Annotated in this window: 107 protein-coding genes, 3 tRNA genes, 2 other RNA genes and 1 pseudogene (2 of these 113 cut by a window edge); 78 read left to right on the forward strand and 35 right to left on the reverse strand. The window is 42.0% G+C overall.

Annotation, left to right across the window (positions count from 1 at the left end):
* The 23 genes from glyA to CPC19_RS05005 all read left to right on the forward strand — a co-directional run.
* A protein-coding gene (gene glyA, locus CPC19_RS04895) for a serine hydroxymethyltransferase (RefSeq protein WP_015006394.1) crosses the window boundary here: on the forward strand, window positions 1-764 show its 3' portion. It extends 493 nt beyond the left edge of the window; the window shows 764 of its 1,257 coding nt (coding positions 494-1,257); the start codon falls outside the window, past its left edge; its stop codon occupies window positions 762-764.
* Window positions 765-776: 12 nt separating this feature from the next.
* Complete coding sequence (gene nrdR / locus CPC19_RS04900) at window positions 777-1,274, forward strand: transcriptional regulator NrdR (protein ID WP_015006393.1); 498 nt, start codon at window positions 777-779, stop codon at window positions 1,272-1,274.
* Window positions 1,275-1,283: 9 nt separating this feature from the next.
* Window positions 1,284-2,396, forward strand: coding sequence for a bifunctional diaminohydroxyphosphoribosylaminopyrimidine deaminase/5-amino-6-(5-phosphoribosylamino)uracil reductase RibD (gene ribD / locus CPC19_RS04905; RefSeq protein WP_016389993.1), 1,113 nt, complete (start codon window positions 1,284-1,286; stop codon window positions 2,394-2,396).
* Window positions 2,397-3,050 carry a riboflavin synthase gene (locus tag CPC19_RS04910; RefSeq protein WP_016389994.1) on the forward strand — a complete coding sequence of 218 codons (654 nt, stop codon included), beginning with the start codon at window positions 2,397-2,399 and terminating at the stop codon, window positions 3,048-3,050.
* A 61-nt stretch (window positions 3,051-3,111) separates the two neighbouring features.
* Window positions 3,112-4,215 carry a bifunctional 3,4-dihydroxy-2-butanone-4-phosphate synthase/GTP cyclohydrolase II gene (gene ribBA, locus CPC19_RS04915; RefSeq protein ID WP_015006390.1) on the forward strand — a complete coding sequence of 368 codons (1,104 nt, stop codon included), beginning with the start codon at window positions 3,112-3,114 and terminating at the stop codon, window positions 4,213-4,215.
* A gap of 100 nt (window positions 4,216-4,315) precedes the next feature.
* The gene (gene ribE / locus CPC19_RS04920; RefSeq protein WP_016389995.1) at window positions 4,316-4,795 is read left to right on the forward strand and encodes a 6,7-dimethyl-8-ribityllumazine synthase; all 480 of its coding nucleotides are present in this window, start codon (window positions 4,316-4,318) and stop codon (window positions 4,793-4,795) included.
* Window positions 4,792-5,241: a transcription antitermination factor NusB gene (nusB, locus tag CPC19_RS04925; protein WP_015006388.1), complete on the forward strand. Its 450-nt coding sequence runs from the start codon at window positions 4,792-4,794 to the stop codon at window positions 5,239-5,241. Before ribE ends, nusB begins: the two co-directional genes overlap by 4 nt.
* A gap of 9 nt (window positions 5,242-5,250) precedes the next feature.
* Complete coding sequence (gene thiL / locus CPC19_RS04930; RefSeq protein WP_016389996.1) at window positions 5,251-6,207, forward strand: thiamine-phosphate kinase; 957 nt, start codon at window positions 5,251-5,253, stop codon at window positions 6,205-6,207.
* Complete coding sequence (locus tag CPC19_RS04935) at window positions 6,197-6,682, forward strand: phosphatidylglycerophosphatase A (RefSeq protein WP_015006386.1); 486 nt, start codon at window positions 6,197-6,199, stop codon at window positions 6,680-6,682. Before thiL ends, CPC19_RS04935 begins: the two co-directional genes overlap by 11 nt.
* Before the next feature lie 85 nt (window positions 6,683-6,767).
* Window positions 6,768-6,844 (forward strand) — tRNA-Met (locus CPC19_RS04940).
* A 132-nt stretch (window positions 6,845-6,976) separates the two neighbouring features.
* A complete protein-coding gene (gene rimP / locus CPC19_RS04945; protein WP_015006385.1) occupies window positions 6,977-7,435 on the forward strand; it encodes a ribosome maturation factor RimP in 459 nt (152 codons plus the stop codon).
* A 20-nt stretch (window positions 7,436-7,455) separates the two neighbouring features.
* Window positions 7,456-8,958, forward strand: a complete 1,503-nt coding sequence (nusA, locus tag CPC19_RS04950; RefSeq protein WP_015006384.1) for a transcription termination factor NusA — start codon at window positions 7,456-7,458, stop codon at window positions 8,956-8,958.
* A gap of 26 nt (window positions 8,959-8,984) precedes the next feature.
* Window positions 8,985-11,624, forward strand: coding sequence for a translation initiation factor IF-2 (gene infB, locus CPC19_RS04955; protein ID WP_015006383.1), 2,640 nt, complete (start codon window positions 8,985-8,987; stop codon window positions 11,622-11,624).
* Between the two features lie 10 nt (window positions 11,625-11,634).
* Window positions 11,635-12,000, forward strand: coding sequence for a 30S ribosome-binding factor RbfA (gene rbfA, locus CPC19_RS04960; RefSeq protein ID WP_015006382.1), 366 nt, complete (start codon window positions 11,635-11,637; stop codon window positions 11,998-12,000).
* A gap of 3 nt (window positions 12,001-12,003) precedes the next feature.
* The gene (gene truB / locus CPC19_RS04965) at window positions 12,004-12,912 is read left to right on the forward strand and encodes a tRNA pseudouridine(55) synthase TruB (protein WP_016389997.1); all 909 of its coding nucleotides are present in this window, start codon (window positions 12,004-12,006) and stop codon (window positions 12,910-12,912) included.
* 103 nt (window positions 12,913-13,015) lie between these two features.
* Window positions 13,016-13,285 carry a 30S ribosomal protein S15 gene (gene rpsO, locus CPC19_RS04970; protein ID WP_015006380.1) on the forward strand — a complete coding sequence of 90 codons (270 nt, stop codon included), beginning with the start codon at window positions 13,016-13,018 and terminating at the stop codon, window positions 13,283-13,285.
* A 27-nt stretch (window positions 13,286-13,312) separates the two neighbouring features.
* Window positions 13,313-15,379 carry a polyribonucleotide nucleotidyltransferase gene (pnp, locus tag CPC19_RS04975; RefSeq protein ID WP_015006379.1) on the forward strand — a complete coding sequence of 689 codons (2,067 nt, stop codon included), beginning with the start codon at window positions 13,313-13,315 and terminating at the stop codon, window positions 15,377-15,379.
* Between the two features lie 27 nt (window positions 15,380-15,406).
* Window positions 15,407-15,868, forward strand: a complete 462-nt coding sequence (gene phaR / locus CPC19_RS04980; RefSeq protein ID WP_015006378.1) for a polyhydroxyalkanoate synthesis repressor PhaR — start codon at window positions 15,407-15,409, stop codon at window positions 15,866-15,868.
* Window positions 15,869-16,006: 138 nt separating this feature from the next.
* A complete protein-coding gene (gene uvrC / locus CPC19_RS04985; RefSeq protein ID WP_016389998.1) occupies window positions 16,007-17,848 on the forward strand; it encodes an excinuclease ABC subunit UvrC in 1,842 nt (613 codons plus the stop codon).
* A gap of 40 nt (window positions 17,849-17,888) precedes the next feature.
* Window positions 17,889-18,443 (forward strand): CDP-diacylglycerol--glycerol-3-phosphate 3-phosphatidyltransferase, encoded by a 555-nt coding sequence (pgsA, locus tag CPC19_RS04990; RefSeq protein ID WP_015006376.1) that lies wholly within the window; start codon window positions 17,889-17,891, stop codon window positions 18,441-18,443.
* A 54-nt stretch (window positions 18,444-18,497) separates the two neighbouring features.
* Window positions 18,498-18,572, forward strand: a tRNA-Gly gene (locus CPC19_RS04995).
* Between the two features lie 48 nt (window positions 18,573-18,620).
* Window positions 18,621-18,694, forward strand: a tRNA-Cys gene (locus CPC19_RS05000).
* 225 nt (window positions 18,695-18,919) lie between these two features.
* Window positions 18,920-21,151 (forward strand): NADP-dependent isocitrate dehydrogenase, encoded by a 2,232-nt coding sequence (locus CPC19_RS05005; RefSeq protein ID WP_015006375.1) that lies wholly within the window; start codon window positions 18,920-18,922, stop codon window positions 21,149-21,151.
* 89 nt (window positions 21,152-21,240) lie between these two features.
* On the opposite strand, the gene CPC19_RS05010 is transcribed toward CPC19_RS05005, so the two are convergent.
* On the reverse strand, window positions 21,241-21,705 hold the full coding sequence (locus tag CPC19_RS05010) for a diguanylate cyclase domain-containing protein (protein ID WP_015006374.1): 465 nt from the start codon (window positions 21,703-21,705) through the stop codon (window positions 21,241-21,243).
* A gap of 167 nt (window positions 21,706-21,872) precedes the next feature.
* Here CPC19_RS05010 and CPC19_RS05015 point away from each other — a divergent pair, with 167 nt between their 5' ends.
* From CPC19_RS05015 to CPC19_RS05045, 7 genes are all read left to right on the forward strand, one after another.
* Window positions 21,873-23,153: a GerAB/ArcD/ProY family transporter gene (locus tag CPC19_RS05015; RefSeq protein ID WP_016389999.1), complete on the forward strand. Its 1,281-nt coding sequence runs from the start codon at window positions 21,873-21,875 to the stop codon at window positions 23,151-23,153.
* Between the two features lie 9 nt (window positions 23,154-23,162).
* Window positions 23,163-23,702: a response regulator transcription factor gene (locus CPC19_RS05020; RefSeq protein ID WP_016390000.1), complete on the forward strand. Its 540-nt coding sequence runs from the start codon at window positions 23,163-23,165 to the stop codon at window positions 23,700-23,702.
* A gap of 256 nt (window positions 23,703-23,958) precedes the next feature.
* An RNA gene (ffs, locus tag CPC19_RS05025) (signal recognition particle sRNA small type) lies at window positions 23,959-24,055 on the forward strand.
* A gap of 93 nt (window positions 24,056-24,148) precedes the next feature.
* Window positions 24,149-25,888: a DNA polymerase III subunit gamma/tau gene (gene dnaX, locus CPC19_RS05030; RefSeq protein ID WP_016390001.1), complete on the forward strand. Its 1,740-nt coding sequence runs from the start codon at window positions 24,149-24,151 to the stop codon at window positions 25,886-25,888.
* Between the two features lie 24 nt (window positions 25,889-25,912).
* Window positions 25,913-26,239: a YbaB/EbfC family nucleoid-associated protein gene (locus CPC19_RS05035; RefSeq protein WP_015006370.1), complete on the forward strand. Its 327-nt coding sequence runs from the start codon at window positions 25,913-25,915 to the stop codon at window positions 26,237-26,239.
* Complete coding sequence (recR, locus tag CPC19_RS05040; RefSeq protein WP_015006369.1) at window positions 26,240-26,836, forward strand: recombination mediator RecR; 597 nt, start codon at window positions 26,240-26,242, stop codon at window positions 26,834-26,836.
* Between the two features lie 11 nt (window positions 26,837-26,847).
* Window positions 26,848-27,192, forward strand: a complete 345-nt coding sequence (locus CPC19_RS05045) for a histidine triad nucleotide-binding protein (RefSeq protein ID WP_015006368.1) — start codon at window positions 26,848-26,850, stop codon at window positions 27,190-27,192.
* Here the strand turns inward: CPC19_RS05045 and rsgA are convergent.
* On the reverse strand, window positions 27,189-28,118 hold the full coding sequence (gene rsgA / locus CPC19_RS05050) for a ribosome small subunit-dependent GTPase A (protein ID WP_015006367.1): 930 nt from the start codon (window positions 28,116-28,118) through the stop codon (window positions 27,189-27,191). The genes CPC19_RS05045 and rsgA overlap by 4 nt on opposite strands.
* A gap of 130 nt (window positions 28,119-28,248) precedes the next feature.
* A complete protein-coding gene (locus CPC19_RS05055) occupies window positions 28,249-29,502 on the reverse strand; it encodes a M48 family metallopeptidase (protein ID WP_016390002.1) in 1,254 nt (417 codons plus the stop codon).
* Window positions 29,503-29,558: 56 nt separating this feature from the next.
* Here CPC19_RS05055 and orn point away from each other — a divergent pair, with 56 nt between their 5' ends.
* Window positions 29,559-30,107 carry an oligoribonuclease gene (orn, locus tag CPC19_RS05060; RefSeq protein WP_016390003.1) on the forward strand — a complete coding sequence of 183 codons (549 nt, stop codon included), beginning with the start codon at window positions 29,559-29,561 and terminating at the stop codon, window positions 30,105-30,107.
* A gap of 10 nt (window positions 30,108-30,117) precedes the next feature.
* Here orn and queG read toward each other — a convergent pair whose 3' ends face one another.
* Window positions 30,118-31,200, reverse strand: a complete 1,083-nt coding sequence (queG, locus tag CPC19_RS05065) for a tRNA epoxyqueuosine(34) reductase QueG (protein ID WP_016390004.1) — start codon at window positions 31,198-31,200, stop codon at window positions 30,118-30,120.
* Window positions 31,201-31,260: 60 nt separating this feature from the next.
* On the opposite strand from queG, the gene CPC19_RS05070 reads away from it, so the two are divergent.
* The 31 genes and pseudogenes from CPC19_RS05070 (at window position 31,261) to CPC19_RS05215 (ending at window position 62,796) form a co-directional block, all read left to right on the forward strand.
* On the forward strand, window positions 31,261-32,103 hold the full coding sequence (locus CPC19_RS05070) for an NAD(P)H-hydrate dehydratase (protein WP_016390005.1): 843 nt from the start codon (window positions 31,261-31,263) through the stop codon (window positions 32,101-32,103).
* Complete coding sequence (tsaE, locus tag CPC19_RS05075) at window positions 32,093-32,509, forward strand: tRNA (adenosine(37)-N6)-threonylcarbamoyltransferase complex ATPase subunit type 1 TsaE (RefSeq protein WP_015006362.1); 417 nt, start codon at window positions 32,093-32,095, stop codon at window positions 32,507-32,509. The genes CPC19_RS05070 and tsaE overlap by 11 nt, the downstream gene beginning before the upstream one ends.
* A gap of 12 nt (window positions 32,510-32,521) precedes the next feature.
* Window positions 32,522-33,865: an N-acetylmuramoyl-L-alanine amidase gene (locus CPC19_RS05080; RefSeq protein ID WP_016390006.1), complete on the forward strand. Its 1,344-nt coding sequence runs from the start codon at window positions 32,522-32,524 to the stop codon at window positions 33,863-33,865.
* A gap of 65 nt (window positions 33,866-33,930) precedes the next feature.
* Complete coding sequence (mutL, locus tag CPC19_RS05085) at window positions 33,931-35,715, forward strand: DNA mismatch repair endonuclease MutL (protein ID WP_016390007.1); 1,785 nt, start codon at window positions 33,931-33,933, stop codon at window positions 35,713-35,715.
* Between the two features lie 4 nt (window positions 35,716-35,719).
* The gene (gene miaA / locus CPC19_RS05090; RefSeq protein WP_016390008.1) at window positions 35,720-36,658 is read left to right on the forward strand and encodes a tRNA (adenosine(37)-N6)-dimethylallyltransferase MiaA; all 939 of its coding nucleotides are present in this window, start codon (window positions 35,720-35,722) and stop codon (window positions 36,656-36,658) included.
* 161 nt (window positions 36,659-36,819) lie between these two features.
* Window positions 36,820-37,053 carry an RNA chaperone Hfq gene (gene hfq, locus CPC19_RS05095; RefSeq protein ID WP_015006358.1) on the forward strand — a complete coding sequence of 78 codons (234 nt, stop codon included), beginning with the start codon at window positions 36,820-36,822 and terminating at the stop codon, window positions 37,051-37,053.
* 44 nt (window positions 37,054-37,097) lie between these two features.
* Entirely contained in the window at window positions 37,098-38,357 is a 1,260-nt protein-coding gene (hflX, locus tag CPC19_RS05100) for a ribosome rescue GTPase HflX (protein ID WP_016390009.1), read from the forward strand.
* 103 nt (window positions 38,358-38,460) lie between these two features.
* Complete coding sequence (gene hflK / locus CPC19_RS05105) at window positions 38,461-39,666, forward strand: FtsH protease activity modulator HflK (protein WP_015006356.1); 1,206 nt, start codon at window positions 38,461-38,463, stop codon at window positions 39,664-39,666.
* Complete coding sequence (gene hflC / locus CPC19_RS05110; protein ID WP_015006355.1) at window positions 39,666-40,523, forward strand: protease modulator HflC; 858 nt, start codon at window positions 39,666-39,668, stop codon at window positions 40,521-40,523. Before hflK ends, hflC begins: the two co-directional genes overlap by 1 nt.
* 36 nt (window positions 40,524-40,559) lie before the next feature.
* Window positions 40,560-40,748, forward strand: a complete 189-nt coding sequence (locus CPC19_RS05115; RefSeq protein ID WP_015006354.1) for a DUF2065 domain-containing protein — start codon at window positions 40,560-40,562, stop codon at window positions 40,746-40,748.
* A 13-nt stretch (window positions 40,749-40,761) separates the two neighbouring features.
* Window positions 40,762-41,934, forward strand: coding sequence for an ATP phosphoribosyltransferase regulatory subunit (locus CPC19_RS05120; RefSeq protein ID WP_016390010.1), 1,173 nt, complete (start codon window positions 40,762-40,764; stop codon window positions 41,932-41,934).
* Between the two features lie 45 nt (window positions 41,935-41,979).
* Window positions 41,980-43,272: an adenylosuccinate synthase gene (locus CPC19_RS05125; protein ID WP_015006352.1), complete on the forward strand. Its 1,293-nt coding sequence runs from the start codon at window positions 41,980-41,982 to the stop codon at window positions 43,270-43,272.
* Window positions 43,273-43,458: 186 nt separating this feature from the next.
* The gene (locus CPC19_RS05130; RefSeq protein ID WP_096910744.1) at window positions 43,459-45,078 is read left to right on the forward strand and encodes an acyl-CoA synthetase; all 1,620 of its coding nucleotides are present in this window, start codon (window positions 43,459-43,461) and stop codon (window positions 45,076-45,078) included.
* Window positions 45,079-45,088: 10 nt separating this feature from the next.
* A complete protein-coding gene (gene icmF, locus CPC19_RS05135) occupies window positions 45,089-48,361 on the forward strand; it encodes a fused isobutyryl-CoA mutase/GTPase IcmF (protein ID WP_016390012.1) in 3,273 nt (1,090 codons plus the stop codon).
* A gap of 123 nt (window positions 48,362-48,484) precedes the next feature.
* Complete coding sequence (locus CPC19_RS05140) at window positions 48,485-49,747, forward strand: flagellar hook-length control protein FliK (protein WP_016390013.1); 1,263 nt, start codon at window positions 48,485-48,487, stop codon at window positions 49,745-49,747.
* A gap of 241 nt (window positions 49,748-49,988) precedes the next feature.
* Entirely contained in the window at window positions 49,989-50,528 is a 540-nt protein-coding gene (gene fliL / locus CPC19_RS05145) for a flagellar basal body-associated protein FliL (RefSeq protein ID WP_016390014.1), read from the forward strand.
* The gene (fliM, locus tag CPC19_RS05150) at window positions 50,529-51,536 is read left to right on the forward strand and encodes a flagellar motor switch protein FliM (RefSeq protein WP_015006348.1); all 1,008 of its coding nucleotides are present in this window, start codon (window positions 50,529-50,531) and stop codon (window positions 51,534-51,536) included.
* A gap of 4 nt (window positions 51,537-51,540) precedes the next feature.
* On the forward strand, window positions 51,541-51,972 hold the full coding sequence (gene fliN / locus CPC19_RS05155; protein ID WP_015006347.1) for a flagellar motor switch protein FliN: 432 nt from the start codon (window positions 51,541-51,543) through the stop codon (window positions 51,970-51,972).
* Complete coding sequence (gene fliO / locus CPC19_RS05160) at window positions 51,972-52,406, forward strand: flagellar biosynthetic protein FliO (RefSeq protein ID WP_016390015.1); 435 nt, start codon at window positions 51,972-51,974, stop codon at window positions 52,404-52,406. Before fliN ends, fliO begins: the two co-directional genes overlap by 1 nt.
* Window positions 52,403-53,134, forward strand: coding sequence for a flagellar type III secretion system pore protein FliP (fliP, locus tag CPC19_RS05165; RefSeq protein WP_016390016.1), 732 nt, complete (start codon window positions 52,403-52,405; stop codon window positions 53,132-53,134). Before fliO ends, fliP begins: the two co-directional genes overlap by 4 nt.
* Before the next feature lie 12 nt (window positions 53,135-53,146).
* Window positions 53,147-53,416, forward strand: coding sequence for a flagellar biosynthesis protein FliQ (gene fliQ, locus CPC19_RS05170; protein ID WP_015006344.1), 270 nt, complete (start codon window positions 53,147-53,149; stop codon window positions 53,414-53,416).
* Between the two features lie 87 nt (window positions 53,417-53,503).
* Window positions 53,504-54,211 carry a flagellar biosynthetic protein FliR gene (fliR, locus tag CPC19_RS05175; RefSeq protein WP_236610520.1) on the forward strand — a complete coding sequence of 236 codons (708 nt, stop codon included), beginning with the start codon at window positions 53,504-53,506 and terminating at the stop codon, window positions 54,209-54,211.
* A 1-nt stretch (window position 54,212) separates the two neighbouring features.
* A pseudogene (gene flhB / locus CPC19_RS05180) lies at window positions 54,213-55,357 on the forward strand (flagellar biosynthesis protein FlhB).
* Window positions 55,358-55,381: 24 nt separating this feature from the next.
* Window positions 55,382-57,472: a flagellar biosynthesis protein FlhA gene (gene flhA, locus CPC19_RS05185; protein WP_016390018.1), complete on the forward strand. Its 2,091-nt coding sequence runs from the start codon at window positions 55,382-55,384 to the stop codon at window positions 57,470-57,472.
* A gap of 23 nt (window positions 57,473-57,495) precedes the next feature.
* The gene (flhF, locus tag CPC19_RS05190) at window positions 57,496-58,800 is read left to right on the forward strand and encodes a flagellar biosynthesis protein FlhF (RefSeq protein WP_016390019.1); all 1,305 of its coding nucleotides are present in this window, start codon (window positions 57,496-57,498) and stop codon (window positions 58,798-58,800) included.
* A complete protein-coding gene (locus CPC19_RS05195) occupies window positions 58,793-59,650 on the forward strand; it encodes a MinD/ParA family protein (RefSeq protein WP_015006339.1) in 858 nt (285 codons plus the stop codon). Before flhF ends, CPC19_RS05195 begins: the two co-directional genes overlap by 8 nt.
* Before the next feature lie 32 nt (window positions 59,651-59,682).
* Entirely contained in the window at window positions 59,683-60,378 is a 696-nt protein-coding gene (locus CPC19_RS05200; RefSeq protein WP_198003986.1) for an RNA polymerase sigma factor FliA, read from the forward strand.
* 92 nt (window positions 60,379-60,470) lie between these two features.
* Entirely contained in the window at window positions 60,471-61,208 is a 738-nt protein-coding gene (locus tag CPC19_RS05205; protein ID WP_016390021.1) for a flagellar motor protein, read from the forward strand.
* 3 nt (window positions 61,209-61,211) lie between these two features.
* Window positions 61,212-62,225 carry a flagellar motor protein MotD gene (motD, locus tag CPC19_RS05210; protein ID WP_015006336.1) on the forward strand — a complete coding sequence of 338 codons (1,014 nt, stop codon included), beginning with the start codon at window positions 61,212-61,214 and terminating at the stop codon, window positions 62,223-62,225.
* Window positions 62,226-62,242: 17 nt separating this feature from the next.
* Complete coding sequence (locus CPC19_RS11880) at window positions 62,243-62,404, forward strand: hypothetical protein (protein WP_015006335.1); 162 nt, start codon at window positions 62,243-62,245, stop codon at window positions 62,402-62,404.
* Window positions 62,404-62,796, forward strand: coding sequence for a DUF2802 domain-containing protein (locus tag CPC19_RS05215; protein ID WP_015006334.1), 393 nt, complete (start codon window positions 62,404-62,406; stop codon window positions 62,794-62,796). The genes CPC19_RS11880 and CPC19_RS05215 overlap by 1 nt, the downstream gene beginning before the upstream one ends.
* Here CPC19_RS05215 and CPC19_RS05220 read toward each other — a convergent pair.
* Genes CPC19_RS05220 through CPC19_RS05230 form a run of 3 tightly spaced genes read right to left on the reverse strand, consistent with a single transcriptional unit; the run spans window position 62,793 to window position 65,657 of the window.
* Window positions 62,793-63,086 carry an EscU/YscU/HrcU family type III secretion system export apparatus switch protein gene (locus tag CPC19_RS05220; RefSeq protein WP_016390022.1) on the reverse strand — a complete coding sequence of 98 codons (294 nt, stop codon included), beginning with the start codon at window positions 63,084-63,086 and terminating at the stop codon, window positions 62,793-62,795. The genes CPC19_RS05215 and CPC19_RS05220 overlap by 4 nt on opposite strands.
* Window positions 63,086-64,402, reverse strand: a complete 1,317-nt coding sequence (locus CPC19_RS05225; protein WP_015006332.1) for a flagellar hook-length control protein FliK — start codon at window positions 64,400-64,402, stop codon at window positions 63,086-63,088. The genes CPC19_RS05220 and CPC19_RS05225 overlap by 1 nt, the downstream gene beginning before the upstream one ends.
* 16 nt (window positions 64,403-64,418) lie before the next feature.
* A complete protein-coding gene (locus tag CPC19_RS05230; RefSeq protein WP_015006331.1) occupies window positions 64,419-65,657 on the reverse strand; it encodes an HDOD domain-containing protein in 1,239 nt (412 codons plus the stop codon).
* A gap of 110 nt (window positions 65,658-65,767) precedes the next feature.
* Here CPC19_RS05230 and prmB point away from each other — a divergent pair, with 110 nt between their 5' ends.
* From prmB to CPC19_RS05250, 4 genes are all read left to right on the forward strand, one after another.
* Complete coding sequence (gene prmB, locus CPC19_RS05235) at window positions 65,768-66,688, forward strand: 50S ribosomal protein L3 N(5)-glutamine methyltransferase (RefSeq protein ID WP_016390023.1); 921 nt, start codon at window positions 65,768-65,770, stop codon at window positions 66,686-66,688.
* A 24-nt stretch (window positions 66,689-66,712) separates the two neighbouring features.
* Window positions 66,713-67,819, forward strand: a complete 1,107-nt coding sequence (gene aroC, locus CPC19_RS05240; RefSeq protein ID WP_035850507.1) for a chorismate synthase — start codon at window positions 66,713-66,715, stop codon at window positions 67,817-67,819.
* 34 nt (window positions 67,820-67,853) lie between these two features.
* Window positions 67,854-69,044: an MFS transporter gene (locus CPC19_RS05245; protein WP_015006328.1), complete on the forward strand. Its 1,191-nt coding sequence runs from the start codon at window positions 67,854-67,856 to the stop codon at window positions 69,042-69,044.
* A gap of 203 nt (window positions 69,045-69,247) precedes the next feature.
* A complete protein-coding gene (locus CPC19_RS05250) occupies window positions 69,248-70,147 on the forward strand; it encodes a 5'-nucleotidase (protein WP_015006327.1) in 900 nt (299 codons plus the stop codon).
* Here CPC19_RS05250 and CPC19_RS05255 read toward each other — a convergent pair.
* The 3 genes from CPC19_RS05255 to epmB all read right to left on the reverse strand — a co-directional run bounded on the left by CPC19_RS05255 (window position 70,144) and on the right by epmB (window position 75,112).
* Window positions 70,144-72,219, reverse strand: coding sequence for an EAL domain-containing protein (locus tag CPC19_RS05255; RefSeq protein WP_016390025.1), 2,076 nt, complete (start codon window positions 72,217-72,219; stop codon window positions 70,144-70,146). The genes CPC19_RS05250 and CPC19_RS05255 overlap by 4 nt on opposite strands.
* Window positions 72,220-72,238: 19 nt before the next feature.
* Entirely contained in the window at window positions 72,239-73,999 is a 1,761-nt protein-coding gene (locus tag CPC19_RS05260; protein WP_016390026.1) for a hypothetical protein, read from the reverse strand.
* Window positions 74,000-74,080: 81 nt separating this feature from the next.
* A complete protein-coding gene (gene epmB, locus CPC19_RS05265) occupies window positions 74,081-75,112 on the reverse strand; it encodes an EF-P beta-lysylation protein EpmB (RefSeq protein WP_016390027.1) in 1,032 nt (343 codons plus the stop codon).
* 60 nt (window positions 75,113-75,172) lie between these two features.
* Here epmB and efp point away from each other — a divergent pair, with 60 nt between their 5' ends.
* Window positions 75,173-75,742, forward strand: coding sequence for an elongation factor P (gene efp / locus CPC19_RS05270; RefSeq protein WP_015006323.1), 570 nt, complete (start codon window positions 75,173-75,175; stop codon window positions 75,740-75,742).
* Window positions 75,743-75,749: 7 nt separating this feature from the next.
* Entirely contained in the window at window positions 75,750-76,724 is a 975-nt protein-coding gene (gene epmA, locus CPC19_RS05275) for an EF-P lysine aminoacylase EpmA (protein WP_016390028.1), read from the forward strand.
* Here the strand turns inward: epmA and CPC19_RS05280 are convergent.
* From CPC19_RS05280 to ppsA, 4 genes are read right to left on the reverse strand one after another with little or no spacing between them, the layout of a single operon-like run.
* The gene (locus CPC19_RS05280; RefSeq protein WP_016390029.1) at window positions 76,698-77,318 is read right to left on the reverse strand and encodes a DUF2238 domain-containing protein; all 621 of its coding nucleotides are present in this window, start codon (window positions 77,316-77,318) and stop codon (window positions 76,698-76,700) included. The genes epmA and CPC19_RS05280 overlap by 27 nt on opposite strands.
* A 9-nt stretch (window positions 77,319-77,327) precedes the next feature.
* A complete protein-coding gene (asd, locus tag CPC19_RS05285; RefSeq protein WP_096910745.1) occupies window positions 77,328-78,176 on the reverse strand; it encodes an archaetidylserine decarboxylase in 849 nt (282 codons plus the stop codon).
* A gap of 11 nt (window positions 78,177-78,187) precedes the next feature.
* Complete coding sequence (locus CPC19_RS05290; protein WP_016390031.1) at window positions 78,188-79,369, reverse strand: alanine--glyoxylate aminotransferase family protein; 1,182 nt, start codon at window positions 79,367-79,369, stop codon at window positions 78,188-78,190.
* A gap of 8 nt (window positions 79,370-79,377) precedes the next feature.
* Window positions 79,378-81,747, reverse strand: a complete 2,370-nt coding sequence (gene ppsA / locus CPC19_RS05295; protein ID WP_016390032.1) for a phosphoenolpyruvate synthase — start codon at window positions 81,745-81,747, stop codon at window positions 79,378-79,380.
* A gap of 119 nt (window positions 81,748-81,866) precedes the next feature.
* Here ppsA and CPC19_RS05300 point away from each other — a divergent pair, with 119 nt between their 5' ends.
* Both CPC19_RS05300 and rapA read left to right on the forward strand, forming a co-directional pair.
* Window positions 81,867-82,688, forward strand: a complete 822-nt coding sequence (locus CPC19_RS05300) for a pyruvate, water dikinase regulatory protein (protein WP_016390033.1) — start codon at window positions 81,867-81,869, stop codon at window positions 82,686-82,688.
* Window positions 82,689-82,815: 127 nt separating this feature from the next.
* A complete protein-coding gene (gene rapA, locus CPC19_RS05305; RefSeq protein WP_015006316.1) occupies window positions 82,816-85,662 on the forward strand; it encodes an RNA polymerase-associated protein RapA in 2,847 nt (948 codons plus the stop codon).
* 243 nt (window positions 85,663-85,905) lie between these two features.
* Here rapA and yaaA read toward each other — a convergent pair whose 3' ends face one another.
* Entirely contained in the window at window positions 85,906-86,682 is a 777-nt protein-coding gene (gene yaaA / locus CPC19_RS05310; RefSeq protein WP_016390034.1) for a peroxide stress protein YaaA, read from the reverse strand.
* Window positions 86,683-86,924: 242 nt separating this feature from the next.
* On the opposite strand from yaaA, the gene phbB reads away from it, so the two are divergent.
* From phbB to CPC19_RS05325, 3 genes are all read left to right on the forward strand, one after another.
* Window positions 86,925-87,671 (forward strand): acetoacetyl-CoA reductase, encoded by a 747-nt coding sequence (gene phbB, locus CPC19_RS05315; protein ID WP_015006314.1) that lies wholly within the window; start codon window positions 86,925-86,927, stop codon window positions 87,669-87,671.
* A gap of 129 nt (window positions 87,672-87,800) precedes the next feature.
* Window positions 87,801-88,460 (forward strand): phasin family protein, encoded by a 660-nt coding sequence (locus CPC19_RS05320; RefSeq protein ID WP_015006313.1) that lies wholly within the window; start codon window positions 87,801-87,803, stop codon window positions 88,458-88,460.
* A 63-nt stretch (window positions 88,461-88,523) separates the two neighbouring features.
* Window positions 88,524-88,796: a DUF6489 family protein gene (locus CPC19_RS05325; RefSeq protein WP_015006312.1), complete on the forward strand. Its 273-nt coding sequence runs from the start codon at window positions 88,524-88,526 to the stop codon at window positions 88,794-88,796.
* Here the strand turns inward: CPC19_RS05325 and phaC are convergent.
* The 4 genes from phaC to dksA all read right to left on the reverse strand — a co-directional run bounded on the left by phaC (window position 88,793) and on the right by dksA (window position 92,034).
* The gene (phaC, locus tag CPC19_RS05330; RefSeq protein ID WP_015006311.1) at window positions 88,793-89,839 is read right to left on the reverse strand and encodes a class III poly(R)-hydroxyalkanoic acid synthase subunit PhaC; all 1,047 of its coding nucleotides are present in this window, start codon (window positions 89,837-89,839) and stop codon (window positions 88,793-88,795) included. The two genes, CPC19_RS05325 and phaC, sit on opposite strands and share 4 nt — an antisense overlap.
* Before the next feature lie 19 nt (window positions 89,840-89,858).
* On the reverse strand, window positions 89,859-90,596 hold the full coding sequence (locus CPC19_RS05335) for a poly(R)-hydroxyalkanoic acid synthase subunit PhaE (RefSeq protein ID WP_015006310.1): 738 nt from the start codon (window positions 90,594-90,596) through the stop codon (window positions 89,859-89,861).
* A 71-nt stretch (window positions 90,597-90,667) separates the two neighbouring features.
* Window positions 90,668-91,570, reverse strand: coding sequence for a tRNA glutamyl-Q(34) synthetase GluQRS (gene gluQRS / locus CPC19_RS05340; RefSeq protein ID WP_016390035.1), 903 nt, complete (start codon window positions 91,568-91,570; stop codon window positions 90,668-90,670).
* 23 nt (window positions 91,571-91,593) lie between these two features.
* Complete coding sequence (gene dksA / locus CPC19_RS05345) at window positions 91,594-92,034, reverse strand: RNA polymerase-binding protein DksA (RefSeq protein ID WP_015006308.1); 441 nt, start codon at window positions 92,032-92,034, stop codon at window positions 91,594-91,596.
* Between the two features lie 157 nt (window positions 92,035-92,191).
* Between dksA and CPC19_RS05350 the strand changes: the two genes are divergently transcribed.
* A complete protein-coding gene (locus CPC19_RS05350) occupies window positions 92,192-93,367 on the forward strand; it encodes an aminotransferase class I/II-fold pyridoxal phosphate-dependent enzyme (protein ID WP_015006307.1) in 1,176 nt (391 codons plus the stop codon).
* 39 nt (window positions 93,368-93,406) lie between these two features.
* Here the strand turns inward: CPC19_RS05350 and galE are convergent, their stop codons facing one another.
* From galE to CPC19_RS05385, 7 genes are all read right to left on the reverse strand, one after another.
* Entirely contained in the window at window positions 93,407-94,399 is a 993-nt protein-coding gene (gene galE / locus CPC19_RS05355) for a UDP-glucose 4-epimerase GalE (protein ID WP_016390036.1), read from the reverse strand.
* Window positions 94,396-95,622, reverse strand: a complete 1,227-nt coding sequence (gene glp / locus CPC19_RS05360) for a gephyrin-like molybdotransferase Glp (protein WP_016390037.1) — start codon at window positions 95,620-95,622, stop codon at window positions 94,396-94,398. Before glp ends, galE begins: the two co-directional genes overlap by 4 nt.
* Window positions 95,619-96,161: a molybdopterin-guanine dinucleotide biosynthesis protein B gene (gene mobB / locus CPC19_RS05365; RefSeq protein WP_015006304.1), complete on the reverse strand. Its 543-nt coding sequence runs from the start codon at window positions 96,159-96,161 to the stop codon at window positions 95,619-95,621. Before mobB ends, glp begins: the two co-directional genes overlap by 4 nt.
* Window positions 96,162-96,165: 4 nt before the next feature.
* The gene (gene nhaD, locus CPC19_RS05370; protein WP_016390039.1) at window positions 96,166-97,608 is read right to left on the reverse strand and encodes a sodium:proton antiporter NhaD; all 1,443 of its coding nucleotides are present in this window, start codon (window positions 97,606-97,608) and stop codon (window positions 96,166-96,168) included.
* A gap of 283 nt (window positions 97,609-97,891) precedes the next feature.
* A complete protein-coding gene (gene ylqF / locus CPC19_RS05375; RefSeq protein ID WP_035850509.1) occupies window positions 97,892-98,812 on the reverse strand; it encodes a ribosome biogenesis GTPase YlqF in 921 nt (306 codons plus the stop codon).
* A 36-nt stretch (window positions 98,813-98,848) separates the two neighbouring features.
* The gene (locus CPC19_RS05380) at window positions 98,849-99,055 is read right to left on the reverse strand and encodes a SlyX family protein (RefSeq protein ID WP_015006301.1); all 207 of its coding nucleotides are present in this window, start codon (window positions 99,053-99,055) and stop codon (window positions 98,849-98,851) included.
* Window positions 99,056-99,063: 8 nt separating this feature from the next.
* Complete coding sequence (locus tag CPC19_RS05385; RefSeq protein ID WP_015006300.1) at window positions 99,064-100,848, reverse strand: DEAD/DEAH box helicase; 1,785 nt, start codon at window positions 100,846-100,848, stop codon at window positions 99,064-99,066.
* 240 nt (window positions 100,849-101,088) lie between these two features.
* On the opposite strand from CPC19_RS05385, the gene CPC19_RS05390 reads away from it, so the two are divergent.
* Window positions 101,089-101,676, forward strand: coding sequence for a hypothetical protein (locus tag CPC19_RS05390; RefSeq protein ID WP_015006299.1), 588 nt, complete (start codon window positions 101,089-101,091; stop codon window positions 101,674-101,676).
* An 89-nt stretch (window positions 101,677-101,765) separates the two neighbouring features.
* On the opposite strand, the gene dmpG is transcribed toward CPC19_RS05390, so the two are convergent.
* The 9 genes from dmpG to smpB all read right to left on the reverse strand — a co-directional run bounded on the left by dmpG (window position 101,766) and on the right by smpB (window position 113,425).
* Window positions 101,766-102,836, reverse strand: coding sequence for a 4-hydroxy-2-oxovalerate aldolase (gene dmpG, locus CPC19_RS05395; RefSeq protein WP_015006298.1), 1,071 nt, complete (start codon window positions 102,834-102,836; stop codon window positions 101,766-101,768).
* A complete protein-coding gene (locus CPC19_RS05400) occupies window positions 102,836-103,753 on the reverse strand; it encodes an acetaldehyde dehydrogenase (acetylating) (protein ID WP_269493162.1) in 918 nt (305 codons plus the stop codon). Before CPC19_RS05400 ends, dmpG begins: the two co-directional genes overlap by 1 nt.
* Window positions 103,754-103,942: 189 nt before the next feature.
* Window positions 103,943-105,223, reverse strand: a complete 1,281-nt coding sequence (locus CPC19_RS05405) for a HAMP domain-containing sensor histidine kinase (RefSeq protein WP_016390041.1) — start codon at window positions 105,221-105,223, stop codon at window positions 103,943-103,945.
* 1 nt (window position 105,224) lies between these two features.
* A complete protein-coding gene (locus tag CPC19_RS05410; protein ID WP_016390042.1) occupies window positions 105,225-105,962 on the reverse strand; it encodes a response regulator transcription factor in 738 nt (245 codons plus the stop codon).
* Window positions 105,963-105,988: 26 nt separating this feature from the next.
* Window positions 105,989-109,150 (reverse strand): efflux RND transporter permease subunit, encoded by a 3,162-nt coding sequence (locus CPC19_RS05415; protein WP_016390043.1) that lies wholly within the window; start codon window positions 109,148-109,150, stop codon window positions 105,989-105,991.
* Window positions 109,143-110,462, reverse strand: coding sequence for an efflux RND transporter periplasmic adaptor subunit (locus CPC19_RS05420; RefSeq protein ID WP_016390044.1), 1,320 nt, complete (start codon window positions 110,460-110,462; stop codon window positions 109,143-109,145). The genes CPC19_RS05415 and CPC19_RS05420 overlap by 8 nt, the downstream gene beginning before the upstream one ends.
* Window positions 110,452-111,831: a TolC family protein gene (locus tag CPC19_RS05425; protein ID WP_016390045.1), complete on the reverse strand. Its 1,380-nt coding sequence runs from the start codon at window positions 111,829-111,831 to the stop codon at window positions 110,452-110,454. Before CPC19_RS05425 ends, CPC19_RS05420 begins: the two co-directional genes overlap by 11 nt.
* Window positions 111,832-112,345: 514 nt before the next feature.
* Window positions 112,346-112,721: a transfer-messenger RNA gene (gene ssrA / locus CPC19_RS05430) on the reverse strand.
* Window positions 112,722-112,948: 227 nt separating this feature from the next.
* Window positions 112,949-113,425 carry an SsrA-binding protein SmpB gene (gene smpB / locus CPC19_RS05435; RefSeq protein ID WP_015006282.1) on the reverse strand — a complete coding sequence of 159 codons (477 nt, stop codon included), beginning with the start codon at window positions 113,423-113,425 and terminating at the stop codon, window positions 112,949-112,951.
* Between the two features lie 109 nt (window positions 113,426-113,534).
* Here smpB and CPC19_RS05440 point away from each other — a divergent pair, with 109 nt between their 5' ends.
* The 3 genes in view from CPC19_RS05440 to CPC19_RS05450 are tightly spaced (at most 4 nt apart) and all read left to right on the forward strand, a layout consistent with a single transcriptional unit that may run on beyond the window.
* Window positions 113,535-114,887 carry a sodium-dependent transporter gene (locus CPC19_RS05440; protein WP_020932295.1) on the forward strand — a complete coding sequence of 451 codons (1,353 nt, stop codon included), beginning with the start codon at window positions 113,535-113,537 and terminating at the stop codon, window positions 114,885-114,887.
* Window positions 114,888-114,891: 4 nt separating this feature from the next.
* A complete protein-coding gene (locus tag CPC19_RS05445) occupies window positions 114,892-115,323 on the forward strand; it encodes a type II toxin-antitoxin system RatA family toxin (protein ID WP_016390047.1) in 432 nt (143 codons plus the stop codon).
* On the forward strand, window positions 115,316-115,343 hold the start of the coding sequence (locus CPC19_RS05450) for an RnfH family protein (RefSeq protein ID WP_015006279.1). It continues 281 nt past the right edge of the window; 28 of the gene's 309 nt are visible here — the first part of the coding sequence; it begins with the start codon at window positions 115,316-115,318; its stop codon lies off the right edge, out of view. Before CPC19_RS05445 ends, CPC19_RS05450 begins: the two co-directional genes overlap by 8 nt.

The raw sequence follows: 115,343 nt of genomic DNA on the forward strand, positions 1-115,343 counted from the left end.
AACATAAACCTAAAATGATTGTAGCCGGTTTTTCTGCGTATTCTCGTGTAATGGACTGGCAAAAATTCCGTGATATTGCGGATTCTGTTGGTGCGTATTTATTTGTAGATATGGCGCATGTTGCCGGTTTAGTGGCGGCGGGTGAATACCCAAGCCCAGTAGGGATTGCTGATGTTACTACATCAACCACACATAAAACATTACGTGGCCCACGTGGTGGTTTAATTTTGGCCAAATCCAATCCTGAGATTGAGAAAAAATTAAACTCAATGGTCTTTCCAGGTACTCAAGGCGGCCCACTGATGCATGTGATTGCAGCGAAAGCAGTGGCCTTTAAAGAAGCGTTGTCACCTGAATTTAAAGCTTACCAAAAACAAGTTAAAGTAAATGCTAGTGCGATGGCCGATACCTTTATCGCACGTGGTTATAACATCGTGTCAGGTGGTACAGACAATCACTTGTTCTTGGTTGATTTAATCGACAAAGGCTTAACCGGTAAAGCAGCTGAAGCAGCCCTAGAAGCGGCGAACATCACGACTAATAAAAACTCTGTACCGAATGACCCTCAGTCACCCTTTGTGACCAGTGGTATTCGTTTAGGTGCGCCAGCAATTACAACACGCGGCTTTAGCGAACAAGACAGCAAAGACCTTGCTGGTTGGATGTGTGACATTCTTGATGACATTGAAAACGAAAGCGTTCAACAAGCGGTTAAGGAAAAAGTATTGGCCATTTGTTTACGTTTACCTGTTTACGCAGATTAAGGTTTAAGCCATATGCAATGCCCCTTTTGTAATGACAGTGATACACGTGTTATTGACTCGCGCTTAGCGGGTGAAGGGGATAGTGTGCGTAGGCGTCGTGAATGCCAAGCATGTAAAGAGCGGTTTACCACCTTTGAGACAGCCGAGCTGAATCTGCCGAGGGTAGTGAAGAGTAATGGTGTTCGCGAGCCCTTTTGGGAAGAAAAGCTTAGTGTCGGGGTATTGCGTGCGTTAGAGAAACGGCCTGTTAGCAGCGAAGATATTGATGCTGCTTTGAGTCGCATCAAAAAAAGCTTGCTGTCACTGGGCGAGCGCGAAGTCCCCTCGATGAAAATTGGTGAGCTGGTGATGGAAGAACTAGGAAACCTAGACCATGTTGCTTATGTTCGTTTCGCGTCTGTGTATAAAAGTTTTGAAGACATCAATGAATTTAGAAAAGTAATTGATGAGCTTGAAAAAGAAGATAAAAGCGAACAGCTGATGTTATCAGCCGTTGTTAGCAAAAAATAATATGATGCTATGACGTTTACGTCTGATGATCAACGCCATATGAACCGAGCGCTAGAACTGGCGGCGCTTGGTAGGTACAGCACAAAACCAAACCCTTGTGTCGGCTGTGTTATTGTTGACGAGGGGCGCGTTATTGCTGAAGGTTGGCATAAAAAAGCTGGCGAACCACATGCTGAAGTATATGCGTTACAGAGTGCTGCTGCAGCAGCGAAAGGTGCAACTGCGTATGTGACATTAGAGCCTTGCAGCCACCATGGCAGAACACCACCGTGTGCTGATGGTTTAATTAACGCGGGGGTATCTCGCGTGGTTATTGCTATGCAAGACCCTAATCCTATTGTGTCCGGGCAAGGTGTTGCTAAACTTCAGGCTGCAGGTATTGAGGTGGCTGTTGGCTTGTTTGAAGAGCAAGCAATAGCGCTAAATCAAGCGTTCTATCATAGGATGACTACAGGCCAGCCGTATATTTTTAGTAAAGTGGCAATGAGTCTGGACGGTAAAACAGCGATGGCATCGGGCGAAAGCCAATGGATAACAGGAGCAGCGGCGAGAAAGGATGTACATCAGCTACGTGCTGAAAGTGATATTGTCTTAACAGGGGTAGGAACAATCCTTGCTGATGACCCCCAGTTAACAGCGAGAGATGGTTTGGAGCATATAGCGGTAGAGCAACCGCATCGAGTTATTCTAGATTCGCAGTTAAAAACCCCAGTGAATGCTCGTATTTTTAAGTCGAACGTTAAGGTCACTATTTTAACCTGTAGTAATAATCAAGACGCTATGACGGCTTTACAGCAAGCTGGCTGTACTGTGCAGGTGATTGCTGCCGATGCTCAGGGACAAGTTGATTTATACGCCGTTCATGAGTGGTTAAGGTCGCAGGATATTAATAGTGTAATGGTTGAAGCCGGTGCATTGTTAAATGGTGCACTGTTGCAAGCAGGTATTATTGATGAGTTAATCATTTATATGGCGCCAAGTGCCTTAGGGTCGGATGCAAGAGGTGCTTTTTCTATGCCTCAAGTGTCAACGTTGTCAGATAGAGTTCAACTACACTATGTGGGTATGCATGAGCTTGATAGCGATATTAAATTAACTTATCGGGTTAAAAGGGAAGGCTAAATGTTTACTGGAATTATCGAAGCAGTCGGTGAAATTAAGCGTATTGAGCAACAGCAAGGTGATGTGCGCTTGACGGTTGCTACAGCTCATTTAGATTTGAGTGATGCACAGCTTGGTGACAGTATTGCTGTTAATGGTGTCTGTTTAACGGCCATTGAATTGGCGGCAGGCCAGTTTGTTGCGGATGTTTCAAATGAAACATTATCGGCAACAACGATGGAGGCACTAACAGTCGGTACGGCGGTTAATTTAGAATGTGCGTTACAAGCACACACTCGCTTAGGTGGACATATGGTTAGTGGCCACGTTGATGGGGTTGGACAGGTGCTTGAGCGCAAAACCGATGCACGTTCAGTTCGTTTTCGTTTTAGTATGCCTAAACAATTAGCTCGTTATGTTGCGCAAAAAGGCTCCATTTGTATTGATGGTATTAGCTTAACGGTGAATAGCGTGGATGATTCTTCGTTTTCCGTTAATATTGTGCCGCACACGTTAGAGATGACAACATTAGGCCAGCGAACAATTGGCGATTCAGTGAATCTTGAAGTAGACGTTATTGCGCGTTACTTAGAGCGCTTAATGATGGGGGATGCGCAGGACTCGTCACCAGTCGATTATAAAAAATTACTTGAAAGCAGTGGCTTTGTTAAATAATCTGAAAAGAAACTGAGTTGAATCGGCTACAATACGTGCCACTGACCAACTAAAAATACTTATGAATACGACTCAAGAAATTATTGATGACCTAAAGCAAGGCAAAATTGTCATCATAATGGACGATGAAGATCGTGAAAATGAAGGTGACTTGCTAATGATTGCTGAGCATGTGCGCCCGCAAGACATTAACTTTATGGCGAGTTATGGCCGCGGTTTGATTTGCTTAACGTTAACGCGTGAGCGTTGCCAGCAATTAAGGTTGCCGTTAATGGTTAATGATAATCAAGCAGCCTACTCAACCAATTTCACGGTGTCAATTGAAGCGGCCGAAGGCGTAACTACCGGTATTTCAGCGGCTGATCGTGCAAAAACTATTTTAGCCGCGGTTAATCCAACTGCAAAGCCAACCGATGTTGTTCAGCCGGGGCATATTTTCCCGCTGATGGCGCAACCGGGTGGGGTTTTAAATCGTACAGGGCATACTGAAGCTGGCTGTGACCTTGCGCGTCTGGCAGGTGCAGAGCCTGCTGCTGTTATTGTGGAAATATTAAATGATGATGGCACGATGGCAAGACGAGCAGATTTGAGCGTTTTTGCTGAAAAACATGAATTAAAAATGGGGACGATTGCCGACTTAATTCATTACCGTATACAAAATGAAAAAACGATAGAGCTTGTCAGTAGTTGCCATTATCCGACTAAATACGGTGATTTCAGACTTCATGCTTTTCAAGATGAAATAGATAATAAGCTGCATTTGGCCTTAACGTATGGTGATGTCAACACAGATGAGCCAGTAATGGTTCGAATTAATGCAAAAAGCACATTAGCCGACTTATTACACGCGAAAGAGAGTGATCATTACCCCTTGCCAAGTGCGATGCAAAAGATTGTTGCTGAAGGGCGAGGTGCGTTGATTTTAATTCGTAATAAAGAAGATAATCAATCGATTGTTGAGTTTATTCACGAGCAAGAATTAAAAGAAAAAGGGGTGTCTAATTTGGCGCCACAACCCTTGGTTGACTCAAGAGAAGTGGGTGTAGGTTGTCAAATTTTAACAGCGCTCGGTATTAAAAACTTAAAATTGCTTGGTACGCCAACGAAATATTCAGGACTGACTGGTTTTGATATTGAGATTGTTGAGCATGTGCCATTAGATTAAGTTGCTGATAAATGAAGAGTGCAGCAGCTTAAGCGCTTTTCGAACGATACAAATGGTTCTTTAAATTTAAGTTTATACGTACACATAACAAGGGTTTTATATGTCAGATGCAAAGGTAATAGAAGGGAATATGGTCGTGCGTGATGCACGTTTCTGCTTATTGGTGGGGCGTTTTAATAGTTTCATTGTTGACCAACTAGAAGGCGGTGCAATTGATACATTAGTTCGACATGGTGCGGATATTAAAAACATTGATATTGTCAAAGTACCTGGCGCATTTGAAATGCCCTTGGCAGCGCAACGTCTAGCAGCGAAGCAAAAATACGATGCAATCATTGGTTTGGGCGCGGTTATTCGCGGTGGTACGCCACATTTTGAATATGTTTCAGCCGAGGTCACCAAAGGCCTAGCCACTGTGTCATTGCAAGCGAATATCCCTGTTACGTTTGGTGTGTTAACAGTTGACTCTATCGAGCAAGCGATAGAACGTGCGGGCACAAAGGCTGGAAATAAAGGGGCAGAAGCGGCCCTTGCGGCCATTGAAATGGTTAATGTGCTTAAGGTGATAGACGCCGAATGAGTTCACCAAAAAGCAATGCAAGATTAGTCGCGTTACAAGCTTTGTATCAGTGGCAAATTACGGGTCAAAACCTTAATGAAATTTGTAAACAATTTGAAGAAGATTCAGAAACGCCTAAATATCAAACAGCCTATTTTGAGCACCTATTGATCGGTGTCGTTGATAAACTGGGTGAGTTAGACGAAGCAATTAGTGAGTTCACTACGCGAAATTTAGAAAAGATTGATCCCATTGAAAAGGCTGTTTTACGCTTGGGTGCATATGAGCTATTTTACAAGCCAGAAGTACCGTACCGAGTGGCTATTAATGAGTCGATAAACTTGGCGAAAAAATTTGGTTCTGAAAAAAGTCATGCTTATGTAAATAGCATCATGGACAAATTAGCGCAAAAAAGTCGAGCCGTTGAAATAAACGCAAAATCAAAAGGCAAGAAAAAAACCGGTTAACCTTGCAAGATGTCGTCCCCCGAGTTTTCGATTATTGAAGAGTTCTTTGCCTCAAGAGCAGGTGGCCCTAACGAATCCTTAGTGCTAGGTATCGGGGATGATTGCGCTGTAATCGATGTGCCTAGCCATAAACAAATAGCTGTTAGCACGGATACGCTGGTTGAAAATGTACATTTCTTAGCGAATAGTGAACCAGAATTGTTAGGGCATAAAGTGCTGGCTGTTAACCTAAGTGATTTAGCCGCGATGGGGGCATCCCCAGCATGGGCCTCGTTAGCGATTACACTACCAGCTATAGATAAAGCTTGGCTTGCATCGTTTGCAAAAGGTTTTTTTGAATTGGCTGAGCGATATTCGTTACAGTTAATAGGCGGTGATACTACTCGAGGCCCCCTTTCTATTACAGTGAATGTGATGGGTCTATTACCTAAACAGCAACGATTGATGCGTTCAGGCGCAAACGTTGGTGACGATGTTTATGTGTCCGGTCATATTGGTAGCGCCGGCTTAGGCTTAGAAAAAGCCCGCCAAGGTTATCTCAACATGATGGACGCAGAACTGTGTTCATATTTAAAGCCAAACCCTCAAGTGGCCTTAGGGCGCGAGCTGCTCAATGTAGCGACATCTTGTATTGATGTTTCAGATGGCTTGTCTGCAGACTTGAGTCACCTACTTAAAGCAAGCGGTGTTGGGGCAAGCGTATGGGATGAGTGCTTACCTGTGACTGAGTCCGTTCGCCAACATGCTAGTAAGCTGAGTGACGATTTATGGCCTTATTCGACAGGTGATGATTATGAGTTATGCTTTACATTACCCTCGAACCTAAATGCTGATGAATTAAGTAAATTACATAAGTATGACATTACAAAAATTGGTGTTATTGAGAAAGAGGGGGGCTTGAGAGTCGAAGTGAAAAACGGAAAAATATTTACGCTTAATAAGGGGTACGATCATTTTGCGAGCTGATAAAACCCCGTCATTTAAACAATTATTAGCTAACCCTGTGCAAATGTTGGCTTTTGGGTTTGGTTCTGGGTTATCTAAAAAAGCACCCGGCACGATGGGAACATTAGTGGCGATTCCATTTTATTATGTACTAATCAAGTTTTTTGAAAATGGTTATGCAGCGGCGTTGATATTGGTCGTTGTTTCAGGTGTGTGGATATGTGGTAAGGCGGCGGATGATATTGGTGTGCATGATCATGGTGGTATTGTCTGGGATGAAATTGCTGGTTATTTACTAACAATGTATTGGGTGGCGTTTAGTTGGCAAAACGTAATACTGGGGTTTGTTTTATTCCGTCTATTTGATATTGCGAAACCCTGGCCCATTAATTGGTTAGATACAAAAGTAAAAGGTGGCCTCGGCATTATGGTCGATGATCTATTGGCAGGGCTGATGTCTGCCGGCTGTTTATACGTATTAACAGGCTTGCTTTAAAACGAAGAATTAAAAACAGTAAATAAAACGTTAATAGTGATTGTAAAAGAAAGCTAAATCCAGTATTATTCTTCTCTTAAATGGACGCGGGGTGGAGCAGTTTGGTAGCTCGTCGGGCTCATAACCCGAAGGTCGTAGGTTCAAATCCTGCCCCCGCTACCAATGAATATACGGTACCCCATTTGGGGTATTTTTGTTTGGCCCCTTATGAATCTAAATAAGACTAAAGATTTAAGGCAAAAATTAAAGTGTTGAATGGGGCTTTGGCCCTTTTTTTGTACGTGATGGATAGAGATGAATCAAGCACCCGCTAAAATATTAGAGTTGATTAGGCCCGCAGTTACTGGACTTGGTTATGAGTTTGTTGGTGCGGAGTTTACCGGGCAAGGTAAGGCGGCGACTTTATTGGTTTATATCGATTCGGAAAAAGGAATTATGGTGGATGACTGTTCTAAAGTGAGTCATCAAATTAGCGGTATTATGGATGTTGAAGACCCAATAACAGGACAATACAGGCTTGAAGTTTCATCGCCTGGTTTGGAGCGTCCATTGTTTGAGTTGGCTCATTTTGAACGCTTTAAAGGATCAACAGTCAAATTGGAGTTGCGTCAATCAACACTTGAAGGGCAACGTCGGTTTACAGGCGAAATTCTAGAAGTGAAAGGTGAGACAGTGCACTTACATGTTGATGACGAGGAAATAGAAATTCCGTTTTCTCTCATAAAGAAAGCTAGGCTAGTAGTTAATTATTAAAAAATATTTCAGGGTTAAAGATGGCTAATAAAGAAATTTTAATGGTTGTAGACGTTGTTTCTAACGAAAAAGAAATTGATCGTAGTGTTCTTTTTGAAGCAATTGAAGCTGCTTTAGAGATGGCAACGAAAAAACTATACCGTGACGACATTGCAGTGCGTGTAGCTATTGATCGCGTGAGTGGGGATTATGAATCTTTCCGTCAATGGGAGGTTGTTGAAGCTGACCCTGAGTTTGAAAATGGTTTAGAAAACCCAGATGCTCAAATCCTACTGGAAGATGCACAGAAAAAAGACCCAACTTTAGAAGTGGGTAGCTTTATAGAAGAGCCAATTGAGTCGGCTGACTTTGGCCGAATTGGTGCGCAGGCTGCAAAGCAAGTGATTGTTCAAAAAGTTAGAGAAGCTGAACGAAGAAAAGTATACGAACTTTATAAAGATAAAGTGGGCGAGCTGGTCACAGGCGTTATTAAGCGTATTGAGCGTGGTAATGTGTTTGTAGACCTAGAAGGGACAGCGGATGCCATTATTCCACGTGAAGAAATGATTCCAAGGGAGCCCGTTAGAACAGGCGATAGGATTCGTGGTTACTTAAAGTCAGTAGAAGAAGTAACACGTGGTCCGCAGCTGACGGTTTCAAGAAGCGCACCAGAATTACTAACAGCGCTTTTTAAACTAGAAGTGCCTGAAGTAGGAGACGGTTTAATTGAAATTTTGGGGGCTGCGCGTGACCCAGGTTCAAGAGCAAAAATAGCCGTTCGTACACGAGACCAACGTCTAGACCCTGTGGGTGCCTGTGTTGGGATGCGTGGTTCACGAGTTCAAGCAGTATCAAATGAACTGGCAGGTGAACGTGTAGATATTATTCTTTGGGATGAAAACGAAGCGCAGTTCGTGATTAATGCGATGTCGCCAGCTGAAGTGGTTGCGATTGTCGTGGACGAAGATAAGCACAGCATGGATGTGTCAGTTAAAGACGATAGTCTCTCGCAGGCAATTGGTCGAGGTGGACAAAATGTTCGTTTGGCAAGTGAGTTAACTGGCTGGAAGCTTAATGTGATGAGCGAGACGCAAGCAGATGAGCAAAATTCATCAGAAGCAGATGGTTATGCTCAACAATTAATGCTTGATCTTGATGTTGATGAAGATGTTGCACTCATTTTAGTGCAAGAGGGTTACACCTCAATTGAAGAAATAAATTTCGCAGATTTAGATGATCTAACTGATATTGAAGAATTTGATGAAGATATTGCTGAAGAGCTGCAACAACGTGCTAAGGATGCTTACTTAATAAAAGCAATTGCTTCTGAAGAAGTCTTAGAAGAACATGAGCCAGCCAAAGACCTTCTTAATATGGAAGGGATGGATCGTGAGTTAGCCTTTAAATTAGCGAGCAAAGAAATTGTCACAATGGAAGATTTAGCTAATTTAGCAACCGATGAACTACTCGAAATAGCAAGTATTGATGAAGAGCGTGCGACAACATTAATTATGAAAGCACGTGAACCTTGGTTCGCTGAGTAAGCAATAAACTCTCTGGAGAAAGAAGTATGGCAGATATTACAGTTCAACATTTAGCAAAAGTAGTTGGTACCTCCGCTGAAAAGCTAGTGGAGCAACTAAAAGATGCTGGTGTAAAAGGTAAGACAATAACCTCAACGCTTAGTGAAGACGATAAAGTAAAATTACTCACATATCTTCGTGAGAGTCACGGGAAAGCTAAAAAAGACATCTCCGCACCAAAAAAGATGACTCTTAAACGTAAAACTACCGTCACAGAGCTGAAGCAAGCAAAAGGCCGTGGCGCAAGTTCGGTTAGTATCGAGGTTAGAAAAAAGAAAACACTTGGACGCTCCGCTGAAGAAATTGCGACGGGTTTGAGTTCTGATGAACTTGAAGAAGCAAAAAGAGCGGCCCAAGCACATCAAGACTTAGTGCAGGAACAAGGTGCCGCTCGTGAAAAAGAACAAGAAAGAGCCAGCAAAAAACAAGAAGCCTTAGATAAAATTGAAGCTGAAAAACAGGCTAAGTTAGCTGAAGAAAAAGCAATTTTAGAAGCTGAACAAGCTAAAGAAGCTGCAAAAAAAGCAGCGGCTGAAGCAGAAGAGGCGGCTAAGCGTGCTGAGTTAGAAGCAAAGCAAAAACCAGAGCCGCAGCCAGAACCAGAACCAAAAAGTGAGCCAGTTGAGGAGCCTAAGATTAAAATAGCTTCACCTGAGATTATGGCCAGAGTGAAGGCAGAAGCTGACGCTAAAAAAGCAAAAGAACTGGGCCGCAAGACAGACAAGAAGAAGGCGGGCTCTAAGTTCGGTGGAGGCATCTTGCACGTAGACAAGAAACCACGTCGAAATAAAAAGAAAGGTGGCGGTAAGACACGTGATATACGACTAGAATCCGATGGTAAGCACGGTTTTGAAGTACCAACAAAAAGTATTGTTTATAGTGTAGAAATTCCTGAAAGCATTATTGTCTCTGACCTTGCTCAGCGTATGAATGTGAAAGCAGGAGAAGTTATTAAAACATTGATGGGATTAGGCACTATGGCTACCATCAATCAACCATTAGACCAGGAAACAGCGGTAATTGTCGTTGAAGAAATGGGCCATAAGGTTGTTTTACGCAGCGATGAAGACATCCAAGCTGAGTTATTAGCAGATGTCATAGAAAAAGACGGTAAAGAAGAGCCGCGTGGCCCAGTCGTGACGATTATGGGGCACGTAGATCATGGTAAAACATCGCTATTAGATTATATTCGCGAAAGTCGTGTAGCAGCGGGTGAATCAGGTGGTATTACTCAGCATATTGGTGCTTATCGAGTTAAACAAGGCGATAGCATGGTGACTTTCATTGATACACCTGGGCATGCCGCGTTTACTGCAATGCGTGCACGGGGTGCGCAAATAACCGATTTAGTTATTTTAGTGGTTGCTGCCGATGATGGAGTGATGCCGCAAACAAAAGAAGCCGTTGAGCATGCGCGAGCAGCGGGTGTCCCGATGATTGTTGCTGTTAATAAGATGGATAAAGAAGGGGCGCAGCCTGATCGAGTAAGGAATGAGTTGTCTCAACTTGAGGTGACACCTGAAGATTGGGGTGGTGATACGCAATTTGTTAATATTTCAGCATTAAAAGGCGACGGTGTTGATGAGTTACTTGAAGCAATTGCGCTACAAGCTGAATTATTAGAGTTGTCTGCACCAGTTGATGTGGCGGCTACAGGCGTTGTAATTGAGTCACGACTAGATAAAGGCCGAGGCCCAGTGGCAACTATTCTTGTGCAAAAAGGCACCTTGAATATGGGGGACTATCTAGTTGCCGGTGAAGCGCATGGTCGAGTTAAGGCGATGTTTGATGAACATGCTAAAGCAGTGAAATCAGCAACGCCAGCGGTACCCGTTGAAGTGCTGGGTCTTTCAAGTGCAACTGAAGCTGGCGTTGAAGTATATGCTGCACCAAGCGAGCGAAAAGCACGTGAAATTGCGGAATTCCGCCAAAATAAATCGAAACAAGCAAGGCAAGCAAAACAGCAAGCAGCGAAACTAGAGCAAGCATTCTCACAAATGGAAGATGGGGATAGCGCTACACTTAATGTACTACTTAAAACAGATGTACATGGCAGTTTAGAGGCACTTAAATCATCACTAACAAATCTTTCAACAGATGAAGTGAAGGTTTCAATTGTGGCCGCAGGTGTTGGCGGTATTAATGAAAGTGATGTTAACCTTGCTGCTGCGTCAGATGCGCTAATTATCGGCTTCAATACACGTGCCGATGCAAGTGCAAGGCGTATGATTGAAAACCGAGGTGTATCGGTTCGTTATTACAGTATTATTTATGATGTGATTGATGATGTACGTGATGCGTTGTCAGGCCTATTAGCTCCAGACATTAAAGAGCAAATTGTGGGGATTGCAAACGTACGAGACGTATTTAAATCACCTAAATTAGGCGCAATTGCAGGCTGTATGGTGACAGAAGGTTACGTTAAGAGGGATTTACCTATTCGTGTGTTACGTGACAATGTTGTTATCTATGAAGGACAGCTTGAGTCATTAAGGCGCTTTAAAGATGATGTTCAGGAAGTTAAGTCGGGTATGGAATGTGGTATTGGTGTGAAAAACTACAATGACGTACAAGATGGCGATCAAATTGAAGTTTTTGAGCGCATAGAAGTTAAACGCAAATTATAAGCAGTGATTAATGCCTAGAGAGTTTTTACGTTTCCAACGAGTTTCACGCCAACTTCAACGAGAGTTGGCTGAAATTATTCAGCGTGACCTGAGAGACCCTGACGTTGGCTTTGTCACAGTTAGTGATGTTGAAGTCACGAAAGATTTAGCGGTCGCCAAAGTTTTTGTCAGCGTGTTAACAACGCAAGAAGCAGAAGATAAGCAGTCTAGTGTTGCGGCTTTAAATCGTGCGTCAAACTACATCCACGGTATCGTTTCAAAGCGGATGCGCATGCGGATGGTGCCAGAATTACGTTTTTTTCTAGATGAGTCTATCGAACAAGGTATTAAAATGGATGCGCTGCTGAAAGCAACAAACCCAGATAACGAGAAATAACGAGTGTCAGAACGAAAAAAGAAAGGCCGTGATATCAGCGGTATTCTAATTTTAGACAAGCCACTTCATATTTCATCCAGTCGCGCCGTTCAAATTATTAAACGTCTATATGGTGCAAAAAAAGTAGGGCATACCGGCAGTTTAGACCCGCTTGCATCTGGTGTACTTCCGATATGCTTAGGCCATGCAACAAAAGTGTCGCAATATTTATTGGCATCAGATAAAACCTATCAATTTACAATGAGGTTGGGGCAAACCACCACTACAGGTGATGTTGAGGGTGAGGTCCTAGCCGAGCGCCCTGTGCCATCTATAAATAAAAATGATCTCAATTTAATCTTGGAAACATTTAGCGGAAAGATTAAACAAATCCCTCCAATGTATTCGGCGCTTAAACATAACGGTCGGCGGTTGTATGACATAGCACGCGCAGGGCAGGTAGTGCCGCGGCCAGCTCGTGAGGTGACGATTAATTCATTGAGCTTGCTGTCACAATCCGAAGAAACCCTAACGTTTGAAGTGTCGTGTACTAAAGGTACGTATGTTCGCACTTTGGCAGAAGATATTGGTAAGCAGTTAGGGTGTGGGGCTCACGTGACCTTTTTAAGGCGCCTTAAAACTGGTCCGTTTGACCTTAATGATGCGGTTACCATAGAGCAATTAGAGGCTGATAAAGGTGATTTGGCTAGTTTAGATTGCCAGTTGAATAGTCTAGATTTGGCGCTTCAACAATACCCTATCATCAACTGTAATGATAAAGCGGTGAGTGATTTATGTTTGGGTCGGCAAATATACGTCGACGGTCTAGAAAATTCCCCTATTATTCGTTTAAATGACCCAAAGGGAAATATTTTTGGCCTTGGTAAGTGGAGTGAGGGTAACTATTTGGCGCCTATCAGGATTTTTGCATAATAAGCTTGCTTAAGCATTTGTCTTAAAGCTTGTTAGCATACATTACGAAGAGTACAATGAACTGTTACTTAAGATTAATATAATAGAAAGTGGAGTAAGAAATATGTCGTTCGGTACAGAACAAAAGCAAGAAATTGTTAAAGAATATGCGTTATCAGAAGGTGATACAGGATCTCCAGAGGTTCAAGTTGCTTTGTTAACGGGGAGAATCAATCATTTGACACCGCATTTTTCTGAGAACAAAAAAGATCACCATTCACGTCAAGGTTTATTAAGAATTATTAACCGTCGCCGTAAGTTATTAGACTATTTAAAAGGCAAAGACGTAGAACGTTACCGTGCATTGATTGCGCGTTTAGGATTGAGAAAGTAAAAGATAAATAATAGGTAGGCATAAATAGTGAATTCAGTAAAAAAAGAGTTTCAATTCGGTCATCAGACTGTATCTTTTGAAACAGGTGAGATTGCACGTCAAGCAGACGGAGCAGTACTAGTAGAAATAGATGGTACGATTGTTTTAGTAACAGCAGTAGGTAAACGTGAAGGGGGAGAAAATAATTCATTCTTTCCGCTTACCGTAAACTATCAAGAAAAAACATATGCTGCAGGTAAAATACCGGGTGGTTTTTTTAAGAGAGAAGGGCGACCAAGTGAGAAAGAAACTCTAACTTCTCGTCTTATCGACCGTCCTATTCGTCCACTGTTTCCAAAAGGATACAAAAACGAAACTCAGGTTATTGCGACTGTTATTTCACTAAACCCAGAAGTTGATCCAGATATTCCTGCCTTATTAGGTGCATCAGCTGCATTGGCTATTTCAGGTCTACCGTTTGAAGGTCCAATTGGTGCTGCACGAGTAGGTTATATAAATGGTGAATATGCATTAAACCCATCAAAAAATGCTTTGGCTGAGTCTAAATTAGATTTAGTTGTTGCAGGTACTGAAGATGCTGTTTTAATGGTTGAATCAGAAGCTGATTGTTTGCCTGAAGATATTATGTTGGGCGCCGTGACCTTTGGCCACGAACAAATGCAGGCGGCTATTCAGGCCATTAATGAGCTAGCTGAACAGGTGGGTAAGCCACGTATGGAATGGGTTGCACCCGAAAAAGATCAAACGTTACTTGAAAAAGTGGCTGATCTTGCAACAGCTGGCATTGCAGATGCGTATACGATTCTTGTTAAACTTGATCGTCAAGTTAAATTACAAGAGCTACGTACAAGTGTATTAGCCCAACTTGAAGACGAAGACCCTGAAGAAGTAAAAGAAATCTTCTCTTCTCTAGAAAAGAAACATGTCCGTGAGTTAGTACTGTCGACTAAAAAACGTATTGATGGACGTGATTTGTCAACTGTTCGTCCTATCCATGTGCGTACAGGGGTTTTACCTCGTGCACACGGTTCGGCACTATTTACTCGCGGTGAAACGCAGGCATTAGTTGTTGCAACGTTAGGCACAGACCGCGATGCACAAATGATTGATGCAGTAGAAGGTGAGTACCGTGATCACTTCATGTTGCACTATAACTTCCCTCCATATTGTGTTGGTGAAACAGGCTTTGTTGGCTCACCAAAAAGACGTGAAATTGGCCATGGTCGTTTAGCAAAACGTGGTATTCAAGCGGTTCTACCAAGCCAAGAAGATTTCTCTTATGTACTACGTGTTGTAGCCGAAGTGACAGAATCAAATGGTTCAAGCTCAATGGCGAGCACATGTGGTACCAGTTTGGCGCTAATGGATGCAGGTGTGCCGATTAAATCACCTGTAGCTGGTATCGCGATGGGCCTTATCAAAGAAGGTGATGAATTTGCGGTCTTGTCTGACATTTTGGGCGATGAAGATCACTTAGGTGATATGGACTTTAAAGTCTCTGGTACAGACTCTGGTGTGACTGCACTTCAAATGGATATCAAAATCCAAGGGATTACGCATGAAATCATGTCTAATGCGTTGGAGCAAGCAAAGGCAGGCCGCTTGCATATCTTAGAAAAAATGAATTCTGATCTTTCACAAGCACGCGAAGAGATGTCTGATTTTGCTCCGCGCATCCTTACACTTAAGATTGACCCAGCAAAAATTCGCGATGTTATTGGTAAAGGTGGTGTCACTATTCGGGCAATTACCGAAGAAACAGGCGCATCTATTGATATTACTGATGAAGGCATCGTAAAAGTTGCTTCGGTTGATCGTGAAGCTGGCGAAAAAGCGTTAAAACGCATAGAAGATATTACTGCAGAAGTTGAAGTGGGCAAAATTTACGAAGGTAAAGTTGTTCGTTTAATGGACTTTGGTGCATTTGTATCGATCTTGCCAGGCAAAGATGGCCTTGTACATATTTCACAAATTTCTGAAGAGCGTGTTGAGAAGGTTAGTGACAAGCTTTCTGAAGGTGATGTTGTTAATGTGAAAGTTCTTGAGGTTGATCGCCAAGGACGTGTTAGATTAAGCATGAAGGAAATAGATTAACGACTCATCAGTTCACGGTTAATAACTATGGCTAATTCTCGAATCATAAAAAAGTACCCTAATCGTCGTTTGTATGACACGGAGATTAGTAAGTATGTAACGCTTAATGATGTGCGTCAGCTTATTATTGAACGGGAACCTGTTAAAGTTGTTGATGCGAAATCAAAAGAAGATTTAACTCGAAGCGTATTATTGCAAATCATTCTTGAGCAAGAAGAGGATGGTGAGCCGATAATGAGTGCTGAAATGTTAGAGCAATTGATTCGTTTTTATGGTGATCCATTTCAACATAATTTTGCAAGTTACCTTGAAAACTCGGTGAAGTTAATCGCCGAGCAAAGAGCCAAGGTAAGGAGCAAACTGGAGCAAGCAGCTGATCCTTTTGCAATGATGACCTCATTAGCAAATAGAAATATGGAAGTTTTTAAAGAAATGCAAGAAGGGCTGTTCAAAAGTGTGATGCCTGCTAAAGCCAGTAAAAAGAAATAAGCAGTTAATAGCTAAAAGAAAAAACCTCGTTTACGAGGTTTTTTTTTGGCTGTTCATTTAGTATAAAAATACCCTGTAGGGTTAATTTAAAATGAATATGGCTGCCCTTAAGTTGAATAAATAAGTAAACTGATTGTTATGGAAGGTAAGGACAAATTAACGACTTTTGATAGCGAGCATTTTCTAAAAACATTGACCCAAAAACCGGGTGTTTATCAAATGCTCGATCATCGTGGTATTTGTATTTATGTAGGTAAAGCGAAAAACCTAAAAAAAAGGGTGTCGAGTTACTTTAATAAAACAGATAAAGACGCTAAGAAAAAAATGATGTTGTCTCATGTGCAACAGATCGAGATAGTTGTTACGCATACTGAAGGTGAGGCGCTGCTGTTAGAAAATCAACTCATCAAAAAATTGAAGCCTAGATATAATATTTGTTTAAGGGATGATAAAAGTTACCCTTATATTTATTTATCAACACATCAAGAGTTTCCCAAACTTACATTCCATCGGGGTGCTAAAAAAAAGCAAGGGCAGTATTTTGGTCCCTACCCCAGTGCAGGCGCGGTTCGCGACAGCTTACACGTCTTGCAGAAACTTTTCCCCGTTAGGCAATGTGATGACAGTTTTTTTAAAAATAGGTCTAGACCGTGCCTACAGCATCAAATTAAACGTTGCACAGCCCCTTGCGTTGGCCTTATTAGCCAGCAAGATTATCATGATGATGTGGCTCACACGGTGTTATTTCTTGAGGGCAAAAATAGCAAACTAATCAGTGATCTAGTTAAGAAAATGGAAAGTGCAGCAAATGAGTTGAATTTCGAAAAAGCAGCTCAATTCCGTGATCAAATTGCTCAGTTAAGAAAGGTGATGGAGCGCCAATATGTTAGTGGTAATGATGGGGACCTTGACGTGGTTGCGTGTGAAATACAGCAGCATGTTGCTTGTGTTCAAGTGTTTTTCATACGAAAAGGTCAACATTTAGGCAATCGTACGTTTTATCCTAAAATTCCGCAGGGAAAAACAGAGCAAGAGGTGTTAAATGCTTTCTTGCTGCAGTTTTATTTAGATAAAAAATTACCTAAGGCGGTTATTTTGAGTCATGCCTTGCTTGAAGCAGAATTAATCCAACAAGTATTCAATGAGAAAGCAGAGAGGAAAGTAAGTCTAGTTACTAACCCCAGAGGGGAAAGGGCGCGTTGGCTGAAGATGGCGAAAAGTAACGCTATAACGGCCTTAACTCAGCGCCTAGAAAGTAGAGAAAATACAAGGGATAGACTCAGTAAATTATCAATGCTATTAGGCGTTGAGAAAGGTATTGCGCGTATGGAATGTTTTGATATTAGTCATCTGCAGGGGGATCAAACCGTTGCTTCATGTGTTGTTTTAAATGAAGAGGGCCCTTTGAAATCAGATTATCGTCGCTTTAATATCACCGGAGTTACGCCGGGTGATGACTATGCTGCACTGTCTCAGGCAGTATCACGTCGCTTCCTTCGTGCCAAAAAAAATGAACATGTAGTGCCCGATTTGCTGATAATTGATGGTGGGAAAGGCCAAGTTAATGCTGTTTTAAAAGCACTAAGCGATATTGATAGCCCTGAAGTGTTTGTTATCGGCATCTCAAAAGGTAGTGATAGAAAAGTTGGGATGGAAAAAATTTATCGTGCAAAGGACGGTAAGGTGCTAATTTTTCCAGCAGATGAACCGGCCTTATTGGTTGTTCAGCAAATTAGAGACGAGGCGCACCGTTTCGCTATTAGTGGCCATCGTCAACAGCGTGGTAAAGAGAAGAAAAAGTCGACCCTAGAGCAAATTGATGGCTTAGGTCCGAAACGTAGACGCCAATTACTTAAACAGTTTGGAGGCTTGCGTGAAATTCAATCTGCTGGGGTGGAAGACCTTTGTACGGTTGAGGGGATCAGTAAATCATTAGCGCAAAGAGTGTATAACTTCTATCATGACGGACCAGCTGGATAAAGTGGTACTATATGTGGCTACATCAATACTTTTTAGTTGAATGATTCTTAATATTCCAACCATTTTGACCTTATTCCGTATTGCCTCTATACCGGTAATAATGGTGATTTTTTACTTGCCAATTGAAGAGCCTAGATTGTGGTGTGCGCTAATATTTATAGTGGCATCCATCACAGATTGGTTTGATGGGTTTTTAGCCAGAAAGTTGAATTTGCAGACCGCGTTTGGTGAGTTTCTCGACCCTGTGGCTGATAAGTTAATGGTGGTGGTTGTATTGGTGCTTATTGTGCAAGCCGATCCAGCTATTTATATCGCAATACCAGTCGCCATCATTATAGGCCGTGAAATTTCAGTGGCATCATTACGTGAGTGGATGGCAGAGGTTGGGCAACGCTCTGTTGTAAAGGTTTCATGGATTGGAAAGTATAAAACAGGGTTCCAAATGGTTTCGATTGTGTGTTTGTTATTTAACGCAGACCTTTATGGGATTCCGGTTCGGATGTTAGGAGTGGTGTTGATTTATATCTCTGTAGTGCTGACGCTTTGGTCAATGTGGCAATATATTCAGCTTGCTTTACCCCAATTTAGAAAATAGTAGGGATTCTGACTTGACAGAGTTGCTACGAAAGATAGAATACACGGCCTCAAAGCGGGAATAGCTCAGTGGTAGAGCACAACCTTGCCAAGGTTGGGGTCGCGAGTTCGAATCTCGTTTCCCGCTCCAAATTTTAAGCCGTGATACCACCACGGTTTTATCAATAAAGTCCTCTCTGGCTGAGTGGCAGAGTGGTTATGCAGCGGCCTGCAAAGCCGTGTACAGCGGTTCGATTCCGCTCTCAGCCTCCATGTCGGAATTAAAACACAACGGTGTCTCTAAAAGGTTACTCGTATTTCAATTACAATACGAAAGCTAAGCGGTTTTTGATGATGATGTTTTGCATTAAGTTCAAACTAGCTGGAATACACTCATCTAGTCATTGCTGAATTTTCGTGCTCTAAACAGTTAGAAGGGCTTTAAAATGTCGTATAATCAGGCATCTTTAAATTACCCTATCAATGCACGGAGAGAGAATGACTGTCAAAAAGTCCAAAATTATTTATACGTTAACGGATGAAGCGCCTTTATTAGCGACTGCTTCATTTCTTCCTATTGTTGAAGCGTTCGCAGGAGCAGCTGGCATTGACGTTGAGGTGAGTGATATCTCGTTAGCGTCTAGAGTGCTTGCTACGTTTGCTGATCAGCTACCTGATGATCAAAAGGTCCCTGATGCATTGTCTGAATTAGGACGTTTAACGCAAAATCCCGAGACGAACATTATCAAATTGCCGAATATCAGTGCATCGGTTCCTCAGTTAAAAGCAATTATTAATGAGTTGCAGGGAAAGGGTTTTGATATTCCAAATTATCCAGAAGATCCTCAAACTGATGAGGAAAAAGCTCTTCAACAAAAGTACGGTAAAGTGTTAGGAAGTGCGGTTAACCCGGTACTACGCGAGGGTAACTCTGATCGTCGCGCACCTAAGGCAGTTAAAGAATATGCCAAGAAAAACCCACACTCTATGGGTAAGTGGAGTCAGGCGTCTAGAACACACGTTTCTCATATGCGCTCAGGTGACTTTTATTCTAGTGAGAAAAGCTTAACGCTGGACAAAGCATGCAAGGTGAACATTGAATTTGTTGCTAAGAATGGTGAGGTCACCGTATTAAAGAAGGGTTTAGCGCTACAAGAAGGTGAAATCATAGACAGTATGTTTATGAGCAAGAAGCAATTGTGTGCGTATCTAGAAGATGAAATGAACGACGCGAAAGAAACCGGTGTGATGTTTTCATTTCATGTAAAAGCGACCATGATGAAAGTGTCTCATCCTATTGTTTTTGGACACGCGGTAAAAGTGTATTACAAAGACTTGTTTGAAAAACATGGCAAGCTGTTTGATGAATTAGGTGTTAACCCTAATGATGGTTTGAGCAGTGTTTATGAACATATTGAGAAGCTACCTGCATCGATTAAAGAAGAAATTCTTAGTGATATGCATGCCTGTTACGAAAAGCGCCCAGAGCTTGCTATGGTGGATTCCGCTAAAGGGATTTCTAACCTACATACGCCTAATGAGGTGATTGTTGATGCATCAATGCCTGCAATGATTCGCGCAGGCGGCAAAATGTGGGGCCCTGACGGTAAAATGAAAGACACGAAAGCAGTGATGCCGGAGAGTACTTTCGCTCGAATTTATCAAGAAATAATCAATTTTTGTAAAACGCATGGTGAGTTTGACCCAACCACAATGGGAACAGTCCCTAATGTTGGCCTAATGGCTCAAAAAGCTGAAGAATATGGTTCCCATGATAAAACCTTTGAGATGAAGGCGGATGGCAGCACCCGTATTGTTGATGAAGAAGGCAATGTCTTACTTGAAATGGATGTTGAAGAAGGTGATATATGGAGAATGTGCCAAGTTAAAGATGCACCTATTCAAGACTGGGTGAAATTGGCTGTGAAGCGCGCACGTTTATCAAATACGCCGGCTGTTTTTTGGTTAGATAAGTACCGTCCGCACGAAAATGAATTGATTAAAAAAGTTGAAAAATACCTTAAAGATCATGATCTAACCGGCGTAGATATTAAAATTAAGTCGCAAACAAGGGCGATGCGTTACACACTTGAGCGTATTTTACGTGGTAAAGATACAATTTCTGTGACGGGTAATATTTTGCGTGATTACTTAACCGATCTATTTCCGATTCTTGAGTTAGGGACGAGTGCAAAGATGTTGTCTATCGTGCCGCTTATGGCAGGCGGTGGTTTATTTGAAACGGGTGCAGGTGGTTCAGCGCCTAAGCATGTTAAACAATTGATAGAAGAAAATCATTTACGTTGGGATTCGCTAGGTGAGTTTTTAGCTCTGTGCGCCTCACTTGAGCATACAGCGATATCAGATGACAATGCGAAGGCAGCTGTGTTGGCAAAAACATTAGATGAAGCAACGGCTAAATTACTCGATACTGGCAAATCGCCGTCACGTAAAACGGGGGAGCTTGATAACCGTGGTAGTCACTTTTACCTTGCGTTGTATTGGGCACAGGCACTTGCTGAACAGACAGAAGATGAAGCCTTACAAGCTCATTTTCAGCCATTAGCAGCATCACTAACTGAGAATGAAGAGAAAATTGTTGGTACATTAACTACAGAGCAGTGGCATGCAGTAGACATTGGTGGTTATTACAAGCCAGATGTTGATAAAGTGCGTGAGGTTATGAGGCCTTCAGAGATATTTAATGAGGCGCTTGCTTCATTGAAATAACAACTTAAGTAGTTAATATTGAGTTGAACCTGGCGCCTAATTCAATAGGTGCCAGGTTTTTTTGTATCTGGGGTATGTTGCTTTCTAAGCTATAACGTTTGAGTGTTTTTTCTAGCAACCTCAATCAGCTCTGCATAAGATTTTCCTTGCTTAGGATACTCGGCAAGGCCCACTTTAGTGTTTAGTTTGATAGAAGAGCCGTCCATTAACGTGATCGGTTGTGCGAGTTCTATTTTGAGCTTTTCAATTAAGATCGGCGTATGTTTTTCACTGGTTTCAATAGTTAGGTTAGCGAAGTTCATTTCACCTAAATGGGCGTAAATATCTGAATCACGGGCTTTAGAGAGTAATCGCTTTGCAATGGCTTTAAGGGCGAGGTCATTTTGTTGGCCATTGATCTCGCTAACACTCGTATCAAAAGTAATAAAAAGCATAAGGGCGTTAGCATGAGTACGGGTACAAAATTCTAGTAGTTGTTCTGTTTGCTCTGAAAAAGTCGCAGCATCGGGCAAGCCAGTAATAGAGCAACGACTTTCTGGTTGATCAAGGGTCATAAGTTAAGTTCCAAATATAAATACATTAATGATGGCAGGATATTGAGAATTTACTAGATGGGAAAGAAAAAATAATGAGTGATTAACTGAGTCAAATTGACGCAAGGACTCTTCGTTAATAGATTTAGCTGTTAAAGTAAGAAGCGCTTATTTTTTTAAATATTTTAATGATTACTTTGTCGGCCAATACAACAACCTCAGCACCTGGTGAGAACCTAAAGCGTTTATTATCGTTACGAGCACTGAATATAAGCGGGCAATTGATTGCTATTTTAACAACGATTTACTATTTAGAAATGGCATTGCCAGTTAAACCGTTAGCGGCGATATTAGTAGGTCAAGTTATTTGGAGTGTATCGACTCTTTTTTTATTAAAGGATTCATCAAGAATTACAGATGAGGCATTTTTCTACCAATTGATTAGTGATGTGGTTGCGCTAACCGGTATTTTGTATTTCACAGGCGGTGCGACAAACCCCTTTGCTTGGTTTTTATTAGTCCCCCACAGTATTGCGGCAACACTGTTATCACAACGTTATGTTTGGCTAATGGCATTATTGACATCACTATCGTATAGCTTAATTGTGTTTTATTATCAGCCACTTGTTCACATTAATAACCCCGTGGAAGTGGAAGCAGGTGGGCATTTTAAAGACCATGTGATCGGTATGTGGATAGGGTTTTTATTGTCTATATTCTTACTGGCTTATTTTGTAGCAGGGATGGCACAATCATTACGTAAGAGAAACGAGCTGTTATCGACTATGAAGGAACGCATGTTTCGAGATGAGCGTTTAATTGCGCTGGGGACTTTGGCGACAGGCGCTGCTCATGAGCTTGGAACGCCATTAGGGACAATGGACGTGTTGGCACATGAGCTTGAGCTTGATTTTCAGGCAACGGGAGATAAGGCCGCGAGCTCTAAGTTATCGATTCTTCAAGGACAAATCAAACGTTGTAAAAAGGTTCTGTCGACGATTACTGAAAGAGCAACGTCTGAAAAATATGACTCAGGGCAATTATTAGCGATTGATGAATACTTGGCTAATGTTGTTGCCCAATGGCGAATATCTAATTTAAATGTGCCTTTAATTGAAAAGGTTAAAGGAGTTGGGCACGCCCCAAAGTTGATAACCGATCTTGCATTAACGCGTGCATTAATCAATGTGTTAGACAATGCAGCAAGAGTCTCCCCAGAGTATGTGAAACTTGTATTGAGCTGGACTGATAGCAAAATACATATTCGTATTGAGGATAGAGGCTGCGGAATAGATGAAGCGCAATTACTTAAATTAGGCAAACATATGATGAGTTCTAAAGACAAAGGGTTAGGTCTTGGTGTTTATATTACGCAGGCAACTCTAGAACGATTAGGAGGGAGTATTAAATGGGAAAATCACCAGCCAAAGGGTGTTTGTGTGAGTATTTGTATTCCGGTAATAGCATAGGCAAAGAGCATGGAAGACACTCATAAACGAATGCTGATTATTGATGATGACGAAGTTTACTGTTCAGTATTATGTGATGCCTTTACGCGTCGTGGTTTTGAGGTGGCATCGGCACAGACAAAAGAGCAAGCTATTCATAAGGCAGAGGTGTTTAAACCACATATGGCAGTAGTGGATTTGCGGTTAGAGCACGGTTCTGGTTTGCAGCTGATTCGGCGCTTGAAAGAAAAAGACACGGCCATAAGCATAGTGATGTTAACGGGCTATGCAAGTATTGCGACAGCAGTAGAAGCGGTTAAATTGGGTGCTATTCAGTATATTACTAAACCGGCAAATGCGGATGAGATTCTAGCGGCCTTTGCGCAAGAAAAGGCAGACTCTGATGTCACACCATCTGATAAACCGCTTTCTGTTAAACGCGTTGAGTGGGAGCATATGCAGAAAATTTTATTGGACTGTGATGGGAATATTTCGGAAGCAGCAAGGCGACTTAATATGCATCGGCGAACCTTGCAGCGTAAATTGGCAAAGCGGCCAGTTAGGCATTAGCGTGCTGTAGCTTAAATTTTGTAATAAGAGGGAGTTTGGCGAGTTCTTCATGCGCAATAATGCAGAATTGGGCCAAGGTATACTTCTACTCTCCGGTAAATTAGCATTTAAAGGAAGTTCTTACTAAGCATATTTAGCATAACGAGGCTTCCTGGTTTAAAAATAATGAATAAACTTTATTCTCCCTTCTTGATTGATCGCACACAATGATGGACAATCCCCACCCTGATTGAAAGCAACGAACAATGGTGACTCATGTTGGTCCCCTCGCAATGTGAAGTCGTGAACTCCGCCAGGCCCGGAAGGGAGCAACGGTAGCGATGGAGTCATGTGCCGGGGTGCGGCTGGCATGGGTTACCACCCATTTTTTAGAGGCTTCTTTAGTTTTAGCTTAAAGGGCTAAAAATTCGCACAATCCCATTGCCTTTGTTACCCTATAAAAACTTATGAGTTATAAAGTCTTTGCAAGAAAATGGCGCCCGTTAAATTTTGCTCAAGTGGTTGGGCAAGAGCATATCGTGCGTGCCTTGGTCAATGGCTTAGAAAATGACCGCTTGCATCATGCCTATCTCTTCACAGGAACACGCGGAGTAGGGAAAACAACAATTGCCCGCGTATTAGCTAAAGCATTAAATTGCCCTAATCTTACTAATGCAGAGCCTTGTGGCGAGTGTGAAACTTGCCTAGAAGTCGATCAAGGTTGTTACCCCGATTTAATTGAAGTTGATGCGGCGTCTAGAACAGGTGTCGATGACACGCGAGACCTGTTAGAAAACGTTCAATATATGCCGAGTCGCGGTAAATATAAAGTTTACCTGATCGATGAAGTGCACATGTTTTCCAAAAGTAGTTTTAACGCGCTGCTTAAAACATTAGAAGAGCCGCCCGCTCATGTTAAGTTTCTTTTAGCAACGACAGATCCACAAAAAATGCCAGTGACCGTTTTATCTCGTTGCTTGCAGTTTAACCTGAAGCGCTTATCGCCAGATCAAATTGAAGGTCAATTTAAGCTAATTCTTGAAAGCGAAGGCATTGCATATCAACAACAAGCAACTGAATTATTGGCACGTGCAGCTGATGGCAGTATGCGTGATGGTCTTAGTTTATTAGATCAGGCGATTGTTCACGGCAACGGTGAGCTGAATGAAGCTGATGTAATTGATATGCTGGGTAGCGTTGCACGCGAACCGGTATTAGATTTACTAAAGGCATTATTAACTCAGCAAGGATCAGAAGTGCTAGCTAGCATTCAAACACTGGATGAATTTGCCCCAGACTATGCAGAAGTGTTGCAGTCGTTATTGATTCACCTGCATCAAATAGCAGTCTGTCAAATAGTTGGAACTGACGCAGAAGATAAAGCGTTGGCCATGTTGGCTCAGCAGTTAAGCAAAGAAGATGTGCAGCTGTATTATCAAATAGCACTGATGGGCCAAAAAGACTTGCCGTTGGCACCTACGCCAAAAGTTGGGTTTGAAATGGTGTTATTGAGGATGCTAGCCTTTGCACCGGTTGATGTTGCTAATGGGGGTGATAAACCCATCGCACAAGCTAGCCTTAAGCCAAAGCCACCAGTGGCGGCTCAAAAATTAACTGAAGTAGCAGCGGTGCCAAAAAAGGTCACAGTAGAGGACAGCAAAGAGACGGGCAAAGCTAAAAAAGCCCCTAAACTGATTATTCCTGAAAAAAAAACACCTGAAAATATAACGCCAGTAACAAAGCGTCCGGTAGAACCGGTTCCTGTCGCTAAAAAAGCAGCCCCCACGGCTCTTATACAACCTGTTGAAACAGTAAAACCAGCTGCCAATGTAGATCTGCCTTGGCATGAGTTGGTGCCAACATTAGGCTTGGATCCCATGACACTTCAGTTAGCGAATAATGCAACATTGGTGAAACTGGACGAGCACGTCTGTGAGTTGATGTTAATGGGCGGGCATGTTTCTCTAAATAAAAAATCAGAGCTAAACTTAGAACAGGCATTGTCTGATTATTATGGGCGCAAGTTACAGCTTCAGCTCATCGAAGGGGCTAAAGACATTGTTACACCGAATAGTATTGCTAATGATAAAGTGGCTGAAAGGCAACGTCAGGCAGAGCAAGAAGTAAGAAACAACCCCGCAGTAAAGAAAATAATGGAGTTGTTTGACGCTACTATTATAGAGGGCTCAATTAAGCCAATAGATTAACCACGGTATAGTACGGAGAAAGAAATGAAGAACCAATTAGGCGACTTAATGCAACAAGCGCAAAAAATGCAAGAAAAGATGCAAGAGGCGCAACAAAAACTGGCAGAACTTGAGGTGACGGGCGAGTCCGGAGCAGGTCTTGTTAAGGTCGTACTGACAGGAAAACACGAAGCCAAAAGGTTATCGATAGACCCAAGTTTGATCGCAGATAATGACCAAGAAATGCTCGAAGATCTAATTGTCTCAGCAATTAATGATGCGGTGCGTAAAGTTGAAAGTGAAAATAAAGAGAGTATGGCGGGGATGACCGCAGGCATTCCACTACCTCCTGGCTTCAAATTACCTTTTTAAATGCAATCTGAACCCATTCTTCAAGACCTTATTCAGGCCTTGCGCTGTTTACCGGGTGTCGGTCAAAAGTCGGCCCAACGAATGGCGTTTCATCTACTAGAACGTGACCGTCAGGGCGCCTTTAAATTGGCGCAAAGCCTTGCAGAAGCGGTGGATAAAATTGGACACTGTTCGGTTTGTCAAACATTGTCGTCTGCTGATATTTGCGGATTATGTTCAGATGATCGCCGTGATCAACAGTTATTATGTATTGTGGAAACACCTGCTGATGTGATGGCGATAGACGGTGCAACCTCTTTTAAAGGGGTGTATTTTGTGTTGAACGGCCGCTTGTCTCCGCTCGATGGCTTGGGACCAGCGGACATCGGTTTGGATAAATTGGTTGATAGACTGAAAATGGGCGTCATTAAAGAAATTATTTTGGCGACTAATCCAACGGTTGAAGGTGAAGCAACAGCGCATTATATTAGTGAGATGGCAAAAAAATACTCCGTTAGGGCTACGCGTATAGCGCACGGTGTGCCTTTTGGCGGCGAGTTGGAATATATTGATAGTGGTACGTTGTCTCACGCGTTTAGTGGACGTAGTGAAGTTTAAAGGAGCAATAAATGACGGATTGTTTATTCTGTAAGATGGTGAATGGTGAAATAACACCGGATGTTGTGTATGAAACCGAGTCTGTTTTAGCGTTTAGAGATATTAATCCGCGAGCACCAACGCATATATTGGTTATTCCTAAAAAGCATATCCCGACATTGGCAGATATGGGCGAGGAGGACACTTTGTTAATGGGTGAAATTATGCAGGCGGCTAAAAAAGTGGCTGAGATGGAGGGGTTGTCGGAGTCAGGTTATCGAACCGTGTTTAACTGTAAACAAGATGCTGGCCAAGAGGTCTACCATATTCACCTGCATGTGCTAGGTGGAAGAGCAATGCAGTGGCCTCCAGGCTAGTAAGCAAGTTTATCGCGTAATTTTAAATATCGTAAATAGCGTTTTTTTGAAACATCACCTGTTTCAACGGCATCTTTAACGGCACATTTGGGCTCTTTTAGGTGCAGACAGTTTGAGTACTTACAATGCTCTGCTAAGTGCTTGATTTCTCGATAGCCATAAGCCAAATTTTGTTCGGTAATGTGCGCTAAACCAAAAATATTAACACCCGGGCTATCAATAATGTCACCACCCTCAGGTAGTTTGTACAAAGTGGATGAGGTGGTTGTGTGTTTGCCCAAGCCTGATGCCGTGGAAAGAGCTTTTGTTTGAAGGTCTAGGTCAGGTAGTAATGAATTAGTGATGGTTGATTTGCCCACGCCAGACTGTCCAACTAAGATACTGGTTTCATTTTTCAGCCGTTTTCTTAGTTTGTCTAGCCCGCTTTTTTCTACAGCGCTAACCTCGATAACTTCATAGCTAAGGTTTCGATAAAGTAGGATCAGCTCATCAGTGCTTTTCCTCGAGCCCTCATCAAGCAGGTCAACTTTATTCAATACAATAAGTGGTTTTATTTCTTGGAACTCACAAACAATCAAGTATTGATCGAGTAGCAGCGGATCTATTGTAGGTTTAACGGCAATAATAATAACAATTTGGTCAAGATTAGCAGCGACAGGCCGTGTTTGCCCATTTTTTGCAGGTCTAGACAGTAGCGAACGACGTTCTAATACATTTTCAACGCGCCCCGCATCATCCTCAGTTTTTATCCATTCTACATAGTCGCCAACAGCAGGTTGTTGTAGCTGTGTGCGTTTTTTACAGCGAGCCGTTCGACCTTGCTCGTCCTCTACAATTAACGCCTTTCCTAAGTGAGCAATAATGCGACCTTTAAGAAGCTTTTGTTGCTCCTTTTTAGTGTGTTGCGCGCGTTTGTTAGTCTTCACAGAATACGGGTTTTAGGTGAATGATAAGCTGTTTGCGAAACAATTCGTTGAATGCTTGTTAGCATTTTTACAAAGTAAGGCTTAACAGGCAAAAACAGCGTGCAGCGGGCGTTTACGTTCATAGGCAGCGTTAATAAGCTTTATGGGCTAACTCTTTTAAGTGATTAATTCTCACGCCAGCAGGCGGGTGGCTATGGTGGAAGCTTGAATAAAGTGGATCTGGCGTTAATGTGCTGGCATTTTCTCGATAGAGCTTCACAAGGGCCTGAATTAGGTGCTCTGGGTTAGCCATTGTGCTTGCAAAGGCATCTGCTTCAAACTCAAACTTACGCTGAAGATGACTGCTAAGTGGTTGTAAAAAAGTAGTGAAAACCGGCATCACTAAGATGAAAAGTAGTAGCGCGACAGCGTTGTTATTTTGCAAGACACCCAAACCTTCAAAGAACCAATTTTGTTGTTTTAACACGCCCAAGATAGCAAACCCTATCAGGGTAATGAGCGTTGATGTGAGCATCTGCTTGAGAATATGTTTGCGTTTAAAATGACCGAGCTCATGAGCAAGTACGGCCTCTATTTCATCGGGGCTTAGGGCGTCAATTAAGGTATCAAAAAAAACGATACGCTTGTTGTTTCCAATGCCTGTAAAGTAAGCGTTACCGTGCCCTGAACGTTTTGACCCGTCCATGATGTAAATGCCTTTGCTATTAAAACCGCACCGTTCAAAAAGTTGTGTGATTTTTGATTTTAATTCGCCTTCTTCAAGCGGGGTGAACTTATTAAACAAGGGCGCGATAACTGTAGGAACTAACCAAGTCATAAAAAATGTAAAACTGATGGTTAGTATCCAAGCATACAGCCACCAATATGTACCCATTTTATCCATAACCCATAACAGCGCGTACAGCAGCGGAATGCCGATCACAAGCATTAAGCTCAGTTGTAAAAACTGATCTTTGATAAACTGCGTTACCGTTGTACGATTGAAACCAAAGTACTGTTCGACCTTGAAGGTTTGATAGATGCTCAAAGGTAGACCAATAAGATGGGAAAGAACAAAAACAAAAAGAACTAAGCTCACCTCAGCCCAAATATCGCTATAGAGGTAAGTCTGGCTTGTTTCAAGAATGACATTAATCAAGCCGCCTAAGGTTAGAATGATTAAAATGCCAGCACTTAGCAGGGTTTGTAAGTTGTCTATTTTTGTTTTAGCAATGGTGTAATCAGCCGCTTTTTGGTGGGCGGTTAAATCAATTTTGTCACTGAAATCATTGGGTACGCCATTCCGGTGGTGCATGATGTGCATTATTTGGCGTTTATTCAACCACAGTGTTAGTAGTGTTGAGGCGACTAAGAAAAATAAAAAAATATAGCTAAACTCATTCATAATTTTACTAGCATGCTGGGTGTTATTAATATTTGTAATTTATATAAGGTAATAAAATGTCTCAAGATAAACAGAATTTAATATGGATAGACCTTGAAATGACGGGTTTAGAACCTGCCAGCGATTCTATCATTGAAATAGCAACGATTGTCACCGATAAGGAACTGAATGTGCTTGCACAAGGGCCGGTGTTAGCAGTACGTCAAACAAAACAAACGATGGATGCAATGGATGATTGGAATCAGCAGCACCATGGCCAGTCTGGTTTGATTGAGCGCGTTTTAAAAAGTTCATTATCAGAACGCGATGCTGAACAGCAAACCATTGATTTTTTGGAGAAATGGGTCCCACAAGGTGCTTCACCTATGTGTGGAAACAGTATTTGCCAAGATCGGCGTTTTATGGCGAACTATATGCCAACGCTAGAGGCATTTTTTCATTACAGAAATTTGGACGTGAGCACGTTAAAAGAATTGGCAGGCCGTTGGGCACCAGAAATAATGAAGGGCTTTAAGAAAAAAGCGACGCACCAGGCTTTAGACGATGTTATCGAGTCAATAGAAGAATTAAAGTACTACAGAGAGCATTTTATAAAAATTGGCTAAGTGACTTTGCTTAGCAATTACTTAAAGGCTTTTTCTGTTTTTGTTGTGTGATGGCCCACTGCACATGTTCTTGAATAATTGGGTTGTCGTCATGTTGTTTTTCGCTCAAGGTTTTAATGATTTCCTTATCGTGGGGCGCGTTACCTAGGGCAACGGCAATATTCCTAATCCAGCTGACATAACCAATTCTACGAATAGCAGAGCCCTCGGTGTTTTTTAAAAAAGTGTGTTCATCCCAGCGAAAGATGTCAATGAGAGACGTGGTATCTAAATGTTGGCGCGCTAGGAAGTCTTCTTCGTTCGTCAAACTGGCGAATCGATTCCATGGGCAAACTTGTTGGCAGTCATCACAACCATATATTCGATTACCCATTGGAGCGCGAAATTCTTCTGGGATCGAGCCTTTCAGTTCGATAGTCAGGTATGATATGCAGCGTCTAGCGTCAACGGTGTAAGGGGCGACGATAGCCTGTGTTGGGCAAATATCAATGCAGTCGGTACAACGGCCACAATGTTTTTCGGCGGCTGTATCAATGGGCAGTGGCAGGTCGATGTAGAGTTCGCCTAAAAAAAACCAAGAGCCGGCCTCTTTATTTAATACATTGCTGTGTTTTCCAATCCAACCTAAGCCGGCTTTTTCAGCAATTGCTTTTTCCATAACTGGTGCACTATCAACAAACACACGGTAGCCAAAAGGGCCTATTTTTTGTTCAATGAGGGTTGCCAGTTTTTGAAGCCTTTTTCTGATGAGTTTGTGATAGTCTCGTCCTAACGAATAACGTGAAATATAGGCGCGAACGGGGTCTTTCATTAAGTCTTTAGTGCGCTCCATGTGCTCTGGTAAATAATCCATGCGGCATGAAATAACACGTATCGTGCCTTCATGTAACTCACTGGGACGTGTACGTTTTGTACCGTGTTTGTGCATATAATCCATGTCGCCATGGAAGCCCGCCTCAAGCCAATGATTTAGCTGTTTTTCAGCGTTAGATAATTCGGTGTCAGTAATGCCGACCTGTTGAAAGCCAAGGGACTGGCCAAGTGATTTTATTTCCTTGGCTAATTGTTGTAAGTCGATGTTGTTTTCGTTCATCTGCGGTAGGATACCTTAAAATGATCAGTGAATTTATATCTCAATTTCGAATGTCCTCATATGCCCGAAAAAGTACAAAATAAAATATCGGTATTGGCACATGCTGAGCTGATGACCTTATTGCCGCCTCGTGAACAGGAGTCACATAAAGGTGATTTTGGCCATGTTTTGCTAGTGGGTGGTCATCGTGGGTTTTGTGGTGCGATACGGTTGGCTGGAGAAGCAGCGCTAAGAGTTGGCAGTGGTTTAGTTAGTATTGCGACAAAAAAAGAACATGCGGCAAGCCTTACTTTGTCACGACCTGAATTAATGTGCCATGGGGTCGCTGATCAAAGAGAATTAAAGCGAATAGCCACGGCCTGTGATGTTATTGGTATCGGTCCAGGGCTTGGTCAAACACGGTGGTCAAGCAGTCTCTATGAAGCGGCCTTAGAAACGGGGCTAGCAGCAGTGGTTGATGCGGATGGGCTGAATTTATTGTCTAGGTCACCTCGGAAAAATAAAAATTGGGTATTAACGCCGCATGTCGGTGAAGCTGCGCGCCTACTGCGCTGTTCAGCTGCGGATATTCAACTAGATCGGCAAGCAGCTGTTAAAGAGCTCCAGAATGAATATGGAGGGGTGGTTGTTTTAAAAGGTTCTGGTAGTTTAGTTTATGGCGGCGGTGATGATATTTATATGTGTAAAGCTGGTAACCCAGGCATGGCGTCAGGCGGTATGGGTGATGTCTTAACAGGGGTTATTTCAGGTTTAATGGCTCAAGGCTTAACGATTTTAGATGCCGCAAAAATGGCTGTGATGGTTCATGCGATGGCAGCTGATCGTGCGGCTCAAAAGGGTCAAAGAGGCCTGTTGGCAAGTGATTTGATGCAACCAATTCGTGAGTTAGTGAATGATTATTAAAGATGAGCAGGGCATGTTAGCAGCGGGAAAGCAGCTGGCATTGAAGTTGAAAGCGGGAATGATTGTTTTTTTAGAGGGTGATTTAGGTGCAGGAAAAACAACCTTAGTTCGAGGTGTTTTACAAGGCCTGGGGCACCAAGGAGCCGTTAAAAGCCCGACGTATAATTTAGTTGAACCCTACATCATCAACGATCAACCAGTCTTTCATTTTGATTTGTATCGAGTAAAGGATGCTGAAGAGCTCGAGTACATGGGGATACGTGATTATTTTAATAACGAATCAATTTGTTTTGTTGAATGGCCAGTTAATGGCGGAGACTTATTAACAGAACCAGATTTACTGATTAAAATAAATATTTACGGAACTGAGAGAGAACTGTTAATATCTAACTATAAAGACTCATAAAAACAGTTGGTTATGAAACTATTCTCGAATAATTTTAAACTGATAGAGCATGTGTCAATGCTGATGTTGGTTGTCTTTGCCTTATCAATAAGTACTACGGCAATCGCCGCTGCAAGTAAAAAAGTGGACTCACTGCGTTATTGGACTGCACCGGATCATACGCGTTTAGTGTTTGGTTTGTCGTCACCGGTTGTGCATAAAGTGTTTTCACTCGATAACCCCTCTCGGTTGGTGGTTGATTTAAATAACGCAAAGTTTGACGCGGTAGTGCCAGCATTTACGACCAATCACAAAGTCGTAAACCAAATACGCCAAGCGTCTCGTAATAAAAATGATTTGCGTGTTGTCATTGATTTGAAAACAGCGGTTAAGGCAAAAAGTTTTGTTTTAAAACCAAATGATAATTATGGACATCGTTTAGTGGTTGATTTATACCCTAAACAAAATGCAGTGGCTAAGCCGCCGGCAGCCGTTAAAAAGTCAGTGAGTTCTGCTCAGCATAACAAGTGGGTTGTTGCTATTGACGCGGGTCATGGTGGAGAAGATCCGGGCGCACAAGGTCATAGAGGGACGCGTGAAAAAGAAGTGGTGTTAGCGATTGCTAAAAAATTAGCGACGCTGGTGAACCAACAGCCCAATATGCAAGCTTATTTAGTTCGTTCAGGGGATTATTACATCGGTTTGCGTGAGCGAATGGAAAAGGCTCGTAAGGCTAAAGCTGATTTGTTTGTATCTATTCATGCCGATGCGTTTAAAGACCAACGTGCGAGAGGTTCGTCCGTGTATGTGTTGTCTACCCGAGGTGCTAGTAGTGAAGCGGCGAGGTGGTTAGCTAAAAGTGAAAACGCAGCCGATTTAGTGGGTGGTGTTAGCTTGGATGATAAAGACGGCATGTTGGCCTCTGTACTGCTGGATTTATCGCAAAACCATACTGAAGATGCCAGTGCAAAAGTGGCAAGTGAGGTGCTGAAAAACTTAAAAGGCGTTGGCCATGTACATAAAAAACAAGTCCAGCGAGCGGGCTTTATGGTATTGAAGTCGCCAGATATACCGTCGATTTTAGTTGAAACGGCCTTCATCTCAAATAAAGATGAAGAAGCTAAGCTACGAAGCCCAAGGCATCAAATGAAAATGGCGAATGCCATTATGAAAGGCGTTAAGACATATTTTGCTCATCAACGCTTACCGTCAGAACCAACGATTCGTATGGCTGCGGCAACTTATAAAATTCAAAGAGGTGATACTTTGTCCGGCATTGCGCAACGCCATCGGGTTTCTCTTAGTTCCTTGAAAAAAGCCAATGACATGCGCAGCAGTAAAATTAAAGTTGGTCAAGTTATTCAAATACCCAGTTAGTTTTTTTTCGATACAATGTGTCTACCTTCATATAGACGCAAAACAACAAACGTATCGAATGCCTTATGCTCATTAAGCAACTACCTCCACAGCTAATTAACCAAATTGCGGCAGGTGAGGTTATCGAACGCCCCGCCTCTGCAGTGAAAGAATTAGTAGAAAACTCACTGGATGCCGGTGCTACTCAAATCTTGATAGAAATTGAAGAAGGTGGGTCGCGGTTAATACGTGTTACCGATAATGGCTTAGGTATTGCTAAAGTGGATCTAGAGCTCGCTTTATCGCGTCATGCAACCAGTAAAATTGGTTCCTTGCATGATTTAGAGTCAGTGCTTAGCTTTGGTTTTCGCGGCGAAGCCTTACCGAGTATGAGTTCGGTGTCACGATTAACGTTAACCTCACGACAAGAAAGTGATAATGCAGGCTGGTCTGTTAAGGCAGACGGTACAGAAAAAGAACTAGACCCTGTGCCCACCGCACACCCTATTGGCACATGCGTAGAACTGCGTGATCTTTTTTACAATACGCCTGCACGCCGAAAATTCCTTAAAACAGAAAAGACAGAATTTGGCCATATTGAAACAGTGCTTAAGCGGATGGCGTTAAGTCGCTTTGATACAGGGTTTAACCTTAGGCATAATCAGCGTCAAATTATGGATTTAAAACCGGCCTTATCTAATGCTGAAAAGAGCGAACGAGTGGGCTTATTGTGTGGTGATGGTTTTGTCCATGAATCGCTAGAAGTGGATGTCGCCAATGGAGACTTAGGTCTGCAAGGTTGGGTTGGTTTACCAACTTATTCAAGGTCGCAGGCAGATATGCAGTTTTTTTATGTCAATGGCCGTTTGATCAGAGACAAATTGATTAATCACGCGGTTCGCTTAGCCTATCAGGATGTTTTATTTCATGGGCGTCACCCGGTTTATGTCTTGTATTTGAGTATTGATCCTAGGTTAGTTGATGTCAATGCGCACCCAGCTAAATTAGAAGTGCGTTTTCGCGAAAGTAAAGCGGTTCATGACTTTGTTTATCGGCGAATAAAACAATTATTGACGGATGTTCGGCCCTCAGACCATCATGCGGTTAAAACACTAACGCCGACTACGCCAAATACTGTGCCCAGTTACAGCGATATGCAGCAGCGTCAAATGCCAATGTCAGTTTCTGAATCGCCTGTTCATTACACTAAAGGAACATCATACACCGCTCCAAAAATGTCAATGGCGGCTCCAGCAGTTGATAATCGTGTTCAGCAAGCAGAGGGTGCGCCTCCGCTAGGGTATGCCATTGCACACTTGCACAATACTTATATTCTTGCAGAGTCGGAACAAGGCTTGGTATTGGTAGATACACATGCGGCCCATGAGCGGATTGTGTACGAAAAGATGAAAAAACAATATGACGCGGGTGAGATACCATCGCAACCGTTGTTGATTCCACAGAAGATACATTTATCGGATGAAGAGGTGGTGGCTTTTGAGCAGTACCAAGACATGCTTGAAGGCTTAGCGTTGGACTTAAGTTTGTCAGGCCCAAATACGCTTTTGGTTCGAGCTATACCTGTTTTGCTGGCACAAGATGATGCTGAGGTGTTGGTTAGGAAACTAATTCAAGATTTGGCACAAACAGGGGAAACAAAAAGTATTCAAGAGGCGTGTTATACCGTTTTGGGTAATATGGCCTGCCATGGTTCCATTAGAGCTAATCGACGCCTAACAGAAATGGAAATGAATGCCTTGTTGAGAGACATTGAGCAGACCGAGAATAGCGGTCAATGCAATCATGGGCGACCAACATGGGTGCTACTTAATGTTCAACAATTAGACTCATTGTTTTTAAGAGGTCAATAAACGTATGTCAATTTTACCTCGTGTGGTCATGTTGATGGGGCCAACTGCCTCTGGTAAAACAGCCTTGGGGGTTGAAATAGCAAAGGCCTTAGATGGTGAAGTGATCAGTGTTGATTCGGCGTTAGTTTACCGAGGGATGGATATTGGCACAGCAAAGCCAGATTTAGCTGAAAGACAAGGTGTTAAACATCATTTAATTGATATTTTAGACCCTTCTGAAAGTTTTTCGGCAGGGCAATTTCGAGAGCAGGCACTCGGGCTGATTAATGAGGTAGCGAGTAGAGGGAAAATGCCGATTTTAGTTGGTGGTACCATGCTGTACTTTCATGTTTTATTAAATGGTATGGCTAAATTGCCCGATGCTAATGCAGCGATTCGTCAAGAGATTGATCAGCAAGCAGCGAGTGAAGGTTGGGAGGCGGTTCATGATCATTTAAAAAAAGTTGACCCGGAGGCGGCTAAGCGAATTCACCCGAATGACACGCAAAGAATACAACGTGCGCTTGAAGTGTTTTTGGTGTCGGGTAAAAGTCAAAGCGATTGGTTGTTAGAACAGGCAAAACAACCGCTACCGTTTGAAGTATTTAAATTTGCTATCATGCCAAGCAATCGTATAGAGCTACATGACAAGATCGCCTTAAGAATGGATAAGATGATTGAAAACGGGTTTCTTGATGAGGTTCGTTGCTTGTTTGAACGAGGTGATTTAACGGCATTATTGCCGGCTATTAGAGCAGTTGGATATCGACAGGCATGGTCACACTTATTGGGCGAATATGACGAAGTGACTTTTCGTGAAAAAGCGATTATAGCCACACGACAATTGGCAAAAAGGCAGTTTACCTGGTTGCGACAACAGACTAAAACAACCCTTTTGGACATAGCCGCTCCAAGGGTGTTAGAGCAGGTGTTGAGCGAGGTTAACAAAAAAACAACGCGGTAGGCTTGAAATATTGTGATGACGTCATCATCTATAAGCAATAGACAATATTAATAAACAAAATTGAGATGTTTTGAGGTACAATTTGTTGCACTGCAAAATAGAATGGATTCGATCGTTTTGGAGTCATTAAGTTAATATTCAAAATAATAAGGAGAAACAAGATGTCTAAGGGGCATAACTTACAGGATACTTTTCTAAATACATTAAGAAAGGAACATATTCCTGTGGCGATTTTTTTAGTTAATGGGATTAAATTGCAAGGGCAAATTGAGTCATTTGATCAATACGTCGTCATTTTAAAAAATGCGATTAATCAAATGGTTTATAAGCATGCTATTTCCACGGTTGTGCCTGCTAGAGCGGTTACGATGCCTCGTGCTGGTGAGGAGGCTTAGTTTATTTATTCGGTTGATTTAATGATTAGCGCTGGGCCTAATTAATGGAGTTGTTTGATCGCCCCGGTACGGGTGAAAGGGCGCTTATTGTTCATTTATCGATTAATGAAAGTTTTTCAGAAGATGATCTAAGCGAGTTTGAGCAATTGGTTATATCGGCCAATGTTGAGCCGCTGGCAACGGTGACTGGCTCACGACGTTCGCCAGACGCTAGATTTTTTGTGGGGAAGGGTAAGTTAGACGAGGTGAAGCATCAGTTGCATGAAACTTGCGCTGATATTGTGTTGTTTAACCATACCCTAAGTCCAAGTCAGCAACGCAATTTAGAAAAAGAATTAGAAGTTCGGGTATTAGATCGGACGAACTTAATTCTAGATATTTTTGCCCAACGAGCGCAATCTTTTGAAGGTAAGCTACAAGTCGAGCTGGCGCAATTACAGCACTTATCGACGCGTTTAATTAGAGGCTGGACTCACTTAGAAAGACAAAAGGGTGGGATAGGCTTGCGTGGGCCGGGCGAAACACAGTTAGAAACAGACCGCCGACTAATAGGCCAACGTATCCGTCAAATTAAAACACGGTTAACAAAAGTTAATAAGCAGCGCGATCAAGGGCGGCGAAGTCGGCAGCGCGCTGATGTACCCACGGTGTCTTTAGTGGGGTATACAAATGCCGGAAAATCAACGCTTTTTAATGCACTGACAAACTCTGCTATTTATGCAGCGGATCAGCTTTTCGCCACATTAGATCCAACATTACGTCAAGTGAAATTGCCTGATTACGGTGAGCTTGTATTGGCTGATACAGTTGGTTTTATTCAAAACTTACCGCATGAATTAGTTGCAGCTTTTCGTTCTACCCTGCAAGAAACGATTGAGGCTGACCTGCTATTACATGTAGTTGATGCAAGTAGTCCTAATAGGCAAGAACAAATCCACGAAGTAAATTCTGTCCTGAAAGAAATTGGAGCAGACAACATCCCACAGGTGATGGTTTACAATAAAATTGATTGCTTACCAGCCGTCGATGCGCATGTAGATAAAGACGAAACAGACAGTGTCAACGCGGTCTGGTTATCAGCAATGGACGGTGATGGAATAAACCTATTGTTAGAGACACTATCGACGCTTTGTCATGATGAAAACACACGAATGAGTGTCGTTTTAAAGCCCGAGCAGGCTAAACTACGAGCGAAGTTATTCCAAGTTGCACAAATTCTTAAAGAAGAAAACCGGGATGATGGTTGCTGGGTTATAGAGCTCAATATATCCAATAAATATAAACATTTGCTGACGACCATCTAGCAGGGCATCATTGAATTAGTGGTTTAAATTCTTGCTTAGCATGGCGTAGCACCCTAAAATTGTATGCTGAAATAAATAAATTTTTAAAGTTGAGGTTTTAACTATGTCTTGGGATGACTCAGGTAACGATAAAAAGAAGGAAGACCCATGGAGTGGGCGTAAAAAAGAACAACAAACTCCTCCAGATCTAGACGAGTTAGTACGCTCCTTACAAGAAAAATTTGGTGGCTTGTTTGGTGGGGGCGGTTCAAAAGGAACGTCTAATAAGAAACCTTCAAATGGCCCATCAGGCGCTAACCTTGGTGTGTTGGTTGGAATTGCCGCTTTAATTTGGCTTGCCACAGGGATATATATCGTTGATGAAGGTAACAGAGGCGTTATATTACGTTTCGGTAAATATCATGAAACAACATTACCCGGGCCCCACTGGCGTTTCCCTCGCCCAGTCGATAGCGCGATTATTGTTAATGTCGATCAGCAAAGATTTATTGAAATTGGTTACCGTTCTGGTGCTAACCAGCAAGCAGCCAGCGGTGTCCGAAAAGAAGCATTAATGCTGACAGAAGATGAAAATATCATTGATGTTCGCTTAGCAGTGCAATATAGAGTTAAAAATCCACAAGATTATATTTTTAACGTTAGAGCGCCTGAGGTTACGCTAAAACAGTCTGCTGAAAGTGCCTTACGATCTGTTATCGGCAAAAATAAAATGGACTTTGTTTTAACTGAAGGTAGAAGTGAGGTTGTCGCAAAAGTTGAGACAAAGCTGCAAACCATGCTAGATGAATATGAAACCGGTCTGATCATTTTGTCTGTGAACCTTGTCGAAGCACAACCACCTGAAGAAGTCCAAGGTGCGTTTTCCGATGCTATTCGGGCTCGAGAAGATGAGCAGCGGTTTATCAACGAAGCGCAAGCCTACTCTAATGAAGTCATACCTAAAGCACGTGGTGCGGCATCAAGAATTGTGCAAGAAGCACAAGCCTATGAGCAACGTGTAAAATCAGAGGCGAAAGGTGATGCTTCACGTTTTGATCAACTGCTTGTTCAGTACGAAGCAGCTCCAGAAGTGACTCGTAAACGACTTTATTTAGAAACAATGGAAGATGTGTTGGGTAATTCTAAAAAAGTCATCATGGATGTTAAAGGTGGCAATAACTTAATGTATTTGCCTATTGATAAATTGATGGAATCAACCGCTGCTAAAGCATCGGCTGCCCCGAATCGCTTTATTACACCGCCAGAAAAAACCACGCCTGATAACACAGGGCGAGATACAAGTTACAGAGATAGAGGGAGGGGAAGATAATGAAAATGAATCCAATGATGTTGGTTGTTTTAGCAGCGGTTCTTTTTATTGGCTCTGGAAGTATTTTTACGGTCGATCAACGAGAGCGGGTAATCGTTTTTCGCTTGGGTGAAATTGTTCGAACAGACCTAGAGCCAGGGTTACACTTCAAATTTCCGTTTATTAATAACGTTCGAAAATATGATGGTCGTCTTCAAACGCTTGATTCTAAGGCAGAGCGTTTTTTAACCTCTGAAAAGAAAAATGTGATTGTTGATACTTTCGTGAAATGGAGAATCGCCAATGTGGATAATTTCTATCGAGCTGTTGGTGGCGACCCTAGGCAAGTTGATACACGATTAAATCAATTTGTAAAAGAAGGCATGCGAGCAGCGTTTAGTAAGCAAACAATTAAAGAGTTAATTTCGGTAGGTAGAGATACAATCCGTTTAGGGCTTGTTAAAGAAATTAATGAGTTAGCAAATGGTCTAGGCATCGATATTATTGATGTTCAAATTAAACGAATTGATTTGCCAGAGGAAGTTAGCGCGTCTGTATACAAAAGAATGGAGTCAGAGCGTGAGCGTGTGGCACGTGACTTTAGATCAAGAGGTAAAGAGGCAGCTGAGAGAATTAAAGCGGATGCTGATAAACAAGGTGAAATTATCTTAGCGACAGCCTATAGGGAGTCGCAAGAATTACGTGGTAGGGGTGATGCCGAAGCGGCTGAAACTTATGCCGGTGCATATAATAAGAACAAAGAGTTCTTCGCTTTTTACCGTAGTTTAGATGCCTATCGTAAAAGTATGGGGGCAGGAGATGACCTTATTGTGCTTGAACCGACATCTGATTTCTTTAAATATTTTAAGAAACAGTAAGTTTATATAAGCAGTAATTGCTAATGGGGTTTTGTAATGGCGTGGCAAGAACTATTTGCGGCAATGGCATTGGTGTTGGTTTTAGAAGGGATTGTTCCATTTATAAGCCCCGATGCACTACGCAAAACCTATCAGCGGTTAATAGAAATGGATGATAAAACGATTCGCATGTCAGGGCTTTTAAGCATGATTGCGGGTGTTATTTTATTAACGCTGGTGCGATAAGGTTAACAAGTTAATGGCTAAGAAAAATAATTGGATGTTACCAGAAGGTATTGATGCCTTACTCCCGAATGAGGCAGCTCGTTTGGAAACCATGCGGCGCAAATTGTTAGATTTGTTTCGATCTTGGGGGTATCAGTATGTTATTCCACCGATGGTTGAATTTCGCGATACCTTGCTAACAGGAACGGGCAGTGAATTAGCGCTTCAGACGTTTAATTTAACTGACCAGATCAGTGGTAAAGCCTTAGGGGTTAGAGCCGATATGACGCCGCAAGTGGCTCGTATGGCCTCACATCACCTTTATAAAGAGGCGCCTACTAGGCTTTGTTACCTCGGCTCAATACTACAGGCACGAGGTGCTAAGATTGAAAAATCACGTAGCCCAATTCAAGTAGGGGTAGAACTTTACGGCAGCCAGCACATTGAAAGTGATGTGGAAATTATACGGTTGATGCTCGAAACCTTAGCAATAGCTGGCTTACAAGAAGTTCACTTAGATTTAGGCCACGTGGCCATTTTTAGAGAGCTTGCCAAAAACGCCGGCTTAACGGTTGAGCAAGAAGCTGAGTTATTTGAAGTATTGCAACGAAAAGCGACGGAAGAGCTAGAAGAGTTGCTAACAACTTTCCAGTTAGATAAAGCTTGGTATGATGCTTTTTATCAGTTGTTAAACCTAAATGGCGATATATCTGTTCTTAATGATGCAAAAACTAATTTAGCAATTGGCGGCGCTGATGTTTTACAAGCGATAGACGAGCTTCAACGGACCGCTGAATTACTGCAGAATATTTACCCCGCGTTACCTTTATACTTTGATTTAGGTGAGCTTCGTTGTTATCAATACCAAACAGGTATTGTGTTTGCTGCGTTTGTGCCGGGCTTTGGCTCAGAAGTGGCGCGTGGTGGCCGATACGATAACTTAACAGAACAAATGGACGATTTGCTACCAGCCACTGGGTTTAGTGCGGATGTCAAAGTGTTATCACGCTTAAGTCAGTTAAGCGAAGAACAAACTGACAATGTTATTTTAGCGCCCGATGTAATGGATGCTGATTTGCATGATGTTATTCGTCAATTGCGAGCATCGGGCCGAATTGTTATACAAGCGCTACCCGGTGATACGCAACAACCCGATCATACGTTGACCATCAAACAGATAAACGGTCAATGGCAAGTGAGTGAATAACGCACTTGTATCAATTCATAATCATAGTTTAGATAGAGACATAAAATGGGAAAAAATGTTGTCGTAATTGGCACCCAGTGGGGTGACGAGGGCAAAGGTAAATTGGTTGATTTATTAACTGATGATGTTGCTGCAGTTGTGCGCTTTCAAGGGGGGCATAATGCTGGCCATACCTTAGTGATTGGAAATGAAAAAACAGTATTGCATCTGATTCCATCAGGTATCTTAAGAGAAAATGTTCAGTGTTTAATTGGTAACGGTGTTGTGTTATCGCCCGAAGCTTTATTGACTGAAATGGATATTTTAGAAAAAGCCGGTGTTAAGTTGGATGGACGCTTGAAGATTAGCGAAGCTTGTCCATTAATATTACCTGTGCATATAGGTTTAGATCTAGCGCGCGAAAGAGCACGAGGTAACAAAGCAATTGGCACCACAGGACGTGGAATTGGGCCTGCTTATGAAGATAAGGTTGCAAGACGAGGTTTGCGTGCCGGCGATTTATTAACACCAAAGATTTTTGCGGAAAAACTGCAAGAACTATTGAAGTACCATAATTTTGTGTTGGAGCATTATTTCAATGCCGAAACGTATGATTTTCAAACAATGTATGACCAAGTAATGGAGCAAGCACAGATCATTAAGCCAATGCTTATTGATGTGGCTGATCAACTGCATAAATACAGTCGCGACAGTCAAAATATTTTATTTGAAGGCGCACAAGGCGCATTATTAGATATTGACCATGGCACCTACCCCTATGTTACTTCGTCTAACACTACTGCTGGTAGTTCGGCCAGTGGCAGTGGAATGGGGCCTTGTGATATGGATTATATTTTAGGCATCACTAAAGCTTATACAACGCGTGTTGGTAGCGGACCGTTTCCGACCGAGTTAAATGATGAAGTGGGGGAGTACTTAGGTAAAAAAGGGCATGAGTTTGGTGCAACAACTGGTCGTGAAAGGCGTTGTGGCTGGTTCGATGCTGTGTCACTTCGACGCTCTGCCCGCTTGAACAGTTTAACGGGTATTTGCTTAACCAAACTGGATGTAATGGATGGACTCAAGGAAGTAAAAATATGCACCGCATATAAGTTAAACGGTGAGATTATTGACGTACCACCCATTGGTGCTGAAAACTATGCACAGTGTGAGCCAATTTTTGAAACAATGCCTGGCTGGCAAGGTCAAACGGAAGGGTGTAAATCGTTAGACGGCTTTCCAAAAGAAGCGCTAGCGTATATTAAACGATTAGAGGAACTCGTAGAGGTGCCTATTGATATTGTTTCCACAGGACCAGAAAGGACAGAGACGATTGTTCTGAATAACCCATTCAGTTAATGCTAAACAATTGATGCCTTAATACATAAAGCCCTTATAAAGTATATTTATAAGGGCTTTTTTTTGCACGACATTAGTGATCTATGGACTATATACATAGCTCAAGCATTAGTTTTACTATTTTTGACTCATAATTGGTCAGTGTTAAACTGATTAAAAGAATAATAATAAAAATAGGGGAAGCGTATGTTTAATATGACAAATTATGATGATGTCAAAGCATCATTCACATTAGAAACGCCGGCACTTTATAACTTTGCTTTTGATGTCATTGATAAAAGAGCGCATGAAGCCGATAAATTGGCGTATATCGAAGTCGATAGTACGGGCGAGAATATTCGATATTATCAATTTAGCGATCTTTCTAAACGATCTAATCAATTTGCAAATGGCTTGCTAAGCTTAGGTGCTAAAAAAGGCGACTTGGCTTTTGTTATGATTCCCCGAGTTGGTGAATGGTACTCAGTAATGCTGGGCTGTTGCAAATTAGGTGTGGTAACGATGCCAGCTACTAATTTGTTAACCTCACAAGATATTGAATATCGTATCAATCGTTCAAAGGCCAGTATGGCAATTGTGAGTGCCAATAACGCAGATAAGGTTGAGGCGATTAAAAAGAACTGCCCTAGTCTTAAGACGCTGATTGTTATTGGAGAACCAAAAGAAGGTTGGTGTACATTTGAATCACTTACTCAACCTGCAAGCACTCACTTAGATAGGTCGCAATTAGCACCGAGCAAAGCATCAGATTTAATGATGATTTACTTTACCTCTGGTACGACAGGAATGCCAAAAATGGTGCCACGAGATAACGCCTATGCACACGCCCATACGATTACGGGTAAATATTGGATGGGTCAGCAAGAAAATGATATCCATTGGACGTTGTCTGACACGGGTTGGGCTAAAGCAGCCTGGGGAATGTTGTATTCACCATGGCAAATGGGGTCTGCAATGGTGTTGTTTGATGGTGTGGGTTTTGATGCCGAATTACACTTGAAATTAATTGAAAAGTTAGGAGTAACAACATTCTGCGCGCCGCCAACCGTTTACCGAGTATTTGCTCAAATGGACTTATCAAGCTATAACTTAAGTTCAGTTCGTCATGCGTTAGGAGCAGGTGAGCCGTTAAACCCGGAAGTGATTAAAGTTTGGTATAACGCCACGGGTGGAAAAATTTACGATGGCTATGGTCAAACCGAAACCATTAATATTGTTGCCAACTACCCATGCATGCCTGTTAAACCAGGCTCTATGGGTAAGCCGGTACCGGGTGTTAATGTGCAAGTTGTTGATGAAAAAGGTGATATTTGTGCGGTAGATTGCATTGGCAGTATAGCCATTGAACTAACAGAGCCGCTTCAGCCGGGTATGTTTGAGGGCTATTGGCAAGATGATGAAGCAACGGCAATGTGTTTCAAAAACGGTTGGTACTATACGGGAGATAATGGTAGCGTCGATAAAGACGGGTATTTTTGGTTTGTTGGGCGCTCAGATGACATGATTAATTCATCGGGATACAGAATTAGCCCATTTGAAGTAGAAAGTTCTTTATTAGAACACCCTGCCGTTCTTGAGTCAGCGGTCATTGGAAAGCTAGATGAAGCACGTGGCGAAGTAGTTAAAGCGTTTATTATTTTAGCCAGTAACTATCAACCTAGTGATGAGCTGAGACGAGACATTCAAGCTTTCATGAAAAAACAGACAGCACCTTATAAATACCCACGAGAAATTGAATTTGTTGAGTCATTACCAAAAACAATTTCAGGAAAAATAAGGCGTATTGAACTAAGGCAAAACAGTTAGGAGTTATAGCATGTCAGTAGCACAAGAGACGGTCGTTGACCCCAGTAAACTTGTAAAATATAAAGCTAATAACCACGTGCGTTTTATTACCGCAGCCAGTTTGTTTGACGGTCATGATGCGGCGATTAATATTATGCGCCGTATTCTTCAATCAACGGGGGCTGAAGTTATTCACTTAGGGCATAATCGTTCGGTACAAGAAGTGGTTAATGCAGCTATTCAGGAGGATGTGCATGGTATTGCAATAAGCTCTTATCAAGGCGGACATGTTGAATATTTCAAATACATGATTGACCTGTTAAAAGAAAAGGGAGCATCGCATATCAAGGTCTTTGGAGGCGGCGGTGGGGTTATCGTGCCAGAAGAAATTGAACAGTTGCATGCCTATGGTGTGTCTCATATATTTAGTCCAGCCGATGGGCAATCATTACAGCTACAAGGGATTATCAATGAGATGATCGAAACATCGGACTATGACCTTGCACAGGTGGGTATACCTGATGATTTTGATGATTTGAATGAACACGGGTATCGAAAATTATCACGTCTTATTACAGGCTTCGATGAAAATACGGTTTCAAAACAATCTACTGATGCAATCAATGTGCGTGCTAAGGCGTTTTCAAAAACCCCTGTGTTGGGTATTACGGGAACCGGTGGTGCTGGTAAGTCGTCCTTAACAGATGAGCTTATTAGACGTTTTAATATTGAGCTTGAGCATTTAAAAATTGCGGTTATTGCCATTGACCCTACCAAACGTAAAACGGGTGGTGCCCTATTAGGCGACCGTATTCGTATGAATGCGATTAATCACCCGAATATTTATTTTCGATCGATCGCAACGCGCAACACGAAAGGCGAAGTCCCTGAAGCATTACCAAACATTATAGATGCCTGCAAAGTTGCAAATTTTGATTTAATTATTGTAGAAACCCCAGGCATTGGGCAGGGTGATGCGGGTATTGTTCCGTTTGTTAATGTATCGATGTATGTGATGACGCCTGAGTTTGGGGCAGCCAGTCAGTTAGAAAAAATTGATATGTTGGATTTTGCTGATGTAGTGGTGATTAATAAATTTGATCGCAAAGGCAGTGACGATGCTTTTCGCGATGTTAGAAAGCAGTATCAACGTAATTACGAACTCTTTACAACCCCGATCGAAGAACTGCCAATTTATGGCACTATCGCATCAAAATTTAATGATGATGGGGTAACGGCGTTGTATCAGGGCTTATTAAAAATCTTCGAGAGCAAAGAGCTTAACAGCTGGGAAGGTGACTTTTTTGCTCAAGTAGCCATCAAACGCTCAACAACAAGTAGCGCGATTATTGCTGTTGAACGGCAACGTTATTTAGCTGAAATTGCCGAAACAGTGCGTGATTACCATAAAAAAATCGAACAGCAAGTCACCGTTGCACGAGAACGTCAGCAATTGAAACAAGTGCAACGTATGTTGGGTGAGCCTGCAAGCGACGAAGCCTTCAATAGACAAATTTTGAAGCGTGAAAATGCGCTCGATCCACGTTGTAAAAGATTGCTTGATGTTTGGGAAGATACAAAAAAAGCCTATAAAGAAGACACCTATGTGAACACTATTCGGGATAAAAAAGTGACAACGAATATAGCAACATACTCTTTGTCAGGCACCCGTATTCCAAAAGTCTCAATACCCGCTTATGAAGACGATGGCGAACGATTACGTTTTTTATTAAAAGAAAATTTACCGGGAAGCTTTCCGTATACCGCCGGTGTGTTTAGTTTTAAGCGCGAAGGTGAAGACCCAGCCCGTATGTTTGCGGGTGAGGGCGACCCCTTCAGAACCAATCGACGTTTTAAATTATTGTCTGAAAGTTCAGAGGCAACACGGCTATCAACAGCCTTTGATTCGGTAACACTGTATGGCAATGACCCAGGTGTGAGGCCCGATATATATGGGAAAGTTGGCAATTCGGGCGTTTCTATTGCTACTTTAGACGATATGAAAGTTTTGTTTGATGGTTTTGACTTATGCGCACCAACAACATCCGTTTCGCTAACGATTAACGGCCCAGCGCCAACCTTATTGTCGTTCTTTTTAAATACCGCTATTGATCAACAGTGCGATAAATTTGAAGAGGAAAAAGGACGCTGCCCCTCAGAGGACGAACGCAATGAGATTGAAGATTGGGCTTTATCGAATGTACGAGGTACCGTTCAAGCAGATATTCTTAAAGAGGATCAAGGTCAAAACACGTGTATTTTTTCGACAGAATTTAGCCTGAAAATGATGGGTGACATCCAACAATATTTTATCGATAAACAAGTCCGTAATTTCTACTCAGTCTCGATCTCGGGTTACCACATTGCTGAAGCGGGCGCGAACCCTATTTCTCAGTTGGCCTTTACCTTGTCAAATGGCTTTACTTATGTAGAAACCTATTTGTCACGAGGTATGCATATTGATGATTTTGCCGCTAATTTGTCATTCTTTTTTTCTAATGGTATGGACCCGGAATATACCGTTATGGGCCGAGTAGCGCGGCGAATTTGGGCCGTTGCAATGCGTTTTAAATACGGGGCAAATGATCGCTCACAAAAATTAAAATACCATATCCAAACATCTGGCCGTTCATTACATGCTCAAGAGATGGATTTTAATGATATTCGGACTACCTTGCAGGCATTGATTGCCATTAATGACAACTGCAATAGCCTTCATACCAACGCATATGATGAAGCGGTGACAACACCAACCGAAGAGTCTGTCCGCCGTGCGATGGCAATTCAACTTATTATCAATAAAGAGTACGGCCTTGCAAAAAATGAAAATGCCTTGCAGGGGGCTTTTATTATCGAAGAGCTGACTGATTTAGTCGAAGAAGCAGTGCTACGCGAATTTGAACGCATTTCTGAACGTGGTGGTGTGCTCGGTGCAATGGAGACGGGGTATCAACGTGGGAAAATTCAAGATGAATCAATGAATTATGAAATGTTGAAACATACAGGTGAGCTGCCAATTATTGGGGTAAACACGTTTAAAAATCCAACGGCTGATGAGTCCGTAACGTCTATCGAATTGGCGCGCTCCACGGAAGAAGAAAAACAAAGTCAATTGCATCGATTAAAGGCTACCCACGAAGCAAACGAAGATAAGGCCGTAGAAGCACTGCATGATTTACAACAGGCGGTGCAAAATAATGAGAACGTTTTTGAGGTGTTAATGGAGGCAGGTCGCTATTGCTCATTGGGCCAAATTACAGAGGCGTTTTTTGAGGTCGGCGGACAGTACCGCCGGAATATGTAGGCGGTAGTAATCTAAAAATAAGCTTGATAAAACTAAAGCTAAGACCTAGTTGTTAAGGCTTTTATTGATCTGGCATGCCAATTGCTCTGTTGTAAACATATTTAAAGCAATATGGAGATGGCAATGGACGTACCAGCTATATTAAGTCCACAGATGGGTAGCGCCTCGAAGGGTGCTGCTGATTCGGTTATAAGTGATTCCAGTCGCTCAAACGATGACGGGTTTTCAAAACATTTTGAAAAAAATATAGACCGTCTTAATAGGCAGAGTCATGAACCAGCATCATCGGATAAACATGCTGAAAACACTGGTAACACGGCGGCTGTTGTTAATAAGACTAATGCGCCGGAAGCTGCTTCATCATCCAAGATTGTAACGGCTGATGAAACTCAATCAGAACAAACGGCAACGGTTACCGAGGTGCTATCTAACGCTTCAGGGCAACTGCATGAAGAAGTCATTATCGTAGAAAATACAGCTGAGATACCCACAGAGGCAGGCGTAATATTAGTTGAACCTAAGCTTGAAGCAGGGGAAGCTATGGCTGCGATTAGCGGCAATGAATTGCCACCAGCGGCAGCTTTGGGCGGCCCATTAAACAGCGATATATTGGCTAATGTTAATGTGCGCGACAAAGATATAGTGTTTGACCCACTAACGGCCGGACGGTTGCCGGACCAGAGGGGTAGATTGAATGGGAAAGGTGGCGAAGTGAATTTTTTGAATTCGTCGGCTACGCTGCCATCCTTAAATAAGCCTCAATCTACAACTCTGCCTGATGCACTTGTAGGTGATTTAAAAAACACAGTGTCTGATACGGTAAACTCCATGTTTACTCAGCAAACGGCAGGCAGTAAAGCTTTACCAGCAACAGAAGGCTTGTTATTAAATGTAGGGGCACCGGTTGCTGGGCAAACACAACATGCCGTAATTGATAAGGCAAATTTGCAGCTTGATACGCCAATGAACAGTCAGAAGTGGGGGGAGCACTTCACCCAGCGAGTACAGTGGGTAGTGGGCCAATCCATGTCTGGCGCACAGATTAGGTTGAACCCTCAGCATATGGGGCCTATTGAGGTCAGAGTCCAAATGCAAAATGATCAAGCAATGGTGTCATTTACTGCACAACATGGTGCAACAAGAGAAGCCATTGAGGCGGCTCTTCCCCGCTTACGCGATATGTTGAATGAGCAAAACGTCAACGTGGTGGATATTGATGTATCGCAACATTCATTTAGTGATCAACGTGAACAAGCATCCAAGAGCCAAGAAGGTGGAATGGCTCAATCAGATGAGTTTAATCGGGACACCGGTGAATCAATGTTTGATTCACAAGATGCTGAACAAGTACGACGATACACTGGTTTATTTAGTGACTTTGCCTGACGTTTAAATAGACAGTTAGGTAGGATGTTTTAAAAGCCTAAGTTGTTCTAAGAACACTTAGGCTTTTTTACGTTTAGGGTGGTTAAATTTTGACAAACACCAAAAATACTACGTTGCTTAATGACTTGATTTTGACGCCTGAGTATTAATTTATTATAAGTCATTGAAAAATATCGATTTAATATATGGCACAGCAATTGCTATTACTGTTTTTATGTAATAACTTTTGGACGTAAATATTATGGCAGACGAAGAGCAAGAGCAAGAAACAGCAGTTGAAAATGCGGTGGGTTCTAAAAAGAAGTTAATCATGATCGCGGGCGGTGTTGTGTTGGCCATTATACTGCTAGGCGCTGGCTTGTATTTCACAGGTTTTTTTGAAGCAGAAAAAGATCCGGTTGTGGGTGAGTCAACAGAAGCTATTGAAGAAAAAGCAGATGAACAGAATGCTGATGAGGCTGAAGCGGTAGCCGTTTATCAAGCATTGACGCCGCCGTTTATGGTTAATTTTTCAGACGGCAATATAAAGGTCTTAAAACTGGCTATCAGTATTATGGTCGATGATGAAGGCGTTATTGATGCGGTAAAAAAACATGACCCTGTGATTCGAAACAATATTCTAATGATGCTGTCTGCTCAAGATCCTGAAGTACTCAAAACATCAAAAGGAAAAGAACAGCTGCAATCAGATGTTAAAGAAGAAATTAATAAAATTTTAGTTAAGAGAAGTGTCTCTTCTAACGTAAAAGAAGTTTTTTTTACAGACTTGGTCATGCAGTAAATGTCTGATTCGGATTTATTATCGCAAGATGAAATTGATGCCTTATTGCAAGGTGTCGATGGTGGCGATGTTGAAACAGAAACAGGCGTTGATGCGCCAAACGGTGAGGCGAGCAATTATGACTTTAATAGCCAAGATAGAATCGTGCGTGGGCGAATGCCAACACTTGAAATGGTTAATGAGCGCTTTGCACGTTATTTCCGCATTAGCCTGTTTAACTTCTTAAGGCGCTCAACAGAGGTGTCTGTATCAGGCATTCAAATGTTGAAGTTTTCAGAATACGTTCAAAGCCTGTTTGTACCAACTAACTTAAATATTATAAAAATAAAGGCCTTACGTGGGTCAGCCTTGTTTGTTTTTGACCCAAGCTTGGTCTTTATGATTGTGGATAGTTATTTTGGCGGTTCTGGAAAATTTCATAATACGAGCGAAGCACGCGAATTTACAGCAACAGAAATACGCGTAGTTCGAATTGTTTTGGACATTGTTTTTGAAGACTTGATGAAAGCATGGGAGCCGGTTTTAAAACTTGAGTTTGAGTATGTTAATTCTGAGGTAAACCCCCAATTTGCCAATATCGTTAGCCCGACAGAGGTGATGGTGGTATCGACTATTCATCTTGAGCTTGAAGGGGGTGGCGGAGATATTCAATTTAGTTTGCCATACAGCATGTTAGAACCGATTCGTGAACTGTTAGATGCCGGTATTCAAAGTGACCGTGGTGATATTGATGTGCGTTGGAAGTCTGCATTAAGGAACGACATTAAAACAGCAGATGTGGATATTAACTGTGTATTACTAAAGAAAGAAGTTTCACTTAAAGAGGTTTTATCCTTTAAGGAAGGCGATATTTTACCGATTACCTTACCAGAGCAGGTCATTGTTGAGTCTGGAGAAATGCCATTGTTTAGAGGCAAGCTTGGTGAAAGTAATGGACACTTTGCGGTGAAACTTCAAGAGAAGATGGAACGTGAAGAAGTGAAGATTTTGGTCAATGATGAGGAATAAAAAAATGAGTGATGAAGATAATACTAATGACACTTCTGACCTAGGTGGGACAGCAAATGAGCCATCAGATAACAATGCTGATTGGGGCGATGAGAGTACTAATGAACATGATGATGCACAAGCGGCAGCGTTCGCACCTGTCTCTGATACCAGCGCGCCTAGCAGCATGGACAGCGAAATAAACCTGGATGTTATTTTAGATGTGCCAGTGACTGTTTCAATGGAAGTGGGTAATACAAAGATCAGTATTCGTAACTTACTTCAGCTAAACCAAGGCTCGGTGATTGAGTTAGACCGCCTAGCTGGTGAACCGATGGATGTGCTGGTGAATAAAACGCTTATCGCGCGTGGTGAGGTAGTGGTTGTGAATGATAAGTTTGGCCTGCGTTTAACGGATATTATCAGCCCCGCCGAGCGAGTAAAGAAGCTGAAGTAATGAACTACTTACGGGCTTTATCATTGATGTTCACTTCAACAGCTGCCTTCTCATCGGTGCCAACTGCTATTGGTTCGAATAGCGTAGATCCGTTGTCTACAGCGAATCTAACGCAGTGGACGATAGGTTTGTTCTTTGTTTTATTGCTGATTCTTATCGTTGCCTGGGCGGCAAAGCGTTTTACAGGGCTAGTCTCTAGTCATAAAGGTCATTTGAAAGTACTGTCTGGTGTGTCGTTGGGGCATCGAGAAAAAGCAGTCTTGATACAGGCGGGTAATCAACACCTGCTGCTTGGCGTTGCACCGGGTAGGGTGGTGACCTTGCATACCTTTGAGGCCGGTGAAATATCTGAAAGCCTTAGTCAGGAAGAAGCAGTACCGACAGCTTTTCAAGACAGTTTAAAAAAAGTAATGAACAAAAAGGGCGCAGAATGAAAAGGCGACTATTGTTTATTATTTTTTTCTCTCTTGTTCCCATGACTAGTTTTGCGGCGAATGGCATTGAGGCCATTACTATCGCTGGAGACGGTAAAAGTTATTCGGTCACGCTGCAAATATTAGCAGTTATGACATTGCTGACAGTTTTACCAAGCTTGTTAGTAATGATGACCTCGTTTACACGAATCATTATTGTTTTTTCCATTCTTCGCCAAGCGATGGGCACACCACAAACACCTAGCAATCAAATTTTGTTGGGGCTGGCTTTATTTTTAACTTTTTTCATTATGTCGCCAGTGTTAGAAAAGGCGAATGAAGAGGCTCTGCAACCTTATTTAAACGATCAGATAGCGGCAGATATTGCTATTACAAAAGCAATAGAGCCGTTTCGTGGCTTTATGTTGCGCCAGACCAGAAGTGATGATTTGGAAATGTTTGCCAGAATTTCTGGAGCAGAGCCTATCACAGATGAGTCAGATGTGCCGTTATCGCTGTTATTACCGGCGTTTGTGACCAGTGAGCTGAAAACAGCGTTTCAAATTGGGTTTATGATCTTTGTTCCTTTTCTTATCATCGATATGGTCGTGGCCAGTGTCTTGATGTCGATGGGTATGATGATGTTATCTCCATTGATTATTTCCTTGCCATTTAAGCTGATGTTATTTGTTTTAGTAGATGGCTGGTCGCTGATTATGGAGACTTTAGCCGCGAGCTTCTTTACTTAGGAGGTAGAACTAATGACACCTGATAGCGTCATGAATTTAGGCGAGCAAGCCTTGCAAGTAACGGTCCTTTTATCGGCACCTATTTTATTATCGGCGTTAGCCATAGGTTTTATTGTTGCGATGTTTCAGGCAGCAACACAAATTAATGAGCAGACATTAAGTTTTGTTCCTAAGTTATTGATCACCGTAGTTGTTTTATCTATTGCCGGGCCATGGATGTTGCGCTTAATTATTAATTTTACGCGCCAAACATATCTAAGTATTCCTGATTTAATCGGTTAAGCGGATACTCTAAGCGTGGTCTATAGTGAACAACAAATCATGGCTTGGGCATCGAGTTTTTTTTGGCCCTTGCTTCGCATAAGTGCCATGTTTATTGCAATCCCTGTGTTTAGTGGGCGTTTTGTTGATAACAAAATTCTTGTTGGCGCAGCATTGATGGTGACTTTTTTTACGCTTCCTCTTTTACCTGAACACCGAGCGATTGATGTGTTGAGTCATGAAGGCATTATGACGGGGTTGCAACAATTATTGATTGGCCTGTCAATGGGGTTTGTTTTGCAGTTGGTATTCAGTGCTATTATTTTTGCAGGACAGGGAATTGCTTACAGTATGGGCCTAGGTTTTGCCTCGATGATGGACCCAACTACCGGCGTCAGCGTACCGGTGGTTAGTCAATTTTATTTGGTACTGGCTACTCTTTTGTTTTTAACACTTGGGGGGCACTTGGTGTTAATTGAAATGTTGATCGATAGTTTTAATACCCTACCGATTGGTGATATCGGCATGGAGCGTTCGGACATTTGGTCCATTATTGCCTGGTCAAGCAGAATTTTTTCAGCTGGGCTATTAATGGCATTACCAGCCATTGTGTCGTTATTAATGGTCAATATTGCCTTCGGTGTTGTTACAAGAGCAGCGCCACAACTTAATATTTTTGCGGTTGGTTTTCCCATTACACTCATTTTAGGAACATTATTAATGTGGGTTACCCTTACGTCAGTACTTGGAAATTTTACCAATTTGCTGGCAGAAAGTTATGGTGTGATTGGCGACTTTTTACGGATAAGGCGTTGATATGGCGACTGATAACGACCAAGAAAAAACCGAAGAACCCACCGCCAAACGTGAGGAAGACGCCCGAAAAAAGGGTGATATTGCACGCTCTAAAGAACTGAATACGGTCGTTGTTTTAATGGTGGGCTCGGTGATGATTTGGATGACCGGTGAGCGCATCATGAAAGGCATGTGGCGCGTGATGGAAGAGGCTTTTACGATAGAAAGAAGCACTTTGTTTGACCCTTTAGCATCAATTAACAGCCTTCAGTTCGCTATGCAGGAGGCACTAATGTTCGTGGCCCCTTTTTTAGCGGCGATGGTGGTTGCTGCGTTAGCGGCTCCTATTGCGATGGGGGCTGGTCATTTAGTGCTGAAGCCTTTGCTCCTAAGGCAAGCAAAATGAATCCGCTTGAAGGCTTTAAGCGAATGTTCGCGATGCGCAGTCTAATAGAGCTGGTTAAATCTTTACTTAAGTTTGGCTTAATATTAGGCATTATGGCTTTGTTAGTGGATATCTACTTGCGCGAGTTTATCTATCTTAGTCAATTACCGTTAGAAAATGCCTTGCTTCGAGCCAGCGATGTGATGACCTTATCTTTTGTCATTTTATGCTCGTCTTTATTATTGGTCGTGGCGATTGATGTGCCGTTTAGTTTATGGGAATACAAGAAAAAGCTAAAAATGACGCTTCAAGAAGTGAAAGATGAAATGAAGCAGACCGAAGGGCGGCCCGAAGTAAAAGGTAAAATACGTCAATTGCAACAAGAAATGTCACAAGGAAGAATGCTAGAAGCGGTACCACAGGCTGATGTTATTGTGACCAACCCCACGCATTTTGCAGTAGCACTTAAATACGAGGAAGGTGGAAGCGATGCCCCCATCGTTGTTGCTAAAGGTGCGGATTTAATAGCCGCGAAAATAAGGAATATTGCGGTTGGTAATGGGGTTACGCTGGTTTCAGCGCCACCTTTAGCTAGGGCCTTATTCTTTACGACGGAAATTGATCAAGAAGTCCCTAAAGGGCTTTACCTAGCGGTAGCTCAAGTCTTGGCATATGTTTATCAATTACGAATTGCAACACAAAAGCGCTGGAAGAAACCAGTCGCGCCAAGTGATATTTCTATTCCAGATGAATACAAAAAATATACAAACAACACCGATTAGCGTTTAACAAGGTAGCAATAGACGATGAATTTTAACGACATTTCAAAAATTTTATTAGATTTCGCGCGAAATGGTTTAGGTGCACCCATTTTGATTATGGTCATCTTGGCGATGTTGGTGCTGCCATTGCCACCCTTTTTGCTGGATATGTTATTTACCTTTAATATTGCGTTGTCGTTGATTGTTTTATTGGTAGTGGTTTATGCATTACGGCCACTGGATTTTGCTGTTTTTCCAAGCTTCTTATTGGTAGCTACGCTATTACGGCTTAGTTTAAATGTTGCATCAACGCGGGTGGTTTTACTTGAGGGGCATAATGGTGGTGATGCTGCCGGTAAAGTGATCGAAGCATTTGGTGCGTTTGTTATTGGTGGTAACTACGCGGTTGGTTTAGTAGTTTTTAGCATCTTGATTATCATTAACTTTGTGGTAGTTACAAAGGGTGCAGGCCGTGTCTCAGAAGTGAGCGCTCGGTTTACTTTGGATGCAATGCCGGGTAAACAAATGGCTATTGATGCAGACTTAAATGCGGGGCTGTTAACCCAAGATGAAGCACGTGACAGACGAGCAGAGATTAGTCAGGAAGCTGATTTTTATGGTTCGATGGACGGGGCTAGTAAATTTGTTCGTGGTGATGCTATTGCAGGCATTTTGATTCTACTAATTAATATTGTTGGCGGCCTTGGTGTGGGTGTGTTGCAACACGACTTGGCTTTTTCTCAAGCAATGGAATATTACACATTGCTAACAATTGGTGATGGTCTTGTGGCGCAGATCCCCGGCTTATTACTCTCTACCGCAACAGCCATTATCGTGACGCGAGTGAATAGTAATCAAGATATGGGTGAGCAGGTGTCACTGCAAGTACTTAGTAACCCGAAAGCATTGGCTATTGCTGGTGCGATTATTGGCGTATTAGGGTTGATTCCAGGAATGCCCAACTTAGTGTTTATGTCATTGGCCGGTGCCTTAGGTTATGTTGCTTATTTAGTGCATAAAAAACAGCAACAGGCAGAATTAACGCCTGTTGAGCTTGATTCGCCTGTACAAGCATTGCCAGATGAACCAAAAGAACTGTCTTGGGATGATGTGGCCCCAGTCGATATGATTGGCCTAGAGGTGGGCTATCGGTTGATTCCCTTAGTTGACAAAACGCAAGGTGGTGAGCTGATGTCAAGAATTAAAGGGGTACGGAAAAAGCTCTCGCAAGAATTAGGCTTTTTAATTCCATCTGTGCATATTCGTGACAACCTAGACTTGGCACCGAATGTGTATCGCCTAACATTGATGGGCGTTAATATTGGCGAGGTTGAAATTCACCCTGATAGGGAATTGGCGATTAATCCAGGCCAAGTATTTGGTGATATTCAAGGCATTGCTACAAAAGACCCCGCGTTTGGTCTAGACGCGGTTTGGGTTGACTCATCGCAAAAGGACCAAGCACAAACAATGGGCTATACCGTTGTTGACCCTGGGACTGTTGTGGCAACACATTTAAGTCAGATTATTCAAACACATGCGCATGAGCTATTAGGCCATGAGGAAGTCCAGCAAATGCTCGATACGCTGAAAAAGTCAGCGCCAAAACTGGTTGAAGACTTAGTACCAGAAACCATTTCATTAGGTACAGTTGTTAAAGTGCTGCAAAATTTATTACAGGAAAATATTCCGGTTCGAGATATGCGAACAATTGCCGAGACACTGATTGAACATGGGCGTAGCAGTCAAGATGCTGGCGCATTAACAGCGGCCGTTAGAATTGCCCTTGGCCGCTCAATAGTCCAGAAAATCAGTGGCTTAGACAGTGAACTGTCAGTGATTACTTTAGATCCAGATTTGGAACGCTTATTGCATCAAAGCTTACAAGCGTCAGAAGATGGTAGCGCAGGATTGGAACCAGGGTTAGCAGAAAGAATGATAAATGCATTGCAAGAAAGTACTCAAAAACTAGAAATGGAAGGGAAAAGTGCCGTTCTTCTAGTCTCTGGCTTTTTGCGCCCTTGGTTAGCTCATTTTGTTCGCCACTCAATATCAACATTAAATGTTTTGTCGTATAACGAAATCCCTGAGGATAGACAAGTCCGTGTTGTTGGGAGTGTTGGGCAAAATGGATAATAGACTTTACGAGGTTATATTCGATGAAAATTAAACGTTTTTTTGCTCCCGATATGCGTGAAGCACTTAAGCTGGTCAAAGAGCAGCTGGGTGCGGATGCGGTTATCCTATCAAATAATAGAGTAGACGGTGGCGTCGAAATTGTGGCGGCTAAGGATTATGATGAGCAAGCCATTCAAGCAGCGGCCGATAAGAAAGAAACGTTGCTAGATGCTAGGTTGGATGAGGAGCTAAAAGATGACAGGGTGTCAATAGACTGGAATGAGCCGCCTAAGCAGGCGTATAGAGAGGACTATACGCCGGGCCACAAAAAACCGGCGCTGAAACAACGGTTAGCTAAACCAAAACCAGCAAAAAATAAACCGGCAGGGGTTGAGCCAACATGGGTTGAAGACCCAGCTATTAAGGCAGTTAAACATGAATTAGACATGATGCGGCATGAGTTTAGAACCGTATTAAACGAATTGTCTTGGTCAGACCGGACGCAACAAAACCCAGTACGAATTGATGTTATTAGACGATTGTTGGATACCGGGTTTTCAAAAAAACTAAGTGTTAAGTTGGCCGAAACGGTTGTTACAGAAACAGAGCTTGAAGAGGCGTGGCTTAATTGCTTAACACTAGCCGCCAATTCACTACCTATCATGGAGAACAAAATACTTGATGACGGTGGTTTAGTCGCTTTAGTGGGCCCTACAGGTGTGGGTAAAACCACCACTATCGCAAAAATTGCTGCACGTTTTAGAATGCGTCATGGGCCTGATTCATTAGCATTAATCACAACAGATAATTTCCGTATTGGGGCTCATGAGCAATTGAGTAATTTTGCTAGAATTTTAGGTGTGCCTATGCGTGTTGCTTCTACCGAAGAGGATTTCCAAGATGCATTAACGGATTTCGTCGATAAACGGTTGGTATTGATCGATACAGCTGGGATGAGTCAACGAGATATTCGGATGACAGAACAGTTCAAATTATTGCAAGACGATAAGTTTGAGATAGATAATTATTTGGTCATTTCGGCGACTACCGAATCTAGGGCTATGCGCGAAGTGATTAAAACGTTTGCAGATGCAGAGCCAAAAGGCTGCATTCTTAGTAAATTGGATGAAACAGATTGCCCTGGCAGTGCACTATCTGCCATTATTGAACAACAAATACCCTTGGGTTTTGTAACAGATGGGCAACGAGTACCTGAAGATCTCCATTACCCATCTGCCAGCGAGCTTATGGCAACGTTTATTGAACCCAGTGAATTATTAGCAGATGAAGAAGATATTGGTTTATCTGTGTTATTAGATGGGTCTTCGCGACATGCGAATGTTTAAAGAAGGCTTGAATCAAGCATCAGGAATGAAACAGATGACAAATAAAAAACCTGTGAGAGTGATTGCAGTAGCCAGTGGTAAAGGTGGGGTGGGTAAAACAAATTTATCTGTAAACCTGGGAATCGCTTTTTGTAAATTAGGCCGAAAAGTTGCGCTGCTTGATGCAGATATGGGGTTAGCCAATGTTGATATTTTGCTGGGGCTGCACCCGGAATTTAATTTAACCCATGTGTTAAGTGGGGAAAAAACGTTAGACGAAATTGTTGTTGAAGGCCCTCAGGGCTTAAAAGTCATTCCAGCCTCATCAGGTGTTCAGCATATGGCAGAAATGGGCACGCTGGAACAAGCTGGGATTATTAATGCGTTCAGCGAATTTCAAGAAGAAATTGATTTATTATTGGTTGATACCGCAGCGGGCATTCATGGCGGTGTGATTAATTTTGCAAGGGCTTGTCAAGAGGTGTTGATTGTTGTTTGTGATGAACCAACGTCATTAACCGATGCGTATGCGTTGATTAAGTTGTTAAACCGTGATCATGGCTTGTCTCGCTTCCATATTATTACCAATATGGTGGAGTCGCTTCAACATGGGAAAATGCTGTACCAAAAGCTCTGTAAAGTCACGGATCAATATCTTGATGTAGCGCTGTATTTTACAGGTGCTGTTCCATTTGATCCAAGTCTCCGTAAGTCAGTTCAAAAACAACAAGCAGTACTTGAGTCTGCGCCAAATAGTCACGCCGCCGTGGCGATTAAAAACCTAGCAAATAAAATCGATCGATGGCCTGTACAACGGGGTGCGGCAGGTTATCTAGAGTTTTTTGTAGAACGGCTTATTCAGGCGAGTTAAATAGGAGAGTTGACGGAGTGAACGGCATTGCGATGTATACCAACCTTCAAGCAAAAACTGCTGGGGAACTGGTTGCTACACATGCGCCTTTAGTTAAACGCATTGCTTATCACTTATTAGCGAAACTACCGGATACTGTTTTAGTAGAAGACCTTATTCAAGCAGGTATGATAGGTTTATTAGAAGCCTCTAATAACTATAAAGATAACTATGGGGCTAGTTTTGCAACGTATGCTGGAATTCGCATACGAGGCGCCATGTTGGATGATGTTAGGCGCACCGATTGGACGCCTAGGTCGGTGCATAGAAAAGCGCGTCAAATTACTGAAGCGATGCGACGTATTGAACAGCAAACTGGGCGAGATGCGCGTGACACAGAAATAGCCGCGCTGCTAGATATCACAATAGAGGAATATCATAAAATATTGCAAGATAGTACATGTTGTCGGTTATTCAGTACCGATGAGATGGAGGGAGAAAGCGACCAAGTCTCTACAGAAAATATTTTAGAAAACATCAATGAAGAAGACTTTAGAGTGGCACTAGCAGGGGCCATTTCTAGCTTGCCGGAAAGAGAGCAAATGGTCGTATCATTGTATTATGATAATGAACTAAATTTAAAAGAAATAGGCAGTGTATTAGGGGTAAGTGAATCACGAGCGTGCCAAATTAATAATCAAGCAATGCTTCGCTTGAAATCACGTTTGGTAAATTATGCGCCCTCATAAGCATCAGGTATTAAGCCTAATAATTAAGACAAGGGAGCTGTATTGATGATTTTTCATTCGATGTTATTCGCCCTAAACCAGGAGAGTGTAATTTGGATATTTTGACCATTTTGGGCGTAATTATTGGCTTTGGTGCTATTTTAGGTGGCAATTTTATGGATGGTGGCCACCTGTCTGCGTTGATTAATGGCCCGGCAGCCTTGATTGTGCTGGGTGGAACCATTGGCGCAGTTTTGCTGCAATCACCCGCAAAAATATTTTTTGGTTCACTTAAGTTATTAAGCTGGGTGCTCTTTCCTCCTAAGCTTAAGCTAAAACAGTCAATCACTAAAATTATTGAATGGAGCGAAATTGCTAGACGCGAAGGGTTACTCGGTCTAGAAGCGGTTGTTGATGATGAAGAAGATGAGTTCGCTAAAAAAGGAATGCAATTATTGGTCGATGGAGCTGAACCAGAAGTAATACGCGATATATTAATGCTTGAATTAGAAGCGCTAGAAGAAAGGCAGTTGCTGAGTGCAAAAGTGTTTGAGTCGATGGGTAGTTATGCACCAACAATCGGCATTATTGGTGCTGTTATGGGTCTTATTCATGTTATGCAAAACTTGTCCGACCCAAGTAAATTAGGAGCTGGTATTGCAACCGCATTTGTTGCAACCATCTATGGTGTAGGCTTAGCTAACTTATTATTTATTCCTATGGCCTCCAAATTAAAAGTTCAAATTCAAGCATACTCGCAATCTCGAGAAATGATGATAGAGGGGATTGCGGCGATAGCCGAAGGTGAAAATCCACGGAATGTTGAGATAAAGCTTCAAGGGTATTTATAGTCAATGGCAAGACGCAAAAAAAAGCTTGAAGAGGTTGAAAACCATGAGAGATGGATGGTTTCTTATGCGGACTTCATTACCCTTTTATTTGCCTTTTTTGTGGTGATGTATTCGGTCTCGTCGGTGAATGAAGGGAAATATAGAGTGTTATCAAGCACTTTAGATGGCGCTTTTAAAGGTCAGCCTAGAACCATGAATCCAATAGAAATTGGCGATGTGCTGCAAAATAAAGCGCTGATTGAAAGGCTGATGGAGCTGGAAGGAGGGGGCGATAAAATGATTCCTGAGCTATTTTCTGAGGCCAAACCACAACAAACAGCTAAAATTGTTGATAGTGACATTGACAGTGATCAAACAATAAGTGAAGCGAAAGTCTTAGGCCAGTTAGCCGACAATTTGGAGTCTGGTTTGTCCCCACTAATAGATAGTGACCTTGTGTCGGTTAAAAAAAATGACCTTTGGGTCGAAATTGAATTGAACAGCAAAATGTTATTTGGAAGTGGTAATGCGAGCTTGTCTGATGAAGCGTTAAGAGTCTTATGGCAGGTCGCCAAGCCAATTAGAAAATTAAATAATACGGTGCAAGTAGAAGGATACACGGATAATATTCCGATAAATTCATTTGAATACCCTTCTAATTGGGAATTATCTGCCGCACGCTCAGCCAGTGTTGTTCATTTATTGACTAAATATGGGATCGATCCGCAACGTTTGGCGGCGGTTGGTTATGGCGAACACCACCCAGTTGAGGATAACCGAACCCCAGAAGGGCGTGAAAGGAATAGACGAGTGGTTATTGTGGTTCAATCGAATGCTATTTCACGTTTTGCAGAAAAAAGAAAATCAGCGCAGGCGGTTATTGAAGAGCCTATGGTTGTTGAAAAGAAAGCGGTCGAATTGCAAGAAGCGATTGAGTTGCCAATGGGTAATGTGAGTGAACCAAATGAATCGACAGCTGAAAAAATAGAGAAGCTTGAGAAAGCCAAAAATAGTCGGTTTAATAAATTTTTGAATTAATATATGGGTTAGTAAAGATGGCCGGTATAAATAAAATAACACCAAGTAGAGCTGTTCGTCCTGTTAAGCCGAACAATAAAAATAAACCAGACGCTCAAACAAATAAAAAAATTGAAAAGCAACGACCAAAAGATACTGAGGATGACTCAGTGCCTAAACATATAGACGAAAGGGTTTGATGGAATTTTATATACCTATAGTTGTTACCGCGCTGCTGTTGGCGGTGGTGATGCTGTTTTTTCTAACCTATAAACAATGGTGTAGAACTAAAGCACTGGAGTCTACAGTTAGCCACCTTGGTAAGAAACTTAACACGGTTCAACATGATATTTCAGCCCTTTGTGCGAGTGGTTTAGGTGTTGATGAGCGCGTGGGTGGGGCAGAGCGGCGTGTTCGTAGTTTAATGGGCCGTATAGAAGAATTAGAAGAAAGCGATACGTTTGAGCACTTACAAGAGTTCCAAGGTGCGATAGAGTTGGCGCAAAAAGGGGCTAGCGCTGATGAAATTGTTGAAAAGTGCCACCTAACAGTTGATGAAGCCAGTTTACTGATTCGCTTACATAAGGCTTAGTCTGGTTGCCCTGTATAGTTGTCTGGTACTTTACCGGATAGTAAATAAGCAAAGGCAATGACTTCTGCAACGGCTATATAAAGTGCTTCGGGAATTTCATCTCCGAGAGGAATACTACTGAGTATTTTGACTAATTCTGGGTTGTGATCAAAGGGGATGTCATTAGCAATAGCAAGGTCAATAATGTCCTGTGCAAGATCACCCCTACCTTTTGCGGTTATAGTAGGTGCATGTTGGCCGTCGTATTTTAAAGCAATGGCAATATCAGCAGGGTTTACTATGTCAGTCATTAGGCCTTCTCACTTAAAATAGATTCGCTAGGTTTGTTGTTTTGCATTATCGGGCCTGGCCCTTCTTGTAACTGAATACTATCGGTCTTTAAGTTGGCGCGGTTAAGTTGTTCTTTGAAGGTATTTAAGTGACGATCAATTAGCTGCCGTGTTTCGAGTTGTTCTGCCCAAAAATGACTGCTGATTTGATGGTTTTGAAGTGTGAGTTTGTTTTTAATGAGGCCTAATTTTGGAGGGTTCATTTCAAGCGAAACGACCCATTGAGGGTTCGTCTCATTCGTTTTTTTACGAGAGGGGTCTTCTTGTTCAATTTTTAGAAAAACAGACTCCGTAGCTTGTTGGTTTAGAAACGGAATTTCAATTTGCCATGTTTGGCGACCGGTACTGTTATCGATATTGCTGCTTGCCAGTTGGTTTAGCGTTATTTTAGAAAGCGCACCTTCTGTTTTATTGAGTAAGGCCTTTATTTGTTGGTCGAATAATTGCGCTGCGCTTGCCTGTTGTGTCATAACGGTAGGTTTTACTGAGGACGATGGTGCCGCTTCTTGCGTTAGTCTTTGTGGCTGCGCTTTTTGTTGGCTTGCTGTGGAGTTTGGCCAGGCATTCAATAATTGTATGAGTTTAATAAGGTTTGCCTTTATATCAACGCGAGAGAGCTCAGTAGATTGTTGGTTTAATGCTTTAGTGGCTAAATGTTCGAGTGGAAGCTGATGTCTGGTTGTTGCGTTATCAGAATGGTTTTTTAAAGCGGCTTTATTGTCCAACAGCATTTTTTGTAAGGTTGGTTCTAAAAACACACCTGAGTGCTGGACTGCGTCTTTTAGTCCCGCAGCTGTTGTTATATTTTTTTGCTTGGGCAAGGTGTGAATAATATTATTGGCTAAACGCCGAAGCTGAAGTAATTGCAGCGCCAGTTCTTTTGACTGAGTCAGCGCTGATTGAACTGTTTGCTTATTAATCCCAGCAAGCACTTCGCCGAGTGGCTGATGGAAATCACTGACGGGAGTTTGTTTTGGAAGTAAGTGTCGTAAGCTTAACGGTATTTGTTGATTGGCTTGTGGTGGCTGTTTAACGTTTAGGATCAGTTCAGTAGGGGTTCTGTCGACTATCACGTTAATCGTTTGACCAACAGTGACGGGAATATTTGTTTTTACCGCTATCAGTTGATTACCCAAACGGATAATAACGTCATGCTTATTGGCTAATTGATCGACTATTTTTACTTGTAAGGGTTGACCGGTTTGGAGCTTGTCTATAATTAAAGCTGTCTCCCTAGTTGCTGTTGTTACGTGGGTTGGGAGGCTAGGTATTTCCAATGAAGCTAGTGGCTATTTAATTGAAAAGTTGTTTGACGATAGTCAGTTCTTCTTGCGCATTTTCCAACACATCAAGCGAATCGTTAGGGTCTCGGAGCAACTTGGTCAGCCGATTATAAGCAGGTACAGAAGATGCTTCTGGGTAGTGACTTTTGTGAGGGGTGTTTTTAAAACTGAGTAATTGGGCAACAATGACTAAGTCCGTATAGTTAGCGGGTTGATCATTTTTGCGCTCCCAGTTTTCAGCATTAACGGCTAACTCAACGAAGTCTTCAGTGAAATTCCACTTTTCTAATACCATCTTGCCGATAACAGGGGAGAGCTTTTCAAGCGTCTGTTGTACTTCGGTTTTGTTATGTATTAAATTTGGGTGTTTGTCTGCATGAGTTAAAATAGGTATGGATCCGATATCGTGTATCAAGCCGGCTAACATAGCCTTGTCAGTATCAAATCCCTTAAGCTTTTTTGCCATGACAGCGCAAATTCCTGAGACATCTCGGCTATGTAACCATAACGCTGAGATCAAATCCTTTACGTCTTTTGTTTTAGCTGTGAAAACCATCCTCATGGTAAAAGTGGTAATGAGGTTGCTGATGGCTTTTATTCCTAATCGAGTGATCGCAAGCGGGAGGGCTTCGATTTTTTCTCGTCCCCTAAATAAGGGACTATTTGCAACTTTGATTAGCTGAGCGGTAATAGCGGGGTCTTGTTGGGTGATTTTTGCAATCGTGTCTGACGTTGCATGAGGGTCTGTGATAGCAGCGCGAACTTTTACCGCCGTTTCTGGAATAGATGGCAATATTAGTTTACCCGCTTGCATTTCTTGGGTAACTTCAAAGTAAAGTTGGTTATACAGTAAGGAGTCCTGACTATTATCAAGAATCTCAACGTTGTTATTGGGCAGGACCTCGTTTAATAAATCATCTAATGTGTTGCGCTTAACAGATAAAACGGTGACATCTCCAAGTGCAACGGCTGTGGCTTGGTGAGGAGATGTATTATCAATGGGAAAGCGGGCTTCCATTTGACCACCTTCTATAATTCTTTCTTTTTTGTTACTAAACGTTAGCTGTATTTTACCTTCTAATAAGTAAGTTTGTTTGTCATCACTACTACCCTCAGAAAACAATATGCTATTGGAATCATATTGTTCCGTTTTCACCATTTCTTTAAGTTGCTGCTTGCTATTATCAGAGAAGTTTCTGATAGGAAATAAGGTGTTAACTTCTTCGTTTGTTAAGCTTCTAATGGACATTTTTTATACTGCTTTTTTAAACTGCTTTGTAAGTTATGATTTGAGTTAAAATTATCATTAATCACCAATCATCCTATTATTCAGTTAAATATAGCCCTTTCTATGCCCTTATGACAATTAAAATACAAAAAATAAAGACAATTAATGAACTCATTACTGAGGGCGCTAATTTATTTGCTGATGCAGGGCTTTATTTTGGCCATGGGACAGATAATACACTAGATGAAGCCAGTTATATTGTGCTGGGCATCACAAAGAATTTACCGTTAGATAATGAGCAGATATTATCGTCAGAGGTGAGTGTTGATGAACAGCAAAAAGTTTTAGATGCTTTTGAGCGTAGAATAGTAGAAAGAATTCCTGCTGCCTATTTAGTGGGTGAAGCGTGGTTTGCTGGCCTACCTTTTTTTGTTGATAATAATGTTCTTGTCCCTCGTTCGCCATTCGCAGAACTTATTGAAGACCGGTTTGCTCCTTGGGTGGATAGCTCAAAAATAAATAGTATTCTAGATTTATGTACCGGTAGCGGTTGCATAGGGATTGCTAGTGCGTTTAGCTTTCCTGAGGCAAAGGTTGATTTGGCTGATATTTCAGCGTTGGCGTTAAATGTCGCTAATAAAAATATACAGCGGCATAAGCTTGCAGACAGGGTAGAGGCTATAGAGTCAGATTTATTTGAAGGCTTGGCGAATCGGCAATATGATCTGATTATTAGTAACCCGCCATATGTTGGCCATGAGGAGCTTTCTAATTTACCTGACGAGTTTTATAAAGAACCTCAACTTGGTTTGGATGGTGGAGTATCGGGTTTAGAATTGGTGCATAACATTCTTGTGAAGGCTCCAGAATATTTAAAAGAAGGTGGGGTGCTTTATGTTGAAGTTGGAAACACAGATGAGGCTTTGCAACAATGTTACCCAGTAGTCCCCTTTCTATGGCAAGAGTTTGAGTATGGTGGACATGGTGTTTTCATGTTAACGAAAGAACAATTATTAAAATATCACACGCTATTTCAAGCTAAACTAGCGTAATTAATTAACAGTAATAATACGAATATGTCAGGAAATTCAATAGGAAAAATTTTTACAGTGACTAGTTTTGGAGAAAGTCATGGTCCGGCTATTGGCTGTATTGTAGATGGCTGTCCTCCGGGCTTAGAGCTATGCGAGGCAGACTTACAAGGTGATCTTGATTTAAGAAAACCTGGTACATCAAGACACACAACACAACGACGTGAAGCTGATGAAGTAAAAATTTTATCGGGTGTGTTCGAGGGGAAAACAACAGGGACTTCTATTGGGCTGTTGATACAAAATACAGACCAGCGTTCTAAGGACTATTCGAATATCAAAGAAACCTTTAGACCTGGGCATGCAGATTATAGCTACCAGCATAAGTATGGTTTTCGTGACTATCGTGGTGGTGGGCGTTCTTCTGCCCGTGAAACGGCAATGAGGGTAGCCGCTGGCGGTATTGCAAAAAAATATTTGCGAGAGAAATTTGGTGTTGAAATTAAAGGGTATTTGGCTCAATTAGGACCAATTAAAATTGATGTGGTTGATATGGCCTATGTCCATGAAAATCCATTTTTTTGTCCAGATCCCAGTAAAGTAGGTGAATTAGAAAACTATATGGATGCATTGAGAAAATCAGGCGATTCTGTTGGTGCACGGGTCAATGTTAGTGCAACAGGTGTCCCTGTAGGGTTGGGTGAGCCGATTTTTGATCGCCTTGATGCCGAACTGGCGCATGCTTTAATGAGTATTAATGCCGTCAAAGGTGTTGAAATTGGAGGGGGCTTTGGCTGTGTGGAGGCGCTAGGTACGGCGTTTCGAGATGAAATAACGCCAGAAGGGTTCCTCAGTAATCATGCCGGCGGTATTTTAGGAGGTATTTCTACTGGTCAGGCGATTTCGGCCAGTATCGCCTTGAAACCCACATCCAGTTTACGAATTCCTGGTCAGTCTGTCGATATACATGGGCAGCCCATAGAAGTTGTTACTAAAGGACGACATGATCCTTGTGTAGGCATTAGAGCAACCCCCATTGCAGAAGCGATGATGGCCATTACGTTAATGGATCATATGCTAAGACACACAGGACAAAACAGTGATGTGAAATCAGCGGCACCTATTATTCCAGCGGGAGACAGCTCGTTATAGTGTTCACTAATAGTCTGGCATAAGGTTTATTTCGTTGGCTAATCAAAAATTGCCTTATTGGCGGTTATCTGGGTTCTATTTTTTTTATTTTGCATCCTTAGGTGCGCTGACGCCGTATTTAGGCCTGTATTTAAATTCTATTGGCTATATGGCTGTGCAAGTAGGTTTGGTTTTTGCTGTGATGCAGGGAACTAAGCTGGTTTCGCCGAGTATTTTAGCTTGGATATCTTCAGGGTTTAATGACCGAATGAGACTGATCCAGTTGGCCTCTTTTGTATCCGCGGCGGCTTATACCTGTGTGCTATTTGAGCAAGAATTTGTTGCTATCTTGTTGATATTTTTTGTTTTTAGTTTTTTTTGGAATGCCATGTTGCCGCAGTTTGAGGCAGTGACATTAACTAAATTGGCGCAGCGAACAAACCTATATAGCGGAATAAGGTTATGGGGTTCGGTGGGGTTTGTTGTGACGGTGTTGGGTGTTGGCTATGTGCTGACAGTCATCGGTTTAGATGAATGGCCGCTCTTGGTCAGTCTGTGCTTGGTGATGATTTTTTTATCTAGCTTGCTGCTGAGTGAGAAAGGGCGAAAAAAACATCCAACAAAGGGACCTACGATTTATTCCATTTTGAGCAAAAAGGCAATAGTCGCATTTTTTATGGTGGTTTTTTTAATGCAAGCCTCACATGGAGCCTATTACGCATTTTTTTCGATATTACTCGATAAACTAGATTACAACGAAACTGAAATAGGCCTGTTATGGTCGTTAGGCGTCTTTGCTGAAATTGCGATATTTATCATAATTCAGAAGCTTTTTCATCATCTTCAATTACGGTTTGTTTTATTGTTAAGTATTTTTTTAACCATTATTAGATGGTTAATTATTGCTTGGCTAGCAGAAAGTTTGGTCGCGCTGTTAGTGGCGCAACTATTACATGCCGCATCTTTTGGCTCATTTCATGTTGTTTGCATACAGTTAACACATCACTACTTTAAAGGTGCGGCGCAAGATAAAGGCCAGGCTTTATATACGAGTATTGGTTATGGGGCAGGTGGCATGTTTGGTGGGCTGCTAGCGGGCTTTCTTTGGGATGGGTTTGGTTCGCAATGGGTATTTACTATGGCCTCTTTCTTGAGTGCAATAGCTTTTTTTGTTGCATGGAACTGGGTGGAACGAGGTAATTCTGAGGACTTAGCAGCCACAGGCGAAGGCATTAGTTCTGTCTAATTAAGCGCTGATATGATTTCAACAGATGAACAAATAAACTAGCAGTTAGTTTATGCTTATATGTGTTATTGATAGAGGCTTTATAAACAACTATTATCGTCAGTACTGCTTGAATCTTCAACTAGTTGTACACGGTAAAGGGCTTCTTTTATGGGGCTTATCTACATGATTTAATATGGACGAGCGAAATAGGGGTATTCATCATGCAATCATCAGGTTCTAAAAAATTAACGATTGGGATCTCTTCAATGGCATTATTTGATTTAGTCGAATCGAATAAAGTGTTTGAAACAGAAGGCAAAGCAGCGTACTGCGCTTATCAAATTGCTAGGGAGGATGAGAGTTTAAACCCCGGGGTGGCTTACCCTTTGGTGAAAAAGCTTTTGGGCTTGAACAAGCGATTACCTGAGGCATCAGTTGAGGTGATTTTATTATCAAGAAATAGCGCCGATACTGGACTTAGGGTATTTAACTCAATACGCGAACATGATTTAGATATAAAGCGTGCTGCTTTTACCAGTGGTAATAGCCCGTTTGGTTATATCTCAGCCTTTGAAGTGGACTTGTTTCTCTCAACCTCTCCAGAAGATGTACGTAAGGCGTTGGAGGTAGGGCATGCTGCAGCGACTATTTTGTCCGGTAAAGGCACGGATGCTGCTAATGATCAGTTACGGATAGCCTTTGATGGCGATGCGGTTATTTTTTCTGATGAATCGGAGAGAATATATAAGGAAAAAGGGCTGGATGCGTTTACTGAAAATGAGCAGGTATCAGCTAAAGAACCGATGTCTGGCGGTCCCTTTAAATCCTTTTTATCTGCCTTACATAATTTACAAAGTCAGTTTGCTGAAGAAATATCCCCTGTTCGCACAGCGTTGGTAACGGCTCGTTCAGCGCCAGCCCACGAGCGTGTTGTTCGAACGCTTCGTTCTTGGGATATTAGAATTGATGAGGCGCTTTTTTTAGGTGGGCTAGCAAAAGGTGAGTTTTTAAAATCATTTGGTGCTGATATTTTCTTTGATGATCAAGCAGCGCACTGCGAGTCTGCTCAACTACACGTTGCTACTGGACATGTGCCTCATGGCGTGGCAAATGAAGATTAGTTGTTAAGGTCAAAGTCAAAACGCATGATGTCGGAGGGTTCTTGTAAGAAATAGCCCTGTACTGCGTCAATACCAAGGTTCCAAAGCAGCGCGAGTGTATTTGCATTCTCAACCGACTTTGCAATTGTTTTTACGTTATTTCTGCGAGTGACTTGAATAAGATCTTTAATGGTTTGTTGTGACTCTTCATTGTTAAGTAAGTTTTGACTAAACGTACCGTCTATTTTTAAGTAATCAACATGGTACTCTTTTAATATGCTGTCAGTGATTTGACTAAAACCAATCTGGTCAAAAGCGATTTGACAACCACACTCTTTTTTAATGACGGTGATGAAATTCTTTAAAACAGTGGGTTCAATTTTTACATCGGAAAAGCTGATTTGGAAAACCAATAAACTGGCATCTATATTATAGAACTTTAATTCACTCACAAGCGTTTCTATGAACGGTGTATTTCGGTAGGTAATATTAGAGATAGAAATAAAGAATTTTCTTTTAATCCCTTGGCGAGAGGCTTCTTTGATTTGTTCTAGGGTGCTTTTCAATACCCACTCATCAAGCTGGCTGATTAAGCCGGTTTTTTCGGCTGTTAAAATAAAATGATCGGGTGGGATATGTGCATTCTTGCTATCAAGAATCCTAAGTAGCACCGCATAATTTTCAGTTTTTTTCTGGGATAGTTCCACAATGGGTTGGTATAACGGGTGAAGTCTGTCTTGTTCTAAAGCAGATTGTATCAAATGCGTGTTTTTTGCCTCATCGATGATAACGGTTAAGGGTGTCGTGACAGAATCAAAGACATGAATTTGGTTGCCACCATGAGAACTGGCTTTGTCACAGGCTTTATCAGCCTGTGAGGTGAGTTGTTTAGAGGTGGTGACTCGCGGGTCAATAAAACTAACACCAATACTTAAGGTTAATTTAATGTATTGGCTATCATCCCCAAAGAGGGTGTTGTTAACTTGGGTTAGTATTTTTTGACAGCTTAACAAAAACTCAGAGCGCCCAAGCTCATCTGAAAACAAGGTGAAGACAGCATCACCATAGCGCGCAAGAATATCATTTTGCGAGCAGGTTTCGTTAATCGTGCGGCTTAGGGAGCGAATAACGTCGTCGGTATAATTAATACCATGCTGTTCTCGAATAGTACGGAAGTCATCAATCAGAATAATGGCCAGCGAGCCATGTGCTTCTTCACTGGCTATCTCTTTATCAATATATTCAGTCACAAATCTTTTGTTGTACAAGCCAGTTTCATGGTCAAAGGTTCGTAGGTCGGTGAAGCCTTTTTCTACGCTACTCCATGCATCTGGGTTATGAACCAGGATTTGTGTGCAAAGCTGCTCTTTAACAAAGCAATGCGTCTTATAGAGAGTGGTGACAAATGAGTCGCCATCTCGAGTTTGTATAAGAACCGATAAGACGGTTTCATCGGGTAACGATTCTAGCGACGTATTGAAGTTTCTTTTAGGCAGGTTGCCACGCACAGGGCATGATGTTGGGCTACTGAACTCCATGACGGGTGTGCAAATAATGTTCTCATCATCAGGAATGTTAAAAATACGTTTATAGGCTGAGTTGGTCGCCCAATATTGCCCATCGTAGATAAGCGCGACACCGTCTTCGGTATGTTTTAGAAAAGACTCGAATCGGTAAGATTCATTTTTAAACTGTGAATTAACCTGGTGTAATAAATATTTATTATGTTGTAGGGTTACTTCACGGGCGATAGATTTAGCGACCAAAAGAACAGGGTTAAAGCTGCGAATATCGATAATGTTGTTAGCATCGTAACGCTTGACTTCATCACTGCTTAAGTGTTTTTCTGTCAATAAAATAACGGGGAAGTGAAGAAAGTATTGTTTTACTTTTCGTATTAAATCTTCGTTTTTTGAGTCATCGTCGTTTAGTTTTACAACAACTAAGTTCGCATCAGCGTATGATTCAGATTTTAGGCGGCTAGCAGTTGTTGGCGTTAAAACAACATCGGTTTTAGTTGTGTTCAATGCAAGCTCTAAAGCCATACTTTCTTTTGTTGAAAAACCAACAGTTAATACAGTCCGCTTAGTCATCTTTCAGCCAATTATTAGATTACTGCTTACCATAATCTAGATCTGATTCTTTTAACACTGTGTAATGGTTAAAAACTTGATTTGTTTCTATTAGTTTATCAAGGCGGTAAGTGTTAAGGGTGTCCTTTGTTTTTAAGATGATGCTTTTAGCTGTATTGTTTAGTAATAGAGGGGTGATAATTGAGTCTGGTTGATGAATACTAGGAATGCCTTGGAGGAAAATAGCCGGTTTAGGGGGGAGTTCCTTATTATGGAACTTGATATTGGCAATTTTAAGATTAGGCGACATCATTTCTACACCAACAGAAATATCGCCGTCCTCAAGTTTATTGATACGCCTAATGATGGCGAGTTGAAGGGGCCCAGTTTTTGTTTGGATGCCAATAAGGTCATTTGCGTTTAAAAGGGCTTGGTTATTAGCAGCAATTTGAAACCTTAGCCCTTGTAAGCTGATATCGTTCATTGTTGCCTCCATTGAGTGACCTTTTTCACCTGGCTTTATAAGGTTTTTAGTCCAAATGCTGTTTGCAGACAGTGAGTTTTCGGCGGAAGCTTTAAGCGCTTTGTTTACGTCGGTATCATTTATTGTATGTTGGCTTTTGTAGCGTTCCTCTATTGGTATTAAGTGTAGGTTATCTATACCGAAGTCGTGACGAGGTTTTGTTGTTTGAGCGGGTTTTTTGCCAAAGTAATCGGGATTTTGTTTAAGAACCAACGCCCTAATAACACTGTCGAAACCAGGGTAAACGGTTAACTCCTCAGTTTGTTCATACCTCGGTGATTGTCGGCTTTGTTGAGTGCTCCAGCTAGGTAATAGTTGCTGGATTACTTTTTTTGACAAAATAGGTTTCTCAGGAGTCATTGAAATAGTGACCTGTCTTTCTGGGGCGACAAGTTGATCACTTTGTATGAATTGAACAAGAAGCTTATTGTCTATAAAACGGCATTGATCATGCTCTTTTAAAGTCGCCACATGGGAAATCGGTTTAGATGATGAAAGGTCAATATAAAAGCTTGTTGATACCTCTTGGTTTGAGGACATTGTTATATTATTAGCTTGCAAGGATAAAATACGTTGGATCGTTTTGATATCACCTTGTCTAAACCGGTTAGGGCGAGCTAACTTAAAAAAATGAATTTTCTTGAATTCATTTTCTATCGTAGTGTGGCTGTTACCGTTTACTTTAAGGTAATCAAGTTGATGTACTTGCAAGTCTTCAGCGAGAGTAAATAAGGCGTTGAGCGCATTCCAAAAGCCAGCGTCAGTGGGTTTGTAAACTAGGGACTCAAAAAACTGAATAATACCCAGTAGCTCTACGGCCCTATGGATAATAAGGCCCTTTTGGTGTTTAGAAAAAATAGGAGTATCGTCACCGCTCTCATCAGCGCTGTTTTTAGCAAAGTATGCGGAGCATATAATATTTTGATAAACAGCTTGGGCGTTTGTTAAAACCTTTAATGTTTGTGTTGAAAGCTCAGCCTGCTTTTGGCTTAACGGTAACTTGGTTCCCTCTGTTGCTTTAAGGTAGAGAGTTGTTAGTTTTATAACATAAGGGCTAACTACCTCAGAAATTTTGAATTCAGTGTAGGGGGCAACGGTCGTTGATAATAGCCCTTGCGTTGCTGTCAACATCATTCCTGCTGTCGATGCGGCGTCTAAGATCGGCAAGTCGTCTACCCACTCTTGGCAGGATCTTGTATTAGGCTCAAAAGGCAAATCTACGTGAGATTTAGTTACGACAGGCCCAATTCTATCCGTGAATTTTTTGTGCATATCCATGTGGTGTTTCTTAAGTCAGTATTTATTTAAAGTGTGTTTTAAATCATTGTTTATAAGTTAGGTTTGATTATGCGCCTTATTTTAAGGAAAGTTAATATTTGTAGATAATAATGTTTTATAAGGCTTGCCGGCTTCTTCGCGTACCAGCTTAGGTACTAAATAACCTGGGAGTTTTTTTTGAAGGTGTTGGTATACATCAAACACATGCTCCATCTGTGTGTCGAAATGCATAGCACCGTTTACCTTGTCAAGAACGTGTAAGTAATAGGGAAGGGTGTCGCAGTGGAATAGACGGTGGCTTAACTTAGTTAAGGTTTTTGCATTATCATTTATGCCCCGTAATAATACCGTTTGATTGAGTAAAGTAAGCCCCGCTTTTTTTATAGCAAACAAAGTGTTAGAAACACTATCATCTAACTCGTTTGGGTGGTTGGCGTGAATAACCATAATGACTTTTTTATTTGTTGAGGAAAGTATTTCCAATAATTTTTTGCTTATCCGGCTAGGCAACACAATGGGTATTCTTGAATGAATTCGAATACGCTCAATTTGTGGCAGCTGCTCAAACAAGTCAAATAAGTGCTGAAGTCTGGTATCACTTAGCGTTAACGGGTCGCCACCACTGAGAATGACCTCGGTTACCTCTGGGTGTTCAATGAGGTACTGTTTAATAGAGTCAAGCTGTGAGCGGTTTGCACTATTGTCAGTATATGGAAACTCACGACGAAAACAGTAACGACAATGTATTGCGCAGGCCCCCGTGCTAACCAGTAAAATACGACCATAATATTTATGTAACAAGCCGGGCAAGACACTGGCTTGGCTGTCACCAACTGGGTCATTTAAATAATCTGGGTTTGTTAAAAGCTCACTAGGGTCGGGGAGAACTTGCCGAAGCAGCGGATCATCCCAATCAGACTTTTTAATGCGCTGTGCGTAACTTTTTGTGACCAGAAGTGGAAAATCTTTAGCTGCTTCAGTATGAAGGCTAAGGTCGTCAATATTAAGGTTTAAAAAACACAATAAGTCATTGATGTTTGTAAAGGCCGATTGGAGTTCTTGCTGCCAGCTCGGAATTAAAGAAGTTTTTTCTGTGTTCATCATATTAGCCATTATAATGACCATTAATTGAAGAACTTTATAATTTAACTATATTAATTAACGAGAATTTACATGGCCACTTACAGTACAAATGAATTTAAAGGCGGATTAAAAATTATGTTGGATAATTCGCCATGCACGATTGTTGAAAATGAATTCGTGAGACCCGGTAAGGGGCCTGCGTTTAGTCGAGTAAAGATTCGTAATTTAAAAACAGGTAGGGTCATTGACCGCACGTTTAAGTCGGGCGAAACCGTTGAAGCGGCTGACGTAATGGAAACTGAAATGTCTTACTTATATAACGATGGGGATTTTTGGTACTTCATGGATGATGAAACGTTCGAACAAGTATCCGGTGATGCAACCGCAGTTGGCGATGCTGCAAAGTGGATAAAAGAACAAGATAAATGTATTGTGACTTTATGGAATGGGGCGCCTTTATTGGTATCGGCACCAAATTTTGTAGAGCTTGAAGTGACCGACACCGACCCTGGCTTAAAAGGCGATACTTCTGGCGGTGGTGGTAAGCCCGCAACATTAGAAACAGGTGCAGTTGTTCGAATTCCTTTATTTGTGCAAATTGGCGAAGTGATTAAGGTTGATACTCGCACAGGCGAATACACTTCACGTGTGAAAAACTAGTTTTTAATTGACTGACCTTAACAATAAGCAATGGCCGCCGACTTGTTCAGCGGCTTTATTGCATCAGCGTGCCGAGCTTTATCGAACGATCAGGGCTTTCTTTATAGAAAAAGCTGTTCTGGAAGTCGAAACGCCGGTGCTGTCAGCAGCAGCAAGTTGTGATATTAATTTAGATAGTTTTTGTACGGCCCTGTCGGCGTCTCAAAAACTGTACTTGCAAACGTCACCTGAATTTGCCATGAAGCGTTTGCTGGCTGCGGGCTCGGGTTCTATTTATCAAATAGCAAAATCATTTAGACAGTCTGAACGGGGGCGTTTTCATAACCCTGAGTTTACGTTACTAGAATGGTATCGAGTGGGTTTTAAGCTGGCTGATTTAATCAATGAAATGGTTGAGTTGTTGATGCTCTGTTTCGGGCAAAATTTGGCGTATAGAACGGTCACGTACCAACAACTATTTCAGCAATTAACCGGGTTAAACCCTCATCAGCTTACCTACAGTGATTTAATGGCCTATGCGACTACGCAAGGCAACCCAGAGGCGAGTGATATTTGTGGCGGGAAGTTATCCAACGGCCTAGATTACGTATTCAGTCAATATGTTCAGCCGAAGCTTAAAAAAGACCTTGTTTATTTTGTAACCGATTACCCTGAATGCATGGCGATGTTAGCCCAATTAGATGAAGGCCCGCCCGTGACCGCAAAGCGTTTTGAGGTGTACTTTAATAATGTGGAGTTAGCGAATGGTTATGAGGAGCTAACCGATGCTGCTGAACAAGCTAGGCGCTTTCGAGATGAGTTAACACAAAGAGAGCAAGGTGGCTTAGATGGTTTGCCGATGGACAAAAATTTATTAGCCGCGCTTGCACATGGAATGCCCGAATGTTCAGGCGTTGCCTTGGGCTTAGATAGGCTGTTGATGTTAATGACAGGCGCGAACGCCATTGATGATGTTTTAACGTTTCCGATTGATCGAGCTTAATTGTCTATCGTGTAAATAAGATAAGGTGAGCAGGGCAGTGATGGCGCCAATTAGTGCAAACATCATGTCTGACTGTGTATCCCAAATGTAGCCTTGTGTGCCTAAGAAAGCGTCTGCGCTTTTGCCTGACGCTAATGCAATCCACCACTCAATTAACTCATAAAATGCACTCACGGCTAAGCACACGCAGATGACAAAAAAATTCATCCAGCGTGATGACGTTATAACATCTTGTCGTATGATAATTTCCCGAGTAATAATCGCTGGGGTGATGCCTTGAACAAAGTGCCCAAGTTTATCGTAATTGTTTCTTTCTGAGCCCATTAGCTCAGCCAAGGCATCAAAAAGAGGGACTTCAGCATAAGTATAGTGAGCACCAACCATTAAAATGACAGCGTGTATCAAGATTAATAGGTAGGCCAGCGTGGTGAGTGGGAAGGTCTTGCGGGTAAAGGTTAAAATTATTAACGCAATAATTGCCGGAAGGGCCTCAAGTAACCATGTTAGGGCATCATTGGGTGCTATGGCAGACCATAGTAATGTGCTGAAAAAAATAAAAAGCCAAGCCGATGTGTAAACCGTGTTGGTTTTCAATTTGCTTGTTTACTTATTAATTTTAGCGATCACTTGCCCGTATTGAACGGCGTCCCCTGCTGCTAAATTTTCAGCCCATGTGACCTTGTCTTTTCCATATAACATAACGATGGTTGAGCCCATATTAAAACGAGCCATTTCATCATTCTTTTTATATTGTTGCTTGTTATCGCTATATTGCCATTGACGAATTTGATTGTGGCGAGGCGGGGTAACCTCTCCATACCAAACAGTTTCAATACTCGACACAAAAATAGCACCAACCATGACCATCGCCATAGGGCCAGCAGGGGTATCAAAAAAAGCAATAACCCGTTCGTTACGGGCAAATAATTCATCTATTGCTTCAACAGTGGTTTGGTTAACGCTGAACAGTTCCCCGGGTACGTGTACCATTTTTTTGAGTGTTCCATCGACAGGGAAGTGGATGCGGTGATAATCTTTAGGGGATAAATAAACCGTGGTGAATTGGCCGTCTTCAAATTCGCTGCTTAGGCTGTCATTACCCAACAAAGCAGACAGGTTAAATGATTTGCCTTTTGCTTGAAATAATTCGCCGTTTTCTATGCTGCCCATTTGGCTGATGGTGCCGTCGACAGGGCAGGCAATCGTTGTATCGTCGTGCTCTAGGGGACGTGCATCTTCACGTAATTGACGGGTAAAAAAGGCATTAAAACTTTCGTAGGCTTCTGGATCTGGTTGTGCTGCCTCAGACATGTTGACGCCAAACTGTTTAATAACAGTATTGATGATAAATTGCTTTACCCAAGGCGTTTTACAACGGGCGAGTTTATGCATTAAGGCCGATAAACTATGCTTTGGCAAAATGTGCTGAAGGAGTATAAAGAGTTTATCCATGTTAAATACCGTTATCCGAAAGTTGCTTTTTGTGCTGCAGGTAGTGCAACACCAGTGTTGATAGTTGCCCCCATGTCATTCAAGACGGACTCCAGCGAGGCAAGGCAGAACATCACATTACTAGCGCTAGCAGATTGGCCCATTAAGCCAATACGCCATACTTTACCGGCTAAGGAACCAAGCCCTGCGCCGATTTCTAGGTCATATTCGTGTAACAAGCGTTTTCTAACGACAGCATCATCAACATTGCTAGGAATAGTGACAGCATTGAGTTGGGCGAGCCGAGAGCCTTCAGGAACGATAAAGCTAAGCCCCATTGCTTCTAGACCGGCTTTTAAGGCCTGGTGCAGCATTGAATGCCGAGCCCATGCATTTTCCAAGCCTTCTTCTTTTAGCATTAATAGTGATTCATGTAAGGCGTATAGGCTGTTAACTGGGGCGGTGTGATGGTATGAGCGTCCGCCGTCATTACCCCAGTAGCCCATAACAAGGCTTAAATCTAAGAACCAACTTTGTACTCGTTCCTTACGTTGTTTGATACGCTCTTGTGAGCGTTCACTAAAGCTAACAGGGGATAAGCCAGGCACGCAGGAAAGACATTTTTGTGTGCCAGAGTAAATGGCATCAATACCCCAATCGTCCACCCGTAATTCTGAACCGCCCACAGAAGTGACGGCATCTACAATAGTGAGGCAATTGTATTGGTGCGCTAATGCACATAAAGTTTTGGCGTCCGATAAAGCGCCCGTAGAAGTTTCTGCGTGAACAAAAGCCAGCACGCTAGCTTCAGGATGGGCTTTAAGAGCATCTTCAACTTTTTGCGGGTCAACCGCTTTTCCCCATTCATCTTCAACCATGATGGCAATAGCACCACAACGTTCAACGTTTTCTTTCATCCGTCCGCCGAAAACACCATTTTGGCAAACAATAACGCTGTCACCTGCTTCTAATAAGTTTGCAAAACAAGTTTCCATACCAGCAGAGCCGGGCGCAGATACCGGGAAAGTTAATTGGTTGTCTGTTTGGAATGCATATTGAAGCAAGGTTTTAACCTCATCCATCATGGTGCTGAAGCTCGGGTCCAAGTGGCCAATCGTTGGGCGTGCAAGCGCCGATAGGACACGTGGGTGAACATCAGATGGGCCGGGGCCCATCAAGGTGCGAACGGGTGGGTTAAACGTTGTGATCGTCATGGTTTTTTTTAGCCTTCGATTTTTTGGCCCGCCATAAACATCCAGGTTTCAATAACGCTGTCTGGGTTTAGCGAGACGCTTTCAATGCCTTGTTCCATTAACCATTTGGCAAGATCAGGATGGTCAGATGGTCCTTGTCCACAAATACCAATGTATTTGTTTTGTTTGCGGCATGCTTGAATAGCCATAGAAAGAAGTTTTCTAATGGCCGGGTCGCGCTCGTCAAATAAAGAAGCGATTAAGCCGGAATCACGATCAAGCCCTAGCGTTAGTTGTGTTAAATCGTTTGAGCCAATTGAGAAACCATCGAAATACTCTAAAAACTCTTCAGCCATTAAAGCGTTAGAAGGTAATTCGCACATCATAATGAGCTTAAGGCCATTTTTACCGCTTTCAATACCGTTTTCTTTCAGTAGCTCGGTGACTTGCTTGGCTTCGTCTAGGGTACGTACGAAAGGGATCATCACCCAGACATTTGTTAGCCCCATCTGGTCGCGTACAAACTTTAGGGCCTCGCATTCCATATTGAAACATTCGCGGAATGAGTCAGAGATGTAGCGTGATGCGCCTCTAAAACCAAGCATTGGGTTTTCTTCTTCCGGTTCATAACGGTCGCCGCCAATTAAGTTGGCGTATTCATTCGATTTGAAATCGGACATGCGAACAATGACGGATTTAGGCGAGAAAGCTGCAGCGATGGTTGAGATGCCTTCGACTAAACGTTTAACGTAATAGTCTTTAGGGCTTTCATAACAAGAAATTCGTTTGCTGATGGTTTCTTTTAGGTCGCTTGGTAATTGTTCATACTCTAAGAGTGCTTTAGGGTGAATACCAATCATTCGGTTAATAATGAACTCTAAGCGTGCTAGGCCAACTCCTTCATGGGGTAATGAGGCGAAATCAAAGGCTCGATCAGGGTTGCCGACGTTCATCATGACTTTAACTGGAATGTCAGGCATGGCGTCTAAGTTAACGGTGTCTATTTGATAGTCCAGTAGACCTTCGTAAATAAAGCCAGTATCTCCTTCGGCACAAGAAACGGTAATATCAGTGTCTTGGGTAATATGGTCTGTTGCATCACCACAGCCAACCACAGCAGGAATACCCAATTCACGGGCAATAATGGCGGCATGACAGGTTCTGCCACCACGGTTGGTTACAATCGCTGAGGCGCGTTTCATAATCGGTTCCCAGTCTGGGTCGGTCATGTCGGTGACTAATACGTCGCCCTCTTGGACTTGGTCCATTTGAGAAATATTATCGATAACGCGAGCAGGGCCAGAACCAATTTTTTGGCCAATACTACGACCCTCAACAAGTACCTTAGCTGTTTCGTTTAAAGAGTAACGTTGAATTTCTTTACCGGCGCGGCTTTGAACCGTTTCAGGACGAGCTTGAACGATATACAGCTGACCGTCTAAACCATCTTTAGCCCATTCGATATCCATAGGCCGTTGGTAGTGTTTTTCAATAGTAATAGCGATGCTGGAAAGTTTTTCCACCTCGGCATCGGTCAAGGAATAAACGCCGCGTGTTGATGGGTCAGTATCCACAATTTTAACAGGGTCGCCTGCTTCATCGTTATAGATCATCTTAATCAACTTGCTACCTAAGTTGCGGCGTAATACAGCAGGCCGACCAGCTTCTAAGGTTGGCTTATGAACATAAAACTCATCTGGGTTAACGGCACCTTGAACGACCATTTCACCTAAACCATAGCTGGAGGTGATAAAAACTGCGTCACGAAAGCCTGATTCGGTATCGAGTGTAAACATAACACCTGAAGCGCTTATGTCGCTGCGAACCATGCGTTGAATGCCAGCGGAAAGGGCAACGCCACTGTGTTCAAATCCTTGGTGTACACGGTAAGAAATGGCTCGATCATTAAATAATGAGGCAAATACCTCTTTAATTGAACGCATTACATTGTCAATACCATCAACGTTTAGGAATGTTTCTTGTTGCCCCGCGAATGATGCATCGGGTAAATCTTCAGCCGTTGCAGAGGAACGAACGGCAACAGAAAACTCACTATTTGCATCAGCTTGCATTTTTGCATAGGCCTTTTCAATAGCCGTTTTTAAGCTTGGTTGGAAGGGCGTGTCAATAATCCACTGGCGAATTTCTTTGCCGGCTGCGGCTAAGGCATTAACGTCATCTACATTTAATGTGCTGAGCTTTTCGTGAATTTTATCATCGATACCACTTTGCGAAAGAAAGTCTCTAAAAGCCGTTGCTGTTGTGGCAAAGCCACCGGGTACATCAACGCCTACAGAGGCTAAATTGCTAATCATCTCGCCGAGTGATGCATTCTTTCCACCAACGTGCTCGACGTCGTCCATACCTGTTGAGTCTAGCCAAACAATATAATCTTCCAACTTCTGATCCCCTAATGTTGATACCTTCCACACTGCAAATCTATCTGCTGAGAAGCTACCTTTTGGTTTAAAATTCGAATTAATCCAATATTTTAACAAAAAATGCACCGCTATATTCAATGAAAAGCAGAACAATCTTTTTTATATCAGATAGAACGGCTATTACAGCAGAAACACTGGGTAATAGTCTAATGACACAATTTACAGGTGTTGAGCGTGAACGACACGTTATTCCCTTTATAGATACGGTATCAAGGGCAGAGACTGTGTGTAATAAAATTAATGCAGCTTATACGGTTAATGAAGGCCGCCCAATTGTTTTTAGCACATTCACTAATGATGATTTGCGTGAGATAGTGTCTAAAAGTAATTGTATTTTCTATGATTTGTTTAATGATTATATTACTAGAATGGAAAATGATTTGCGACAAGAGTCATCTCATGAGGTCGGGAAAAGTCATGGTTTGAGTGATACAAGTTCTTACGAATCACGCATACGGGCGGTTAATTATGCGCTGGAGTATGATGATGGTGCGCGTTTAGACCGTTATGATCAGGCTGATGTCATTTTAATTGGTGTTTCAAGAACGGGGAAAACACCAACGTCTTTATTTCTTGCCCTTCAATATGGCATTTTTACGGCTAACTTCCCGATTACAGACAGTGATTTAGATAACTGTGAGCTTCCTAGAGCATTAAAACCGTATAAGAAAAAATTATTTGGCTTGACCATCAGCGCGGAGCAGCTGAGCAGGATTCGTGAAGAGCGTCGACCAGGTAGTCCTTATGCTTCATTAAAAACCTGTCAAAGAGAAGTTTCACAAGTAGAAGAATTATTGCATATGGAAAATGTGCCGTTTTTGAATGTAACCTCTATTTCGATTGAGGAGATTGCGGCGCAGGTTCGTTTAACTAAAGATTTGGATGTGAAACATTTTTAACAACGAGTATGGAAATCCTGTTTGGCTTTAAGTAATCTTATGATTTTAGGTGTAACTTAGGTTGCGAGTACGGGGGATTACTTTTATCATCCACGCCTTTTATATTCCGTGGTGAGGTCAACAGTCGATGAGTCAACATATTTTTTATCCTGGGCAACGTTGGGTTAGTCATTCTGAAACTGAATTGGGCCTAGGGGTTGTTGAGAGCATAGAAGGGCGCCACGTGACATTGTTTTACCCAGCTGTTGAAGAGCCTCGGGTGTATGCATTGGATAATGCACCGCTAAGTAGGGTGACTTTCAATGTGGGTGACACAGTAAGCCACCAAGGTGGTCAAGAAGTAACTATTGAGCAAACCCAAGAGCATAACCATTGCATGATTTATTTGTGTATTGATGGGCAGGGTGAGCAAGTGGTGCTACACGAAATTGATTTGGATAGTACCGGGGCGTTTAATAAACCTCAAAGTCGTTTATTTACTGGGCAGCTAGATAAAAACAAGCTGTTTGATTTGCGCCTTAAAACATTAGACTTTCAACGCAAACTAGATCAGTTTAAAGGGTTTGGTTTATCGGGCCCACGTGTTCAGTTACTACCCCATCAATTTTATATAGCGAGTAAAGTAACGGAGCGAAATGCAGCGCGTGTTTTACTGGCCGACGAGGTCGGATTAGGGAAAACAATTGAAGCGGGTTTAATTTTACATCAGCAACTATTAACCGGTTCGATTGAGCGAGTATTGATTGTTGTCCCCGATGCACTTATTCATCAATGGTTGGTAGAACTCTTACGTCGTTTTAATTTGTCTTTTACAATTCTAGATCGTGAACGTTGTGATGCGATTAGAGAAGAGGGTGACATAAACCCGTTTGAAACGGCTCAATTAGTACTTTGCCAATTATCTTTTTTATCTGAAAATGCGAATTATCATGCCTCAGCGGTAGCAGCAAATTGGGACTTGATGATTGTTGATGAAGCACATCATTTATTCTGGAACGAGAATAACGTTAGTAACGAATACCGCTGTATTGAAGAATTGGCAAATCATGTGCCGGGCTTATTGTTATTGACTGCTACACCTGAGCAATTAGGGGTCACGAGCCATTTCGCAAGGTTGCGCTTATTAGACCCCGATCGCTATTACGATTTAGCCGCTTTTCGTGAAGAACAAGCCGGTTACCAGGAGATTAATCAGCTTATTAAACAGTTGATGGCGGCAAACTCCATTGATGGGGTACTTGCTGATGTTAATTTAAAGCAATCGCTGTTGCAGCTACTGGGTGAGCAAGCGGTTTTATCTGACGATATATCTGTGGACTCGCTCATTGATGCATTGCTCGATCGGCACGGTACTGGCCGCGTGTTGTTTAGGAACACGCGAGAAAATATAGATGCGTTTTCATCTAGGCAATTACACGCGTATCAATTACCTGCGCTTAGCGTAGAAAATGAGTTTGAGCTAGACACCGATCTTGCATTGGCCAAAACGCTATTGCCTGAAATGTTATTGGGCGAAGACTGGTTGACGCTAGATCCACGTATCACCTGGTTGATGGAATGGTTGGATACGCATAAAAATGAAAAGGTATTGTTGATTTGCGCGCAGCAACAAACGGCGCAGGAGTTACATGAATATTTAAAAATGCGCACAATTTTTGCGTCTGCCGTTTTTCATGAAGGTATGAGCCTAATAGAAAGAGATAGGGCTGCGGCGTATTTTTCTGATGCAGAGGAAGGAGCTCAGATTCTTATCTGTTCTGAAATTGGAAGTGAAGGTCGAAATTTTCAGTTTGCGCATCACTTGGTATTATTTGACCTGCCACTTAATCCAGACTTGTTAGAACAAAGGATAGGTCGCCTAGATCGAATTGGTCAAACCGATACGGTGCACCTTCATGTGCCATGTATAGAGGGAACCGGCCAACATCGATTGATGAATTGGTATGATAAAGGACTCAACGCCTTTAGCCATGTCTGCTCAACAGGGCACCATGTTTATGCGATTGTTAAAGCGGATTTAAAAGAAGCCTTGCTGGGTGATGCGTCTGATGATGAATTTGCAGCGATCATTGAAAAAACCAGTACGTTAATGCAACAGAGCATAGCGGATATGCATGCAGGCCGTGACTTGATGTTGGAATTAAACTCTTGCAGAAAAGAGCAGGCACAAGAAATTATTGATGAAATTAGTTTGTCATCAAGCCACTTAGAACTGTCTCATTACATGGAAGAAGTCTTTGAAAGTTTTGGTGTTGAGCAGCAATACCATAGCGAAGACAGCATTGTTATTAAGCCAAGTGGTCATTTGCAAAGTGATGCTTTCCCTAGTTTGCCTGAAGACGGTTTAACGGCGACGTTTAACCGAAAGATTGCCTTGTCACGTGAAGATTTTCAATTCTTAACCTGGGAACACCCCATGGTGACCGGCGCGATGGAGCAAATTATCAATAGTGAGTTTGGTAATTCAACGTTTTGTACCATGGCATTACCGCCTATTCCTGCTGGAACGGTGATTCTCGAAGCTATTTTTACAACGCATTGTCCCGCACCTAAACGCTTACAATTGCACCGCTATTTGCCGAAAACGGTAAAGCGAATTGTGGTCGGTTCAAATGGCTTGGATATGACTGATATTTTAAAGCCAGAGCATATTGAGTCTAGGGTGACGTTTGTTAAAAAGTCAATTGCACTGAATATTATTGAGCATGGTCAAGAGGCGATTAAAACACTGATTGAAAAAGCTGAGAAACTGGTTGTTGTTCACCAAGAAGCGTTAGTAAAACAAAGTGTTGAAGAGATGCAACAACAAGAATCGTTGAATCTAGAAAGGCTTGTTGCATTGGCGCGGGTAAACCCAAATATTCGCGATAGCGAGATTACTCAACTAAAAGCCAATATTAACGACTTAGGTAGCTACATTAAAAGAGCCTCATTTAAGTTAGATGCAATTCGCGTTATCTTGACCACAGACTAGCTGGCTAGGGCGAAAGGTATCGTACTAATAAGGCACCCTCTAATAGGTTTTAGCGTTAATAATTTATTGACCAGTTAACCAGTCGCCTGATTTGGAGCAGTCTATAATGAGCTGGAGCCGAAGTGGGGTTTTACCTTAGAGCAAGTCTGCTGCCTTGTGATTATAGTTAAAGATAACCAGAGACACTAAAACAGCGGCTTGAATAACCGATTTTGGCATGACAGTAGCAAAAGCGATAGAAAATTAAACAGCCTCTTTTCTTAAAAACACCCATTCTTTGTCTGTAGATTGTTCTGCTGAGAATGCGTAGCCAGCGGTGTCAAACTGTTTGATATCGCTGGGGCTTTCCAGTCTATTTTTAATAATGTAGGCGCTCATCATACCGCGCGCTTTTTTAGCATAAAAACTGATAATTTTATATTTATCATTTTTCCAGTCTTTGAAAACCGGGGTGATCACTTGAGCATTCAGCTGAGCTGGTTTGACAGCCTTGAAATATTCGTTAGAAGCTAGATTAATAAGAACAGGGCTTTTCTGTTCGGTAAGTTCTTGATTCAGTTTGTCGGTAATTTTATGACCCCAAAATTCATAGAGGTTTTTACCTCGTTGGTTGCTAAATTTTGTGCCCATTTCTAAACGATAGGGCTGGATTAAATCTAAAGGTTTAAGTAAACCATACAAACCAGAAAGAATACGTAGGTGCTTATGAGACCACTCTAAATCGTCCTCTGAAAATGAGCTTGTATCCATGCCTTCGTAAACATCACCTTTAAATGATAATAATGCCTGTTTGCTATTTTTATCGGTGAAAGGTCGCTGCCACTCAATAAACCGGTTGCTATTGAGCACGCCTAATTTATCACTAATACTCATCAAACTAGACAGGTCTGATGGTGACAGGGTTTTAAGTTGATCAATTAACTCCGCTGAATCATCTAAAAACGCCGGTTGTGAATGGCTTGTTGTAGCGGGCGGGGTGTCGAAATCTAAGGTTTTCGCAGGAGAAATAATCAATAACATAGCCTTAACTCATTTTAAGTGATGTGTGTTCGTATTGTACGGTAAATATACTGGTTCAGTTAAGTGAGAAAAGAAGCTTTATTTATAAGGGCTCTCTATTATAAAACGTGATGAGCAAAATAATAATAAACACGCAGCGAGGGTATGTTGGCGGGCCAAAAATTGACTTAGCTAGTTACTTTAACTATAGTGCAATGCAATAAACAAGTTTATTCTTAATTAATTATTTGGAGTGCCAGAGTATGAGTAATTCAGTAGCCTTAGTAACAGGTGGTATTGGCGGTATTGGGTCTGAGATATCTAAAAAGTTATCACAGAACGGCTATATTGTTATTGCAACAACGTTTAACAAAGAAATTGAAAAAGCAGACGAATGGGTAGCTGCTCAAAAGAAAGAAGGGTTTGATTTTTTAGTTGAAGAAGCAGACGTTACAAGTTTTGACGCTTGTGCTGAGATGATTAAACACGTTGAAGAGACAGTTGGACCAATTGAAGTGTTGGTTAACTGTGCAGGCATTACTCGCGATGGCTTTTTGAAAAACATGGATGAGTCTAATTGGGATGCTGTGTTATCTACTAATTTAGATGGCGTGTTTAACATGACTAAAAATGTTCTAGACTTTATGTTGAAAAGAGGACATGGACGGATTATTAATATTTCTTCAGTAAATGGCCAACGTGGCCAATTTGGTCAAACTAACTACTCTGCGGCAAAAGCCGGCATGCACGGTTTCACAATGGCGTTAGCACAAGAAGTAGCTCGTAAAGGGATTACTGTTAATTCAGTAAGCCCAGGTTATGTAGCGACTAGCATGGTTATGGCGATTGATGAAGGCATTCGTAATGAATTAATTTCGCAAATTCCAATGCAACGTTTGGCTGAACCGGTTGAGATTGCCAATGCGGTCAACTTTTTAGCCTCAAGCGAAGCAAGCTATATAACAGGGGCAAATATTCCTGTTAATGGTGGCTTGTTTACTAGTTTCTAAGGAGTCTGAAATACTTCTTTAGAGAGAAAAAGGCAACCATTTGGTTGCCTTTTTTATTGACAGCTAGTTAAGTAATCGATATTACTGGACTAGGTTTTTATTTTTTAAATAATTCAGGGAGCGGTGAAAATGCAAAATGACCTTATCAAACAGTGGGCTCAATTAAGTAAAAAAGCCAATGAATCATTAAAGAAAATTAATACGTTAAATACCCAATCGGTAAAACAACTAACCCAATTACAAATGGATTTGGTGTCGAGTTGTCTTGAAGGAAGTATAAAAAAAGTTACCTCAGTGAACAAAGTTGAGTCAATGACAGAATTGATGAATTTACAATCTAGTTTGTACAAGGAGCTATCAGAAAAAGTATTGAAAAATGCGCAATCGTCAGTCAAAGTTGCAATGGAGACAAGGAAGGCGATGGGCGAGCTTATCCAAGAAGGCTTAGCAGAGGCGCCTTCAATGGTTATGACGCCCGCGGCTAAGAAAACAACACCAAAACCTGCCGCTAGGAAGGCGACCCCCAAGCCTGCGCCTAAGAAAGCAGCACCGAAACCTGCTGCTAAAAAAGCTCCCCCCAAACCCGCGGCTAAGAAAACAGCACCGAAACCTGCCGCTAAAAAAACTCCCCCCAAACCGGCGGCTAAGAAAGCCGCACCGAAGCCTACAGCTAAGGAAGCCGCACCAAAACCCGCTGTCAAACAAACGGCACCTAAAGCAACGGCTAGAAGCACGCAACTACCAAATCCGTCAGGTCGCCCTGTAACAGAAGGTGATGCTAAAAAATAATTATGTCTCGCGCTAAGGTCTACAATGTTAGGTAGACCTTAGCGGTATGAGGTGGGGAAGTATATGAAAGCAACGATTGAAATTGAGGCAACACCTCAAGAAATGAGAGAGTTCTTGGGTCTGCCTGATGTTCAAGCTATTCAGCGCGAAGCGATAGAGAAAATTCGTAATAAAATGCTAGTTGGTATTGAGTCGAGTGATATGGTTGAACTCATGAAACTATATATGCCAATGCCTGAACAAATGTTGGCAATGGAAGGTGTTCAAAAGACTATGTGGGATGCGATGATGAAAACGGTTGAGCTATCAACATCGACAGACAAAGGCAAATCCTAAGCTAGTCCTTGTTCCAGTGATTGGATCAGTGTCTGTTGAGTTCTTGGGCTAGTGAATGCACCAATGTGCCCGCCAACAAGCGCTTGTTCTTGATAAAGCTCCGGCTTTATATGTTGCTTTAGTGCGCGTGTTGCTTCGGGTGGGACAAGGTGATCTTGTGTTGCGTAAAGGTTTAGCACCGGAGACGTGATTTTGTTCAGTAAAACAGCATGCCCAGCAATGGTTAATGTGTTTTCATGTAATTTGTTCTGTTGATAAAAATTAATTAAAAACTCATCGGCAGCCGCTCTGTTTAAATCTGGTCCGTCATGTAACCACCTTTCCATGCGTAGGAACGTGTTTAAGCTTTCAGCGTTGTTAATAATATGCTTGAGTCGACGGTACTTTTCTCGGTTTAATTGAAAAGGTTTTATGGCTTTAAAAAGTTGGCTTATAAGCTCAGCAGGCACATTGCCTGTATGAGATGCTAATGCTTGTGTATTTAAGTGACTGGTCCAACTTGTTAAGGGGTTGTTTTTAGTATGAAAATCTATGGGCGTCACTAGGGTTACGAGCTTGCGAATTTCAGTTGGGTGAAGCGCGGTATAACATAAGGAGAAGACGCCGCCTTGGCAAACACCTAAGAGGTCTATTTTTTCTTCTTTAGAGTGGTGTTTTACTTGCTGAACGCAACGGTGTAAATAACCATTAATATAGTCATTTAGGTCTGTAAAACGATCACTACTATCGGGGTATCCCCAGTCGATGAGGTAAACCGGGTAACCTTTCTCTAATAAACGTAATATAAGGGATCTTTTAGGCTCAAGATCCATAATATAAGGGCGATTAACCAGAGCGTAGGTTATTAGGATAGGGAGTTTTTTCTGCGCAACATCAAGAGGGTTATAGTGAAAAAGTTGCAGCTTATTTTCACTATAAATAAGTTCTTTGAGGCTACTGCCGACTTCAGGTGGGGGTTGTTTATCCTTGTCAGCTAGCTTCTCCATAAGAAGCACAAACTCATCTTGCCAGATATTTTCGTGATCTTTGGTTTTATTCGGCATCTGCTCGGCTCAACAGGCGTTATTTTAATTGATAAATGGTTTGTCTAAGTTCGTTAATGACTTCGTCGGTTTGTGCTTTATATTCTGCAAACTCCATTCTAAGTTTATGCAGGCCATTTTGTAAATCTTCTAATGATTGTTGTGTTGGAAGGCCGAATAGCTCAGCTGCTTGTTCAGAAAAAGCATGTTGTGTATTTTTTAAGTTATTTAATGATTCAAACAATTTTTTTTGCGCATTTATATAGTCATCTGTTTGACTGATCTCACTAAACGCCTTTTCTCCAGCAGTTAACCAAAAAATACATAGCTGTTCATTCGATGCGTCTGGAGACTCATCTTTCAAAGCTTGAAAGTGCTTCATTGCTGATTGGCTTAACTTGGCATAAAGCTGATTTAATTTAGACAGCGCTGCTTGAATACTAGAGAGATTTTCTTGGGCCTGTAATGGAAGTTCGCAGATTGCTTGGGTAAATTGCTGTATCAGCTGGGTATCAGTGCTTGATTGAAAGTTATTGAGGCTAAAAAAGCTTTGGAGCCATTTAGTTTGTGGGTTTGATGCTGTGTTAAATCCGAGAGTGCTGGGTAAGTCCCAAAATTTTGATAAATCAGTCTCGTTATTATTTACGTTGTTAATTAGCTGCTGATAAAAGTCGCCATGTTCTTGAAACTTTTGCAAAACGGCCTTGTACTCATCTGGCAGCTTACTGTTCATTAATGTAAAAAACTGAGTATAAGGGCTTTTAGTATCTGTGGTCATTTGTGTTGTTTCTAATGAACTAGCTATGATTATATTGAAATAAAACTAAAACGTAATGCTGGCTTTGATGTTTAGTTGCTTTGTAAGGGGAGTGATTGTTGCGCAATAATCTGTTTAAGTGACCAATGCTTAATACCCCAATTTAGAATGTCTGCTGTGCTTGATTCTAACAGTTCTTGGGGTGGGTTTAAGCTTAAATGAACAAATGTTCTTAAAAGTGTGGGTTTAACAGGTGATAATGAGATGTCGCTCGCATAAGTTTGTTTGCTCAATTTAATGCCGCTAGTGTCTGTAATAACAGGGATATGGGCATAATGAGGTGTTTGTATGTTCAATAATTGTTGTAAATGAATTTGTTGGTAGGTGCTGTCTAGAAGGTCATGCCCTCGTAATACTTCAGTAATGCCTTGTGTATTATCATCTATAACAACAGCAAGGTGATAAGAATAAACACGGTCTTTACGAAACATTACAAAATCATCATGCTGTGTTTGTAGTTTATGGTGGGAGGGACCTTGCACGGCATCGATAAAGGATATTTTTTTATTTGCTAATCGGATACGTAATGCAGAAGGTTGATTGGCTTTTAGCGGATGGCTTAGACAATGGCCGTCATAAAGACCTGCGTGAAGTCCTCTGTTGGCTAAATCTTTGCGAGAGCATTGACAGGGATAAAGTAATTGACGTTCAAGGAGTTGTTCTAACGCCTGTTGATAGTCATGATGGCGAGTGTGCTGGTAGAAAACAGGCTCATCCCATGTAAGGCCGAATTGCTCGAGCGTTTTAAGTATTTTGCTGGAATACTGTTGCTGACAGCGAGCGGAGTCTAAGTCATCTATTCTTACAAGCCATTTGCCGCCTTTAGATCGTGCTTGTAAAAAGCTAGCAATAGCCGTGTATAAAGAGCCGTAATGTAAAGGGCCGGTTGGAGAGGGGGCAAATCGCCCCCTATAAGCTGGGTCCAAAGCAACCAAAAGATAGGCTTAAGGCAAAGGCATCAAATCTTTTGTTTTTCTCTTATCTCATCAAGAGATTTACAGTCAATACATTGTGTGGCAGTTGGGCGTGCTTCTAAACGCTTAATAGCGATTTCTATGCCACATGTTTCACAAAACCCATAGTCACCAGCGTTCAACATGCTAATGGATTCATCAATTTTTTTGACCAGTTTACGTTCACGATCGCGTGTTCTTAACTCAAGGCTAAAGTCAGCTTCTTGGCTGGCTCTATCTGTTGGATCTGGAAAGTTTGAAGCTTCATCTTGCATGTGATGAACGGTACGGTCCACATCATCCATTAGGCCTTCTTTCCACTGCATTAGAATAGATCTGAAGTGTTCAACCTGAGCAGGACTCATGTGTTCCTCACCTTTCTTTGCTTTGTAAGGTTTAAACTCTAGGTGACTTGCATCTAAATTTTTATCTTTGTTTGTAGCCATTATTTTATTTGTTACCAATGGTTAAAAAAATCAAGCGCGCATAAATATCAGATATTGCGGAAATAAGCAATGTTTTTCGTCGATTTGAATGCTCGTACGTTCAGTTGTATTGCTCTAAAATATAGACTTTATTTCAGGTTTCTACAAAGGTTTTTTGATGAATGTTGGGAAAGTTTCTAAGCGCGTTGAACAGGTTTTTCCGTTTTATGTGATGGATATTATGGAGAAAGCTAAAGCGCTTGAAGAGCAAGGGGAAAATGTTGTTCATATGGAAGTAGGGGAACCAGACTTTCCAACCCCTGAACCGATCTTAAAGGCTGCTCAAGGTTTTTTGGAAAAAGGAGATGTTCACTATACTAAAGCGCAAGGCTTACCTGCCTTACGAAAAAAAATAGCAAGGTATTATCGTGATGAGTATAACGTTGACCTATCGCCTGAACGTATTTTTATAACGCCAGGTGCATCAGGGGCCTTAACGGTTGCCTTAGCATCATTGATAGATGCAGGTGATGAGGTGCTGACCTGCGACCCGGGGTATCCCTGTAATAATAATATAGTTACTTTATTTGGGGGGCAGCCAACCTCTATCAATGTTGGTGAGGAACATGGTTTTCAACTAACAGGGCAGTTAATTGCACAAGCATGGTCGAAGGCAACACGTGGTGTAATGATGGCCTCACCCTCAAACCCAACTGGAGCAACGGTTAATTTTGATCAGTTACAAAATATTGTTCAAACAATAACAGAGCGAGAAGGGTTTTTAATTTCAGATGAGATATATCATGGGCTTGTGTATGGGCAACGAGCCATTTCAGCATTAGAAATATCAGATGATGTGTTTGTTTTAAATAGCTTTTCAAAGTTTTTTGGAATGACAGGCTGGCGCTTGGGTTGGTTGGTGGTGCCTGAATACGCTATATCAGCTGCAAATCGGCTTATGCAAAACTTATATATCTCTGCACCAACGCCTTCGCAATATGCCGCTTTAGCTGCCTTTGATGAGGATACACGAGTGATTTTGAATCAACGTAGAGATGAGTTCGAGCAGCGTAGAGATAGGCTTTACGAGGGTTTGGAGTCATTGGGGTTTGTAATGATGGCTAAGCCACAAGGTGCGTTTTATATTTATGCGGACTGCCGATTATTTACGGATGATAGTTATGCGTTTGCTTTGGAGTTATTGGAAAAAGCAGGTGTAGCAACAACGCCAGGGAAAGACTTTGGTTCTAGCGAACCTGCAAGGTATCTTCGGTTTGCATACACGACATCAATTGAACGTATTGAAGAGGGCTTAAAGCGAATTAAAACCTTCTTAGCAGAACGTGGTAGCTAAGATTAACTGCATAGTGCAGGGTTGGCTCGCTTGAACCTATTAGCTACCGTGTGTAATTAGTTTCTTTTCCCAGGCTAAGGATGTTTTAACGATCAGGTTTAAATCATCGTACTGAGGTTGCCAGCCAATGGTTTGACGGATTTTTTCAGCCACAGAGATGAGTTCTGGTGGGTCACCGGCACGACGGGGCATTTCTTCGACACAGATGGGTACGCCATGTTCTTCATTAATAGCGTTAATGACTTCTTTAACGCTAAAACCATGGCCGTAACCACAATTAAGGGTTGTTGATTCGCCATTATTTCTTAAATAATCCAGAGCGTTAATATGTGCTTCAGCTAAGTCAGACACATGGATGTAATCACGAATACCGGTGCCATCGGGTGTTGGGTAATCAGTGCCAAAAACAAATAATTTTTCACGTTTGCCAACAGCAACTTCAGCGGCGACTTTAATGAGTAAAGTCGCATTTTTTGTTGATTGACCAATTTTTCCATCGGGGTCCGAACCGGCAACGTTAAAATAGCGCAAGATAACGTGATTGAGTTCTGTGGCTTTAGATAAGTCGCGAATCATCTGCTCACTCATCAGTTTAGAACTGCCATACGGGTTAATCGGTGCGGTAGGGGTTTCTTCTGAAGCAAAACCGGTTTCAAGCTCGCCGTATACAGCAGCAGTAGAGCTGAAGATTATATTTTCTATGCCTGCTTTAGAGCAGCACTCCAACAGGTTACGCGTGCAACAGGTATTATTTTCATAATACTTCAGTGGGTTTTCAACAGACTCAGGGACGATGGTGTGAGCTGCAAAATGTAGGACAGAATCAATATTGTGTTGTTGTAGGATGCGGTCTACAAGTTTTTTGTCGCCGGTGTTACCTTGAATGAATTTACCGTACAAAATTGAGTGTTCAAAACCAGTTGATAAATCATCTAATATGATGATGTTTTCGCCTCGTTCGCCAAGCAACTTAACAACATGGCTACCTATATAGCCTGCGCCGCCGGTCACTAAAATGGATTTTGCTGTCATAGGGTGTTTTCCAATAATTGAATGGTTACATATTGGCCTTTCTCAATGTCGCTAGCTGATTGCTCTAAGACAATTAAGCAGTTAGCTTTAGACATAGAGCTTAGCATGTGTGAGCCTTGTCCGCCGGTTGAATGAACCAATAGCTCGCCGTCTTTGTTTTCAACAAACCCACGTTGAAATTCGGTACGCCCAGGCTGTTTTTTGATGATTTCAGTTGTTTTGGCCTGTAAATTAACACTTGTTTGTGGCGCTCGCCCCATGATTTTATGTAATGCAGGCAGCACAATTTGCTGAAAGGTCACCATGACTGAGACAGGGTTGCCCGGCAAGCCAAAAAAAGCAGCCTCGCCGATAGTACCAAAAACTAGCGGTTTGCCTGGTTTAATGGCAATTTTCCATAAATTAACGGTACCAATTTTAGCCAGAACTTCAGCAATAAAGTCGGCCTCACCAACCGAAACGCCACCAGTGGTAATGATCAGGTCACAGTTTTTAGAAGCGGATACCAACGCTTCTTCAACAGCAAGGCGGTTGTCTGGAATGACACCTAAGTCTATGGGTGTAACACCCGCTTGTTCAAGTAAGGCTTGCAAGGTGTAGCGATTGCTATCAAAAATTTGCCCAAGTTGAGCTTGTTGTCCAATAGAAATGAGTTCATCACCGGTTGAGAAGAACCCCACGGTGAGTTGTTTGAAAACGCTAATGTCTGCAATGCCACAAGCTGCAAGTAGCCCTATGTCAGCAGGCTTTAAGAGCTTGCCTTTATTGAGTATTGCTTGATTCTTTTTTGTGTCATCTCCAATGTTTCTGATGTTTTCACCGTGTTTTGGTTGCTGTGTTATTTGAATCTGTTCGCCGGTTCGATGAACATTTTCCTGCATGACAACGCAATCACAATCACCTGGAACATAGGCGCCGGTAAAAATTCGGATACATTCCCCTTTAGCCACTTTTTTGGTGAAAGGTTTGCCGGCCCAAGAAACACCAATCACTTTTAGTGAGTGACCTTGTTGGTCACCGGTTCGAATGGCATAACCATCCATGGATGAGTTCCTAAAACTAGGAACATCTACAGAAGACTTTATATCTTCATAGGTGATTCTATTAAGCGAGTCCTTTAGCGATACACGCTCATAACGATCAGTTTGCTGAAGCGTTTGTAAAATTTGAGTTAATGCTTGCTCCAGTGTTAATACCCCAGGGGTGCTACAACAGTCAGTCATTCTGTGGCCTTTAAAAATTGGTCGATGATAAAGTTAGCGATTTGTTCAGGCTTGTTTATGTCAAAGTGTGGAAGCTCTGTCGATAAGTTTGTGTTGCTGGCTATAGCGATAATTGAAGGGTCATTAGTGTATAGAAAAGGGGCGTTTAATTCAGCTCGATGCAGTTCAATTTTTGGATAAAACGTGTGTTTAAAGCCCTCAACAATCACCAAGTCAACAGAGCCTGGAGGAAAGCAACCCAGTTGTTCTGCCAGAGTGGGCTCGTTTCCGTCTAACTCGGTAATCACCGCGCGACGATGACTAGAAACCAACACAACAGGGGAGGCCCCAGCTTTTCTTAGGCGATAGCTGTCCTTGCCTGGTTGATCGATTTCAAAATCATGGTGGCTGTGCTTAATTAAGCCAGTTTTCAGCCCTCGTTCATTCAATATAGGAATGAGTTGGCTGATAAGCGTTGTTTTCCCAGTACCGCTATTGGCTACAAAACCTAAAATAGGCGCGGGTGGTGACGAGTTATCCGCTGTGTGCGAGTTCTTCATGTGGTTAAAAGTGTGATGCATTAACCCATAGGTGAACATAGATACTGGCTATATAGCCTAACGCGATAATCGGTGTCCATTTAAGGTGAGAAGCAAACGTGTAAATGCCACGAGCCTGCCCCATTAAAGCTACACCTGCAGCCGAGCCAATGGAAAGCAAGCTACCACCAACACCAGCTGTAAGAGTGACTAACAGCCATTGGCCATGTGACATATCTGGGTTCATCGTGAGTACCGCAAACATAACAGGGATATTATCGACAATAGCCGAGAGTACGCCTACGATGACATTGGCAACCGTTGGTCCTAGCTCACCATACATCGTTTCAGAAATCATGCCTAGATAACCAATAAAGCCTAATCCACCGACAGCCATAATAACGCCGTAGAAGAAGAATAAGGTGTCCCATTCTGCGCCAGCCACTTTTTTAAAGACATCAAAGTCTTTATCACGAGTATAGTCAGTATTTCTCGCTTCCATGCCCTCGTTAAATCGGTCTTCTGTGGGGTTGCCGCTAAAACGATAGGTTCTTTTGAGATAGTAGCCAAAAAACTTTAAATACGCCAAACCGGTCATCATGCCAATAGCAGGGGGTAAATGAAGAAAGTTGTGGAAGCTCACAGCCGTTAGAATGGTTAATAAGAATAGGACGACAATGACTATTCCTCCGCGATGCATTACAAGTTGTTCGCCGTCAACTTTGTCGGGGGAGCCGCTTGGAATGAAAAAATGCATGATGGCCGCAGGCACGAGGTAGTTAACAAAAGACGGCAAAAATAAGGTGAAAAACTCGGTAAAACGAACAAGTCCTTTTTGCCAAACCATCAGTGTTGTAATATCGCCAAACGGGCTAAAGGCACCTCCAGCGTTTGCTGCAACAACGATAGCAATACATGAAATGGCCACAAATTTTGGTTCTTTGGTACCAACCGTCAAGGCAACTGTGCACATAATAAGCGCGGTGGTTAAGTTGTCAGCTATTGGGGATATAAAGAAAGCGAGTATCCCTAAAAGCCAAAACAACGATTTATAACTAAAGTTTTTCTCAACTAACCAACCTCTTAACGCATCGAACACACCTCGTTCTATCATGGCGTTTATGTAGGTCATGGCGACTAGGAGAAAGAAAAATAGCTCTGCGTACTCAAGAAAGTTATGTCGTATTGCAATTTCAGCGGAGTCATCAAAACCATGTTGTTGGTAAGCAATGGCAATCATGATCCAGATGATGCCTGCTGCTAAAAGAACAGGCTTTGATTTGGGTAAATGAAGCTGTTCTTCAAAAATAACTAATAGGTAGGCAATAGCAAATACGCCAAGGGCTAAATAGCCAATTATATTGTCGGTTAGATCAAGATGACTTGTTTCGCTGGTATTACTAGCAAACGCTATGGTGGGTACAAAAAATATAAATAGTAGGTAAGCAAAGCGTGTAGATAAGTTCATTGATTCCTTAGGTGTAATACAGGTGGGTGGGATAGAGATGAAAAGCCTATTATATCATTGACAGACTACTGGATCGCAAACCTTAATTAGCAAATGTGACTCTGAATTTAATTGTGCCCGACCTGATCAGGCGACGTAGGCAAGTTTGTTTTTGAGCCTATGTAATAGGCGCAAACGGCCATTGAAAGGGCATTATAAATAGGTGGATATAGGTTAACTGCAAGAAATGAAAAACATGCGCACTGATCTAACAAGCGTTATTAGATAAAACTAAGATCAGCTATTATTTTTTATTTTTCCAATTCTTTTTTCGAGCGGCTTTTAGTGCAGCTTTTTCGGCTAGTATTTTTTCAGTTTTAGCGATTTCAAGCTCAATCATTTTGGGTGTTTCCAGTGTGATGTTGCCTAAGGTTCCACTTCGATAATCATGAATAAAAATAGCAGAAGCCTTATTGAGGTTGACACGACCTCCAGAGACTAAAGCCCCCCTTTTTTTACCGATGGATTCAAGTAGGGCAGTTTCATTTTTTGGTGGCTCATCTAGCGAGTAGCGTTCCATTAAGGCATCGGGGTGTTCTTTTAGGAAATACTCAGCGGCATAATAAGCGATATCATCATATTCAATAGCCGTATCTTTGATGGCCCCTGTGATGGCTAAACGATAGCCGCTATCTTCGTTTTCTACTTTTGGCCAAAGTAGGCCGGGTGTGTCAAATAAGATTATATTATTGCCTAGGTCAATCCGTTGTTGTGTTTGAGTGACGGCGGGTTCATTGCCCGTTTTGGCAATGGTTCTTCCTGCTAATGTGTTGATTAATGTAGATTTTCCAACATTAGGAATACCTGTAATAAGGCAGGTAATAGGGGATATTTTTGTTCCTTTGTTTGGCACTAGTTTTTGGCAAAGTGAGAATATTTGTTCACTTTTATTCGGTTGATTTAAGTTTAATGCCAGTGTCTTTGTGTTTTTGTTGCGTTCTAAGTATTCCTGCCAAGCTTTTGTTTTATCAGCTTGAGCTAAATCCGTTTTGTTTAGAATTTTAATACAAGGCTTATCAGCACGAATACTAGCCAGCATAGGGTTTTCGCTACTGTATGGAATCCTTGCGTCTAATACTTCAATAAACATATCCACCTCGGGGAGGCGCTGTTTAATCTCCTTTTGGGCTTTATGCATATGCCCTGGATACCAGTTTATGCTCATGATTAGGTTTATCTGTTAGTTGAGTATCGGTTGTTTCTAATAATGTGGCGGAACTTCATCCAAGGCGGAAAATAGGCTTTTCGTGTCCGTGGATGTGTCTTGAGAGCGGTTTGTTAGCTCTTTGATTTGTTTTTTGAGCGAGTCTATTTGATCTTGCTGCTGACAAAGAACACGATCCAATTGTTGGATCGTGTCTTCTTGATATGCCACTTTTATTTCAAGTTCTGTAATTCTTTCGTCCATACTTAAGTTTAAAACGACTTGGTTTTTTTCTTTTTAGGTTTTTTAGTGTACGTTTTTTTCTTACCTTTAGCGGGTTTCGCCGAGGTTGCGGCAGGCTTTGCTACATGATCGGTTCGCTCGATATTAAGCGGCTGATTTCGAACGCGAATTTTTTTCAGGCTTTGAAAAACAATTTTTGGCATGCCAACGGGCAATTCAATATAACTGTGGTCTTCATTGAGCTCTATATGGCCGATGTGTCTTGGTTCAACATCTGCTTCGTTGGCAATGGCGCCAACAATATCACCCGGCATAACATTGTGGTTTTTTCCAACTTCAATGCGGTAGTTGTCCATCGGCACTTTGGGGTTGCCACGTTTACTTTTGGGTAAATCATCTTTATCTGGGCGCAATGATTTGCTTCTTCTTTCGCCTTTAATTGAGGCGTCTTGACGAGGGCTTTTCCCTTCTTTGGCTGATGATTTTTTAGAGGATTCCTCAAGCATCAATGGTTTGTCTTTTTGAGCCAAATAGGCCAATGCCCCTGCTAGTTGAATCGGGTCAGCATCGTGTTCTTCTATATAGGACTGAATAAGCTGGTGGAAAAAATCTAATTTCTTATTCGACATCACTTGTGTCAGTGTTGCTTTAAAGTCGTTAGCTCGTTTTTCATTAACTTGTTGGCGAGTTGGTAACTCCATGGGTTTGATTGGCTGACGGGTAGCGTTTTCAATAGCACGTAGTAGGCGACGTTCGCGTGGTGCAACAAATAAAATCGCCTTGCCTGTTCTACCTGCGCGACCAGTACGCCCAATACGGTGAACATAGGCTTCTGTATCATAAGGGATGTCATAGTTCACAACATGGCTGATACGGGCAACATCGATGCCGCGGGCCGCGACATCGGTGGCAACCAGAATGTCAATTTGACCTTTTTTCAATTGACCAATGGTTCGTTCACGAAGCGCTTGGGTCATATCACCATTAATAGCCGAGGCGGAATAGCCACGGGCTTCGAGTTTTTCAGCTAACTCTACGGTCAATGCTTTTGTGCGGACAAACATAATAATGCCGTCAAAGTCTTCAACCTCAAGGATTCGCGTTAAAGCATCTAGTTTATGTAAGCCGCTAACCATCCAAAAACGTTGCTCAATGCGTTCAACGGTTGATGTTTTAGAAATAATTTTAACGACTTTTGGTGAGCTTAGATATTTGTCGGCAACACGTCGAATGGGGGCAGGCATGGTTGCAGAGAATAGGGCAACCTGTCGTTGCTCTGGTGTTTGTTCTAAAATCCACTCTACATCTTCAATAAAACCCATTCTTAGCATTTCATCGCCCTCATCTAAGACGATGGTTTTTAGGTTATCTAGTTTTAACGTCTTACGGCGTAAATGATCCATTACACGGCCTGGTGTACCAACAACAACGTGTACGCCGCGGCGCAGTTGCCTTAATTGGGTATCCATCGCTTGGCCGCCATAAATTGGCAACACATTGAAGCCCTTCATTGAGCTAGCATAGGTTTTAAATGCCTCAGCAACTTGAATGGCTAGTTCACGTGTGGGTGCTAGCACTAATACTTGCGGGCCGCTGACTGTTAAGTCAATTTTTGATAAAAGGGGTAAAGCAAATGCGGCTGTTTTACCAGTACCTGTTTGTGCTGTACCAATTAAATCATGGCCATCTAGCAAATGTGGTATTGCTTCAGCTTGAATAGGAGAGGGTTGTTCGTAACCGATGCGTTTTAGAGCGTCCATTACAGGAGTAGACAACGCTAAGTCAGCGAAGCCTAAGGTAGGTTGGGATGTCATTTTTAGAGCCTTCAATTGGGATAGTCGGGGTGTTAGATTGCATTCATCTAAACCTTCTATCAGAGATAAAGTGGTTATTATAAACTTTTATGCTTAAAAATTGGAGATTAACCGAACAAGAGCAGTAATCACCCATTTTGTTGATGAATTAAGCGCTTAAAGGATGCGCAAATTAATAAGAATCAGCTATTCTTTAAGGTAAGCAGTTAATAAAATTCAAATAAAAAAAGGGTTAGCAAAATGGAAAATGGGAGAGAGCATCGTTTATTGCTTTGTTTATTGGTTTTTTTCTTCCTAACAGCCTGCGGCAGCCCGCTTCCTAGAACAGAAGATGTGACTAAATCGCCTTGGAATAGCTTCAAACAGGCCATGTCTGCATACGATAAAATTATTCTTAACCAAACAACAATCGAAGAGTTACAGCAATTGGGTTTTAATCCTTACTCAACACCAAATGTAAAAATACTGTCGTACTTAGATATTCTGCAAAAATTTATGCCAACTAATTCTGTTAAATTGGAGCACCTACCAGTAAGTGTTAGAAATTGTTTGATGAAGCAAGAGGCCTGTATTGCCTATGAGGCGCATCCGGGTATTATTAAAAGAAAACGCGTGGGTAGCGTGTTTAATGATTTGTTGGGCTTTAAGCGTAAAACAATAGAAACGGGTTGGCGTTTTGATGCGCTGATTGTGTTAGATAATGGCGTAGCTGTTTATAAAATTTGGAGTGGCGTGCCGTTTCTAGATTCTGAAAAGTCACGCAAAAACCCATTAGGGCCATTGCAAGGGTCGGGCAGTTCGTTGGCCAGAGATGCTTTAGGCGTTTAAGTATTTTAAATTTAGTTTTATATTAACTAATAAAAAAGCCTTGCCATGTTAATGGCAAGGCTTTTTTATACTGTTCCTAGCGTTGTTTCTTACACGCTGGTAGTAATTTCTATGCCTCGTTGTTTAGCCATTGTCATCGCCGTATCAACAATCATATCTTCTTGGCCTGCAATCATTTTCTTTCTGCCCAGTTCAACGAGAATATCGCGAGCAGGAATACCAAATCGTTCAGCTGCACGTTTTGCATGCAATAAGAAAGTTGAGTAAACACCAGCATAACCTAAGGTTAATGACTCTCTATCAACACGAATAACATGATCCATTAATGGCAGAATAATATTTTCTGAAAGATCCATGAGCTTAAATAAATCAACACCTGTTTCGATGCCCATGCGCTCACACACAGCGGCAAAAACTTCTAATGGTGTATTGCCTGCGCCAGCACCCAAACCGGCTGCTGATCCATCAATTCGGCTAGCGCCTGCTTCAATAGCTGCAATAGAGTTTGCAATGCCCATTCCAAGGTTGTGATGACCATGAAAGCCAATTTCTGTTTCAGGTTTTAACGTATCACGTAAGGCTGAAATACAGCGCGTAACATCTTCAGGCAACATATAACCAGCCGAGTCGGTTAGGTAAACAGTTTGTGCACCATAAGACTCCATCAATGCTGCTTGTTCGGCAAGGCCTTTAGCAGTATTTAAATGGGCCATCATTAAAAAGCCGGTAGTATCCATGCCCAATTTGCGAGCAAAAGCGATGTGTTGAGGTGATGTGTTTGCTTCCGTGCAATGCGTGGCGACATGAACACTACGTGCGCCAGCATCATAAGCGGATTGAAGTTCCTTCATCGTGCCCATTCCAGGAATCAGCAAAACCGACACAATAGCTTGCTTCATTAAAGGGGCGACGGCAGAAATGTATTCTTCATTAGTGGCCATTGAAAAGCCATGCTGCAATGAATTACCACCCAGCCCTGCACCATGTGTGACTTGAATGTATGGAACGTTTGCATCATCTAATGCGGTTGCAACGCGAACCATTTCTTCAACAGAAATTTGTTCACCCTTGGCATGCATGCCATCACGCAGGCACATGTCATGTAAAATAACTTTGCGGCCATCTAATGAGCTTAGTTTTTCGGTTGTTGACTCTGACATTACGCAGCCTCCACAGGTTTAAGAGTTATTGTTCCATTTTGAATTTCTTCCGCGAACATCTCTGCCGTTCTAGTGGCAGCAGCAGTCATTACATCAAGGTTGCCAGCGTATTTGGGTAAATAGTCACCAAGCCCTTCAACTTCCATAAACACAGAAATTTTATTGCCATCAAAAATAGGCCCATTAATAAGTTTGTAGCCTGGGACGTACTTTTTAACTTCTTCAATCATATTTAGGATGGACTCAACGATCTTGTCTTCCTGTGGTTTATCATCGGTAATACAGTAAATAGTATTACGCATAATAAGTGGCGGCTCAGCAGGGTTAATAATAGCTAAGGCTTTGCCTTTACGAGCACCGCCAACCGTTTCAATAGCGCCGGAGGTTGTATAGGTGAACTCGTCAAGGTTTTCACGAGTACCAATGCCAACAGACTTTGAAGCAAGGCTGGCCACAATCTCTGCATACTCAACAGATTGAATGCCTGATACCGCGCTTATAATAGGAATAGTGGCTTGCCCTGCACATGAAATCATATTTACGTTCATTTCAAGCTTTTCAGTATGCTGGCTTAAGTTAACGGGTGGGACACATAAGGGGCCAATAGCGGCCGGTGTTAAATCAATCATTAACACGCCAAGCTCATTAAGTTTACGGCTGTTTTCAGCGTGAACATAGGCACTGGTTGCATCAAAGGCTATTTGAATATTGTCCTCAAGCACATGAGGTAATAAACCATCGACACCATCAGAGGTTACCTTGAGGCCCATATTTTTAGCGCGGAGCAAACCTTCAGACTTTGGATCAATACCTACCATCCAAACAGGTTCAAGATAAGGGCTTCTTTGAATTTTATAGATAAGATCTGTGCCAATATTGCCAGATCCAATCAATGCGCACTTGATTTTTTCCATGATTGTCCTTTTTTTGTGGAGAGGTATTCGCTATGAAGCTTGGTTATGAAGATTTAATTTTAACTAAATAACCAAAATTAAAAGTAAGATTCTACTATTCGTGTCTTTAAAAAACTAGGTTTTTGTAGCTGTGAGGGTTTGGGCAGTTTTAGTGGCTTATTTTTGGCAGACACGAAGCTTACTTTAAGTTGCTTAATCGCTGAGCGAAAGAACCACTTGATAACCGTTATTCAACGCTCGATGTTGATAAGACCAGCCCAATTTAGTCGCTAATTTATCGATCAGTTTAATACCTATACCATAGCCATCATCTAGATTTTCTTTTTCAATATAGTTGGGTGCACGTGGGCTACTTTTTTCTTTATTTATAACAGTAAGTATTTGACTATTAAGGTTTATCTCTACCGAGCCACAATAAGTATGTTGGTATGCATTACGGATGATATTCCCTATGATTATTTCAGTGGCTGTTTTAGGCAAAGTTAGCTCACAGTTTTCTAAATGACAGTTAACGGTGACTTCTTTACCTGACAGTAGGTACATTAAATTTTCACTGATCTGTTCTATCATTGACTTAATGTTGATGGCGTTTAGCGGCAGGGTTTCATGTGTATCCCTTCCTAGCCATAACAGTGTTTCGGTTAAATCGGCCATCGTTTTTGAGGCGTGATCAATGCGAGCAATGGCATTATTGCCTTTAATATTTTCAGGATCGACAACTCTTTGCAAAAGTTCACTGCTGCTGCGAATAACGGCAATAGGGGTGCGTAATTCATGGCTGGCATGGTTAACAAACTCTCTTTCGCGGTATAACGTCGTGCGAACATCTTGCAAACTGTTATGAATAATATGTGCAAGGGCATCTAGTTCTTTGTATTTAAATGAAGGAATGGGTGAGTCGAGTTGTTTCTCGTCAAGCTTAGCGGCCCATTGTTGAAGCTTTTCTACTGGCCTTGTGACGCTGCGCATAAGAAACTGCAAAGCAAGCGCAAAAGAAGCCAGAGCAATTAGGCCAAGCAGTATGTTATAGATAATGCGATTGATATGAAAAGGTCTGGTTTGACGAGTGGGTGGGGCCTCAAAAGCTTGTGATACATAGCGAATATCGCCATTTGGTAAGCGTGCCAGCAAGGCAAACTGTGCAGATTCCGGTCTTTTAAACCAATTCGGTTTGTTAATGTTTTTTAACAATACGTATGGCTGAAAGTCGGTGGGTTTAAAGCTTGAGCGAATTTTTTCAGGTAACTTGTTGTATTGATCTGAAATGTAAAAATCAAGAATTTTTGCACTACCGCTTGTATCTAATTGAGCCCTTTCAGCAACACGAATCATGGTTCTTTTTAGCATGCCGTCCATGCCATCAAAAAAACTATCACTGTTTTGAATTGAAAAAAGAATGATCAAAATGGCTGCAAGGCTAAATAATGACCACAAAATATAACGGCGTAAACTAAGTCGTAAATCATTCACCATACTATCTGCGCTCCTGCTTGTTATCGGTTTGCTCAATGTCATTATCGTCTGCAACCTTTGAGGATGGGGTGCTTGTTAAAGTAATACAGAAACTAGCGTTTGGAAGTGCTTTTACCTCTATACTAGAGCCGCCTTGAGCCAGCAATTTTCGTAGGTTATGAATATGCACCTTTAAGGTATTACTTTCAGGCGCTTCATCTTTCCAAACGGCATCGATAAGGCGCTGGCGACTGACGGCATTACCTTGTTCACGAAGTAGTACTTGAAGGATTTTAAAGGTGGTTGGGCTGAGCTTTAAAAGGCTCTCGTTAACAGAGGCGATTTGTGCTTTTAGATCTAAAGAAACATTACCAAATTGGAGTTTTTTTATTTGTCCAGAGCGTCGTGTCGATAGTGTGATCACGCGGGCGACCAATTCGGCCATTTCAAAAGGTTTCACTAAGTAATCATCAGCCCCCATTTGAAAGCCTTCTAGTTTACTTTCCAGCTTGTCTCTGGCAGTTAGCATAATGATAGGGGTGTCATCACCTTGATTTCTTACATGTTCGCAGACACGAAACCCATCCATTTTTGGCAGGTTGATATCAAGGATGATAACGTCGAATCTTTGTGCATTCATTAAGTTCAAAGCGGCAATACCGTTAACGACATGATCGCAGGCCATGTCTTCCAACTCTAAATAGTCAATAATATTGCCTGCAAGGCCTAAATTATCTTCTACCAATAATACTCGTATCATCTGCTCTCCAGTGTGCATTGATCGATCTAGCTCTGATTATTTTCTGTAGTTGGCAGCTTCATTTTGCTTAACGGCTGGTTAGATAACGCACGGTTAAAGACGCCAGAGATGTCATCGTAAATTAACAATAAAGCGGGGGTTAATAAAAGTGTAATAAACGTGGCAAATAAAATGCCATAGCCCAGTGATGCTGCAGCCGGGATTAAAAATTGTGCCTGCATCGATGTTTCGCCTAATATTGGGTATAAGCCTGCAAATGTGGTGATAGAGGTGAGCAGTACAGCGCGCAAACGACTTGTACATGCTTCGATAACAGCGGCTTCTATCGCTAAACCTTCTTGGCGTAAGGTATTAAAACGCGAAACCAGTAATAAACTATCATTCACCACGACACCGCTTAGCGCCAAGACGCCATTGAGTGATAATAAGCTCAACATAAGCCCGTTAGACCAATGCCCAATAATGGCGCCGACTATTCCGAAAGGGATGGCTGTCATTATAATTAATGGCTGCACATATGATTTTAATGGAATAGCTAACAGCGCAAAAATAGACAATAAAGCGAGAATAAATACGCTTTGCATTGAGCTTTGTGTTTCGGCTTGCTCTTCGGCTTCTCCGGCAAAATACAAGGATAAATCCTGATATTGTCGTTCCAGCTGAGGAGCAAAACTTTCGTTTAGGTGGTTGACCAGTTCAGTAGAAGTAATCAGATCGCCGTCAACCGATGCGCTTACAGTGAGTGCTCGTAGCCCGTTAATGCGCACCACCTGTTTTTGTTGTACATCGGGAATAATACTGGCAACAACACTTAAAGGAACAACCGTGCCATCGGCTAATCGTACTTGCGTTGTTAATACATCAGAGGGATTCATTCGGTCTTTTTCTGGGTAACGCACCCTCACTTTAACCTCATTTTTATCACGCAGGTAACGTTGAACAACTTCACCGCCAAATGCTTTTAGCAGCTGTTGGGACAGGCTTCTGGTGTCCATCCCCATGGCGCGTCCTTGAGGCGTTAGCTCAAAACGCATCATCGCTTCGCCTGGCGTTAAAGAGCTTTCGATGGCATACACGCCATTGATTTCAGATAGCTTTTCTATAAAGGCGTTGTTCACCGCCGTCAGGGTATCTTCATTAATGCTTTTAAGCTCAACTTTAAAGCCTTCCACCATTTCACGACGAGAGCGAATTTTTAAACTTTTTACGCCTTCTAAGTTTCCCGCTAGTTGATTCCAGCGTGCGGATAGTTCATCTAAAGAATAGGGCTTGGCTTCATCTAGCGAAATAGTGAGGCTGCCACTTTGGTCGCCATTTGCCAATATTTGCAAACTACCAATGCCGGTTCCTGGTTTATTCTTTTCTTGCAATAGTTGCTTGTCAGCTTCTAGTACTGCTTGCTCTAGCGTTAATAAGTTCTTTTCATTTTGACCAAAACTCGCGTCACTGTACAAAGCCATATTGGCTGTGACGGTATCACCTTGCATGCTGGGGAAGAAGCTAACACGTACCGCACCGGTAAGCGGCAAGCTGATAACAATGATAAAAACAGCAATAAAAAACATAATGGCCGCATAACGATACGCAATAGTAAGCTTAAGCAGCCGTTTGTATACTCGATAGTTAAACCACTGTAAGCCATTGTCAGCGGCTGTTTGTATTTTATTCCAGATGCCTGCTAAGCCGGTTCTTGTTTGCTGTTTGGTGGGCAAGTGGGCTAAATGCGCCGGTAAAATTAGTTTTGACTCAACCACCGATAACAATAAACAGAGGGTAACAACCGTGCCGAATTGTGAATACAAGGTGCCTAAGCCACCCGACACATTAGATAAGGCAAAAAACGTGGCGACCGTTGTTAGCACACCAAATAACGTCGGTATAGCAACTTTATGGGTGCCTAATATGGTGTTATCCACGGTGTCGCCATGCTGTTTTCTCGTAGAGTAAACACTTTCACCTATAACAACTGCATCATCCACCACAATACCTAATGCCATAATAAAGCCAAAGGTCGTCATTTCATTTAATGTCATGTCGGTGTAGTTGCCGGTCATGAAGTACAAGGTGCCAAAGAAGATAAACGGCAAACCGGCTGCAACCCAAAAAGCGACACGTAAATTTAGGAATAACGCGAGGGTTATAAAAACCAGCGCTACTCCCATTAAAGCATTATTGGTTAGCAGGCTTAAACGCTCGGTGATCATGATGCTTTTGTCGTACCAAGTTTCCAGCTCAACGCCTTCAGGTAACAAGCCCTTTTTATGCCAGGCTTCAACCACTTCATGGGCTTGATTTACCATGCTAGTGATGTCACCGTATTCATCCATCATCACTTGAATGCCATAACCATTTTTGCCGTTGTAGCGCGATAGTTTGTAGCTGTCATCGGCGAATATATCAGTCACTTTGGCTATATCGCCAACCGTCAGTACCACGCCGGTTGAATGGGTAATCAGTGGGATATCAGCAAAGTCTTTGGCGTAGTAAGCTTGTTCTGATGCTTTTAAGCGAATGACTTTTTCTTTGTTGCGCAAGCTGGTGGTTAGTGCGGTATTAGACTCTTGGTTAATAATCTCCGACACCGAAGAAAGGGATAAACCGTAAGCCTGTAGTTTGGCTTCGTCGATTTCAACGGAGATCATAGGGTCAATAAAACTACTGGCATTTACGTCTCTGATGTCAGGCTTTGCAAGCAAGTCACGTTCAAGTTGTTCACCTAAATATTGCAAAGTGCTGTGTTCTACATCGCCATAAAGTTGCACCCAAATGGCGTGTTGTTGACGGCGGGCTTTTTCTATAACAGGTTTTTCTGCATCGGATGGGAAATTATAAATACTGTCTACTTCGGCTTTAATGTCAGTAAAAAGCACATCGAGGTCATATTCGGTTTCTTTTTCAACTTGCACCGTTGAGCCGTTGGCATGTGACGTTGAAGTAATCCGCTTGATACCTGGGAGGGCTTCTAGAGCATTTTCAATTTTTATTGCAATGCCTTCTTCTGCCTGTTCTGCGTCACCACTATCGTAGACCATAGAGATGGTAATAAAGCGAGGCTCCATACTCGGAAAGGCTTCTTTTCGAATGTCATTCATGGAGACCAAACCAAGAATGATTAAACTAACCATCAGTAAATTGGCTGCAACAGGGTTTTGAGTAAACCAAGCAATAATGCCCTTATGCTCAGTCATTATTTGATTCTCCAGTTGTTGCTTCAATAACAGCTTGTACTCGAGTGTTTGCCAAATAACTGTTTAAGGGCCGCGAAACGATGAGCGCATTTTTAAGTTGTTGGTATGGGCTGATAAATGCAAAACCTTTATTTTCAAATAACACGTTTGGGGTAAATTTTTGCAAGGTGTTGTTGCTCGGTGAAATAAACCAGACTTCTTGTTTTTGAGAGACAGATGAAGCGGGTATTTTCCAAATATTATCTAACTTAATACCTTGTATTTGAGCACTAACAAAACTACCCAAAAGTAGTGGGGGTTGTTGGGTAAGTGGCTTGTTTAAACTAACAATCGCATTTCGTTGTCGGGTGGTCATATCTTGATGAAGTTCTACACGAGATACATTGGCCTGCCACTGAATATTTGTTGAAGCATCCAACAAGCTAACCGGCCAGTCTAGTTCAGCTTGCGAGGTATAGCTGGGTAGCAATGTCCATTGACTAGGCGATAAACCAATGGCTATTTCGGCACTATCGACAGAATATAGTTTTGCGACAGCCCCTCCAGTTTGAATATAACTACCGGGTGATACCTCTCGGCTAATAACCAGTGCATCAAAGGGTGCTGTGACCTCAGTTAACGCTACATCACGTGTTGCCGATGCCACGCTTTGCCGAGCTTTTTCTAAGGCCGCCTGAGCAGCTTTTAATTGTGGTGCTCTTAAAACCAGATCTGACGCAGGGTCACCATCTAGACCTGAACGACTCCATTCATCACGTGCTTGTATGCCAAGTAAACGTTCTTCTTCCAACGATACAACGGCTGCTTGATAGTCTGACTGAGCGCTTGCTAAGGCTTTTAAGTAGGGAGTCTTATTAATAAATGCCAGTGTTTCACCTGCTTTTACTAAAGCGCCGGTTTTAAAGTTAGCGGCTATTTTATCGATCTGTCCATTTACTTGGGCGATTAAGCTTAAGCTGTCAACGGGTTGAACTTCGCCATAGCCTTTAACAACGGCATGATAGCTAGCGGCAGACACTTTATAAACACCAACTTGCGCTTGAGAGTTATCACTGTTTCTTTTAGTTACATCATCTTGGGTTTCGCTAGCGTTGTTATTGCGATCCTTTTCGGTTTGCGCTGACAGGTTTCGCGGCGGCTTGGCAGAAGTTGTGCTTCTATCAACTTCAACAGGGCTATTGTCCTTATTTGCCGGCTGATTACCCCGAGGCTTGTTTGCTTTTCCAGCGTCCATATTCATCAGGGTATAAGTGATGGCGATAACAATAGTTGCTAGTGCAATTAAACTGACAAAAAGTTTTTTATTTTTCATAGGGCACTCCAAGGCCTAGTGCTAGGCCTAAATTAATACGGTTTTGAAGTTGTGATGCTTGCAGCTGAATGAGCTGGCTTTGTAAGTCGAATCGGCTGTTGTAAACCGACACTAAATCAAGAATGTTAGCCAGTCCTTGACGATATTGGCCCTCAATGGTTTTAACGCTTCGTTCGGCATTATCAATGGCCATGCTGGTATATTTTTTTCTTTCAGTTAATGCCCGTTCATTGTCTAGTGCGGTTTGTGTTTCTTGTACCGCGTTTAATAGCGACTCTTGATATAGCCACCAAGCGTTCACAGAGGCTAGTTTTTCTATTTCCACCTGCGCGCGTAGTGCTCCACCTTGAAACAATGGCGCCGTCATCTGCCCAAGTAAACTCCATAATGGATTAGTAAATAAGGCGTCAGTAGCAGAACTAGCGCTATCGCTTAATGCCGCTGACAGGTTAATACTGGGCAATAAAGCTTTATAAGCAACATCAACCTCAAATTCAGATGCTTTGAGTGTGTAATAAGCCGCTTGTAAATCTGGTCTACGCGATAGATTTTGTTTAGGTAGGTTCGCTAAAGGGAGCAGTACATCAGGAAAACTAGAGGTTTGATCTAGCTCGGTTAGGCTTTGATCTTGTCGACCTAACAACACCGCAAGTGTACGCCTAGCCGTTGCTAAATTATATTCATATTGAGCAAGTGTCGCCTGTATGGTGGCACTGCTTGTTCTGGCTGTATCCAAATCGTCTAATGAGCCCAAGCCCGTGCGGTAACGGTTTAAAATAACCGTTTCATTATTTTTAAATACTGTTAGCCGAGCGCGTTCTATATTCAATAACTGTTGCTGGCTTAAAATATTAATATATTCACGTAAAACATTGGCCACCAAGCTGTCGCGAGCTGATTGGTAAGCAGCTTCAGCACTTGCTGCCTGAAAGTTAGCAGCGCTGACACCATTGCTGATCTTTTGCCATAAGTCTAGCTCCCAGCTGATATTAAGGTTGTTGCTATAGCCAGAATTCTCATTCTTTGCTTTGCTAGCACTGTTTCCAGCACTTAAATTAACATTTTGGTCTGCTTCTACGACATCGATAGCAACCTGAGCCGTTCGTAACGTCACTAATGTTTGTTGTAAATTGGCATTATTGTTTAATGCCTCTTGAATAAAATTCGTAAGGTTTGGTATTGCCTCAATATCAACCAAATCAGTTAGTTGACTGGCATCTTCGGCAGTAGCATCCTGTGCTTGCCATGTCACCATTTGCCCCGTTGTATTCAGAGCCGATTCGCTAAGCTGTTTATTACCTAAGTTCGCACATGCGTTTAATACCAAAGATATTGCGAATAGGCCGAGCGATTGAATCACTCTATTCATATAAAACACTCCCATGTTTTAAAGTTTTGTTGAGTTTAGTATGTCAAAAGTAGGGTTAAGGCAGGGTTAAGAGTGAACTTAAATAGAAAACTCAGGCTTATTTAGCAGGTTGTAGGGGTGAGGGAAGGGCGAAAAAGAGATGTGGAGAGGCGTTTATACTAGAGCATTGAGGTGTTGGAATGCAGCCGGATTTTGCACAAGCGGCAGTTTAGTAAAGTTTTCGACAGTTATTCAGACCAACCTCAAGGTGTAAGCCTTTTTTACCTGAAAAACGGCAAATTTTTGTTGTCGTGCTTCCGCCAGGTTTTATACGCGGTTTAGGATTTTTAATTTTTATGCTGGTCAATGGTATATGGGGGCAACTCAATTTCGATAAGACTTGTTGCCCCTAATGTTGCCCCATTTGAGATGTGATGCGAATAGATCGAGTGGGTGGGTTGGGGTGCTAGATGCAAGAAACCCTGCTACATAGCAGGGTTTCTTGGACTTTCTCGGTCTGTATTAGACTGGTAATTGGTGGAGGTGGCGGGAATTGAACCCGCGTCCGCAAGCACTCCGCCCTCGGCTCTACATGCTTATCCTATAACTTTTAGTTTAATCAGTGGCTACCCGATAGGCTAGGAAGACCAAAGACGATTCCGGTTAAGTTTTAGTACATCCGCCCCGAACAAGCTTCAATACGATCTTATGAGCTATGATGCCTGAGATGATCCGAAGATCGCTGGACGCATAAGCACGGCTCCAGTCAGACAGCAATCTACTGGTGTTTAGGCAGCGATTGCGTAGTTGTCGTCGTTTGCAACTATAATTTTTCAGATGTTTTACGAGATTCCTGAAAGCTCGGCATGCACCTAAGGTTTTGCTACCCACGTCGAAGCCAGGTCACCCCCTTTGGTTATGGTTCGATACTATACATTATGAAAGGTTCACAAATATAGTGAATAATTCTTTCATTGAGAAGAAAAAAAACAGGTGGTTATGCGTTTATGTAGGCTTAATAGCAGGGATGTCAACCCGTTATTAACACAGGGAGGATGTGTTTTAGCCAAGTTCTAATTTTTAAAGGTGAAAAAAGGGGAGCATGCCTTAGATATTTTAAGTGAGGTAGCTGGTATGCCTAGCCTGAATGCTTCATGATGCGCTGTTTTTCACGCTGCCAGTCTTTATTTTTAGCTGAGGCGCGTTTGTCATGTAGCTGTTTACCTTTAGCCGAACCGATTTCTAGTTTTACGCGGCCTTTAACCCAATACATTGATAAGGGAACAATCGTATAGCCTTTACGTTCGACTAGTGCAACAAGGTTGATAAGTTCACGACGATTTAATAAGAGCTTTCGTAAACGTGTTTGCATTGGGTCGATATGAGTTGAGGCAGACAAAAGTGGTGATATATGTGCACCGGCCAGCCAGGCTTCACCATTTTTTATAACGACATAACTTTCTTTTAATTGAACGCGTCCGTCACGGATGCTTTTAACTTCCCAGCCTTCAAGGACCATGCCTGCTTCGAAACGTTGTTCGATAAAATAATCGTGTGTCGCTTTTTTGTTAGATGCGATGGAATTAGGATGTGTTTTTTTCTTTTTGCTTGCCATGTCGATATTCTAAGCGAGGCGTTGATTTATCGCTATAAAAGTCAGCTAATAACTTGGTTAAATAGTAAAGTTGGGTTAATTTATTATCAATAACAAACGTTCAAGGTTTATGAGACAGATATCGCAACATGGAGAATGGTCATCCCGATTGGCCTTTATTTTGGCAGCTACAGGTTCGGCCGTTGGCTTAGGCAATATATGGAAGTTTCCCTATATTGCAGGTGAAAATGGTGGTGGTGCGTTTGTGCTTATTTATTTATTGTGCATTTTGATCATAGGCATCCCCATTATGATGGCTGAAATAATGTTGGGCCGTCGTGGAAGACAAAGCCCCATTAATTCAATGAGAACGTTGGCAACAGAAGCAAAAGCGAGCCGATATTGGTCGTGGTTAGGCTGGCTGGGTGTTATCGCAGGGTTCTTAATTTTGTCTTACTACAGTGTTATTGCTGGTTGGGCTATGGCCTACGTTGTACGTGTTGCATCGGGCGTTTTTGAAGGTGCTACGGCTGACGGAGTTAGTCATATCTTTGCCACCTTTGTGGCAGACCCAGAAAAGCTACTAGCATGGCATAGTTTGTTTATGATTGTGACGATGCTTGTGGTTGCTAGAGGTGTGAAAGGACTTGAACGAACGGTGAAGTTCTTGATGCCTGCGTTGTTGGCTATTTTAATTTTATTGGTGGGCTACGCCATGGAGCGTGGTGCGTTTGAAGAAGGCGTTTCGTTTTTATTTAAGGCAGATTTTACGAAAATGACCAGTGAAGGTGTGTTGACCGCAATGGGACATGCGTTCTTTACGCTTAGTTTGGGCATGGGGGCGATCATGGTGTACGGCTCTTATTTACCGTCTAAGGTTTCAATTGGTTCAACCACTATGCTGATTGGGTTGGCGGATACGGTGGTTGCGTTATTGGCAGGCTTGGCTATCTTCCCCATTGTTTTTGCTAATAGTATGGAACCAGCTAGTGGACCGGGCCTTATTTTTCAAACATTGCCAATTGCCTTTGGGCATATGGCGTATGGTTCAATATTTGGTACGCTGTTTTTTATATTACTTGTGTTTGCAGCATGGTCCTCATCAATATCGCTGATAGAGCCAGCTGTTGCCTGGTTGGTTGAAAATAAAAAAATGAGCCGCATGCGTTCATGTATCTGGGCGGGTCTTGTCACATGGGGCGTGGGTATAGGTACGGTTTTATCCTTTAACCTAACAGCAGATGTTACTTTTTTTGGTAAAACATTTTTTGACATTTTAGATTATCTAACAGCAAATATCATGTTGCCTTTGGGTGGTGTATGCATAGCTGTTTTTGCCGGTTGGGTGATGAGTGAAGAAGATAGCGTAAAGGAATTAAGCCTTAAGCGGCAGTGGCTGTATAAAACTTGGCTGTTTTTAGTAAAATTTATATCGCCTCTGGCAGTTGTTATTGTCTTCTTAAAATCAATTGATGTGATCTAAGGCAATGCATAAAGTAGAACGCAGTGCTTTAGTACGGCATTCAGCCGCAGACATGTTTGACCTTGTCAATGATGTGGCATCGTATCCATTGTTTTTGAAATGGTGTAAAAGTAGTAAAGTACTGTCTGAAACGCAAGACAGTATGACGGCGGAACTTGAAGTGGCTTGGAAGGTGTTGCACAAAGTCTTTAGTACGAAAAATCAATTAGCCGCAGGTGAAAGCATTAAACTTGAGTTGTTAGAAGGGCCTTTTAAGTCTATGACTGGTGAATGGCGTTTTAAGCACCTTCGTGAAGATGCTTGTAAAATAACAATGGAAGTGGACTTTGAGTTTAAAAGTTCCGTTAGTAATTTTGTTTTTAGTGCCATATTTAGTCAAATATGTGGTTCACTAATGGATTGTTTTATCAAAAGGGCAGATGAGGTTTATGGGTAATGTAGAGGTGGCTTACGCAA

The organism is Cycloclasticus sp. PY97N, from assembly GCF_002443175.1.
Classification (GTDB): Bacteria; Pseudomonadota; Gammaproteobacteria; order Methylococcales; family Cycloclasticaceae; genus Cycloclasticus; species Cycloclasticus pugetii.

Bases quoted from the DNA above. Each gene is read 5' to 3' on its own strand.
- CPC19_RS05420 (WP_016390044.1), bottom strand. From the start codon at position 110,462: ATGAAAAATAAAAAACTTTTTGTCAGTTTAATTGCACTAGCAACTATT.
- CPC19_RS05440 (WP_020932295.1), top strand. From the start codon at position 113,535: ATGAGACAGATATCGCAACATGGAGAATGGTCATCCCGATTGGCCTTT.
- CPC19_RS05115 (WP_015006354.1), top strand. From the start codon at position 40,560: ATGGCGTGGCAAGAACTATTTGCGGCAATGGCATTGGTGTTGGTTTTA.
- motD (WP_015006336.1), top strand. From the start codon at position 61,212: ATGGCAAGACGCAAAAAAAAGCTTGAAGAGGTTGAAAACCATGAGAGA.
- rbfA (WP_015006382.1), top strand. From the start codon at position 11,635: ATGCCTAGAGAGTTTTTACGTTTCCAACGAGTTTCACGCCAACTTCAA.
- prmB (WP_016390023.1), top strand. From the start codon at position 65,768: ATGACAATTAAAATACAAAAAATAAAGACAATTAATGAACTCATTACT.
- phbB (WP_015006314.1), top strand. From the start codon at position 86,925: ATGAGTAATTCAGTAGCCTTAGTAACAGGTGGTATTGGCGGTATTGGG.
- efp (WP_015006323.1), top strand. From the start codon at position 75,173: ATGGCCACTTACAGTACAAATGAATTTAAAGGCGGATTAAAAATTATG.
- CPC19_RS05290 (WP_016390031.1), bottom strand. From the start codon at position 79,369: ATGACGATCACAACGTTTAACCCACCCGTTCGCACCTTGATGGGCCCC.
- infB (WP_015006383.1), top strand. From the start codon at position 8,985: ATGGCAGATATTACAGTTCAACATTTAGCAAAAGTAGTTGGTACCTCC.
- CPC19_RS05140 (WP_016390013.1), top strand. From the start codon at position 48,485: ATGGACGTACCAGCTATATTAAGTCCACAGATGGGTAGCGCCTCGAAG.
- fliP (WP_016390016.1), top strand. From the start codon at position 52,403: ATGAAAAGGCGACTATTGTTTATTATTTTTTTCTCTCTTGTTCCCATG.
- pgsA (WP_015006376.1), top strand. From the start codon at position 17,889: ATGATTCTTAATATTCCAACCATTTTGACCTTATTCCGTATTGCCTCT.
- CPC19_RS05070 (WP_016390005.1), top strand. From the start codon at position 31,261: ATGCCCGAAAAAGTACAAAATAAAATATCGGTATTGGCACATGCTGAG.
- CPC19_RS05445 (WP_016390047.1), top strand. From the start codon at position 114,892: ATGCATAAAGTAGAACGCAGTGCTTTAGTACGGCATTCAGCCGCAGAC.
- CPC19_RS05410 (WP_016390042.1), bottom strand. From the start codon at position 105,962: ATGATACGAGTATTATTGGTAGAAGATAATTTAGGCCTTGCAGGCAAT.
- CPC19_RS05415 (WP_016390043.1), bottom strand. From the start codon at position 109,150: ATGACTGAGCATAAGGGCATTATTGCTTGGTTTACTCAAAACCCTGTT.
- fliN (WP_015006347.1), top strand. From the start codon at position 51,541: ATGAGTGATGAAGATAATACTAATGACACTTCTGACCTAGGTGGGACA.
- ribE (WP_016389995.1), top strand. From the start codon at position 4,316: ATGTCAGATGCAAAGGTAATAGAAGGGAATATGGTCGTGCGTGATGCA.
- CPC19_RS05335 (WP_015006310.1), bottom strand. From the start codon at position 90,596: ATGACCACAGATACTAAAAGCCCTTATACTCAGTTTTTTACATTAATG.
- ribBA (WP_015006390.1), top strand. From the start codon at position 3,112: ATGAATACGACTCAAGAAATTATTGATGACCTAAAGCAAGGCAAAATT.
- nhaD (WP_016390039.1), bottom strand. From the start codon at position 97,608: ATGAACTTATCTACACGCTTTGCTTACCTACTATTTATATTTTTTGTA.
- CPC19_RS04910 (WP_016389994.1), top strand. From the start codon at position 2,397: ATGTTTACTGGAATTATCGAAGCAGTCGGTGAAATTAAGCGTATTGAG.
- glp (WP_016390037.1), bottom strand. From the start codon at position 95,622: ATGACTGACTGTTGTAGCACCCCTGGGGTATTAACACTGGAGCAAGCA.
- galE (WP_016390036.1), bottom strand. From the start codon at position 94,399: ATGACAGCAAAATCCATTTTAGTGACCGGCGGCGCAGGCTATATAGGT.
- dmpG (WP_015006298.1), bottom strand. From the start codon at position 102,836: ATGTCAGAGTCAACAACCGAAAAACTAAGCTCATTAGATGGCCGCAAA.
- epmB (WP_016390027.1), bottom strand. From the start codon at position 75,112: ATGGCTAATATGATGAACACAGAAAAAACTTCTTTAATTCCGAGCTGG.
- recR (WP_015006369.1), top strand. From the start codon at position 26,240: ATGCAATCTGAACCCATTCTTCAAGACCTTATTCAGGCCTTGCGCTGT.
- yaaA (WP_016390034.1), bottom strand. From the start codon at position 86,682: ATGTTATTGATTATTTCTCCTGCGAAAACCTTAGATTTCGACACCCCG.
- nrdR (WP_015006393.1), top strand. From the start codon at position 777: ATGCAATGCCCCTTTTGTAATGACAGTGATACACGTGTTATTGACTCG.
- uvrC (WP_016389998.1), top strand. From the start codon at position 16,007: ATGGAAGGTAAGGACAAATTAACGACTTTTGATAGCGAGCATTTTCTA.
- rpsO (WP_015006380.1), top strand. From the start codon at position 13,016: ATGTCGTTCGGTACAGAACAAAAGCAAGAAATTGTTAAAGAATATGCG.
- miaA (WP_016390008.1), top strand. From the start codon at position 35,720: ATGTCAATTTTACCTCGTGTGGTCATGTTGATGGGGCCAACTGCCTCT.
- hflC (WP_015006355.1), top strand. From the start codon at position 39,666: ATGAAAATGAATCCAATGATGTTGGTTGTTTTAGCAGCGGTTCTTTTT.
- aroC (WP_035850507.1), top strand. From the start codon at position 66,713: ATGTCAGGAAATTCAATAGGAAAAATTTTTACAGTGACTAGTTTTGGA.
- CPC19_RS05015 (WP_016389999.1), top strand. From the start codon at position 21,873: ATGATTACTTTGTCGGCCAATACAACAACCTCAGCACCTGGTGAGAAC.
- CPC19_RS05020 (WP_016390000.1), top strand. From the start codon at position 23,163: ATGGAAGACACTCATAAACGAATGCTGATTATTGATGATGACGAAGTT.
- CPC19_RS05230 (WP_015006331.1), bottom strand. From the start codon at position 65,657: ATGTCCATTAGAAGCTTAACAAACGAAGAAGTTAACACCTTATTTCCT.
- mobB (WP_015006304.1), bottom strand. From the start codon at position 96,161: ATGAAGAACTCGCACACAGCGGATAACTCGTCACCACCCGCGCCTATT.
- CPC19_RS05080 (WP_016390006.1), top strand. From the start codon at position 32,522: ATGAAACTATTCTCGAATAATTTTAAACTGATAGAGCATGTGTCAATG.
- CPC19_RS05195 (WP_015006339.1), top strand. From the start codon at position 58,793: ATGTTTAAAGAAGGCTTGAATCAAGCATCAGGAATGAAACAGATGACA.
- CPC19_RS05350 (WP_015006307.1), top strand. From the start codon at position 92,192: ATGAATGTTGGGAAAGTTTCTAAGCGCGTTGAACAGGTTTTTCCGTTT.
- CPC19_RS05390 (WP_015006299.1), top strand. From the start codon at position 101,089: ATGGAAAATGGGAGAGAGCATCGTTTATTGCTTTGTTTATTGGTTTTT.
- CPC19_RS05035 (WP_015006370.1), top strand. From the start codon at position 25,913: ATGAAGAACCAATTAGGCGACTTAATGCAACAAGCGCAAAAAATGCAA.
- fliM (WP_015006348.1), top strand. From the start codon at position 50,529: ATGTCTGATTCGGATTTATTATCGCAAGATGAAATTGATGCCTTATTG.
- hfq (WP_015006358.1), top strand. From the start codon at position 36,820: ATGTCTAAGGGGCATAACTTACAGGATACTTTTCTAAATACATTAAGA.
- asd (WP_096910745.1), bottom strand. From the start codon at position 78,176: ATGGATAAACTCTTTATACTCCTTCAGCACATTTTGCCAAAGCATAGT.
- fliO (WP_016390015.1), top strand. From the start codon at position 51,972: ATGAACTACTTACGGGCTTTATCATTGATGTTCACTTCAACAGCTGCC.
- phaC (WP_015006311.1), bottom strand. From the start codon at position 89,839: ATGCCGAATAAAACCAAAGATCACGAAAATATCTGGCAAGATGAGTTT.
- queG (WP_016390004.1), bottom strand. From the start codon at position 31,200: ATGAACGAAAACAACATCGACTTACAACAATTAGCCAAGGAAATAAAA.
- thiL (WP_016389996.1), top strand. From the start codon at position 5,251: ATGTCGTCCCCCGAGTTTTCGATTATTGAAGAGTTCTTTGCCTCAAGA.
- CPC19_RS05320 (WP_015006313.1), top strand. From the start codon at position 87,801: ATGCAAAATGACCTTATCAAACAGTGGGCTCAATTAAGTAAAAAAGCC.
- hflX (WP_016390009.1), top strand. From the start codon at position 37,098: ATGGAGTTGTTTGATCGCCCCGGTACGGGTGAAAGGGCGCTTATTGTT.
- dnaX (WP_016390001.1), top strand. From the start codon at position 24,149: ATGAGTTATAAAGTCTTTGCAAGAAAATGGCGCCCGTTAAATTTTGCT.
- CPC19_RS05125 (WP_015006352.1), top strand. From the start codon at position 41,980: ATGGGAAAAAATGTTGTCGTAATTGGCACCCAGTGGGGTGACGAGGGC.
- smpB (WP_015006282.1), bottom strand. From the start codon at position 113,425: ATGGCAAGCAAAAAGAAAAAAACACATCCTAATTCCATCGCATCTAAC.
- CPC19_RS05250 (WP_015006327.1), top strand. From the start codon at position 69,248: ATGCAATCATCAGGTTCTAAAAAATTAACGATTGGGATCTCTTCAATG.
- nusB (WP_015006388.1), top strand. From the start codon at position 4,792: ATGAGTTCACCAAAAAGCAATGCAAGATTAGTCGCGTTACAAGCTTTG.
- phaR (WP_015006378.1), top strand. From the start codon at position 15,407: ATGGCTAATTCTCGAATCATAAAAAAGTACCCTAATCGTCGTTTGTAT.
- CPC19_RS05260 (WP_016390026.1), bottom strand. From the start codon at position 73,999: ATGGATATGCACAAAAAATTCACGGATAGAATTGGGCCTGTCGTAACT.
- CPC19_RS05200 (WP_198003986.1), top strand. From the start codon at position 59,683: ATGTATACCAACCTTCAAGCAAAAACTGCTGGGGAACTGGTTGCTACA.
- ribD (WP_016389993.1), top strand. From the start codon at position 1,284: ATGACGTTTACGTCTGATGATCAACGCCATATGAACCGAGCGCTAGAA.
- CPC19_RS05300 (WP_016390033.1), top strand. From the start codon at position 81,867: ATGAAAAGCAGAACAATCTTTTTTATATCAGATAGAACGGCTATTACA.
- CPC19_RS05220 (WP_016390022.1), bottom strand. From the start codon at position 63,086: ATGACTGACATAGTAAACCCTGCTGATATTGCCATTGCTTTAAAATAC.
- fliR (WP_236610520.1), top strand. From the start codon at position 53,504: ATGTTTATTGCAATCCCTGTGTTTAGTGGGCGTTTTGTTGATAACAAA.
- CPC19_RS05120 (WP_016390010.1), top strand. From the start codon at position 40,762: ATGGCTAAGAAAAATAATTGGATGTTACCAGAAGGTATTGATGCCTTA.
- tsaE (WP_015006362.1), top strand. From the start codon at position 32,093: ATGATTATTAAAGATGAGCAGGGCATGTTAGCAGCGGGAAAGCAGCTG.
- flhA (WP_016390018.1), top strand. From the start codon at position 55,382: ATGAATTTTAACGACATTTCAAAAATTTTATTAGATTTCGCGCGAAAT.
- CPC19_RS05215 (WP_015006334.1), top strand. From the start codon at position 62,404: ATGGAATTTTATATACCTATAGTTGTTACCGCGCTGCTGTTGGCGGTG.
- CPC19_RS05385 (WP_015006300.1), bottom strand. From the start codon at position 100,848: ATGACATCCCAACCTACCTTAGGCTTCGCTGACTTAGCGTTGTCTACT.
- ylqF (WP_035850509.1), bottom strand. From the start codon at position 98,812: ATGAGCATAAACTGGTATCCAGGGCATATGCATAAAGCCCAAAAGGAG.
- CPC19_RS05325 (WP_015006312.1), top strand. From the start codon at position 88,524: ATGAAAGCAACGATTGAAATTGAGGCAACACCTCAAGAAATGAGAGAG.
- hflK (WP_015006356.1), top strand. From the start codon at position 38,461: ATGTCTTGGGATGACTCAGGTAACGATAAAAAGAAGGAAGACCCATGG.
- CPC19_RS11880 (WP_015006335.1), top strand. From the start codon at position 62,243: ATGGCCGGTATAAATAAAATAACACCAAGTAGAGCTGTTCGTCCTGTT.
- CPC19_RS05380 (WP_015006301.1), bottom strand. From the start codon at position 99,055: ATGGACGAAAGAATTACAGAACTTGAAATAAAAGTGGCATATCAAGAA.
- fliQ (WP_015006344.1), top strand. From the start codon at position 53,147: ATGACACCTGATAGCGTCATGAATTTAGGCGAGCAAGCCTTGCAAGTA.
- CPC19_RS05055 (WP_016390002.1), bottom strand. From the start codon at position 29,502: ATGAATGAGTTTAGCTATATTTTTTTATTTTTCTTAGTCGCCTCAACA.
- rimP (WP_015006385.1), top strand. From the start codon at position 6,977: ATGAATCAAGCACCCGCTAAAATATTAGAGTTGATTAGGCCCGCAGTT.
- CPC19_RS05045 (WP_015006368.1), top strand. From the start codon at position 26,848: ATGACGGATTGTTTATTCTGTAAGATGGTGAATGGTGAAATAACACCG.
- CPC19_RS05005 (WP_015006375.1), top strand. From the start codon at position 18,920: ATGACTGTCAAAAAGTCCAAAATTATTTATACGTTAACGGATGAAGCG.
- CPC19_RS05255 (WP_016390025.1), bottom strand. From the start codon at position 72,219: ATGACTAAGCGGACTGTATTAACTGTTGGTTTTTCAACAAAAGAAAGT.
- orn (WP_016390003.1), top strand. From the start codon at position 29,559: ATGTCTCAAGATAAACAGAATTTAATATGGATAGACCTTGAAATGACG.
- rapA (WP_015006316.1), top strand. From the start codon at position 82,816: ATGAGTCAACATATTTTTTATCCTGGGCAACGTTGGGTTAGTCATTCT.
- CPC19_RS05010 (WP_015006374.1), bottom strand. From the start codon at position 21,705: ATGACCCTTGATCAACCAGAAAGTCGTTGCTCTATTACTGGCTTGCCC.
- flhF (WP_016390019.1), top strand. From the start codon at position 57,496: ATGAAAATTAAACGTTTTTTTGCTCCCGATATGCGTGAAGCACTTAAG.
- CPC19_RS05405 (WP_016390041.1), bottom strand. From the start codon at position 105,223: ATGGTGAATGATTTACGACTTAGTTTACGCCGTTATATTTTGTGGTCA.
- mutL (WP_016390007.1), top strand. From the start codon at position 33,931: ATGCTCATTAAGCAACTACCTCCACAGCTAATTAACCAAATTGCGGCA.
- fliL (WP_016390014.1), top strand. From the start codon at position 49,989: ATGGCAGACGAAGAGCAAGAGCAAGAAACAGCAGTTGAAAATGCGGTG.
- CPC19_RS05130 (WP_096910744.1), top strand. From the start codon at position 43,459: ATGTTTAATATGACAAATTATGATGATGTCAAAGCATCATTCACATTA.
- dksA (WP_015006308.1), bottom strand. From the start codon at position 92,034: ATGGCTACAAACAAAGATAAAAATTTAGATGCAAGTCACCTAGAGTTT.
- CPC19_RS05425 (WP_016390045.1), bottom strand. From the start codon at position 111,831: ATGAATAGAGTGATTCAATCGCTCGGCCTATTCGCAATATCTTTGGTA.
- icmF (WP_016390012.1), top strand. From the start codon at position 45,089: ATGTCAGTAGCACAAGAGACGGTCGTTGACCCCAGTAAACTTGTAAAA.
- nusA (WP_015006384.1), top strand. From the start codon at position 7,456: ATGGCTAATAAAGAAATTTTAATGGTTGTAGACGTTGTTTCTAACGAA.